At 55.9% G+C, this 114,557-nt stretch carries 102 protein-coding genes, 2 tRNA genes, 1 other RNA gene, 2 pseudogenes and 1 riboswitch; of the genes and pseudogenes, 43 read left to right on the top strand and 64 right to left on the bottom strand.

Annotated elements, in window-relative coordinates:
- Positions 1-41: 41 nt before the first annotated feature.
- From HK24_RS06690 to HK24_RS06665, 5 genes are all read right to left on the bottom strand, one after another.
- Positions 42-1,076 carry a hypothetical protein gene (locus HK24_RS06690; protein ID WP_143412301.1) on the bottom strand — a complete coding sequence of 345 codons (1,035 nt, stop codon included), beginning with the start codon at positions 1,074-1,076 and terminating at the stop codon, positions 42-44.
- 4 nt (positions 1,077-1,080) lie between these two features.
- Positions 1,081-1,374 (bottom strand): Hpt domain-containing protein, encoded by a 294-nt coding sequence (locus HK24_RS06685; protein ID WP_086633803.1) that lies wholly within the window; start codon positions 1,372-1,374, stop codon positions 1,081-1,083.
- Positions 1,371-1,730: a response regulator gene (locus tag HK24_RS06680; protein ID WP_086633802.1), complete on the bottom strand. Its 360-nt coding sequence runs from the start codon at positions 1,728-1,730 to the stop codon at positions 1,371-1,373. Before HK24_RS06680 ends, HK24_RS06685 begins: the two co-directional genes overlap by 4 nt.
- Before the next feature lie 266 nt (positions 1,731-1,996).
- Positions 1,997-3,466 (bottom strand): methyl-accepting chemotaxis protein, encoded by a 1,470-nt coding sequence (locus HK24_RS06670; RefSeq protein ID WP_233126153.1) that lies wholly within the window; start codon positions 3,464-3,466, stop codon positions 1,997-1,999.
- Between the two features lie 121 nt (positions 3,467-3,587).
- Positions 3,588-4,439, bottom strand: a complete 852-nt coding sequence (locus HK24_RS06665; protein WP_233126152.1) for a retroviral-like aspartic protease family protein — start codon at positions 4,437-4,439, stop codon at positions 3,588-3,590.
- Between the two features lie 313 nt (positions 4,440-4,752).
- On the opposite strand from HK24_RS06665, the gene HK24_RS06660 reads away from it, so the two are divergent.
- Positions 4,753-4,829, top strand: a tRNA-Asp gene (locus tag HK24_RS06660).
- A gap of 188 nt (positions 4,830-5,017) precedes the next feature.
- Positions 5,018-5,254: a hypothetical protein gene (locus HK24_RS06655; protein WP_086633800.1), complete on the top strand. Its 237-nt coding sequence runs from the start codon at positions 5,018-5,020 to the stop codon at positions 5,252-5,254.
- A 10-nt stretch (positions 5,255-5,264) separates the two neighbouring features.
- On the opposite strand, the gene HK24_RS06650 is transcribed toward HK24_RS06655, so the two are convergent.
- Together HK24_RS06650 and HK24_RS06645 are read right to left on the bottom strand one after the other, a co-directional pair.
- Complete coding sequence (locus HK24_RS06650) at positions 5,265-6,029, bottom strand: ABC transporter ATP-binding protein (protein ID WP_086633799.1); 765 nt, start codon at positions 6,027-6,029, stop codon at positions 5,265-5,267.
- Between the two features lie 4 nt (positions 6,030-6,033).
- Positions 6,034-6,873: an ABC transporter permease gene (locus tag HK24_RS06645; protein WP_046900057.1), complete on the bottom strand. Its 840-nt coding sequence runs from the start codon at positions 6,871-6,873 to the stop codon at positions 6,034-6,036.
- Positions 6,874-6,995: 122 nt separating this feature from the next.
- Here HK24_RS06645 and queE point away from each other — a divergent pair, with 122 nt between their 5' ends.
- The 3 genes from queE to HK24_RS06630 are packed head-to-tail and all read left to right on the top strand — an operon-like array spanning position 6,996 to position 8,865.
- On the top strand, positions 6,996-7,637 hold the full coding sequence (gene queE / locus HK24_RS06640) for a 7-carboxy-7-deazaguanine synthase (protein ID WP_086633798.1): 642 nt from the start codon (positions 6,996-6,998) through the stop codon (positions 7,635-7,637).
- On the top strand, positions 7,634-8,335 hold the full coding sequence (gene queC, locus HK24_RS06635) for a 7-cyano-7-deazaguanine synthase QueC (RefSeq protein ID WP_086633797.1): 702 nt from the start codon (positions 7,634-7,636) through the stop codon (positions 8,333-8,335). The genes queE and queC overlap by 4 nt, the downstream gene beginning before the upstream one ends.
- Positions 8,332-8,865, top strand: coding sequence for a 6-carboxytetrahydropterin synthase (locus HK24_RS06630; RefSeq protein WP_086633796.1), 534 nt, complete (start codon positions 8,332-8,334; stop codon positions 8,863-8,865). Before queC ends, HK24_RS06630 begins: the two co-directional genes overlap by 4 nt.
- 6 nt (positions 8,866-8,871) lie before the next feature.
- Here the strand turns inward: HK24_RS06630 and folE are convergent, their stop codons facing one another.
- From folE to HK24_RS06610, 4 genes are all read right to left on the bottom strand, one after another.
- Positions 8,872-9,510 carry a GTP cyclohydrolase I FolE gene (gene folE / locus HK24_RS06625; protein ID WP_046900061.1) on the bottom strand — a complete coding sequence of 213 codons (639 nt, stop codon included), beginning with the start codon at positions 9,508-9,510 and terminating at the stop codon, positions 8,872-8,874.
- 8 nt (positions 9,511-9,518) lie between these two features.
- On the bottom strand, positions 9,519-10,406 hold the full coding sequence (gene folK / locus HK24_RS06620) for a 2-amino-4-hydroxy-6-hydroxymethyldihydropteridine diphosphokinase (protein ID WP_086633795.1): 888 nt from the start codon (positions 10,404-10,406) through the stop codon (positions 9,519-9,521).
- Entirely contained in the window at positions 10,403-11,167 is a 765-nt protein-coding gene (gene folP / locus HK24_RS06615) for a dihydropteroate synthase (protein WP_086633794.1), read from the bottom strand. The genes folK and folP overlap by 4 nt, the downstream gene beginning before the upstream one ends.
- A 328-nt stretch (positions 11,168-11,495) precedes the next feature.
- Entirely contained in the window at positions 11,496-12,260 is a 765-nt protein-coding gene (locus HK24_RS06610) for a DsbA family protein (RefSeq protein ID WP_198942080.1), read from the bottom strand.
- Between the two features lie 201 nt (positions 12,261-12,461).
- Here HK24_RS06610 and HK24_RS06605 point away from each other — a divergent pair, with 201 nt between their 5' ends.
- Entirely contained in the window at positions 12,462-13,856 is a 1,395-nt protein-coding gene (locus HK24_RS06605) for a gamma-glutamyltransferase (RefSeq protein WP_198942079.1), read from the top strand.
- Here the strand turns inward: HK24_RS06605 and fliP are convergent, their stop codons facing one another.
- A complete protein-coding gene (gene fliP / locus HK24_RS06600) occupies positions 13,857-14,594 on the bottom strand; it encodes a flagellar type III secretion system pore protein FliP (RefSeq protein WP_046900066.1) in 738 nt (245 codons plus the stop codon).
- Entirely contained in the window at positions 14,591-14,884 is a 294-nt protein-coding gene (locus tag HK24_RS06595; RefSeq protein WP_086633792.1) for a flagellar biosynthetic protein FliO, read from the bottom strand. Before HK24_RS06595 ends, fliP begins: the two co-directional genes overlap by 4 nt.
- 206 nt (positions 14,885-15,090) lie before the next feature.
- Here HK24_RS06595 and flgB point away from each other — a divergent pair, with 206 nt between their 5' ends.
- The 7 genes from flgB (at position 15,091) to recA (ending at position 19,643) form a co-directional block, all read left to right on the top strand.
- Positions 15,091-15,483 carry a flagellar basal body rod protein FlgB gene (gene flgB, locus HK24_RS06590; RefSeq protein ID WP_086633814.1) on the top strand — a complete coding sequence of 131 codons (393 nt, stop codon included), beginning with the start codon at positions 15,091-15,093 and terminating at the stop codon, positions 15,481-15,483.
- A gap of 13 nt (positions 15,484-15,496) precedes the next feature.
- Entirely contained in the window at positions 15,497-15,904 is a 408-nt protein-coding gene (flgC, locus tag HK24_RS06585) for a flagellar basal body rod protein FlgC (protein ID WP_086633791.1), read from the top strand.
- Between the two features lie 3 nt (positions 15,905-15,907).
- Positions 15,908-16,228 (top strand): flagellar hook-basal body complex protein FliE, encoded by a 321-nt coding sequence (locus HK24_RS06580; protein ID WP_046900070.1) that lies wholly within the window; start codon positions 15,908-15,910, stop codon positions 16,226-16,228.
- Between the two features lie 3 nt (positions 16,229-16,231).
- A complete protein-coding gene (locus HK24_RS06575) occupies positions 16,232-16,504 on the top strand; it encodes a flagellar biosynthetic protein FliQ (protein ID WP_086633790.1) in 273 nt (90 codons plus the stop codon).
- Positions 16,501-17,328 carry a flagellar biosynthetic protein FliR gene (locus HK24_RS06570; protein WP_086633789.1) on the top strand — a complete coding sequence of 276 codons (828 nt, stop codon included), beginning with the start codon at positions 16,501-16,503 and terminating at the stop codon, positions 17,326-17,328. Before HK24_RS06575 ends, HK24_RS06570 begins: the two co-directional genes overlap by 4 nt.
- Positions 17,329-17,331: 3 nt before the next feature.
- Positions 17,332-18,408, top strand: coding sequence for a flagellar biosynthesis protein FlhB (locus HK24_RS06565; RefSeq protein ID WP_086633788.1), 1,077 nt, complete (start codon positions 17,332-17,334; stop codon positions 18,406-18,408).
- 197 nt (positions 18,409-18,605) lie between these two features.
- Complete coding sequence (gene recA, locus HK24_RS06560) at positions 18,606-19,643, top strand: recombinase RecA (protein WP_086633787.1); 1,038 nt, start codon at positions 18,606-18,608, stop codon at positions 19,641-19,643.
- A 231-nt stretch (positions 19,644-19,874) separates the two neighbouring features.
- Here the strand turns inward: recA and HK24_RS06555 are convergent, their stop codons facing one another.
- Positions 19,875-20,864, bottom strand: a complete 990-nt coding sequence (locus HK24_RS06555) for a hypothetical protein (protein WP_086633786.1) — start codon at positions 20,862-20,864, stop codon at positions 19,875-19,877.
- A gap of 54 nt (positions 20,865-20,918) precedes the next feature.
- Positions 20,919-21,560, bottom strand: coding sequence for an ATP-dependent Clp protease proteolytic subunit (locus tag HK24_RS06550; protein ID WP_046900896.1), 642 nt, complete (start codon positions 21,558-21,560; stop codon positions 20,919-20,921).
- Positions 21,561-21,578: 18 nt separating this feature from the next.
- Here HK24_RS06550 and HK24_RS06545 point away from each other — a divergent pair, with 18 nt between their 5' ends.
- From HK24_RS06545 to HK24_RS06505, 7 genes and pseudogenes are all read left to right on the top strand, one after another.
- Positions 21,579-22,736 carry a hypothetical protein gene (locus tag HK24_RS06545; RefSeq protein ID WP_233126151.1) on the top strand — a complete coding sequence of 386 codons (1,158 nt, stop codon included), beginning with the start codon at positions 21,579-21,581 and terminating at the stop codon, positions 22,734-22,736.
- A gap of 98 nt (positions 22,737-22,834) precedes the next feature.
- Positions 22,835-24,061: an LL-diaminopimelate aminotransferase gene (locus HK24_RS06540; protein ID WP_086633784.1), complete on the top strand. Its 1,227-nt coding sequence runs from the start codon at positions 22,835-22,837 to the stop codon at positions 24,059-24,061.
- Positions 24,058-25,347 (top strand): homoserine dehydrogenase, encoded by a 1,290-nt coding sequence (locus HK24_RS06535; RefSeq protein WP_086633783.1) that lies wholly within the window; start codon positions 24,058-24,060, stop codon positions 25,345-25,347. Before HK24_RS06540 ends, HK24_RS06535 begins: the two co-directional genes overlap by 4 nt.
- The gene (gene glpX, locus HK24_RS06530; protein WP_086633782.1) at positions 25,344-26,345 is read left to right on the top strand and encodes a class II fructose-bisphosphatase; all 1,002 of its coding nucleotides are present in this window, start codon (positions 25,344-25,346) and stop codon (positions 26,343-26,345) included. Before HK24_RS06535 ends, glpX begins: the two co-directional genes overlap by 4 nt.
- Before the next feature lie 10 nt (positions 26,346-26,355).
- Complete coding sequence (recJ, locus tag HK24_RS06525) at positions 26,356-28,155, top strand: single-stranded-DNA-specific exonuclease RecJ (protein WP_086633781.1); 1,800 nt, start codon at positions 26,356-26,358, stop codon at positions 28,153-28,155.
- Positions 28,156-28,196: 41 nt separating this feature from the next.
- A tRNA-Glu gene (locus HK24_RS06520) sits at positions 28,197-28,272 on the top strand.
- A gap of 327 nt (positions 28,273-28,599) precedes the next feature.
- Positions 28,600-30,505 (top strand): annotated as a pseudogene (locus tag HK24_RS06505) (hypothetical protein).
- A 52-nt stretch (positions 30,506-30,557) separates the two neighbouring features.
- On the opposite strand, the gene HK24_RS06500 reads toward HK24_RS06505, so the two are convergent.
- The 4 genes from HK24_RS06500 to exbB all read right to left on the bottom strand — a co-directional run bounded on the left by HK24_RS06500 (position 30,558) and on the right by exbB (position 33,482).
- Entirely contained in the window at positions 30,558-31,298 is a 741-nt protein-coding gene (locus HK24_RS06500) for a siderophore-interacting protein (RefSeq protein ID WP_086633778.1), read from the bottom strand.
- A gap of 194 nt (positions 31,299-31,492) precedes the next feature.
- A complete protein-coding gene (locus HK24_RS06495) occupies positions 31,493-32,329 on the bottom strand; it encodes an energy transducer TonB (RefSeq protein ID WP_086633777.1) in 837 nt (278 codons plus the stop codon).
- Positions 32,326-32,760: a TonB system transport protein ExbD gene (exbD, locus tag HK24_RS06490; protein ID WP_046900084.1), complete on the bottom strand. Its 435-nt coding sequence runs from the start codon at positions 32,758-32,760 to the stop codon at positions 32,326-32,328. Before exbD ends, HK24_RS06495 begins: the two co-directional genes overlap by 4 nt.
- Positions 32,761-32,768: 8 nt before the next feature.
- A complete protein-coding gene (gene exbB / locus HK24_RS06485; protein ID WP_046900085.1) occupies positions 32,769-33,482 on the bottom strand; it encodes a tonB-system energizer ExbB in 714 nt (237 codons plus the stop codon).
- A gap of 232 nt (positions 33,483-33,714) precedes the next feature.
- Here exbB and HK24_RS06480 point away from each other — a divergent pair, with 232 nt between their 5' ends.
- A complete protein-coding gene (locus HK24_RS06480) occupies positions 33,715-34,398 on the top strand; it encodes a Fe2+-dependent dioxygenase (protein WP_086633776.1) in 684 nt (227 codons plus the stop codon).
- 42 nt (positions 34,399-34,440) lie between these two features.
- Here HK24_RS06480 and HK24_RS06475 read toward each other — a convergent pair whose 3' ends face one another.
- The 8 genes from HK24_RS06475 to HK24_RS06450 all read right to left on the bottom strand — a co-directional run bounded on the left by HK24_RS06475 (position 34,441) and on the right by HK24_RS06450 (position 41,916).
- Positions 34,441-34,995 carry a hypothetical protein gene (locus HK24_RS06475; RefSeq protein WP_198942078.1) on the bottom strand — a complete coding sequence of 185 codons (555 nt, stop codon included), beginning with the start codon at positions 34,993-34,995 and terminating at the stop codon, positions 34,441-34,443.
- Between the two features lie 48 nt (positions 34,996-35,043).
- On the bottom strand, positions 35,044-35,649 hold the full coding sequence (locus HK24_RS06470; RefSeq protein ID WP_086633775.1) for an O-methyltransferase: 606 nt from the start codon (positions 35,647-35,649) through the stop codon (positions 35,044-35,046).
- A complete protein-coding gene (locus HK24_RS13970) occupies positions 35,642-35,770 on the bottom strand; it encodes a hypothetical protein (protein ID WP_255376437.1) in 129 nt (42 codons plus the stop codon). The genes HK24_RS06470 and HK24_RS13970 overlap by 8 nt, the downstream gene beginning before the upstream one ends.
- Before the next feature lie 23 nt (positions 35,771-35,793).
- Entirely contained in the window at positions 35,794-37,461 is a 1,668-nt protein-coding gene (locus HK24_RS06465; RefSeq protein ID WP_233126150.1) for a tannase/feruloyl esterase family alpha/beta hydrolase, read from the bottom strand.
- Between the two features lie 109 nt (positions 37,462-37,570).
- On the bottom strand, positions 37,571-37,927 hold the full coding sequence (locus tag HK24_RS13840; protein ID WP_233126149.1) for a hypothetical protein: 357 nt from the start codon (positions 37,925-37,927) through the stop codon (positions 37,571-37,573).
- Positions 37,908-38,324 carry a tetratricopeptide repeat protein gene (locus tag HK24_RS13835; protein WP_233126148.1) on the bottom strand — a complete coding sequence of 139 codons (417 nt, stop codon included), beginning with the start codon at positions 38,322-38,324 and terminating at the stop codon, positions 37,908-37,910. The genes HK24_RS13840 and HK24_RS13835 overlap by 20 nt, the downstream gene beginning before the upstream one ends.
- Before the next feature lie 81 nt (positions 38,325-38,405).
- On the bottom strand, positions 38,406-40,733 hold the full coding sequence (locus HK24_RS06455) for a TonB-dependent siderophore receptor (RefSeq protein ID WP_198942077.1): 2,328 nt from the start codon (positions 40,731-40,733) through the stop codon (positions 38,406-38,408).
- Positions 40,734-40,968: 235 nt separating this feature from the next.
- A complete protein-coding gene (locus HK24_RS06450; RefSeq protein ID WP_086633774.1) occupies positions 40,969-41,916 on the bottom strand; it encodes a LysR substrate-binding domain-containing protein in 948 nt (315 codons plus the stop codon).
- 190 nt (positions 41,917-42,106) lie between these two features.
- Between HK24_RS06450 and HK24_RS06445 the strand changes: the two genes are divergently transcribed.
- From HK24_RS06445 to HK24_RS06430, 4 genes are all read left to right on the top strand, one after another.
- The gene (locus HK24_RS06445) at positions 42,107-43,765 is read left to right on the top strand and encodes an MFS transporter (RefSeq protein WP_086633773.1); all 1,659 of its coding nucleotides are present in this window, start codon (positions 42,107-42,109) and stop codon (positions 43,763-43,765) included.
- Positions 43,766-43,783: 18 nt separating this feature from the next.
- Positions 43,784-44,860, top strand: a complete 1,077-nt coding sequence (locus HK24_RS06440; RefSeq protein WP_086633772.1) for an HlyD family secretion protein — start codon at positions 43,784-43,786, stop codon at positions 44,858-44,860.
- Between the two features lie 8 nt (positions 44,861-44,868).
- On the top strand, positions 44,869-46,374 hold the full coding sequence (locus HK24_RS06435; protein ID WP_086633771.1) for an efflux transporter outer membrane subunit: 1,506 nt from the start codon (positions 44,869-44,871) through the stop codon (positions 46,372-46,374).
- A gap of 318 nt (positions 46,375-46,692) precedes the next feature.
- On the top strand, positions 46,693-48,495 hold the full coding sequence (locus tag HK24_RS06430) for a GGDEF domain-containing phosphodiesterase (protein WP_086633770.1): 1,803 nt from the start codon (positions 46,693-46,695) through the stop codon (positions 48,493-48,495).
- An 85-nt stretch (positions 48,496-48,580) separates the two neighbouring features.
- Here the strand turns inward: HK24_RS06430 and HK24_RS06425 are convergent, their stop codons facing one another.
- Positions 48,581-50,845: a TonB-dependent receptor gene (locus tag HK24_RS06425; protein WP_086633769.1), complete on the bottom strand. Its 2,265-nt coding sequence runs from the start codon at positions 50,843-50,845 to the stop codon at positions 48,581-48,583.
- A 169-nt stretch (positions 50,846-51,014) separates the two neighbouring features.
- On the opposite strand from HK24_RS06425, the gene HK24_RS06420 reads away from it, so the two are divergent.
- A complete protein-coding gene (locus HK24_RS06420) occupies positions 51,015-53,282 on the top strand; it encodes a TonB-dependent receptor (protein WP_086633768.1) in 2,268 nt (755 codons plus the stop codon).
- Between the two features lie 9 nt (positions 53,283-53,291).
- Here HK24_RS06420 and HK24_RS06415 read toward each other — a convergent pair whose 3' ends face one another.
- Positions 53,292-53,945 carry a TetR/AcrR family transcriptional regulator gene (locus HK24_RS06415; RefSeq protein ID WP_046900097.1) on the bottom strand — a complete coding sequence of 218 codons (654 nt, stop codon included), beginning with the start codon at positions 53,943-53,945 and terminating at the stop codon, positions 53,292-53,294.
- Positions 53,946-54,413: 468 nt separating this feature from the next.
- Between HK24_RS06415 and HK24_RS13830 the strand changes: the two genes are divergently transcribed.
- Positions 54,414-54,737, top strand: a complete 324-nt coding sequence (locus HK24_RS13830) for a hypothetical protein (RefSeq protein ID WP_233126147.1) — start codon at positions 54,414-54,416, stop codon at positions 54,735-54,737.
- A 23-nt stretch (positions 54,738-54,760) separates the two neighbouring features.
- On the opposite strand, the gene HK24_RS06405 is transcribed toward HK24_RS13830, so the two are convergent.
- The 4 genes from HK24_RS06405 to HK24_RS06390 all read right to left on the bottom strand — a co-directional run bounded on the left by HK24_RS06405 (position 54,761) and on the right by HK24_RS06390 (position 59,017).
- Entirely contained in the window at positions 54,761-55,306 is a 546-nt protein-coding gene (locus tag HK24_RS06405; RefSeq protein ID WP_064273653.1) for a cupin domain-containing protein, read from the bottom strand.
- Between the two features lie 274 nt (positions 55,307-55,580).
- On the bottom strand, positions 55,581-56,348 hold the full coding sequence (locus tag HK24_RS06400; protein WP_086633767.1) for a sulfite exporter TauE/SafE family protein: 768 nt from the start codon (positions 56,346-56,348) through the stop codon (positions 55,581-55,583).
- Positions 56,349-56,363: 15 nt separating this feature from the next.
- Entirely contained in the window at positions 56,364-58,049 is a 1,686-nt protein-coding gene (locus HK24_RS06395) for a bifunctional protein tyrosine phosphatase family protein/NAD(P)/FAD-dependent oxidoreductase (protein ID WP_086633811.1), read from the bottom strand.
- 41 nt (positions 58,050-58,090) lie between these two features.
- Entirely contained in the window at positions 58,091-59,017 is a 927-nt protein-coding gene (locus tag HK24_RS06390; protein WP_198942076.1) for an MBL fold metallo-hydrolase, read from the bottom strand.
- 105 nt (positions 59,018-59,122) lie between these two features.
- Between HK24_RS06390 and HK24_RS06385 the strand changes: the two genes are divergently transcribed.
- The 4 genes from HK24_RS06385 (at position 59,123) to HK24_RS06370 (ending at position 61,750) form a co-directional block, all read left to right on the top strand.
- Positions 59,123-59,767 (top strand): peroxiredoxin, encoded by a 645-nt coding sequence (locus HK24_RS06385; protein WP_086633765.1) that lies wholly within the window; start codon positions 59,123-59,125, stop codon positions 59,765-59,767.
- A complete protein-coding gene (locus HK24_RS06380; RefSeq protein WP_086633764.1) occupies positions 59,764-60,165 on the top strand; it encodes a helix-turn-helix transcriptional regulator in 402 nt (133 codons plus the stop codon). Before HK24_RS06385 ends, HK24_RS06380 begins: the two co-directional genes overlap by 4 nt.
- Positions 60,166-60,261: 96 nt before the next feature.
- A complete protein-coding gene (locus HK24_RS06375) occupies positions 60,262-60,519 on the top strand; it encodes a hypothetical protein (protein WP_143412299.1) in 258 nt (85 codons plus the stop codon).
- A gap of 142 nt (positions 60,520-60,661) precedes the next feature.
- Complete coding sequence (locus tag HK24_RS06370; protein WP_046900105.1) at positions 60,662-61,750, top strand: LacI family DNA-binding transcriptional regulator; 1,089 nt, start codon at positions 60,662-60,664, stop codon at positions 61,748-61,750.
- 11 nt (positions 61,751-61,761) lie between these two features.
- On the opposite strand, the gene HK24_RS06365 is transcribed toward HK24_RS06370, so the two are convergent.
- The 3 genes from HK24_RS06365 to HK24_RS06355 are packed head-to-tail and all read right to left on the bottom strand — an operon-like array spanning position 61,762 to position 64,293.
- Positions 61,762-62,424 (bottom strand): HAD family hydrolase, encoded by a 663-nt coding sequence (locus tag HK24_RS06365; protein ID WP_046900106.1) that lies wholly within the window; start codon positions 62,422-62,424, stop codon positions 61,762-61,764.
- Positions 62,425-62,470: 46 nt separating this feature from the next.
- Positions 62,471-63,337 carry a methylenetetrahydrofolate reductase [NAD(P)H] gene (metF, locus tag HK24_RS06360; protein WP_086633763.1) on the bottom strand — a complete coding sequence of 289 codons (867 nt, stop codon included), beginning with the start codon at positions 63,335-63,337 and terminating at the stop codon, positions 62,471-62,473.
- Between the two features lie 29 nt (positions 63,338-63,366).
- The gene (locus HK24_RS06355; RefSeq protein ID WP_086633762.1) at positions 63,367-64,293 is read right to left on the bottom strand and encodes a metalloregulator ArsR/SmtB family transcription factor; all 927 of its coding nucleotides are present in this window, start codon (positions 64,291-64,293) and stop codon (positions 63,367-63,369) included.
- Positions 64,294-64,360: 67 nt separating this feature from the next.
- Positions 64,361-64,565: riboswitch (cobalamin riboswitch) on the top strand.
- A 115-nt stretch (positions 64,566-64,680) separates the two neighbouring features.
- Here HK24_RS06355 and metE point away from each other — a divergent pair.
- Positions 64,681-66,993, top strand: coding sequence for a 5-methyltetrahydropteroyltriglutamate--homocysteine S-methyltransferase (gene metE, locus HK24_RS06350; RefSeq protein WP_086633809.1), 2,313 nt, complete (start codon positions 64,681-64,683; stop codon positions 66,991-66,993).
- 43 nt (positions 66,994-67,036) lie between these two features.
- Here the strand turns inward: metE and HK24_RS06345 are convergent, their stop codons facing one another.
- The 5 genes from HK24_RS06345 to HK24_RS06325 all read right to left on the bottom strand — a co-directional run bounded on the left by HK24_RS06345 (position 67,037) and on the right by HK24_RS06325 (position 74,215).
- Positions 67,037-69,106 (bottom strand): M13 family metallopeptidase, encoded by a 2,070-nt coding sequence (locus tag HK24_RS06345; RefSeq protein WP_086633761.1) that lies wholly within the window; start codon positions 69,104-69,106, stop codon positions 67,037-67,039.
- Between the two features lie 134 nt (positions 69,107-69,240).
- On the bottom strand, positions 69,241-71,391 hold the full coding sequence (locus HK24_RS06340; protein WP_086633760.1) for a beta-N-acetylhexosaminidase: 2,151 nt from the start codon (positions 71,389-71,391) through the stop codon (positions 69,241-69,243).
- A gap of 69 nt (positions 71,392-71,460) precedes the next feature.
- Positions 71,461-72,417, bottom strand: a complete 957-nt coding sequence (locus HK24_RS06335; RefSeq protein ID WP_086633759.1) for an ABC transporter substrate-binding protein — start codon at positions 72,415-72,417, stop codon at positions 71,461-71,463.
- Positions 72,414-73,196 (bottom strand): ABC transporter ATP-binding protein, encoded by a 783-nt coding sequence (locus HK24_RS06330; protein WP_086633758.1) that lies wholly within the window; start codon positions 73,194-73,196, stop codon positions 72,414-72,416. Before HK24_RS06330 ends, HK24_RS06335 begins: the two co-directional genes overlap by 4 nt.
- On the bottom strand, positions 73,193-74,215 hold the full coding sequence (locus tag HK24_RS06325; protein ID WP_086633757.1) for an iron ABC transporter permease: 1,023 nt from the start codon (positions 74,213-74,215) through the stop codon (positions 73,193-73,195). The genes HK24_RS06330 and HK24_RS06325 overlap by 4 nt, the downstream gene beginning before the upstream one ends.
- Before the next feature lie 431 nt (positions 74,216-74,646).
- Between HK24_RS06325 and HK24_RS06320 the strand changes: the two genes are divergently transcribed.
- Genes HK24_RS06320 through HK24_RS06310 form a run of 3 tightly spaced genes read left to right on the top strand, consistent with a single transcriptional unit; the run spans position 74,647 to position 78,789 of the window.
- Complete coding sequence (locus tag HK24_RS06320; RefSeq protein WP_086633756.1) at positions 74,647-75,981, top strand: c-type cytochrome; 1,335 nt, start codon at positions 74,647-74,649, stop codon at positions 75,979-75,981.
- 26 nt (positions 75,982-76,007) lie between these two features.
- Complete coding sequence (locus HK24_RS06315) at positions 76,008-76,484, top strand: (2Fe-2S)-binding protein (RefSeq protein ID WP_086633755.1); 477 nt, start codon at positions 76,008-76,010, stop codon at positions 76,482-76,484.
- A complete protein-coding gene (locus HK24_RS06310) occupies positions 76,477-78,789 on the top strand; it encodes a molybdopterin cofactor-binding domain-containing protein (protein WP_086633754.1) in 2,313 nt (770 codons plus the stop codon). Before HK24_RS06315 ends, HK24_RS06310 begins: the two co-directional genes overlap by 8 nt.
- Before the next feature lie 71 nt (positions 78,790-78,860).
- Here HK24_RS06310 and HK24_RS06305 read toward each other — a convergent pair whose 3' ends face one another.
- The gene (locus tag HK24_RS06305) at positions 78,861-79,877 is read right to left on the bottom strand and encodes a 1-aminocyclopropane-1-carboxylate deaminase (protein WP_198942075.1); all 1,017 of its coding nucleotides are present in this window, start codon (positions 79,875-79,877) and stop codon (positions 78,861-78,863) included.
- A gap of 141 nt (positions 79,878-80,018) precedes the next feature.
- Here HK24_RS06305 and HK24_RS06300 point away from each other — a divergent pair, with 141 nt between their 5' ends.
- Together HK24_RS06300 and HK24_RS06295 are read left to right on the top strand one after the other, a co-directional pair.
- Positions 80,019-80,495 carry an Lrp/AsnC family transcriptional regulator gene (locus tag HK24_RS06300; RefSeq protein WP_086633753.1) on the top strand — a complete coding sequence of 159 codons (477 nt, stop codon included), beginning with the start codon at positions 80,019-80,021 and terminating at the stop codon, positions 80,493-80,495.
- Between the two features lie 99 nt (positions 80,496-80,594).
- Positions 80,595-81,773, top strand: coding sequence for a nucleoside hydrolase (locus tag HK24_RS06295; protein ID WP_086633752.1), 1,179 nt, complete (start codon positions 80,595-80,597; stop codon positions 81,771-81,773).
- Between the two features lie 40 nt (positions 81,774-81,813).
- On the opposite strand, the gene HK24_RS06290 is transcribed toward HK24_RS06295, so the two are convergent.
- The 3 genes from HK24_RS06290 to HK24_RS06280 form a co-directional block, all read right to left on the bottom strand.
- Positions 81,814-82,740 carry a lysophospholipid acyltransferase family protein gene (locus tag HK24_RS06290; protein WP_086633751.1) on the bottom strand — a complete coding sequence of 309 codons (927 nt, stop codon included), beginning with the start codon at positions 82,738-82,740 and terminating at the stop codon, positions 81,814-81,816.
- A 219-nt stretch (positions 82,741-82,959) separates the two neighbouring features.
- Entirely contained in the window at positions 82,960-84,015 is a 1,056-nt protein-coding gene (gene add, locus HK24_RS06285; protein ID WP_086633750.1) for an adenosine deaminase, read from the bottom strand.
- Positions 84,016-84,096: 81 nt separating this feature from the next.
- Positions 84,097-84,498: an MliC family protein gene (locus HK24_RS06280; protein WP_233126146.1), complete on the bottom strand. Its 402-nt coding sequence runs from the start codon at positions 84,496-84,498 to the stop codon at positions 84,097-84,099.
- Between the two features lie 116 nt (positions 84,499-84,614).
- Between HK24_RS06280 and HK24_RS06275 the strand changes: the two genes are divergently transcribed.
- Positions 84,615-85,208, top strand: coding sequence for a DUF4339 domain-containing protein (locus HK24_RS06275; RefSeq protein ID WP_064273616.1), 594 nt, complete (start codon positions 84,615-84,617; stop codon positions 85,206-85,208).
- A 9-nt stretch (positions 85,209-85,217) separates the two neighbouring features.
- Here the strand turns inward: HK24_RS06275 and HK24_RS06270 are convergent, their stop codons facing one another.
- Together HK24_RS06270 and HK24_RS06265 are read right to left on the bottom strand one after the other, a co-directional pair.
- Positions 85,218-86,249, bottom strand: coding sequence for a glycosyltransferase (locus HK24_RS06270; protein WP_086633748.1), 1,032 nt, complete (start codon positions 86,247-86,249; stop codon positions 85,218-85,220).
- 12 nt (positions 86,250-86,261) lie between these two features.
- A complete protein-coding gene (locus tag HK24_RS06265) occupies positions 86,262-86,795 on the bottom strand; it encodes a hypothetical protein (RefSeq protein WP_046900126.1) in 534 nt (177 codons plus the stop codon).
- Positions 86,796-86,940: 145 nt separating this feature from the next.
- Between HK24_RS06265 and HK24_RS06260 the strand changes: the two genes are divergently transcribed.
- Complete coding sequence (locus HK24_RS06260) at positions 86,941-89,640, top strand: pitrilysin family protein (protein ID WP_086633747.1); 2,700 nt, start codon at positions 86,941-86,943, stop codon at positions 89,638-89,640.
- Positions 89,641-89,685: 45 nt separating this feature from the next.
- Here the strand turns inward: HK24_RS06260 and HK24_RS06255 are convergent, their stop codons facing one another.
- From HK24_RS06255 to aroA, 7 genes are all read right to left on the bottom strand, one after another.
- Positions 89,686-90,015 (bottom strand): hypothetical protein, encoded by a 330-nt coding sequence (locus HK24_RS06255; protein ID WP_046900128.1) that lies wholly within the window; start codon positions 90,013-90,015, stop codon positions 89,686-89,688.
- 73 nt (positions 90,016-90,088) lie between these two features.
- Positions 90,089-91,111: a glycosyltransferase gene (locus tag HK24_RS06250; RefSeq protein ID WP_086633807.1), complete on the bottom strand. Its 1,023-nt coding sequence runs from the start codon at positions 91,109-91,111 to the stop codon at positions 90,089-90,091.
- Positions 91,112-91,158: 47 nt separating this feature from the next.
- The gene (locus HK24_RS06245; RefSeq protein WP_086633746.1) at positions 91,159-94,140 is read right to left on the bottom strand and encodes a glycosyltransferase; all 2,982 of its coding nucleotides are present in this window, start codon (positions 94,138-94,140) and stop codon (positions 91,159-91,161) included.
- Positions 94,141-94,159: 19 nt separating this feature from the next.
- On the bottom strand, positions 94,160-97,510 hold the full coding sequence (locus HK24_RS06240; RefSeq protein WP_086633745.1) for a glycosyltransferase: 3,351 nt from the start codon (positions 97,508-97,510) through the stop codon (positions 94,160-94,162).
- Positions 97,511-97,744: 234 nt separating this feature from the next.
- On the bottom strand, positions 97,745-99,454 hold the full coding sequence (rpsA, locus tag HK24_RS06235) for a 30S ribosomal protein S1 (protein ID WP_086633806.1): 1,710 nt from the start codon (positions 99,452-99,454) through the stop codon (positions 97,745-97,747).
- A 251-nt stretch (positions 99,455-99,705) separates the two neighbouring features.
- A complete protein-coding gene (gene cmk / locus HK24_RS06230; protein WP_086633744.1) occupies positions 99,706-100,344 on the bottom strand; it encodes a (d)CMP kinase in 639 nt (212 codons plus the stop codon).
- A complete protein-coding gene (gene aroA / locus HK24_RS06225; protein WP_086633805.1) occupies positions 100,341-101,666 on the bottom strand; it encodes a 3-phosphoshikimate 1-carboxyvinyltransferase in 1,326 nt (441 codons plus the stop codon). Before aroA ends, cmk begins: the two co-directional genes overlap by 4 nt.
- Positions 101,667-101,816: 150 nt before the next feature.
- Here aroA and HK24_RS06220 point away from each other — a divergent pair, with 150 nt between their 5' ends.
- Positions 101,817-102,149: a TIGR02300 family protein gene (locus tag HK24_RS06220; protein WP_046900134.1), complete on the top strand. Its 333-nt coding sequence runs from the start codon at positions 101,817-101,819 to the stop codon at positions 102,147-102,149.
- 61 nt (positions 102,150-102,210) lie between these two features.
- Positions 102,211-102,690, top strand: coding sequence for a hypothetical protein (locus HK24_RS06215; RefSeq protein WP_233126144.1), 480 nt, complete (start codon positions 102,211-102,213; stop codon positions 102,688-102,690).
- 1 nt (position 102,691) lies between these two features.
- Here HK24_RS06215 and HK24_RS06210 read toward each other — a convergent pair whose 3' ends face one another.
- The 8 genes from HK24_RS06210 to HK24_RS06175 form a co-directional block, all read right to left on the bottom strand.
- Positions 102,692-103,438 carry an SDR family oxidoreductase gene (locus tag HK24_RS06210; RefSeq protein WP_086633742.1) on the bottom strand — a complete coding sequence of 249 codons (747 nt, stop codon included), beginning with the start codon at positions 103,436-103,438 and terminating at the stop codon, positions 102,692-102,694.
- Positions 103,435-104,028 carry a recombination mediator RecR gene (gene recR / locus HK24_RS06205; protein WP_198942081.1) on the bottom strand — a complete coding sequence of 198 codons (594 nt, stop codon included), beginning with the start codon at positions 104,026-104,028 and terminating at the stop codon, positions 103,435-103,437. The genes HK24_RS06210 and recR overlap by 4 nt, the downstream gene beginning before the upstream one ends.
- A gap of 33 nt (positions 104,029-104,061) precedes the next feature.
- Positions 104,062-104,385 carry a YbaB/EbfC family nucleoid-associated protein gene (locus tag HK24_RS06200; protein ID WP_046900138.1) on the bottom strand — a complete coding sequence of 108 codons (324 nt, stop codon included), beginning with the start codon at positions 104,383-104,385 and terminating at the stop codon, positions 104,062-104,064.
- A 16-nt stretch (positions 104,386-104,401) separates the two neighbouring features.
- Positions 104,402-106,345, bottom strand: coding sequence for a DNA polymerase III subunit gamma/tau (locus HK24_RS06195; RefSeq protein ID WP_143412298.1), 1,944 nt, complete (start codon positions 106,343-106,345; stop codon positions 104,402-104,404).
- Between the two features lie 101 nt (positions 106,346-106,446).
- Positions 106,447-106,541, bottom strand: an RNA gene (ffs, locus tag HK24_RS06190) — signal recognition particle sRNA small type.
- A 46-nt stretch (positions 106,542-106,587) separates the two neighbouring features.
- Positions 106,588-108,387, bottom strand: a complete 1,800-nt coding sequence (gene ggt, locus HK24_RS06185) for a gamma-glutamyltransferase (protein WP_086633740.1) — start codon at positions 108,385-108,387, stop codon at positions 106,588-106,590.
- A complete protein-coding gene (gene map, locus HK24_RS06180) occupies positions 108,384-109,187 on the bottom strand; it encodes a type I methionyl aminopeptidase (RefSeq protein ID WP_046900141.1) in 804 nt (267 codons plus the stop codon). Before map ends, ggt begins: the two co-directional genes overlap by 4 nt.
- A gap of 86 nt (positions 109,188-109,273) precedes the next feature.
- Positions 109,274-110,329, bottom strand: a complete 1,056-nt coding sequence (locus HK24_RS06175) for a D-alanyl-D-alanine carboxypeptidase family protein (RefSeq protein WP_046900142.1) — start codon at positions 110,327-110,329, stop codon at positions 109,274-109,276.
- A 247-nt stretch (positions 110,330-110,576) separates the two neighbouring features.
- Between HK24_RS06175 and clpS the strand changes: the two genes are divergently transcribed.
- Positions 110,577-111,005 (top strand): ATP-dependent Clp protease adapter ClpS, encoded by a 429-nt coding sequence (clpS, locus tag HK24_RS06170; protein WP_232309080.1) that lies wholly within the window; start codon positions 110,577-110,579, stop codon positions 111,003-111,005.
- A 124-nt stretch (positions 111,006-111,129) separates the two neighbouring features.
- Positions 111,130-113,442, top strand: a complete 2,313-nt coding sequence (gene clpA / locus HK24_RS06165) for an ATP-dependent Clp protease ATP-binding subunit ClpA (protein WP_086633739.1) — start codon at positions 111,130-111,132, stop codon at positions 113,440-113,442.
- A 47-nt stretch (positions 113,443-113,489) separates the two neighbouring features.
- On the opposite strand, the gene HK24_RS06160 is transcribed toward clpA, so the two are convergent.
- Positions 113,490-113,954: a DUF3465 domain-containing protein gene (locus HK24_RS06160; RefSeq protein WP_086633738.1), complete on the bottom strand. Its 465-nt coding sequence runs from the start codon at positions 113,952-113,954 to the stop codon at positions 113,490-113,492.
- A 72-nt stretch (positions 113,955-114,026) separates the two neighbouring features.
- Positions 114,027-114,446: pseudogene (locus HK24_RS06155) on the bottom strand (erythrose-4-phosphate dehydrogenase); the annotation flags it as partial.
- Between the last annotated feature and the right edge of the window lie 111 nt (positions 114,447-114,557).

Genomic DNA, 114,557 nt, shown 5'->3' with positions numbered 1-114,557 from the left:
ACTCCAATCAACGCAAGGAAAATGGAATCACAGAGCAGACCTCAATACCAGAGGGTTTTTCGAACCCTCCAATTTCCTTCATTATTTTTCTTACTATTTTTTCTAATAACTGGTTCTTCTAGACCGTGATCTATCGCATTTCGGATCAAGTGCATTAAGGGCTCAGAAAGTTTTTCCAAGATTGATCGGTCAATCTCTGCTTCCTCACCTTCGATATGAAACACCACATGCTTTCCAGAAAGACGCGCTGCCTCTCTCACAATTCTGTTCATACGCTGAAAAACAGCTTTAATGGGATGCGCACGCATTGCCATTACATTTTCTTGTAACTCTTGGGTAAGCTGATTCAATTCAGAAACTGCGATATCAAGTGACGATCCGGGCAAAACATTACTTGATTGCATCTGAGTCCGTATAGCTCCCTGGTTAATAACCAGCTCGCTTACTAAATCTACGAGTTTATCTACTCTGCATGTATCAATACGAATTGTAGAATGCTCTTTATTTTCGTATTGAGAAACTCGTTTCACTAATGCAGGATCGACTAAACCATCATTTGAACTTTCATGCGTCGGGATGGGTAAAGGTTGTAATTCTAAATCATCTTTGGAGAAGGGAGATTCGATAAACTTGCAGCCAAGGTCTCCCCCTGACCACTCAAATATCTCTTCAATATTCTCCCTGGCTTCAGGTGTCCTCAGAATTATTTTCCATTTGAGATAGCATACATCTGCTTTAAAATACGTCAGAGACGGAACTTCAGTAGCATCCAATTCAACCTCAATAATTCCTTTTTTCTGTAAAAATACAAGAAAATTTATTACATCGTCACCGTTCGAATAAAATGAATATTTTGGATTTATTTCAAAAAAGAACGTGTTTTCTTTTTGATCTACGATATCTATTTTGACCGGCTGAAATTTAAATTCATCTATCTCTTCCGGTACCATGGAATTCAATATCAAATTTTGATCTGGATCGATTCCATCATTTAAATAATGGTTGAGATCAGCGTAGGTTTCATTCGAATCAGATAATGAAGTACCAAATCGATAAAATGAAACAATATCAGACAAAAAATCAGTCGCTTTTAAAAAAAATTTCGACTGAACTTTGATCAATATCAAGTAGACCTGATCGAAATTTTTCCAGTACCTCCTCAAATAAATGAGCAAGACGTACCAAATTTTCCATTCCGAACGCTGCAGCTCCACCTTTAATAGAGTGAACTGAACGAAATATCGTATTTATTTTCGACAGCTTATCCGGAGACGTCCGGATGCTTCCGAGTTCGTCTTCAAGTACAGATAAGTGCTCTTCGCACTCCTGAAAAAAAACCTGACGAATTTCTTCCAAGCCTTCTTGATCGTTCATGGTAACACTCGCTCAATAGTCTCAAGCAAGCGATCCGCAGTAAATGGCTTTAACAGCCATCCCGTGGCCCCGGATTCACGTCCTTTGTTGCGAACCTCTGAATTTCCTTCAGTCGTCAAAAAAAGAATTGGCACGTATTGCGTCTTAGGTCCGGATCGCAGCTTTTTAACAAACTCTAAGCCATCCATTCGTGGCATATTCAGATCCGTAATAATAATATTCGGATCAAATACTTCCAGCTTTTCTAGAGCGTCCAACCCATCCTCTGCAGGACAGACATTATATCCAGCTTTCTCCAATATATTTCGTAGAATATTTCGGATCGTTCTAGAATCATCAACAATCATTATATTCATTGATTATTTTCCTTCTCGAGTAGGAAGGTGCCTCCCAACAATTCGAGAGCTTTCTGGAATTCAACGGATGGATTTTGAATAAAAAAACGGACTTGGCGCCCATGAGCTGTTTTTTGAGCTGAGAGTAAAATTTCGAAACACCGCCCCCCCCAGACGTTTGACAGCGCCACCATCCAAAACAATATCTGTCGCTTGGTCTCTAAGCTGCTGCAACAAATGCTTTGCAAATGCAGTTCCCATATCCGCCGGGAGACAAAGCACTGTCATCACCGAAACTCCTCCCAGCCGTCATCAGAGGTCTGAAAATCGTGCGTTGAAAATAAAGAGGTCGCGGGAACGATATTATGATCGAACTGCGCATGAACGGCTCCAAATACGTTCCGATCGCCGACATGAAAATGATGAACAATCTGCACCAATTCTCGCGCTTCTTTGCTGAGGTTATGGCTTGCAGCCGTCGCTTGCTCGACCATTGCTGCATTTTGCTGCGTATTCTGATCCATCTGGTTTACTGCCAGGCTAATTTCAGACAGATCGTTTGCCTGGCTTTGCGCAGCAGTCGCGATTTCTCCAATTAGCACGCTGATCTCGCCGACTTTTTCAACGATGGTCTTCATGGCAGCACCAGTTTCCTGAACAAGCACCGTCCCTTTGCTGACTTGCTGCGTGCTGGACGTAATAAGATTTTTGATATCTTTCGCAGCATTGGCCGATCTCTGAGCGAGAGCTCGCACCTCTGTGGCGACAACAGCAAACCCTCGTCCAGCATCTCCAGCCCGGGCTGCCTCTACGCCAGCGTTTAACGCCAGTAGGTTTGTCTGGAACGTAATATCATCGATAAGCCCCAGAATTTGCCCGATTTGTTTGGATGATTGCTGAATATCAAGCATTGCAGCCATTGCTGCTGCCATGACATCTCGAGAACTCTCAGCGCGCTCACGCGTCTGGGTCACCACAATACTGGCATGCATTGCCGCGTCTGCGGTCTTCTTGACCGTCTCCGTCACACTTCCAACGGACTGCGTCGTCTCTTCAAGTCGACTGACCTGCTGTTCCGTCCTATGGGCAAGGTCATCGGCGGCAGACGCAATTTCGGCAGATCCAGAAGAAATTGTTCCGACGCTATCATTCAGAGACATCAGGATTCTCTGAAGATCAGTCATTGTCGCATTGAAATCTTGTCGAAGGCGCTCGTATTTTGCTGGGAACGCTTCTTCCAGTTTCTGGTCAAGGCGACCGGCTTTGAGGTTCTTTAACGCAGCCCCAAGTACGTCTATCATCTCATCGCGTGAGGCCGCCTCGGCCATCGCTTCGCTTTGAGAGCGATTAGCGTCTTCCTGAGCGTTCTTTATGGAAGCCTGCGCTTCGACAGCACGCTTTTGACTTCTCTCCAGGTCAGTTTGCAGACCGAGCAAACGTTCATGCACGCCAGCGAGATCAGGAAAAAGGTTACCAGAAGAGAAGACATCCTGAACTGCCAGTTGAGACAAGCCGTACGACAGCCGCTTGGCTGGAAGAAACACTTTCCAAAAGATCAGAATGTCGGAGAGAATTATGCCCAGAAAAACCAAAGCATCTGGCGCAAGGCAATTTAAAATTCCGTAGCCAGACATTTCGCGTACGCGCCAGTACGCTGCTCCAAACAGCAGCATCATAGGAAACGCCAGAATTACGCACAGCAGCGGTAATGTAATGCCACTGCTCTCAGGGCGTACAGGCTCGCGCGAAAAGAACATTCCAGATCACCCTGTCAAAACAGAACCTGCCCCAAGTCCGCACGGCACGAGAGGCATGAAGGGCTGTTTTACCAGTGACTGATTTATACTCCGTTAACAGCGCTGACAGGGCGTTCAGGGATTATGGCTGCGAGGCTGTACTCTGACCCGCGTCTGCAGCAGGAATATCTTTATCATGTTGAGCGTAAAGATAATCATCCCGAGAGATCCAAACCCGGTAATGCTTCAGGAAGTCACTACCAAGAAGAACATCGCTTTCTGAAAGATCATCAACAACATCCAGTCTGATGTTTCTGAAAACAATGTCCCCAATTTCCAGCGTAGAAAAGAAATGTCGGTAGATTTTTATAGGGTCTCGCGTGACCCCATAGCCAGGCATGACGGGATCATTATTCAGCATAGCCTGAGTGACCCCTGCCCTTCGTGCTGCACTCATTGTCACGAGAGTTGAGGAAGCACCTGTATCCAGGATGGCCTCGGCTGGTTTGCCATTAATCTTGATCTGGAGCCTCGTTTTCAATCCATCTGTCGAAGAGTGGGTCACGGGAATTTTGTGGACTGTTCCGTCCCACCCTGGTGTCGGAAACGAACAGTCTTCCGTGCGAACCAACTGGACAACATGATCAGGCACATCGACGATGGTATCGTAGTTTGCCAGAAATTCCTGCCCGAACAGCCCAACGACAGGCAGACCATTAGCATGCCCCCCAAACTTCCCACCGGCGATGACCGCAAAATTCTTGGCGCTGGATGGCCCCATTTCCAGGCTCTTGATGCGAACAGCCTGAACGAGTTCGCTGCCGCCTACACCCGTCATGGTACCGACCGGCCCCATGACTTCCAGTCCAAACGGCGAGATATAGGCACTCCCGATTACAGAAGTCGTAGCCCCGGTATCGACTATAAGAGCCGCCGGATGCCCATTTATGCCGGCTCGGACAATCGGCGATCCAGACTCATTGATGATGGGCATGACGCCACTGATATACAGCTTGCAATTATGAGGTCCGGTAGGTGCGCAAGCCGATAGAACCCCTGAAAGGAGTCCAACGGCTCCCAATCGCTTCAACACCCGCATTACCGCACGTACCCAATCAAACGTTTCAAACAGTTACACTGTCCGCAGGTCACGTTTCTCCTGCAAGTCATTTTTTTTGTTCGAAAAAAGCATTTTTTTAAAAAACGCTCTTGCCACCCCCAGAGCACGCTGCTAAATCACCGCCACCGACCAAGAGGAAGCCAACACGGCCCCGAACGGACGGTCCAAAGATCGCCTAAAGCGATTTGCGGGTGTAGCTCAGTTGGTTAGAGCGCCGGCCTGTCACGCCGGAGGTCGCGGGTTCGAGCCCCGTCACTCGCGCCACTCTCCTTAAAGAGTGGCCACTAAATCCTCCTCCCAAAAAAATCTACAGTAAAAACGGGATTTTCCGTCTTTTAGCTTTTAAGTAATTAGCGTTACATTTAGCTACAAAGAGCCTTTGATTTCGTAAGAAATTCTTAACCTCCCAAGCAGAAACTCTAAGCATCCTCTCATCTTCTCAGGATGCACTTATGTCTTCCATTTCTGCTCTTGGTACCGCTTCCAATATGTCGGCGCTCTATGCCACAGCAACCGGCCAGAGCTCGAACGCGTCGTCTTCCGCCGAAGAGACAACCACGACGACAAACGCTGATGGCACTGTCACCACCACAGTTACAGATTCGTCCGGCAATATTATTTCTGAAAGCACAACAAGCAGCACGTCTGGAGCCACTGACAAAAGCAGGAGCCTGGATACAATGGCCTGAGCCGACTCACTCAGGCTGTGAGGTAAACCTCCAGAACCTTATCTGGAGGTCCATCCATCCGGATTTTCCCATTTTCCAGCCAGATAACCCGCGTACACCATTTCCGCATAATATCTGGCTGATGGGTTGAAATCACCAAGATGTCCGCGTGCTCAACCATGGCTTCCAACCGTTCCCGTGCCTTGTTCATAAAGGCACCGTCCCCGGCCAAGAACCATTCGTCCATGAGCAAGATCTGCGGCGTCATGGCTGTTGCCAAACCGAAAGCCAATCGAACCGTCATTCCTGCGCTATAGGCTTTGACGGGCATATCCATATAACTGCCCAGATCAGCAAATGCCTCGACATCCTGATCCAACTGCGCCGTCTGCTGCTTGGAAAGGCCACCGTGTAGCGCAAACAGGCGGATATTTTCGCGTCCTGTCAGCTCCATGTTCATGCCAAGGCTGCTATCCAGCAATGTCCCGATTGAGCCTTCCAGGCGAACATGCCCGTGTACTGGCTCGTAAATACCCGCGAGCGAACGAAGAAGTGTCGTTTTACCGGCACCGTTTCGGCCGATCAAACCAAGCCGCTCACCCGGCGCGAGACTGAAGCTGATATCTTGTAAAACGCTAACAATAGTTCTCTCACGGCCATCCTGAACAAGATGCGCTGCCGGAGAACCGGGACGAAGACTGGATAACCTGCCCCCTACATGCCGCTTCAATGAGCGACTTTGGCCATGATACAGGGGAAAGTCGATCCGAAGCTGATCAACGACAATACTTGGCATTACATCAGATCCAGTATGGAATACGGGCACGCATACGACAGAACAATGCAGCAGCAGCAGCCCAAAGAAGGATGCCCTGTCCGATAGCAGCATACCAAAGAACGGGTCTGACCTCGTACCCCATGAGTGGGCCACGCATGACTTCAATAATGGGGTAAAAGGGATCGAGCAGCAGATATTGGCGCCCGGCATAGATCAGATCGGGCTTCCAGATCACAGGCGTGACGAAAAAGAAGATCTGCAGTAGTGACGCCATGATCGGTGCAATATCCCGAAAGCGTGCCCCCAGCATACCAATCAGCAAAATGATCGAAAAACTGTCCAGAAGCCAGAGCGGGACGCTCAGAAGCAGGCTCCAGCTCTGCTTGGGCCAGATATGATAGATGCCAAACACAACGGCAATCACGACCACGTTGTGAAGCAGCATCAGCACGTTACGGACAATCAGTCGAATAACCGGCAGTGTGGCGGGAATTCTTCTGGCATGGAATAGCGACGTACTCTGAGTAAAAGCTGTTGCCGCATCATTAATGACGCCGCTGACATACCCCCACAATACAATCGAAAGCGACAGGAATGGCAGGTAATGCGGCAGATCCATATGGAAAAGATAGCCGTAGACCACCCCCATGGCTGCCGTCATGATTGCGGTCGAAAGTGTCAGCCAGAATGGCCCCAGCACTGACCCGCGATATCGGAGCTTGATGTCCAGCCAGCCAAGAGCAACAGCCAGTGGCAGCAGCCGAAAGCCGGCCTTCAGGTCATCCAATGCGGCCCGGATACGGCCGAATCCCTTCTGGGGAGCCAGATCGAGTATGGGAGTACGGGAGTTGCTGTCTTCCATGGGCTTCTCCCTACCATGAAAGACGTTTCTGCCCACCCCTGCGGGCCGTCGAAACACCTGTCCGCAGATAAAAGAATGTTTTCCCTTGCATCTGGCCGCGTCCTCGCCGAAATGCTGCGGTCATGTCTTATGCTGTGAAGGAAATGTTCGTCACCCTCCAGGGAGAGGGTGCGCAGACGGGTCGCGCCTCGGTATTCTGCCGGTTTGCCGGGTGCAACTTGTGGTCAGGCCGAGAGCAGGACCGTGAAACGGCAGCATGCCGCTTCTGCGACACGGATTTTATTGGAACCGACGGTGAAGGAGGCGGCCGCTTTCAGGACGCTGCGACTCTGGCGGATACGATCGAACAATGCTGGCAAAGCGTCGCTGATGCTTCGGGCCGCCGTTATGTTGTGTTCACAGGAGGAGAGCCACTTCTCCAACTGGATGCGGAACTGATTGCTGCCGTTAAGGCCCGGGGGTTTGAGATTGCCGTTGAAACCAACGGAACAATCGTCGCACCGGACGGGATCGACTGGATCTGTGTCAGCCCCAAGCCGGGTGGCGCCATGGTCCAAAAAAATGGCTCGGAACTGAAGCTCGTATATCCCCAGATCGAGCTTCCGCCCGAACTGTTCGACACGCTATCCTTCCAGCACTTCTGGTTGCAGCCAATGGATGGACCGAACCGCCTGGAGAACACGCAGGCTGCTGTTGCGTATTGTCTGGCACATCCGCGCTGGCGCCTTTCCCTGCAAACTCACAAGATGATCGGAATTCCATGAGCAACGCCGCCCTTGTCCTGTTTTCTGGCGGCCAGGATTCAGCAACCTGCCTCGCTTGGGCTCTGTCCCGTTTCGATCGTGTTGAGACGGTAGGTTACGCTTACGGACAGCGACATCTTGTCGAGCTTGAGTGCCGTGACACACTGCGCGCGCAGATGGCAGCCCATTCTGCAGAATGGAAAGCAAGGCTGGGTGAAGATCATACCATTGGTCTGGCGTCCCTTGGTGCCCTGTCCGAGACCGCTCTGACCCGAGAAGCCGAAATTGGCTTCAACGAAAGTGGTCTGCCCAATACCTTTGTGCCAGGTCGCAACCTGATCTTCCTGACGTTCGCAGCAGCATTGGCTTATCGTCGCAACGTCAAGCATATCGTTACGGGCGTCTGTGAAACCGATTATTCGGGCTACCCGGACTGCCGCGACGATACAATCAAAGCACTGCAGGTTGCCCTGAACCTGGGCATGGACCGGCGCTTTGTGCTGCACACGCCCCTGATGTGGATCGACAAAGCCCAAACCTGGGATCTGACGGAAGAACTGGGTGGAAAAGCACTCGTAGATCTTATCAATCAGGAGAGCCACTCCTGCTATATGGGAGATCGCACACATCAGCACGCCTGGGGTTATGGCTGTGGCACATGCCCGGCCTGCCAGCTCCGTGCTGAAGGATGGCGCCGTTATTGCGAGAGCAAAGCATGACCGCAGAACTCGTCTTTACGCGCCGTTTCTGCATGGGCCACAGGCTTATTACTGGCACCAGTGAAAAGTGTGCGGTTCCCCATGGGCATAATGAATATGTGAAGGTTACACTCCGGCCCGTCGACGAGAAACGGCTGGATGGTCACCAGAACATGATCCTGCCATTTACAGAGGCCAAAACCCGTTGGCATGATTTCATAGACAACAGTCTCGACCATGCTTTGCAGCTATCGGAGCAAGACCCGTTGCTGGCATGGTTCCGGGATCACGAGCCTGAACGCGCACGCAGGATCGTCGTCACGCCAGGCGACCCTACGACCGAAGTCATGATCGCGCTTCTGCTTGCCAAGCTGACAGCCATTCTAGCCGATCAGGGCGGAAAGCTTCGTGTTCATGAAATTGAGCTTGAAGAAACCCCGACCAATACGGTCAAGCTCAGCGGCGATCCCTCATTCTATCTTCCGCAAGTCGAGCGCGCTGCCCAAGCCTGCTGGTGGAACCGGGCAGACATGAGCATATCGGATCTTTAAAGCCTGTCAGCTTCGCAGAAGAGACAGGATCTCCATGCGGGCTGCATGATCATGCTTCCAGGTTCCACGGGCAATCATTGTAACCGTAGTGGAACCAGGCGAGCGTACACCGCGCATACTCATGCACATATGCTCGGCTTCAATCACAACGAGAACAGCTTCCGGCGCCAGCACATCCTCCATGGCCTGCGCGACCTGATCGGTCAGGCGCTCCTGCAACTGGGGACGTCGAGCAAAACCTTCCACAACGCGCGCCAGCTTACTAAGGCCCGTCAAACGCCCGCCTGCCGGCAGATAGGCCACATGCGCCTTACCATGCACCGGAAGAAGGTGATGCTCACACATGGAATGGAAATGGATATCTTTGACGATAACAGCACCATGATGCTGGTCTGCTGAGAACTGCGTCTTCAGATGATCGCGCGGGTCTTCATACAGACCTTCGAACACTTCCAGATACATCTTTGCCACGCGCTGAGGCGTGTCATGTAAGCCCTCGCGTTCCGGATTTTCCCCGATCGCTTCCAGAATTGTACGAACTGCGCCCGCAATCCGCTCCTGCGCATCGGCAGGCCGAGACAAGCCTTCGAGCGGACGCAGATCTTCATTGCTGGCTTTTGCAGCCGTGGCGTTCCGGTCAGTCATGTCGGGTTTCAGGCTCCTTCGTTTCCCGAAGCGGCACGATCCGGGTCACGCCGGGTCACATCTCCGCTGGTTCGAGGCAGGACTGCTAGCGCGTCCGCCACCCGACGTCCACCAATCACACGCTCTGCCGCTATTTCCGCCAGAGGCTCGAGAACAAACGCCCGCTCAAACACATGACGATGCGGCAGCGTCAAAATACGGTCAGAAATATTGCATTCATCATAATGAAGAAGATCAATATCGATGGCCCGCGCGCCCCAGCGGACACCCGGCAGCCGACCCAACTCCCGCTCAATCCGCTTACAAATCGCCAGCACTGCATGAGGACGCAGCGTTGTCTGACCCGTTACACACAGATTGACGAATCCCGGCTGATCGATCCCACCCCACGGCGCACTATCGTACAAGGAGGAGACGCTCAGAAGCTGCAAGCCACTCTCCAGAGACAGGCAATCTGTTGCGGCTGCCAGAATTGCCTCACGGTCCCCCAGATTGGCGCCCAGCGAGAACGCAACCTCATGAACCCGCTGGCGCTCAACTGTCGTCGCGGTTTCCGATACCGGATAGGGCACAGGTGCAGACGGCTTGCGCACGGTCACAAACACCTGCTCAACACGCCCCAGTCGCTTCAAGACCTCATCAGCAATCCGTCCCGCCAGGGCCTCTATCAGGCCCATGGGCTTTCCGGTCACGATGTCAGAAGCGATATCGCACAAAGTGCCGTAGCAGACGGCCTGAAGGTAATCGTCTGTTTCGATAGCCCCTGAGAGATCTGCACGAATCTCGATATCAATGATGAAGCGTTGCCCGATCCGGTTCTCTTCCGGCAACACGCCATGATAGCCGAACAGACAAAGATCCCGAACAAAGACGGCAGTCAGCGGGGCGGTAATCATTTACAGTCCTTCAGGATCTGGCGCATTGCCAGCGCATCTGCATGCTCCCGAACGTCATGAACACGCAGAATATCAGCGCCAGCATCTGCACCGAAAAGATTGGCAGCCAGGGTTCCCGCCAGCCGTTCATCTACAGGACGCCCTAGCAGATATCCAAACATAGACTTCCGGGAGAGACCCAGAAGGACCGGCAGACCATACTCCTGTCTCAGAATACCAAGGGAGGCCACGGCCTGGACGTTCTGATCCTGTGTTTTTCCAAAACCAATTCCCGGGTCCAGAATCAGGAAGTCTTTCTTTACCCCGGCCTTTTCAGCCAAATTGAGTGAATGATCAAAAAACCGGCGCCAGTCCGCCAATAGGTCCAGTTGATCATCACAATCGTGCCGGTTGTGCATGAGAACCGCCGAAGCTCCCCTGTCTGCCACCACGAACGCCATATCTGGATCGGCCTGAAAGCCCCAGACATCATTGATAACTCGTGCGCCCGCCTGAAGAGATTTCCGAGCGACCACGGCTTTCGTTGTATCGACCGAGATTGGAACGCCCTCGGGCGCAAGACGGTTAATAATCGGCTCAAGCCGTGCCCATTCTTCATCGGCCGGCACTGAGCGAAAACCGGGTCGCGTTGACTCCGCCCCGATATCCAGAATATCGGCACCATCAGTGAGCATGGACCGGGCGTGTGCCAGCGCTGTTTCCGGGGCCTGAAAATGACCGCCGTCAGAAAACGAATCCGGCGTAACATTCAGGATACCCATCAATAAGGGCTGTCTTCCTGAAGGGGAGCCAGAAAGACGTGAAGTGCTATTTTCAGACGGAAACAGAGAGAACAGTTTCGATATACCTTGGTGCGAGAAGAGCCGGAGAATCCCAGCTTCTTCAACTGTAAGAGACCTGCATCGTAGTCCGTCCGCATGTGAACGGACAGTGGCGAAGTTTTCGCCTTGCTACATGGAAGACGATCTTCACGAGAACGCCTCCATGCTCATATGGCACTCAATTACGGCACTAATTGGGATCCGAAATTTACGCTTTTCACATTCCCTGCAACGGCCCTTCCGGCACCTACGAACTTCTCTTAAGAATTCAGGATTTTCTAGCCTGCTCCAGAAAGGCTTCCATCTGCTCTTCATTAAGAGCTCCCGGAGCGACGGCAGCCGAACCGAAAATAAACGTCGGCGTCCCGTCAAGATTGATCGCACGCCCCTGATCCAGATTGGTCGTGATCAGAGCGACAGTAGCAGGCGAGCTCATGTCTGCTTTCAGGCGATCGGCATCCAGACCGTTTGCCTTCGCAAGCTCCGTAATCCGTTCCATGGTCGGCTTGGTGGTATCCGCCATCAGGGCCTGACGCATCACGTCATATTTCCCCTGCGCGCTGGCAGCGAAAATGGCCCGGCTATCCAGCACGCTGCCGCTTCCCAGAACTGGAATAACCTTTTCAACCAGACGGACATCCGGATGACGTGCCAGGAAACGATCAACTTCCGGCATCATGGCCCGGCAATATGAGCAGCGCGGATCAAAGAATTCCACCACGGTAATTTTTCCGTGCGGATTACCGCGAACAGCATAGTCAGGAGCCGTCTGCAACTCATGCAGATGCGTTTTTACAGCCTCAAGAGCCGAATCCTGTTTCTGCTGCTCCGCTTTCTCTCGCAGGGAGCGGATGGCATCCGTCAGAATGGAAGGATCTTCTTTCAGAGCCTGCCGAAGGATCTGAACCACTTCGGCACGCTGTGCAGGCGTAAAGTTTTCTGAGGGGCTTCCCGAAGCGGCCATCGCAGCATTCCCGTAGGAAGAAAGCGCAGCAAAAACGGCGAAAACCGTTGCGGACAGGCGATGTTTCACAGAAGGCTCCGGATTGCAGAAGACGCGGCACCGTAACTGTCCGCGGCCATTAATGAAAGACTGTCACAAAGAGAAGCGCCCAAGACCTCTCCCACAACAGAGGGATTACCGTTATGACTGAGCAAACTGAATGTGAGGTCTCTTCCGAATGGGGAGCATCTCACTTGCCGGACCCGAGACCAGATAGTGGAGAAACGCCAGGTGGCGCACCGTCGAAACCAGATTTCCCTCCGCGGCTCCCGTAAGGCAGGCCGCGTGTCGTTCCACCTTCTGGCTTCGGTAGCCTCAGGGCTCCTGCTGACTGCCTGCTCAAGCATTCCTGGCTTCACGTCCCTCGTGGGCACAGCTCCTGCCCCGGCTCTCACAGGCAGCATCGGCACAGTGGTCGCTGATGAACCACAGGCAGCACTTGTTGGCCACGATGTTCTGGCACGCAAAGGCAATGCTGCAGACGCCGCAGTGGCCACAGCCATTGCCCTTGGTGTGACCCTTCCTTCCCGCGCGTCTCTGGGCGGTGGAGGCGCATGCCTCATATCCCAGCCCGGCGCCCCTGCTCAGAGCATCAGTTTCCTCCCCGCTGCGGGAAGCAGTGCTGGTGGCAATCGCCCGGCATCCACGCCTGCCACGCTCCGCGGCCTGTTCCTGATCCATCACCATTATGGCTCGGTTGAATTCAACGACCTGATCGCTCCCTCGATGAACCTTGCCAGCAACGGTATCACCGTGAGCCGGGCTCTTGCCTCTGATCTGGCGGTCGTACGCACTGCCCTTCTGGCTGACGAAAATGCACGGGCAATCTTCGGTCGTGGCGAAGCTGGAACCCTGACTTCTGGCGATACTCTGATCCAGCCTCGTCTGGCTGGCTTCCTGGAACGGGTTCGGTCCGCAGGCGTTGGCGATTTATATAACGGTGCGTTGGCGGACGTTTACAGCACAGCCGCTCAAAAAGCTGGTGGGGGCCTCAACACCAGCGATCTACGCAGAACGCTGCCGGTTGAGACAGTTGCTCTCACCACACAAGCCAACGGCATCAGCGCTTCGTTCCTTGCGCCACCCGCTGATGGCGGCCTTGGCGCAGCCATTCGCTATACGACCGGTTCATCTGCCCAGGGCGCTGTCAGCGCCTGGCGCGCTTCGGGCGCAACGGATGTCGCTGCCGCACAGGCAGCTCTGGATAACGGCAAGACAGGAGGTAGCGCTCTTCCTGCACTTCCAGCCTCCACATCCTTTGTCGTCACAGACCGTAATGGCATGGCCGTTGCTTGCAGCCTGAGCGAGAACAATCTGTTTGGAACAGGCCGTATCGCTGGCAGCACGGGCATCGTACTTGGTGCATCTCCCGCCGCGACACCTCGCCCCCTCCTCGCAGCGGCAATTCTGAGAGACCGTCGCGGATTGAAGGCTGCGATTGCGGCGTCTGGCCAGAATGATGCTGCGGATGCTGTAGGCGATGCGGCACGGGCTGCAACTCAGGGGGCAGAAATTGCCCATTCCGGCGCAGGTCGCGTCAACGCAGTAACATGCACTGACGGCAATAACTGCCACGGAAACACCGATCCGCGCGGCGCAGGCCTTGCCGCGGGAACAACGAACTGATTACCCGGTAAAGCTTCTTACAAGGCTCCCCGCCACCAGTGACCAGCCATCGACGATCACAAAGAAGATCAGTTTGAAGGGCAAAGACACTGTGCTGGGGGGGAGCATCATCATGCCAAGGCTCATCAAGACACTCGAAACAACGAGATCGATGACGAGGAATGGCAGATACAGCAGAAATCCCATTTCAAAACCGCGCCGCAGCTCTCCAATCATGAAAGCCGGCACAAGAACACGCCACGGTGTGTCCTCAATTTTTTGAGGCGGCTTTTCATGGGCAATGTCCAGAAAGGTTGAAATGTCTGCAGGCCGTGCCGTAGCGGCCATGAAATCATGAAAAGGCTGCGCAGACCGGCTTAACCCTTCCATCTCACCAACCTGCCCCGCCATCATGGGAGCGACGCCTGTATCCCAGGATTTCTGAAGCGTAGGCTGCATCACAAATAACGTCAGAAAAAGCGCCAACCCGATCAGAACGGTGTTCGGCGGCGTGCCCTGCGCGCCGAGTGCGCTTCTGAGCAACGACAATACAATCACGATCCGCGTAAAGGCTGTCACCATCACCAGAAGACTGGGGGCAAGCGACAAAACGGTGATGAGGGCACTGAGCTGCACCAGCCTGCTGGTCGTTCCAGCCCCGCCGGACTGCCCCAGATCAATACTGACGGCCTGAGCATATGCCAGATGCGGGCACAACAGACAGAGCAGGAGCGCAAAGAGGAGAAGGCAGGACTTCACGAGGCCTCCTCCAGCGCTGCAGCAAAACCGGTTCTGTCACCATGCCATTCCAGCAGCACATCCTGACTGCCACCAGTCAAAACCAGAACTTCGCGGCTACCGTACCGTATGACTGAAAGTCGCCGGGTGCGATCCAAGGCCATCTGTCCCACAAGAGACAGCCCCGCACCGGACTTTCCATGCCCTCCCTGGCGAGAGCGGACGGCCTTCAGCAAAGGCTTCAGACCGACAAGAAGCACTATTATGAACATTAACGCCGAACAGGCAGTTAAACCGTCATGGAGGGTCATGGCACCGTATTTCCTTCACTTTGGAAAAGAGTGCCGGACAAAGATTAATAGACGCCTAATAGCGGCTGGAATTCTGCTCATCACGCGCCCGATTATCATCGGAGGCCGGAGAATCATGGATGGTATCAACCATTCGTTAAGCACTTTCCGCCATGATCAACTCTATCGGGCCGAAACAGGGTTCTGCATGGAGGGAAACTGCAGCAATGCGCAACACGGACACCAAAGCGACCAGTGGCACAAACCTGTTTGCCCTTGGTCAGGACCGTCTGAACTGGCTTCAGGCGCGTCAGCAGGTTCTTGCAGGTAACATCGCCAATGCAGATACCCCTGATTACACGCCCAAGGATGTCTCCCCTTTTGAAGCGGCATTAAGCCAGTTCGAGATCACGCCCACAGCGACGCAACCTCAACATATCGGCTCATCAGCCTCCGTCACGCATGTGCAAGACGTTGAAACCGAGCAGTCTCTGGATGGCAACCAGGTTTCCCTCGATCAGCAGATGGAACAGGTGGCAGACGTGAGCGACCAGCAGCATCTCGCAGTCAATATCTACGGAAAATACATGAGCATGTTTCAGACAGTTCTCGGCAAATAAGGGGAATTGACCCATGAACCTCTCCAACACCATCGGCATTTCTGCCAGCGGGATGGATGCTCAGGCCCAGCGCCTGCTGATTGTGGCCGAAAACCTTGCCAACCAAGACACGACAGGCTCCACACCTGGCGCGGATCCCTACCGACGAAAAACCATCACCTTCGCAGAACACGTGGACAACGACACGGATCGTTCCACCGTCGATGTGCAGGAAATCGGCCGGGACATGTCTGACTTCCAGACGAAGTATGACCCGTCTCATCCAGCGGCCAATGCACAGGGTTATGTGAAAATTTCCAACGTGGATTCAATGGTGGAGATGATGGACATGCGCGAAGCCGAACGCTCGTACGAAGCCAACCTCAACACCATGCAAAGCACCCGTACCATGCTGTCCCGCACACTGGACCTGTTGAAATAACTCATGATTACGTCCCTCTCCCAAGCGCATAGCGCATACGCCCAAAGCCTTCAGAGCCGCTTTCAGACAGGAGTGACGGACGACGTTCCTGATGGCACGGCTGCCTCAGGCGATTTCGGCTCTGTCATGTCGCAGGCGGTCAGCAGCGTCATCAACACTGGCCATGATGCAGAAGCACAGTCTGCTGCCGGACTGCATGGCGGCGGGGACATGACCCAGATCGTCACAGCCGTATCCAACGCCCAGCTCGCGCTTCAGACGTCCACGGTTCTTCGAGACCGAATGGTGCAGGCGTACCAGGACGTTATGAAAATGACGATCTGACCAATGCAGGCAATCGATCTGGGCGCAATTCTGGAGCAGACCTTCATTGTCGCCCTCAAACTGAGCGCTCCGGCTCTCCTCACTGCGCTGGCCGTTGGCCTGTTGGTGTCACTCTTTCAAGCCGTCACGCAGCTGAATGAGAGCACATTGTCCTTTGTCCCCAAAGTAATCGCCATCGGTGTTGTCATGGTGATGGCAGGCTCCTTCATGACGGCAACCCTACTGACGTTCACCCGACATCTGTTTGATCAGCTCATTCTCGTCGGAACAACGTGACATCGTTTCCTTTTCCAACGGATCTGTCAGGACAGGCTCTGACAGAATGGGCCTTGGCGTTTGTGCTGGTTCTTTGCCGAACGGGTGCGACGGTCATGGTGATGCCAGGACTGGGGGAACAGTCGCTCCCCATGATGATCAGAGCAGGAATTGCTCTGACGCTTACCTTTCTGATCCTTCCCTTGGTTCTCCCTTTGCTGAACACTTCGCAGCTCGACACGCTCGGCCCGATAGCGCTCGCAGGAATGATATCTGTGGAGCTTTTCGCTGGCCTTCTGATCGGATGGATTGCACGCCTGATTACGATGGCGCTCCCTATTGCCGGTCAGATGATCGCCATGTTCATCGGTATTTCCAGCGTGCTCCAGCCAGACCCCGACCTTGGCTCCAGTAGCTCAGCGCCCGCACGCTTCATGAATCTGCTCGCCCCTCTGATCCTGTTGAACACCGGTGCCTACCTTTTGCCAATTCACGCAGTAATTGGCAGCTACAGCCTCATTCCGCCGGGAGGGGCGCTCATGAACCATGCTGCAGTTCCACACTGGCCCATTCTGGGAGATGCGGCGCGCAGTATTATTCAGATGACGGGTAAGGCATTTTCCCTTGGGCTAGAGCTTAGCGCTCCATTTCTGATCCTGTCGCTCGTCTGGGAAATGATGCTCGGGATCATGACGAGGCTGCTCCCAAATCTGCAAATTTATAATGCCGCCAACCCTTTACAAATGTTGGGAGGCATTGCGCTCCTGGGGTTAACACTTCAGGCTATGCTGACAGTCTGGCAAGGACAGGCTTTCGATGTGCTCCGTGCACTGCCAGGGCTTTGACGCGTGGCAGACGCAGAAGACAGAACAGAAGCCCCTTCGCAACAAAGGCTCCAGAAAGCCCGAGACGACGGACAAATCGTTCTTTCTCGAGAAGCCATGAGCTTTACTGTCCTGCTCGGCGGCCTCCTGGGTATTTTCGCGCTTCTTCCGTTTTTTGTGCCCAACTTTGTGCACAACATGAAAAGTCTCATGGACAATGCCGGAACCATTTCGATGGTACAGGGCGGCCTTCTTTCCACAACGCAACACACCATCACCGCAGGCCTTGCACTCGCCCTTCCCATAGCAGGGCTTATCACGGCACTCACGCTCGGTGTGGGTTTCCTGCAAACCGGCTTTCTGATTCATCCCGGATCATTACTCCCCAAGATGTCCCGTGTTTCTCCTATGGGAGGTCTTAAGAGGATTTTGGGCGGCGGGACCTTGCCGGATACATTCAAAGCGCTCGTCAAACTACTTATTTTCGTAACTGTACTCTGGCACCTGGCGAAAGGCATTATCCCTGACGCCCGGAGTATGACAGGCCTCAACGCAAGCGCCATTCTGACGACTGTTATTCGTCTGGGGCTCAGTGGCGCCACAGGCATGATTTTGGCTCAACTTGTGATTGCTGGAGGCGACATCTTCTGGATGCGCTTTCGGCATACAGCCAAACTCAAAATGAGCCGGGAAGAGCTCAAGGAAGAATACCGAAATACTGAAGGCGATCCGCACGTTAAAGGAAAACTGAAAGCGATGCGCGCCAAGGTAGCCAGGCAGCGCATGATGGACGCCGTAAAAACCGCTACGGTCATTGTGTCCAATCCAACGCACTATGCCGTCGCACTTGTTTATGAAAAGGGGGCATCAAGTGCCCCTAAGATCGTTGCCAAAGGTGTTGACGAGGTAGCCGCGCGCATTCGCGAACTAGGACAGGACCATCGCGTACCCATCGTAGCGAATCCTCCTTTGGCCCGCGCTCTTTATCCCTTGCCTCTCGAAAGTGAAATTCCGGCAGAGCATTTCAAGGTCGTGGCCGCAGTCATCGCTTATGTATGGAAACTCAGAAGGCCAGCCGGCAACCATTCTCCGATCAGATAAAAAGAATCTTCTTTTTTCTAATGCTACCCCCTTGGCGAAGCCGCTTGTTCTCATGATATGGTGACCAGAACATTTGTGAACACGACACCTCAGAATACGATGAAATTCTCTCTGGTGAGAGGTGCCCTCCTATGCGGAGGGCGTGGCAAGGTCTATCGTGTTCCTACCCACCAGCCATGAACGATTACGAGGATTGAATGGACAAGACCAAGGCGCTTGAAGGCGCTCTCAGCCAGATCGAGCGTGCGTTCGGCAAAGGGTCGATCATGCGGATGGGCCAGCGCCCGAAAGAGCAGGCTGACGTCATTTCAACCGGTTCCCTAGGGCTTGATATCGCTCTCGGAATTGGCGGCATGCCCCGCGGCCGTGTTGTCGAAATTTATGGGCCGGAAAGCTCCGGCAAAACCACGCTGGCACTGCATGTTCTGGCTGAAGCACAGAAAAAGGGCGGTACGGTCGCCTTTATCGATGCGGAACATGCGCTTGACCCTGGATATGCCAAAAAGCTCGGCGTCAACGTCGATGACCTTCTGCTGAGCCAGCCAGATGCCGGTGAGCAGGCGCTGGAAATTGTCGATACGCTGGTTCGTTCCGGCGCCATTGATGTTCTGGTTGTGGACTCAGTGGCCGCGCTGGTCCCCCGGGCAGAACTCGAAGGCGATATGGGCGACAGCCACGTCGGCCTTCATGCCCGCCTCATGAGCCAGGCCCTGCGCAAGCTGACCGGAACCGTCTCACGATCGAACACACTGGTCATCTTCCTCAACCAGATCCGCATGAAAATCGGCGTGATGTTCGGCAACCCGGAGACCACAACCGGCGGTAACGCGCTAAAGTTCTACGCTTCCGTTCGTCTTGATATCCGGCGCATCGGCTCCATCAAGGACAAGGATGAAGTCGTTGGAAACCAGACGCGCGTCAAAGTTGTCAAGAACAAGATGGCCCCGCCGTTCCGTCAGGTTGAGTTCGACATCATGTACGGTGAAGGCATCAGTAAGGTCGGTGAACTTCTTGATCTTGGCGTGAAAGCGAACATCGTCGAGAAATCCGGCGCATGGTTCTCTTTCGATAGCCAGCGCATTGGTCAGGGACGTGAAAACGCCAAGCAGTTCCTGCGAGACCATCCTGAAATGGCACAGGAAATCGAGCGTCGCGTACGTTCTGAAGCCGGGGTCGTGGCAGAAGCCATGATGACAGGCCCAGAGAGTGACGACGACGCATCAGCTGAAGATTGATTTCAGCAAAAAGAGGCTCCGACAAGGGGCCTCTTTTTTTGTCTGTTGGAAGACAGCAAAGCCAATATCAGATTGAAGAAACGCTTTCTTGCCCTGTCTTCAGCCCAAAGCATTGCAAGGCATAGACCTGATAGCTATGGGCCCTCCGGCAGATTAAAGACCTGAAACAGGGCATAAAAAAAGATCAGGCGAACCTGATCCTTTTGGTCTTCCGAAGTTCCAAAAATTATTTCAGGCGGCAGACTTCGCGGGGCATAGCTTGCTGCGCAGACATGCCCATGTCTTTGCTCCCTTGATAATCGCTCTCGCAATGGCCGGAGTGGTTGTCGGCCGAAGCAACCGCGGATCATAGCCTGCAAAGCGGCGGTCATTTTCATCAAGGCAGAGTTGCATCAGGTCAGGAACATTGACGTCCATATTCGTCATATCCTTGGCCCCTGTGACCGTGAAATTATTGTCCTGCGTGTGCTCTTCACCGCTCTCGTCGATGCTGCGCGCCAAGCCCATGCGCTCATACGCCAGGAAGATCCAGACGCCGATAACACGCGCTTCAAACCATGGGCGCTTCCAAAACGGCATTGTTGCCCGGTGCCAGGCCAGCCAGTTCGCAAACAGCAGAATGTGGCGGCATTCTTCCTGCATCACAGGCTCAAATGTCTCGATCAGTTCCGGCGGGAAGAGCCCTGCACGCTCAGCCAAGGCAAACAGGCCAAAGGCAAAGAAACTATCCACACATTCAGAGAAGCCCGTCACCAGGTAGGCCCATTCCGTGTCTTTCGGCTCCACATAGGGAGGCTCAGGCGCCATCGGAATTTTGTAGGCTTCAACCAGCTTGGTCAGAACTTCCTTATGGCGATTTTCTTCCCAGGCATTGCGGGACAGAGCGTCCTTCATGTCCGGGTCATCAATCATCGCCGCATAGGCGGCCATACGGAGGCGTGCCTTGCCTTCAGTCTGAACAGCAATATCCCAGATTGGCAGGGACGTGATGCGATGCAGCGTTTCCGGATCAAGTTCCGGCCAGTCAATGACCGAAGGCTTGTATGGATTGAACGTGTCGCGAAACATCTGCGCGACAGCCTTCTTGTGCTCTTCCGTTCCCGGCTTGAGAGGCCCCTTGATTGGGCTGCTCCAATGGCGCGCTTCATAATCGACGCGCTCAAGCGTCTTCTCCGACGGTGCGTCGGGAAGGTGGGAATAGATTTCGGCCAGGCTTTTCATGATAGTCTTCGCGGCGTGCCCTGCGGCACGCCGTGCCCCTTGGAGCTTGTAGTTTTACTTCAGGTCGGTCGCGGAGTGGATGATACGGTGAACAAGCCCGTAGTCGATCGCTTCCTTCGCGGACATCCAGTAGTTGCGGTCCGTATCCTTGGCGACCTTCTCGTAGGTCTGTCCCGTTTCCTTGGCGAAAATCCGGTTCAGACGCTCACGCATCTTGATGATCTCACGAGCTTCAATGTCGATATCCGTTGCCGGACCGCGCACACCGCCCATCGGCTGATGAAGCAGGAACCGTGTATTCGGCAGGCAAACGCGACGCTCCGGGCGGCCCGCTGCATAGATCAGCGCACCTGCAGAGGCGACCCAGCCAGTACCAATCATGTTGATGGGCGCAATCGAATCCACGAAGCGGATCATGTCATGGATGGTGTCGCCACTCTCCACATGTCCACCCGGGGAATTCACATAGACGTCGATCGGCTTGTCGGACGAACCGGCCAGCGCCAGAAGGCGCCCCGTCACGTCACGGGCGATCTTGTCGTTGATCCCACCAAAGATCAGAACCTTGCGCTGGTCGAACAGGCGGCTTTCGAGTTCGCTGATCGGGCTGTTCAGCGTCTTGTTGTCGTCTTCCGGGGCCTCTGGGGCATCGGGCTCGTCGTCCAGACGGGTAAGGGTCATTCTGGTGATGTCCATGTCGTTTCCAGATCCATCGTGCGTCTTCATCCCCCTATCCTGCTCTTCGTTTGCCTTCATGCCAAGTCCGGGAAAGACGAAGTCTCGCCATCCCGATCACGAACGGCTAGTCTCCGCCCTGTTCAGAGATTTGGCGAAGGCAGGAACGGCACAGTGGGTTCAGGGAACATGACGCATCCCGGGAAAGCGGTAACGCGCAGAAATGCGGGAAAGATCCCGTTCATGCTGCTGCTGGCCACTCCCCTCTTTGCCGGCTGCCAGCATCAGGACCCTGTCGATACGACCGCCGGGTGGTGGCATAGCTTCGAAGGCGGAGAAATTGCCAAGCTGCGTCCGCCTCCGCCGGGCCAGAACGAGCCCTACCCGCATGTAGGGCGCACCCCCACGAAACTGCCGGAAATGCCGTCCCCGGAAGCCCGCATCAACCTCACGATGCAGCTGGAAGCCCAGCGCAATCTTGCCCAGCGTGAAACCGCAGCACGCGGCACGTTGCCGGTAGCGCCGCCGCCGCCGCCCCGGACTGCCCCTTCCGCCGTTAATCCAACGGGCACGGACTCAGACGAACAAAACAGCCTGACCATGACGTCTGCCGGGCAGCCTGCTCAGGATGCCGCCGCAACAGATACGGCGACAAGCGCGCCCGTAATGCCTGCCAAGGCGCCCGCACCGGTGAAGACTGTAAAGTCTGAGCAGCAGAAGCAGCCAGAAGCAGCGCTTCCTCCCGTCATCGCCAAATCGATCCCGCCGACACCTCCCGGGGAATATCCGCAGATTGGCGCATTACCGCCACCGCCACCCCAGTTTCCTGGCTTTGATATTCCAATGGACGCCAATCTGAGCGGACCGCTTCGCCCGGATATTGACAGCTCCACGCCCGAAGGAACGCTGATCCGCTTTCAGCCTTCCACAGATCATGTAGTGGGCGACCCGTCTGGAGATTACCAGCGCCTGCTATCCCATCGCGGCAAGCAGAAGGTGACGATTCTGGGCTTTGGGGCAGCCATGAGTGCGGATGCGGGGCTCTCCGCCGCAGATCAGGCGAGAGAAATCTCTCTGGGCCTCCTGCGTGCCCGGGCCGTAGCTGATGCTCTTGTCAAAAGAGGTGTTCCGGCATCTGACATCAGCATTCATGCGGAAGCCATTGGGGACGGTGTACGCGTAAGGATTGGGGGCTGACCCCTTCCCTGCGCCATGACCCCGTAAAGGACTGTTCCTCTTACGGAAAAACCTGTCTATCGTGCCTCCTCCCTTAATCTTCTCACCCTGAGCTGGTCATGACCGAAGAGTTCCACCGCATCCGCCGCCTGCCGCCCTACGTGTTCGCTGAAGTGAACAAGGCCAAGGCTGCCGCGCGAGCGGCCGGTGAGGACATTATTGATCTTGGCATGGGCAATCCCGACAGTGCTCCGCCGGCTCACGTCGTGCAGAAGCTGGTCGAAACCGTGGGTGATCCGCGCGCGCATGGCTACTCCGTGAGCCGCGGCATTCCCGGTCTGCGTCGCGCCATGGCGAACTATTATGAGCGCCGCTTCAACGTCTCCGTCGACCCGGAAACAGAAGTCATTGCAACACTGGGATCCAAGGAAGGTCTGGCCAATCTGGCTGCCGCCATCACCAGCCCCGGTGACACGATCCTCGTGCCGAACCCCTCATATCCTATCCATCAGTTCGGGTTCATCATCGCAGGCGCATCCGTCCGCTCCATTCCGGCCACACCGGATGAGGACATGCTACGTGCGCTGGACCGCGCCGTGCGCCACTCTGTTCCAAAGCCGACCGCGCTGATCGTCAACTTTCCGTCCAACCCGACGGCATTCGTCGCCAATCTCGATTTCTACAAGGAAATCGTAGCCTTCGCGCGGCGGGAAAACATCTGGATCCTGTCGGACCTCGCTTACAGCGAGATCTATTTCAACGCAGATGAGCCACCGCCATCCCTGCTGGCCGTGCCGGGCGCAAAGGACGTGGCTGTGGAGTTCACCTCCATGTCCAAGACGTATTCCATGGCAGGCTGGCGCATGGGCTTTGCCGTTGGCAACCCGAAGCTGATTCAGGCCCTGACGCGCATTAAATCCTATCTGGACTACGGTGCTTTTACGCCAATTCAGGTGGCATCTGTAGCGGCTCTGAATGGCCCACAGGATTACGTGTCGGACATCCGCGCCATGTATAAGGATCGCCGGGATGTTCTGCTGCGTGGCCTGAGCGCTGCGGGCTGGGAGGTTCCTGCCCCCGCCGGATCCATGTTCGCATGGGCCCCTATTCCCCCCGCTTTCGCTGACATGGGGAGCGTGGAATTCTCCAAGCTCCTGCTGAAAGAAGCTGGCGTGGCCGTCGCACCCGGCCTGGGCTTTGGCGAATATGGCGAAGGGTTCGTCCGGATCGGACTTGTTGAAAATACTCAGCGGCTGCGTCAGGCGACGCGGGCCATCAAGAGCTTCATGAGCCGGCACGGTGCCGGCGCATCGACCGCTGACCTTCTTGGAGCTGCACAATCGTGAAACCACTGCGGATCGGACTGGCCGGACTTGGGACTGTCGGTGTCGGCGTCATTCGTCTCCTGCGGGAGAACGCTGAAACGATTACCGCCCGCGCTGGCCGCCCGATCGAAGTTGTGGCGGTGACAGCGCGCAGCAAAAGCAAGGATCGCGGCGTCGATCTGTCTGCCACCCGCTGGCATGACGACGCCGTATCCGTTGCTCAGGACCCGGATATCGACGTTGTTGTCGAACTGATCGGCGGCTCTGAAGGCCCGGCGCGTGACATGGTGGAAACGGCACTCACGCGTGGTTTGCCTGTTGTGACCGCCAACAAGGCCCTGGTCGCCCTGCATGGTTCCACACTGACACGTCTTTCAGCCGAAAATAATGCGCCTCTGCTGTTCGAAGCCGCTGTTGCTGGCGGCATCCCTGCCATCAAACTTGTGCGTGAAGGTTTGGCTGCAGATCGTCTCCACAGCGTGGGGGGCATCCTGAACGGCACCTGCAACTATATCCTCACGGAAATGCGCACGACTGGCCGGGATTTCGGAGATGTTCTGACCGAAGCCCAGGCCAAAGGCTATGCAGAGGCTGAGCCTTCCACGGATGTGGATGGATGGGACACGGCTCACAAGCTGGCCATCCTTGCCGGCATCGCGTTTCAGCCCATCGCATTCGACACTCTTCCTGTCCACGGTATCCGAGATGTGACAGCAGCGGATCTGACGTTCGCCAACGAACTGGGATACCGTATCAAACTGCTCGGCATGGCTCGTGCCAGCAATGACAGCGGGATCGAGGCGTGGGTTCGCCCATGTCTGGTCCCCGCCAAGGCAGCCATCGCCGCCGTGGAAGGGGTATTCAATGCCGTCACCACACAAGGCCCGTTCAGTGGTCCTATCACCATTTCCGGCCGGGGAGCGGGCGAAGGCCCGACAGCCAGCGCCGTGGTGGCAGACCTGATCGATCTGGCCCGTGGTGCAGACCTTCCGGTCTGGGGCGTCAGGAACACACCAGCCCCCGTTGCCTGCACCAGCCTCGGGGAACTGAAGAGCGCCTTCTATATTCGTCTGGATGTGGAAGATCGCTCGGGTGTCATGGCTGATCTGACATCGGTTCTCCGGGACCATGATGTTTCCGTGCACTTTGTCTCGCAACATGATGCTGCAGCGGGACGTGCATATCTGGCCCTGGTAACTCATCAGGCCCCAGAAAAGGCTATTTCTGCAGCTATCACAGCACTTTCCGCGCTCCCTGTTGTTAAGGGAGCTCCCCTGGTGCTCAAGATCGAGGATTCTCTCCAGTGATCGATCCTACAAATGTTCTTCCCTACCGCGTAACTGACCGCAACCTGGCGCTGGAGCTTGTCCGCGTCACGGAAGCGGCCGCCATTGCCTCTGACCGCTGGACAGGCCGCGGCCTGAAGAACGACGCCGATGGTGCGGCTGTTCAGGCCATGCGCGCCGCCTTTGATACGGTTGCCATTGATGGCGTCGTCACCATTGGCGAAGGCGAGATGGACGAAGCACCGATGCTTTACATCGGTGAGAAGGTCGGCTCCGGCGGCCCAGCCATGGACATCGCGGTCGATCCGCTTGAGGGCACGAACCTGTGCGCCAAAAGCCTGCCGAATGCCATTACGGTGGTCGCCCTCGCCGAGCGCGGCAAGTTCCTGCACGCCCCGGACATCTACATGGAAAAGATTGTCGTCGGCCCGGACCTGCCGTACGATGTCGTCAATCTGGACTCTTCCATCGAAGAAAACCTGCGCAACCTTGCGAAGGCCAAGAACCGCGACGTGTCCGACCTCGTGCTCTGTACGCTGGACCGTGAACGCCACGAAGAACTGATTGCCCGTGCCCGTCAGGCTGGTGCCCGCGTTCAGCTTCTCAGCGATGGTGACGTTGCTGCGGCAATCGCAACCTGCATCGATGGCGGCGGCGTAGATCTTTATGCAGGTTCCGGCGGTGCTCCCGAGGGTGTTCTGGCAGCAGCTGCAATCCGATGCATGAATGGTCAGATGCAGGGCCGCCTCCTGTTTGAAGACGATGCACAGCGTGAACGCGCCCGCGAGATGGCAGACGGCAAAGACCCAACGCGTCTTCTTGGTTTGCACGACATGGCCGCCGGTAACGTTTTGTTTAGCGCTACAGGCGTCACCACCGGCTCTCTGCTGAGGGGGGTGGAACGGGTCAGCCCAACCCGCGCCAAGACGCATTCGATCGTTATGCGTTCAAAATCTGGCACAGTTCGCTATATTGAGAGCCATCACGACTTCAGCCTGAAGACAAATCGACCATCCTGAATGGAGTAGCATGTTAGAAGACGATACGGGCCTGGTACTCGGCGTATCCCGCAGCGCAGGCAACCGTCGGTGGATCTGGCGCGATCCACGTCTGGCAGAGGCGGATAACCGCCTTGCTCTTGGAATGGCTCAAAGAGCAGCCATTCCGGAACTTCTGGCCCGTATCCTGACTGCCCGTGGTGTCACAGCCACGGAAGCAGCCTCTTTTCTGGACCCGCGTCTGCGGGATCTAATGCCCGACCCTTCCTGCCTGCAGGATATGGACAAAGCTGCTGACAGACTTGCTCAAGCCGTCCGCAAGCATGAACATATCGGCCTCTTTGGCGACTACGATGTGGATGGAGCCTGCGGCACAGCGCTCGTCTGTGACACCCTCCGGGAACTTGGCTGTACCGTCAGCACACACATCCCAGACCGCATGACCGAGGGCTACGGCCCCAACACACCAGCACTCGAAAAGCTGGTTTCCGGGGGGGCAACCCTGCTCGTCTGCATCGATTGCGGCACAGCTGCGATCGATATTCTGAACGGCTTTCACGGCCAAACGGACGTCATTGTCCTTGATCATCACAAGCCGGATGGCTCGATCCTGCCGAACGGCATTGTCGTTAACCCAAACCGCCTCGACTGTACGTCTGGTCTCGGCGCAATCTGCGCAACCGCCGTCGCTTTCCTGACCATGGTCGCCACCGTCCGTCTTCTTCGGCGAGACGGCTGGTTTACGGATGGACGCGTTGCCCCTGACCTTCTTAAGCGTCTGGATCTTGCGGCTCTTGCCACGATCTGTGACGTCATGCCTCTCACCGGGCTGAACCGTGCACTTGTCATGCAGGGTTTGCGCGTCATGGCGCGTGGAGAGCGCTTGGGACTAGCCACACTGTCTTCTGTGGCGGGCGTGAAGGAAGAAGCCAGCGCGATGGCTTGTGGCTTCGCTTTGGGGCCACGCATTAACGCGGGAGGCCGTATTGCCAAGGCCAATCTTGGTTTGCGACTTCTGCTTTCCGAAGACGTCGTAGAAGCTCGCGCTCTTGCGGATGAGTTGGACAACGTGAACCGGCAACGTCAGAGCGTCGAAGCTGGCATTCTCGCTCAGGCTATGGAGCAGGCTGAACAGCAGATCGAAGCCAATCATGCGGTGATCTTTCTGCATGGTGAAACCTGGCACCCAGGTGTTGTGGGCATTGTTGCGGGGCGGCTGAAAGAACGTTTCAATCGTCCGGCTTTGGTCGGCGCTCTCGCGGACGGAATTATCAAAGGATCTGCCCGCTCTGTTCCTGGACTGGATATCGGTGCTGCAATCATCGCGGCCAGACAGTCCGGGCTTCTTCTGACCGGTGGTGGCCATGCCATGGCTGCCGGCTTCTCGCTGGAAGCAGGCAATGCTGCCACATTCCATGAACTACTGGACAACACACTTTCCGAAGCACGTGCTCTGCCGGTTCAGGACGCATTACGGATCGATGGCCTCACCACACTCAGAGGAGCCTCGCTTGAAGTCGCTGCTCAGCTTGCGCGGTTGGCTCCTTTTGGACCCGGCAATGAAGAGCCCGTTCTGGCAATCAGCAATGTGCGATGCGTCAAGACTGATCGCATTGGCAAGGACGGAAACACCCTGCGCGTGATGTTCCAGGGGGAAGACGGCGGGACACGCCTGAAGGCACTTGTCTTCCGTGCAGGGGACAAACCATTTGTCCCGTTGCTGGAAGATCGGACGATGCCGCTGTTGCATCTGGCAGGGCATTTGAGGGTGGAAACCTGGCAGGAACGACAAAATCTAACTTTTTTCATTTCTGACGTTTCAAGTGCTTGACGGCACAAATGAACCCCCTTATACACCCGCTCACGCCTCCAGTCCCGTTCGTCTAGAGGCCTAGGACACTGCCCTTTCACGGCGGCAACACGGGTTCGAATCCCGTACGGGACACCAAGCTTTTCAAAAGCTTACAGGCACATTTCTCAAAATGAAATGACGCAGATATCCAGCTTTGATCGTACTCTGTACGGTCTCAGAGCTGGAATTTTCTGTTTGTGCCCAGCGTTTTGAATGAAGCTGAATGTTCAGACATTCCAATCTTATACATTCCCCCAAATTTTGCTCCGGCTCTGGATTTTCCATGAGTCTGAAACCTTTTTTAACTCTTGAGATCACGATTCCGTGTCATAGATCAGACATCTTTTGACATGGAAAACGTAGTTGTCCCGTTTCCCTCTGCGCATGGCCTGCAGCACTGTTTTTTCTATCCGTGGGCTCCTGATGATGAGCACAGCGTTCGGTCTGCTCGCAGTACATTCACAGGCACACGCAGATGACGATGTGATGTCTCGCATGGAAAAGGAAATGCACCGCCTTCAGGAAGCGCAGGCCCATGTTCAGCAGGAACAGGAAGAGATCAATCGCGATCTTGTCATGCTGCGCTCAGAGATGAGCCAAGCATCATCACACGGTTCAGCCAGCAGACAAGACAACGACGAACACGACAATGGTCGCTCGCGGCACGCCTTCGAGGTCCGCCATTCATGGAGTTGCACCTCACGCGCCACAATTCCATTCGTCCCAGCACCCAACAGAACTTACTTCAGAAGCAACATTCGCATCCAATGCCAACTCGCCTGAAGGACACGTCTCCCGCGCTCTCCCCTCATCAGACTCAAGAGACCGTGTTGCACGAGATCGTCGCGACCACGGGGTGACTGAATCTGGCACCGGATCTGAACTGGCCGTGGTCGGGAAGCGGACAGAAGATGTCATGGTGCGCTTCGCTGAAAATGGTGTCGACCCACATGCGCGTGAAACAATCGGCGCGCAGGCCGCAGGCGCCGTAGGCGACCATGGCGTGTTTCACCTTGGCCCTGTCACGCTCATGCTCGGTGGCTTTGTGGACATGGCAGCCGTTCTTGAGAACCGCCATGTCGCGTCCGGCACATTCAATTACTGGCAGGACATGCCGTATCCGAATGAACCGCGGTATCACACCAACAATTGCGAAGGGAGCGCCCGATATAGCCGCCTCTCTCTTCTGGCACGCGGCAACATCAATTCCGAAGCCACTATTTCAGGCTTCTTTGAATCAGATTTCGGTGCTGGTGCGGTTACGACAGATCCGTATGAAAGCAACAGCTATGCGTTCCGGATGCGTCAGGCCTATCTGGCCTATGATGATAACAAAGCTGGCTGGCATTTCCTTGGCGGACAGGCCTGGAGCCTTCTGACGCCCGGCCGTATTGGTATCGTGGCCCGTCAGGAGAGCCTTCCGGAAACCATTGAAGCCTCCATGCTGGCGGGTCAGACATGGGCTCGCCAATGGCAGGTCCGCGTCGTCAAGGATTTCATGGACCACCGCCTCTGGGCAGGTTTTTCGATCGAAAACCCGGCGACCCTATATGACACCACCGGCTTCGCGACCACCAACGGCACGGTGTCCCTGCCAAACGGCAACACGGCCACGATTGGCGAGAACGGCGTTGGCCTGACGAATGACACGGCAAACTTCTCAAACGAAATCGCGCCAGATCTGATTGGCAAACTGGCTTACGATCCCAGCTGGGGCCATTACGAAGTCGAAGGGATTCTGCATTTCCCGCATGATCGCGTGACCATCAATCATACAGGCCACAACAACACCGCCATTGCGGGTGGCGCAGGGGGATCGCTGATCCTGCCAATCATTTCAGGCAAGCTGGAGTTCCGCGCGGCCGGCCTCGCGGGATGGGGCATCAACCGCTACGGTTCCGTGCTGCTTCCGGATGCGACCCTGAATGCCAAGGGAGACCCGGTGCCCCTCTTCGGTCTTCAGGCGCAGGCAGGCCTGATTGCACATCCCAACCCGCATATTGATGTGTATGGATATTTTGGCACACAGCGCGTGGGACATGCTTATTTCAACAGTGAAGGGTCGTCTTACGGCTACGGCAACCCGCTGTACTCAAATGCGGGCTGCCTCCAGGAGCTCTCGTCCCTCTCCTGTTCCGCCAATACACGCGGCGTTTCAGAAGCGACGATCGGTGCCTGGTGGAGGTTCTTCAAAGGTCGCTTTGGTACCGTTGAAGGTGGCACTCAGCTCGCTTATGCACGGCGGGATATCTGGAAAGGCATCGGCGGCGATCCGCACACCAGTATGAGCCAGATCTTCTTCGACTTCCGCTACCTCCCCTTTCAGTAACGCACGCCCGCACAAAAAGCCGCATGTTCAACACACGCGGCTTTTTCCATTTTCAGCCCTTCGTCCAGTACCCGGACGCCTTGATCCACTGCGGCGAAATTCCACGCTCGTTTTCCAGAACACTTCGAATGGCGCGTGCAACGGATGCTTCCGCCGCAACCCAAATGAATGTCTGCGGCACGATCTGAATGGTCTTCAGGGCGCGTAAGAACGGCTCGGCCTGATGCGCCTGTTCGCTTGGACGATGAACCCAGACAGATGTGTGGGACGCCTTCGTTTCGAAGGACTGTTCCTCAGAGGCATCTGTCACCGCAGCCAGTGTGGTGACAGGCGTTCCGGCATCCAGTTCCTCGACGCGCCTGCCAATAGCGGGAAGTGCGGTTTCATCCCCAATCAGAAGCCAGGTGCGAATATCTCCCGTAATGACGCGCGATCCTTTGGGGCCACCAATGGCCAGATGATCGCCGGGCTTGGCGCTCCGGGCCCAGTCCGCCGCCGGTCCGCCATCATGGTCCACAAAATCCAGAACCAGCGTCCCAGCAGCGCGATCAAATACGCGCGGCGTGTAATCCCGACGGGCCATGTCACCGTCACCCTGCGGGACAAATATCTTGATGTGATCATCCGGAGATACGCTTGGAAAATCCCGAAGGCTGTCATCCTGAAGCGTGATGCGGATCATGTGTGGCGTCACACGCTCGACGTCTACTACGGTCAGATCACGGCGTTTCAGCTCGTGCATGACGCGACGGATTTCCGGGGGAGCAATGGTTGTAGTGTCAGTAACGGTCATCTTCTCATCCTTGAATTAACCCTGAGCAACGGGTCTGAGGACTGCATGACGACAGACGCACAGGCCCGGCACAGCGCAGGGGCTGTTCGGTTCTGTGCGTTGATTGACGTTAACGCTTACGGAAACTGGAGACGTCTAGCCTCGATGTCATCTCCGGCCACGATCTGACTGGAGCATTCCTTCAGCTTTTCCCTTTACTGGTTCTCGACCGAAAATTCGATAGGAACAGTGAGAGAAACTGTCGCCCCTGCAATCTCTTCCGGCGGCGGCGGGAACGGTTCTGCACGCCGGACAACCGCTAATGTTTCTTCATCCAGCAATGCAAAACCACCACTTTTCCGGATTTTTGCAGACAAAACATGCCCGCGTCGATCCATGACGAAAAACAGGACAGGAGTTCCCTCCTGATGCTGCGCCAGAGCGTCTGCCGGGTAACGCTTGAAACGTTCCAAACGCGCCAGAATATCGCCCTGCCAAGTCACGGGTGCGTTGCTGGAGTGACTCGCGTGAGACGCAGACGCCACGCTGCTGCTCTGGGAGGGCGTACTATCGGCAGCAGGCGGCGCTGTCATCTTGTCGGCAACAGGAGCCTGCATCGGGACCGGTTTCACCGGCTGAGGCGGGCTTTTTGCTGTTTTCTTGTGAACCTTGACCTTCTCCACCTTTGGAACTGGCACGGGCGGATGCGGTGCCGGAGACGGCGGGGCATCCACCTGCTGAGGCGTATCTGGCTGCGGTTCCGGCGGCGTGACCATCTGCTGCGGCCCGGGATCGACATCCTGTGGAGGAGCCGGCGCAGGTGTCGGCATGGGGGACATGTCAATTGCAATGGCAGGCGGGGGGGCAGCACTTGGGGCCGCAACCTGTGGTGGCGCATGTGTCACGGCCCACCAGAGTGCCACGCCTGTCAGAACAGTCATGGCAGCACCAGACAGGCCCCAGCCACGGACACTCCGCTGGTCTTCGGTCTGCTGATACCACTGATACCAGTCCCGGAAGGTCGTGGGGAGAGACGCGGGTGAAGAACTCACGGCCCTTCCCCAGCCTCCTGCCCCTGAAGCGTGACAAGCGCGACCTTGAGGAAACCAGCTTTCCGAAGCTGCCCCATTACGTCCATCAGCGTTCCATAATCGACGGTCTTGTCCGCCCGCAGGAAAATGCGCTCTTCCTTGTTTCCCTTACTGGCTTTTCCGAGTGCATCAATAAGCTGATCCGAACTGACGGCATCTTCGCCCAGAGCCAGCGTATGGTCAGCCTTGACGGTCAGGAACACCGGTTCATCCGGGCGGGGAGCAGGCGTTTCAGTAGAAGATGGCAGATCAACCGGAACGTTGACCGTCGTCAGAGGTGCAGCAACCATGAAGATCACGAGCAAAACGAGCATGACGTCGATAAACGGCGTCACGTTGATTTCGTGCGCTTCCAGCACCGCCTCATCGGCATGACGAATATGAATAGCCATACGTGCGATTACTCCGCAGCAGCCATGAAGCGCACGACATTGCCACTTGCTGCAAGCGCCGCGCGGGCCAGATCACGGGAGACCAGACGCATCACAAGTGACGTTAGATCCGCGACACAGGCGCGACAGGCCGCCGTCTGACGAGCCAGATGATTGTAGATCACAACAGCAGGAATAGCCGCGACCAGACCAAGCGCCGTGGCCAGCAGGGCCTCTGCGATACCAGGAGCAACAACAGCGAGGCTGGTCGCATGAGCGGCGGCGATGCCGGTAAAGGAGGACATGATGCCCCATACCGTTCCGAACAGGCCAATGAAGGGAGACGTCGCACCAATCGTGGCGAGCACGCCGGTCCCTCTCATCAGGCGACGGCCTTCAGCAGCTTCCAGACGCTCAAGATGCAGGACAATCCGCTCCTTGATGCCGTCACGATCGGCAGGAATATCTTCCGAGCGGCGGCGCTCCGCTTCTGCGGCCAGCACCATGGCATGAGCGATACCCGCACCATCGCGCGTCCATTCTTCTCCCAGATGCAGTGTGTCTGCGTCTTCCAGCGCCGTTTCTGATTTTTTGAGCTGCGCCCGCAAACGGATCAGCTCAACAGTTTTGGCAATGAAGATCGTCCATGTGACGACGGATGCCGCCGCCAGAAGCGTCATGACGCAGCGGACAACCGGCCCGGCGCCAAGAAACATCTGCCAGGGGGAGAAGGTAAGAGACATTACTGTGCCTGTCGGGGCGACACGCTGCGCCCTCCTGTCTCGGGGTTGAAACACGATGTCCTTGCAACAAACCGACAGTCGCCGCGCACAATCCGGGCAACACGCGCCACATGGATTGCACTAGTCTGCAAAGAGCTTTAAAGAACGATAATGAGAGTCATTCTTAATTACAAGCAGGATTCTCAGCCGCTTTGAAAAAAGCCCCAAGACCCGTCTTAGGAAGACCACACCCATGCTGATCCACATTCCGAATGTCCTGTCTCCTGAAGAGGTACGCTATTGCCGCGACCAACTTGAGACGGCGCAGTGGACAGATGGGCGTGTTACAGCGGGGGAGCAGTCTGCAAAGGCAAAGTTAAACCTTCAGATCCCGCAGGATTCAGAAGTATGCCGTGAGCTTGGAGAAATTGTTCTGAGAGCTTTAGGGCGCAACCCAACTTTTAATAGCGCGGCCCTGCCGCTGCGAGTTTATCCACCACTTTTCAACCGATACGATACCGGAATGCATTTCAACGCACATGTTGATAATGCCATCCGCCCTATTCCAGGCGCTGGTTTCCGAATCCGGACGGACGTTTCCTCCACACTATTTCTGTCTTCCCCAGAAGATTACGACGGTGGAGAACTCGTCATCCAGGACACGTACGGCAATCAGAACGTCAAACTCCCTGCGGGCGACATGGTGGTCTATCCGTCTACCAGCCTGCACAGCGTTAACCGCATTACGCGCGGGAGCCGTTGGGCATCGTTCTTCTGGTCGCAATCCATGATCCGCGACGATACAAAGCGCGCTCTTATGTACGATTTTGACCGCTCCATCATCGAGACCCGCAAGGCCCTTCCCGATGATCACCCAGCGGTTCTGGGTCTGACCTCAACCTACCACAACCTTCTGCGGCAATGGGCTGAGCTTTAAGCTGGATTGCCCCGTTTTCTGAACGGGGCAATCCAGCGTTTATCAATGCTCGTGATGGTCGTGTTCTGATGGGCCATGCTGATGTCCATGGCCACCACTCTGAAACGCCATGGCCAAAACATCGTTGGTGTTCTTACCATTCGCTTCAGCAATCTGCGCAATCGACTGGTCTTCAGATGTCACCGTCAGGCCATGCGCAGAGAGCTTATGGGCCAGCATTTCCCCGTCCATATGCGCAAGTGGAGCGACCTGAGACAGGGGAGCCTGCGTCACCAGCGGTACCAGCATGAAGGCAACCTGCTTGTTGCCAGCATGGCCTGAGGACGATTGCGGCAGGAAGAAATAGGCTGTTGAAGCCAGTGCCACCAGAAGCGGAATATAGAGTGTTCCGCGCCGGGCGTAATTGACGAGTGACGTCCAGTTCTTGATCAGATGCAGCGCGAACGGCACGAGCAGGACCATGCTCAGCCATTCATGCATCGGATGGAAAGCTCCGGGTCCCCAGTGGAAGAAAAGTGCCACCCCGGTAATAGCCGAGATCAGGAAAAATCCTGTCGTCAGTGGGGTTCCGTAACGGTTCATGAAAGTTCTGAACATTGAGCTTTCCAGAAAGGGACGCAGACGCCCTGTTAGAGAATAAAAAATTTAGCCGGGGAGAAAACGGCTGACTTCCAGCCCCGTCCCGACGGAGAGCGGAACACTCAAAATCCCCGGCTGTGAGCGAACGAATTCCTGATAGCGCCGGGCGTCTTCACCACCCGGAATAACCATATTATCCGCGACCAGAACGGCACCCGGCCGTAGATGCGGCCTCAGGGCTTCAAGGCAGGGCACATAGAGATCTTTCCAGAGATCTAGGAGGACGAAATCAATGCCGTCCTTCAACTCTGAAATCATCTCAACCGCATCCCCGATACGATACTCAATGTGTTCTTCCACACCGGCACGCGCAGCCATGTCTCTGGCGAAAGCAACCTTCTCCCGTTCCAGCTCCATGGTGATGACCCGGCCACCCGTCCGGCGTGCCGCTTCCGCCAACCACAGGGTGGAATAGCCAAAAGACGTTCCCAGTTCGAGGATCGTCGGCGCTTTGAGGTTGCGCGCCAGAATGTTGATCAGTTGCCCGGTCTGCGGGCCTACAGCCATAAAACGCTCGGACGCGGGACGGGAAATCCCGTCCGCATGGTCCTGCCGTTCTTTCAGGATCAGCTCATAATAAAGATCCAGAACGGCGTTCAGTTTATCATCCATGAGTATGCTCCTGTACGGCCAGCTTGCCGTCGCGCACCGTGTAATCCTTCTGATTATCGGGCCCGATCAGGGAGTTGGAGTAACTGTCAAACGTCATTGGCAGGGCGACAGATATCTTCACAGGATGGTAATTCGCAGCGGAATTCACATCGCCATGCCCTGTATAGCGGGCGATAAACGGGTAAGGATAAACCGGCCGACTGGCAGTTGGTGCAGCGGTGATGCCCGGGCATAAGGCTGACTGGGCATCACCGCTGCATGGATTTGACCGCCCCCGACTTTCCCTGCGCTTCCTGCCTTTTCCATGGACATATTGGACTGTGCGATTTTTTCCGTCATGATCGCATTTGGTGTAGTTCCGGTTTCCGTCCACGCCATCAGCGGAGACAGGAAGTCCACCTGCGGGAAGCCGTCACCATTTCCACAATGCCCGACACCCGGCAGCAGATAGAAACGCAGGAAACGGTCCGTCAGGGTACGTCCCATTTCCTTCTGCACACCCTGATAATAGGCAATCGTGTTGACGGGGAAAATCGACTGATCGGCCAGTCCATGCCAGAGGATCAGATGGCCGCCCCGGCGCTGAAACGGATGAAGGTTCGTATTCTCAGCATTATAGAGCGGTGCCAGTTCGTTCATGACGTCGAACATCGCATGATCGGACTGGAACTGCGTCAGATCCATGGCCTTTTCGTTCACCTCTGGTGAAATGACATAGGCAATGGCAGACGCGGCAATTCCATTACTCATGCTCTCACCCGTTGGGGACGAAGGCAGCGCCCACTGCGTTTCAGAACCGGGGAATGGTCCGTGCAGGATATAGGACCGTCCGGACGCATCAGTTGCCCCGCTATAGATCCGAAGTGCTGCCTGTGTTTCCTCCGCTGCCAGGCACTCAGACGTATTGGCCTGACCGGCCGGACACTGCACCCACGCAGGATCGAAATGACAGGCTCTCGGCTCTTCCAGAATACCGTCCGCAACTCCCGACAATGTCGGGCAGTGCTTGACAACCGCGTCATGCAGAATGGAAACACGATCCTGTAGCAGGATGTTCGTGCCATCAGCGCGCTGGTTCCCGCGGACATTCCACGCATGGTAGAATGAGTTCTGGACTGTGAAGAGTGCGGCCGGAGCACCAGCGGAAATACCGTCAAAATCATCCGGGAAACGCTGCGCCTCCATAAGCGCTTCGCGTCCGCCATCCGAACAACCTACAAAATAGGAATATTTTGGAGCCTGCCCGTAAAACGCTTTCGTCAGTGCTTTGGCGGCGAGTGTTGTCAGATGATTGGCGCGATATGCAAAATCAATCCGCTTCTGCGGATCTTTGCCAAAGAAGCCCTGCTGCAATCCCATCATGGGACCAGTGTGACCCAGATCATCACCGGCCATGACAAATTCACTATTCAAAGCAGGAGCGCAGGCGCCAGCATTGCTGACACCGATGCGCGTCATGCCACACAAGCCACCGCAACCGCAACCGCCCAGCAGAAACCGCTGCGTCCAGTGTTCCATGGGCAAGTCAACTTCAAAGGAAATGGTCGGAGCGATCTGCCCGGTAACCTTGCAGAACTTGCCTTTTGGCGTTTCCAGAACAACCGCAACCTGATGATCAACAGACGCACCGACAAACGGTGCCAAATCCGTTTTTCCAAGCATTTCACACGATATGACAGGCGCAACCGGAAGCAGACCTGCAATGGAGGTGGCCTTTGCAGACTGCCCGATCCCAAGAGCCAGCATGATCGGAAATATCGCGGCCAGCAGGCTCCACACCGGACGTGGACAGTATTGGAAAACAGACCTCAAGACGCACGTCTCCATGAACAAGGTTTAAATAGCCCGATCATATGACATCGCTTGCCCGTCCCGCGCTGCGACAGAAGTGTATGAATTTGTAAGCCCTATGCAGACGCCGCTACTCCGCACATAATCTTTCGCCGGACGAAAGCTGATCGAATGTGGTGGAGACAATGCGGGGCTGCTCTTTCTGTGCAAGCTGCCGGATGGCCTGTGCTTTCACGGCATGCAAAGCAGAATTTTCACTACGCCCAATCAGACCAATAATAGCCTGGGAAACATCCGAGAAACCGGATTGCAAAGCCCTCTGGAAACAGGATACCGCAACAGGGACATCCTGCTGTGCCAGCGCAAGACGTGCGAGATTAAAGTCTGCCCAGCAGTCCCCTCCTTCCGATGCGGCCTGAAAGAAAACTTTCGCGCCTTCCGGATCAGGCGCCCCGTTGATGCCGTCTTCATGCAGGAGCCCCAACATATTGAGGGCTTTCACATTGCCTTTTTCGGCAGACGATACATAGAGCCGGTAGGCGCGCGCGGTTCTTTGGAACCCCGTCTCCCAGCAGCAGAAGATCCGCCAGATTGAACATGGCCCACGTTTCTCCGAGGGCGGCGGCTGTCTCAAAATATGCGGCGGCCTGAGCAGGGTTACGCGGGACGCCCCACCCTCTTTCATACGCGCGACCAAGCATATTCACGGCAACCGGATGACCACTCCGTGCAGCCGCTTCAAAATATGGAAAAGCTTCAGCCAGCCACCCCCTGTCCACATGCATTTGGCCCAAAAGTAATTGGGCCTGTACCTGCGGAGGGCAACTCACCACTGTCATTTCGTTTTCAAAATCTGGACCAACGGGCTGTCCGCACGACGCCATGATATTTCACCGATACTCACCATAAAAACCCTCCCGGCCAATGACCGGAAGGGCTGCAAACAGTTCTGTCTGAAGCTCGCTTCAGAAATTGAGGCCAAAGCTTCCCATGAACGTCCGCCCTGACATCGGAACAGCGCGGCTAGAGCTGAACGCTGAACCATAATTCAGATGGTTAGTCAGATTATTGGCATTAAACTGCACATGATAACGGCCGTAGTCGTAAGACACGATGCCGTTCAGCGAGAAGTTGTAAGGCATGCGCGCCGTATTGGCCTCGTTAGCCCAGTAGCCGGAGCTATACTGTGCACCGCCGCCAGCCTTCAGCGTACCCTGACCAGCTCTCAGCACCAGATGCGACAGGTTGTAGGTGCTCCAGACCGAGAACGTATTGTGCGGAAGCTGAGGCGCCTGATTGCCATACATCGTAGCGCTGTTCGTCACTTTGCCGCCCATATATGCGTAGGTGGCATAGATATCCCAGGCCTGCGTGATCTTGCCGGTCGCACTCAACTCAACACCGCGGATCCGGCGGCCTGTTCCAGCATCCTGGAAACCCGTGATGATGCTGCCATCGTCATCATACGTGTAAGAGTTGTTCTGGTTGATCTGAAACAGAGCTCCCGTCACACCGAGGCGCTTGTTGAAGAAATCCAGCTTGCTTCCAACTTCAAACAGATCACTGCGCTGCGGCTTCAGATCACGACCATTGACCGCAACGTCTCCGACGCTGGCCTGATTGGTAATCTGGGAAGACACATCGGTTCCGACAGGCTTGTAAGAGCGAGCAAACGTGAAATAGACGATCGCGTCTTTGGTGATGTCATACATGATGCTGGCAGACGGACTGAACTTGTTGGAGCTCTGCGCCTGTGTACCAGAAGAGGCAGCCGCAGCACTCCAGTACGTGCTCTTATAGCTATCCCAACGGAACGTTCCGAAAATGGACAGTTTCTTGGTGAGGTGAATTTTATCAGCCAGGAACAGGCCCAGATCACGGAAATCTGCGGTCCGATGTCCGCTGGATGGCCAGGTGATATATGTGCCCGGCGAAGAGTAGTATGGGTTGCGGATGGTCTGATTGTTCGTCCGGTTCACATACGTGCCCATGATCCGGTCGTCCTTGGTGTAGTTGATATCCACACCAGCCCGCAGATCATGCTTCAGGAACCACGTGTCAAATTTCGAACGCGTCATCATAACGTTCTGAATGCCCCAGCCATCCTGCTGGTAAGCAGCACCACCGCCTGCGCCGTAGGCCAAAGACGGGTTTCCTCCGGCAAGGAAACTGGAAGCACAGGCGCCGGAACAGGCACTGGGATTGGTCGCTGCGTAATCACGATGATAATGGCTGAAACGCGTGTCGTTGCTGAGTGTCAGCCACTTTGCAATTTCAGTTGCGAATTTCGACGTGACCATGTGGATATTGGAATTATCCCGGTCAAAATTGCGCGTATATGTCGTGTTTCGGTTCAATCCGTGTTCGGTAATTGGCGTGTACGTATTGCCAATCTGGATCATCGGCACACCGTAATCCGGCGTTCCGCGGCTTCTGAGCCAATGATAGTCCAGGTGATAAGTGGTTTTCGTTCCCAAGCCAAAACCAAGATCAGCCGCCACGCCATAACGGTCTGACCGAACATTGTTCCGGTCTGTCACGTCCTGCTTGTTGTACATGCCGTTCACGCGAAGGGCAGTATGTTTGCCAAGCTGGTAATTGACGTCTGCGGAACCGCGATACTGCATCCCGCTTCCGATGGACTGATCCAGCGCGTAATGATTTCCAAGATGCGCCTTTTTCAGCGTCTGGTTAATCACACCGCCCACGTTACCCACACCGAAATACTCGCCGCTCGGGCTTTTGACCACTTCAACACTATCTGTGTTGAACGTGTCACGCACATAGGTGCCGAAATCCCGCAAACCATCTTCGTAAATGTCGCCGCGGGCCTGCTGGCCACGAATACGGAACTGATCGCCATTCAGGCCGCCGTTCCCCTCACCGGTAGACATGGTGATGCCCGGAACATTCGCCAGAGCTTGATCCAGCGTGAACAGACGCTGCTGTTCGATCAACGCCTTGGGAACAACGCTGATGATCTGAGGCGTTTCCCGAACGGTATCCGGCATACGCCCGATATCGAGTGTGGTGTTGTTCGTATTGGTCTGTTCCGGCGCAGCCGTGTCGGTCTGTCCGTGAACCTTGACAGCAGGAAGACTGACGGACGCCGCATCGTTGGCAGCCCCGGCATCTTGGGCGTCTGCTTCTCCGGTTTCCGTCACGCCCAGCCCCGCCCCCAGAGCCAGAAGCGCCAGTTTCTGCCATTTGACGGTGGAGGATTGACCTGCCTCGGTGGAAATCAGGCTATCTGTCAGAGATCGCGGGCTGAGATGTTCGTTTTTCGAAAGCATGAAACCACCTGAACTGATTGGCCGACAGCACACAGACGAAACAGTCGCCAGCCTTGATCACCCTGAACGATCCCGCCGCCATCACCGCATTCAAACGGACGGCTTATTCGAGAAATGCATTCCTCCAAGACCATGCACATCACATCTGCATGCCAAAACTGGCGCTATCTTCCTCAGAAAAAGTGCTAATGCAAATTATTCTCAACAATAATATAAAATATTCTTCTAACACATCTCACACAGTGCGAATTCGCCACAGTTCCTGCCGCACGGCATGGTGCACGGTTTCACGCAGCCAACGGTGCAACTGGTCCATGTCAACGCGTGGATGCCAGGCCTGAAAAGGCCGAACGGGCGGCAGTTCGAACGGAAATTCGAAGCTATCCAACCCCATGCGTTCAAGCGGAAAACGCTCAATAACAGTTCTGGGCAAAGGCAGAATGAGATCAGTTTCGCCAATAGCCGCGATCAAAGAATGATAGGTCGGCACAACCATCGCAATCCGGCGTGACAACCCATAGCGTTCCTTCAAGATCGCATCGATCGGTCCGTTCGAGCGGCCTTTTCTGGACACACTCACATGGTCGTACGCGGCCAGAGACTGAGGCGTTATCTTATCCTTCAGAATAGGATGCCCTTTCCGAACCAGCGCGCTAAACGACGTTTCAAACAGGGTTTGTCGCATGATTTCCGGACTCAGTTCATCCGTCGCGCCAATATAAAGATCAATCTTGTTCCCCCGCAGAGCTTCACTGGCCGTCCCTTCCGATTCCGGTGAGAACACGATCCGGCAGTCAGGACACTCCTTTTGCAGCGCCTGAAGAATAGGGCGCCCGAATGCTCCCACCACAATATCATTCGCCCGAATGGTAAACTTCGGGGACATGGCTTTCAGGTTCAGCGGGGCGCCATCATTGAGAAGGTCATCCGCTTCCCGAACGAGCGTCTGCACACGATCCCGAATACGGTTCGCAAAGGCCGTCGCCACCATACGTCGCCCTGACATGACAAGAATCGGATCCCCGAACACGGTTCTCAAACGCGCGAGATGCCGGCTCATGGCGGGCTCACTCACCTTGAGACGGCGCGCCGCAAGGGAGACGCTCTGCTCCTCCACCAGCACCTGAAGGTAACGCAGGAGATCCAGATCATAACGGCGTCCGAGAGGCTGCTTGTCTGACATGCGACATCCTTCCTGCGAGTAACGGCAAACGTTCCTGTGAGCATAAACAGGAACGATGCGGTCCAACATACAGAAATGAAAGACTTCTCGCTCACCCTTCCGAAAAATGGAATCCTCACTTACCCGAAGTGAGGGTTTTCTGCGGCCACCATGCCTCGATAGATGCGCTCAGACACCAAGAGAGCAGCTGATGGCATTACCTTCACAAACCGCAGCGCCACCCGCGCAACCCTCTTACATGCCGCCCTTCGGGATGCGCACCCTGATCGGGTGCCTTGGCATGTTGCTGGCCGTTCATGTTGCGGGTTTCAACGAACACATCACCGAAATCGGACTGTCGGACATTCGTGGCGCCATGCATATCGGCCATGATGAAGGCACCTGGTTCATCTCGACCTACGAAGCCTTCAACATTGCCGCCATGGCCTTCACGCCATGGTTTTACATGACGTTCTCGATCTACCGGTTTTCGATTTTCATGACGGCAGTTCTTGCCCTGCTGTCCATTCCGCTGCCGTTCATGCCGGACATGATTTCCCTGTGTTTTCTGCGCGCGGCACAAGGCCTGAGCGCGGGATGTCTGCCGCCTGTCCTGATGACGGTCATGCTCAAATATCTGCCGCCGCCCATCAAGGTGTTTGGTATTGGGGGTTACGCCATGAGTGCGACCTTTGGACCTAATCTGGGTGGCCCACTGGAAGCCTTATGGTTCGAGCATTTCGGCTGGCACTGGCTTTACTGGGAAGTCATCCCTCTCAGCGCGATAGCCATTGCCATGATGGCTTATGGCCTTCCCAAAGACCCCGTACACCTCGAACGTTTCATGAAGTTCAACTGGCGCGGGTTCTTCATTGGTGTGCCGTCTATTCTTTGTGTCGTGACGGTTCTCTATCAGGGAGACCGGCTGGACTGGTTCCGCTCTCCCATTATTTCCCATCTGACATTCTGGGGAGGTGCCCTGTTTCTGGGCTTCCTGTTCCACGAATGGCACCATCACACACCATTTTTCCGGCTCCAGTACTGGAAGAACCGTAACATTGCCATGGCGATGCTCACGCTTGTGGGTGTCCTGGTGATCTGTAGCCTCATGATGGAGGTTCCCTCCACCTATCTGGCAGAAGTCCGGGGGTATCGCCCATCGCAGACGGCACCTATTGCGCTCATGGTTGCCCTGCCACAGCTCATCATGCTTCCGCTGACGGCGGCTCTTTGCAACATGCGTTCAGTGGACTGCCGGTATCTGCTCGGCATCGGCATGAGCTGCCTCGGACTGGCTGCATTCCTTGGAACGTGGCTCACCCCGGACTGGGTACGGGACAATTTCTATCTTCTACAGGGCCTCCAGATCGTGGGGCAGCCAATGGTGGTCATTCCCGTCCTGATGCTGGCCACGATGTCTCTCGGACCGGCAGATGGACCGTTCATTTCCGGCATGGTGAATATGCTCAAGGGCATGGCGAATGCTGTTGCTGCCGCCTTGTTCGAAATCCTGCTCAGACGGCGTAAGCAATACCATTCCAACATGCTGCTCGACCGTTCCGGCAACAATGCGACGGCATTGTCAGGCATGGGAAATCCGATCGAGAACGCCATCCAGAACAGCTCACCTGACAGTGCGCATGTCTCACGGAACGCACTGCAGATCTTCCATACCTATGTGCATGAACAGTCCGTCGTGCTTGCTCTGGCAGACATATACCTCGTTATTGCAGTGCTGTGCGCAGCTTACGTCGTTCTGGCCATTATCCTGCCCAAGCGCGTTTATCCGCCCGGCAAAGGCCCGGCCCCCAAACCTGCACCCGCTCCCACCTCTGTACCGGCGGCTCCCCTCTCCGCCCCCGCCCATTAAGATCCGGATCTCTCAGACATGATTTATGGAAAACCTCTTCTTCTCGCCGGATGTGCTGTCGTGGTGCTAGCCGGACTGGCCTGGAGCGCCGATCGCTTCTTCGTGGGTGATGGCGTGCACCAGAAGACTAATGATGCTTACGTCACGGCCGACTTCACAGCCGTCGCCCCGAAGGTGGCCGGCCGTATCGACCGCGTTCTGGCGGAAGACAACGAATACGTTCACGCGGGGGAAGAACTCGCCCACATCGAAGACGACGACTATCGCGCAGCGCTTGCAGCAGCCAAGGGCGATGTAGCCGCAGCCGAAGGCGAAGTTGGTAATCTACAGGCAGCCCTCGCACGGCAGGACAGCCTGATCGCCGCCGCATCAGATACCGTCAAAGCCGACGAGGCCAGCCTTGTCTTCGCCCAGCAGAATGCAACGCGCTACCACAATCTGTCTGCCGGGGGTGCCAGCACTCTGGAGCAGCAACAGGGCGCGGATGCCCGTCTTCGTGAAGCCATGGCGGCCATCGCGCGCGACAAAGCAGGCGTGGACAGCGCGAAACAACAAATTCCCGTTCTTCAGGCTCAGATTCAGCGTGCTCAAGGCGCTCTCCTCAAGACACAGAGCACAGAACATCAGGCCGAACTCAATCTGTCTTATTGCACCATTCCTGCCCCGGTTGATGGCATTATCGGTGAGCGTGGCGTACGCGTGGGCGCCTATGTGCATCCCGGCACAGGCCTGCTGGCTGTGGTGCCGGTACAGAACGCTTATGTCCTCGCCAACTTCCAGGAAACCCAGCTGACCAAAATGCAAACAGGTCAGCGGGCAACCATCTGGGTCGATACCTTCCCCGGTCATCCTCTCCATGCCCACGTGGACAGTCTGGCTCCTGCGACTGGCGTGGCCTTTGCGGCAATCCAGCCCGATAATGCAACGGGCAACTTTACGAAGGTGGTCCAGCGCGTCCCGGTCAAACTCACATTCGATGCAGGTCAGCCTCTCGCCGCCAAGGTCCGTGTCGGCATGTCTGTTGAAGCGGAAGTCGATACAGCCTCACAGCCTGAGGGGCCCCACGCCCGCGACAACCGTTACGCCTGGCAGTGAGACACCCCATGCGCCTTTCTTTCTTCTCTCGGGTTACGGCCCTGCTGTCCGTCACGGCCCTGACTGCGTGTACGGTCGGTCCGGACTATCACGCCCCACCAGATCACGCGCCTGCGCAATATCATCAGAGCGTCACACCAGCCGGGGATCATCCGACGCAGACTGCACTCAATCCACAATGGTGGCGTCTCTACAACGACCCGGTGCTGACACAGCTTGAAGCTGACGTGGCTCGCAGCAACCTTGATCTGCGAACAGCAGCCCTGAATCTGGCTGAAAGCTCCGCAGAACGACGGATTGCCAGTGCCGCGCAAATGCCCCGCCTGGATGGAGCAGCGTCCTACGCACGGGAGCGCGCCAGCACCAACGGTATCCTTGGACTTCTGGGAACAACCGAGCAGGCCAGTCCCGGCGATATTGCCAGTGGTGCGCAGGGATTTGGCCCCGCCGCCGCTGATGGCGCGAAGGGCAATCCCTCTTTCAACCTTCCCCAGTACGGTCTGAGTGCCTCTTGGGAAGTTGATTTCTGGGGGCATGTCCGGCGGCAGGTTGAAGCCGCCACAGCGGCCATGCATGCAACGGAAGACATGCAGCGCAACGTGCTTGTCTCCCTCATGGCGGAGACCGCACAGGACTATATTGCGCTCCGAAATGTGCAGGCTCAGATTGCCATTACCCAGCAGAGCATCGAGATTGCCCATCACAGCGTGGACCTGACAACGCTGCGCTTTACACAGGGAACTGCCACCAAACTGGATGTCGCCTATTCCCGTGGACAGATGCACAGCTTCGAAGCCCGTCTGCCCCCTCTGAAAAGCCAGAGCGTGCATCTGATCAATGCCCTCAGTTTCCTTGTGGCACGTGAACCCGGTGCCTTGGCCAGTACACTGAACAAACCTGGTATCATTCCGCCCGTCCCAACCAACATCCCAACGGGGCTGCCATCTCAGCTCGCGGACCGGAGACCGGATATTCGCGCGGCCAAAGAACGCCTGCATGCTGCAACGGCGAGTATCGGTGTGGCGATTGCAGACTTTTACCCGCGCATCACATTGTCTGGCAGCCTAGATATTCAGGCACTCCAGTTCAGCGGACTTGGATCATGGGCGTCGCGTCAGTACGGCTTTGGCCCAACCATGACATTGCCCCTCTTTGAGGGCGGCCGCCTGACAGGACAGTTGCACCTTCGCAAGGCCCAGCAGAAAGAAGCCGCCATTGCTCTGCAGCGCACAATCCTCCGCGCATGGGAAGAAATCGATGATGCTATGACGGACCTTAGTACAGCTCAGGACCGCCAGAAACGGCTGGAAGAAAGCGTTACCGAGAACGAAACGGCCGTTCACATTGCTCAGCTACAATACAGCCAGGGTGCGGGCGACTTCCTGAATGTTCTCACCGCACAAAACGCGCTTCTTGCAACACGCAGCGCCCTTTCCGAGGCCAGAGCAGGCGTTTCCGTTTCAATGACACATCTTTACCGCGCTCTAGGGGGCGGTTGGGAAGGCTCTCTTTAAACACTCCGGATATTTCCAATCCGACATTCTGTCGTTCGGCGTCTCACCAGCTGGACGACAGATCTGACACCTTTTCGGTGCATCCTCTGCTGAGGATATATTCAGCAAATCCATGAAATACCGTGCGCTAAAGACCTTCTGTATTTCCCAGAAAGCTATTTCTGGCGAACAGAACGCTTTTGCCTTAACGCTTATGACCTGAAAAAAGGTCTTTTTGTGATATTATCTTTCAGATATACCCACACAAAAGAACGTTGTTAGTATTTTTTTAGTGTTTTCTCGCGACACTCGGATTTATGGTCAAGCGGGACAGGCTTAGTGAACACTTTTCAGGAACAGAATTTCGGAACTTATCTTGAATCACTTCAGGCATGGTCCGAAAGTTCTCACGATTCCTTTGTTCTCCATGCTCTTGATTGCTCGGCTATTGTTGCCGTAACGAATACTAAAGGAAAAATTCTTTCCGTTAATGAAAAATTCGTTGAAATCAGTGGCTATTCCAGGGCTGAACTGATTGGGCAAGATCATCGAATGCTTCATTCAGGCGTTCATGATTCTAATTTTTTCCAGAAGATGTACCGCACCATCGCACAAGGTGGCGTTTGGCACGGTGAGATCTGCAATAAAAAGAAGAACGGAAAATTATACTGGGTCGATACGACTATTGTTCCCCGATGCAATGAAAAAGGGAAAGTCATCAACTATGTGGCAATCCGCTTTGACATCACCGCCCGTAAACGTGCCGAACAACGCCTGACAGCAAACCGGCTGAAACTGCAGGAAGCCGTCAACACTGACTTCCTGACCAATATCTCCAACCGCACATCATTTTCACAGTATCTGAAGGTCCTTTTCGCACAGGAACATCCGGACAACCGGCATTTCTGCCTGTGCCTGCTCGATATCGATACGTTCAAGATCATTAATGATACATCGGGCCATGAGTCCGGTGATCGCCTGCTGAAAAAAATTGCAGGTCGTCTGAAGACCTTTCAGTCGACCGACTGTTTCATCGCACGCATTGGCGGCGACGAATTTGCCATCATCATGGTGTCAAACGATCCACAGATCTTTGAAATCAAGCTTCAGAAAATTCTTGAGGCCATGCGATTTCGGTTTCGTAGCGGAAGTTTGACGCATCTATGCAGTGCCAGTCTGGGATATGCCGTCTCAAAACTGAATGACAGTCGGAAACGCGAAATTCTGCGCTGTGCAGACCTTGCACTTTATGAAGCCAAAGCAGACGGCCGCAATAGAATCAAAAAATATGCTCCTTTCATGAAAGAAAAAACGGAGCGTCGTTCCCGACTACGGACAGCCATGCAGGCCGCGTTGAAAAAGAAGCAGTTCAAACTTTTCTATCAGTTGGTCCTCCCCTTAAATCAGGAACGCCCCCCCTCTTTCGAGGCTCTCTTACGGTGGGATCATCCAGAGCGCGGTCTTCTCAGCCCGCAATATTTTTATGATGCTTTTGACGATGCCGAGCTCAGTATTGCAATTGGGAATTTCGTGCTGCGACAGGCTCTCACGGACATCCGGTATCTGCTGCAACACAAAATTCCTTTTGACCGCATTTCCATCAACGTAACGTCAGATGATTTCCGGGATCATAATTTTACGGAACGGCTTTTCCGTGAAATGAAGAAATATGCTGTCCCGGCTGAAAAACTGACAATCGAGATTACGGAAAAAATTCTCTTCGGCCAGCACAACCAGCATATTCTGGATGAACTCAAGAAACTCAATCGCGCCGGCGTCCAGATTTCACTGGATGATTTTGGAACCGGCTTTGCATCTCTCACCCATCTCCGAACTGTGACATTCGATCATATCAAGATCGACCGCGTCTTCACCTCAGGCGTTACGGAACGCGGTATCGATACGGCCATTATCCAAGGTGTTATCGATATTGTTCACAGCATGAACCGTGTTGTTGTCGCGGAAGGCGTCGAAACAGCTGAGCAAGCAGAAGAACTGCTCCTGATGGGATGTGACTTCCTGCAAGGCTGGCATTTTTCAAAAGCTGTTCCCTTGTCTCAAATCCCACACGTTCTGAACATGGACGGCCCACCCTGGATCAGGAGTGAATCAATCGTCCCTGAAATGGATGTTGCCGAATAGGCCTTTTCAGCTGCGTTCCATACAAAAACGGAGGCAGACTGCTTTCGCAGCTGCCCCCGCTCTTAACTCTGGATAGTTCCGACGATCAGAACCGCTGATCAATACCCGTCAGGATTGTACGGCGCAGACCATACTGTGGCGCACCGACGCCAATCCCGCTGCCATCACGCAGGAGATAGGTCTTGTCGAACAGGTTCGTTACATCCAGACGAACCTGCGTCTGCTTCAGGAATGGAACGTGGAACAGATCCTTGAAAGACTGGACCAGCGACAGGTTGAACGTCGCGTACTGCGGGACAGAAGCACCATTCGGCGTCGCCCCATCCGCTCTCAGACCACTTCCATAAACCATCGTTGCTGACAGACGCAGCGGATGACCAGTTCTATAGAAAGCCGTGTAGCTCGTCCCCGCAGAAGCCGTCCAACGCTGATCATGATCAAGATGGACCCAGTGCTTCTTGATATACGACAGATCTTCCGGATCGAAGTTCCATTCACCAGACACCACATCCTTGCCGATGGCGCGCGACCAGGAGAAGTTGCCGTAAACACTGAAGGCACCCCGTGTGTAGTCCGTTGAGAATTCGTATCCGTGAACCTGTCCACGGCGATAGTTGAACACAGACAGGATGACTGGGGAGCCGAACTGCCCTTCGTCGATCATGTTCTTCGCCAGCTTGACGTAGGCATCAAACGACGCATGCCAGCCTGGCAGGATCGTCTGGGAGAAGCCTGCGTCAAAGTAATGATCGCGCTCAGCCTTGACTGTGCTGTTTTTGTAGTTCGCAGGCTGTGCAGATGTGCCGGTGTATTTGTACAGGGCCGTTCCGGTCACGAGTTCGAACGGCGGCGGCGTGAAGTAACGGGAATAGCCCGCGTGGAAGGTCCCACCATGCCAAGGCTTATAAACGATATTAATGCGCGGGCTGACCTGCTTTGAATGGGTGTATTCATCCACACCATCAAAGCGCAGACCGTAATTGATGGTCAGGTTCTTGATCGGGCGCCATTCATCCTGAGCGTACAGACCGTACATCCAGCCAGTCCGGCCAGAACCATCATGAATATTGGTCGTATCGCCGGAGTAAACGGCATTGCCGTCATCATCTTCACCCGTCTGCGTATAAACGGTTGAATCAGACTTGGACGTATTACGCTCAACATAGACCTGATAGCCGAAACGGACGGTATGGTTCTTCGCGGCCTGCCAGGTCGCATCCGTCTGGTTTCCGGTTGAGAAAACCGAGCGGGCTGCGCGCTGTGCAATACCGTTATAAACCAGATCGCCCAACGGATCAGGCGAGTAACGCAGGGAGCTGTATCGCAGCACGGCAGACGTCTGGAAGCTCAGGCGGCCCATGTCCTTCTGAAGGGACAACATGCCGAAATCCGTGATTTCCTTCTGGTGCTCGCTCAGACTGTTACTATCGCCGTTTCCATACTGGTTCTGGGACAGAGTGCTGCCCGTATAGGACGGATTGGCAAACTGGCGCTGCTGACCCGGATTGTTCGGGAGCTGGTACTCGGCATTCGAAACACCGGCGGTCAGGCTGATCCGGGTATTTTCATCAACCGTGTAACGGGCGTGACCGAGGAAGTGATACTGATTGGTCAGATCGTGAATCGCATTGAAGCTAGGGGTCGTGTTTTCAATACCAACGCGGTTGTGGACATAATCAGCCGTAGCGAACCAGTCCCACTTCCCCTTGTGACCACCATATTGAAGTGACGGGAAGAAATAGTCGCGCGCGCCACCGTAGATGGAGATGCTGCCACCGGGATCGGAATAGCCGTTTTTGGTGTTGATATCGATCACACCAGCCTGAAGAAATCCGTACTCGCTGGGGAGCGCGCCCGTCGTCAGAGACATGGAATGTGCGAAGCGGGTCATCAGCGCCTGACCGAAGACGCTCATGCCTTCCGGTAGGGCAACGCCATCCAGACGAAACTGAACTTCGTTATGGTCGCCACGAACATGGATCTGGCCATAACTATCCTGCGCAACACCCGGAGCCTGAAGCAGAACGGACGTGAGCGGGGCATTGTCACCACCCGGATTGGTCTCAATATCCTGACGGCTGAAATGATAGGTCGTGGCACCCGTGGAAGACTGAAGCGCGTCGCGGGCACGTTCCAGATGGGCATTGACGACAATATTGTCTTCACCCTGGCGGCTCGTTTCCGTCACGGTTGTGCCGTGCTGGTCGTCAGAATGACCGAAGCTGGAACGGGACGTTTCCGTATCGGTTGTCGTGCCTGTCGTTGCGTCCTGAGCATATGCCGTACCACACAGGGCAGTCGTGCACCCAAGCAGCAGAATAAAAGATCGAGCAGACACAAAAGGCAGCATGTTGTCCTCAGAAGGCGAAGAAGGTTCTAAGTGCGACTCCTTATTATGTTATATCATAACAAATCAAGCAGAACTGGACCTTTTCCCTCCTGATTGTTGGCTCTGCAGTTCACGTGCGGTATAAAAGCCACAACTTCCCGTTCTTCCGCTCCCGGAGACCAGTGTCCCCATGTCGTTCCGCAGGGTTCTTCTTCTCGGAGCCAGTCTTGCTGGCCTCCCATCAGCCTTGTGGGCAGCGCCTGCCGTACAACAGCATGACAAGACACCCCGGCACACACACCCGAAATCAGTTAATGCGCAGGCTGATGAGACGATCAAAGTCAGCGTCAAACGAACGGATTTTGCCTTCCAGGCCGCACAAAAACAGCCTGATGCAGACACGCGCCTGACTGCCGAGCGGCTGATCGAACGTGGCGTTGTCACGTTACGGGATGTCGAACGCGTGGCCCCCAACCTGACGATCCAGTCCATTAACGGAACGGCTTCCACAAACTTCTACCTTCGCGGCGTAGGCTTCAACGATTTCACACAAAACAACATTCCGACCGTTCTGACCTATTTCGATGACGTGCCTTTTGCGTTTTCAACCATGGCCAGTGGCCTGATGTTCGATCTGGCAGATGCAACTGTCACTCCTGGCCCAGTCGGCACCATGCACGGACAGTCTGACACAGGCGGCGAGGTCCGTTTTCGGACAGCGGACCCAACAAGCACCTGGCACTATGGCGCGAGCGAAGACATAGCATCCTACGCCCGTAGCCGGAGCGAAGCCTATGTGTCCGGCCCCTTGGCGAAAGGACTGGATTTCCGTCTTGCCGGTCAGACGCGACAGGGTGGTGGCTGGCAGACCAATCCTCTCACGGGGGCACATCTGGGGGACGCAGATTCCTGGGCCCTGCGCGGCAAGCTCCGCTGGCACCCCGACAGCCGCACGACCATCATGCTATCCGGTCATTTCGTGCAGGATAACAGCGAAGTCGTCACGGGTGTTCCGGTCTATCGTCTGATCGGCTCACAGGGCCTGCCCTCACTGGGACGACAGCAAGCTGAATGGTCTCTCAAGCCTCAGTTCGCCGATCTGATCGGCCGGCCTCGCAGTCTCAAACCAAGTGAGCACAACCAGTTCTGGGGTTTTGACCTGCATATGGACCGTGATCTTGGCTTTGCCAAAATCATATCCATCAGCGCTTTCGAGACGGAACGCCAAGGGGAATATACGGATCAGGACGGCACATCTGCGTCACAGGCGGATACGTACAGAACGATCAGTGCGAACGCATTTACGCAGGAGTTGCGCCTGTCTTCAAACGACCCAAACAGCCGTTTGCAATGGGTTGTCGGAGCATTTTATCAGCGCAGTCGCATGAAACAGCGCTTCCTGTTCGATTACACAGACTACTCGGCCCGTGGCTATATGATGTCCACCAACTTTGGAATGAACCAGGAAAGTACGTCCGAGTTCGGTCACATCAGCTATCGTCTGCCGCATAACGTCACGCTGTTTGGGGGCCTACTGCACGAGATCGACGACCGCTCTCTGACAGGTCTGAAATCAGAAATTTTTGGTGGCTCGACACATATTTTTCAGCCTGAAAGCACTGCCTCGGCTCAGTTCGCAGGACAGGTCGGCGTGTCTTGGCAGATGTTGCAGAGCACGATGGTGTATTACAAGCTGAGCAAAGGTTTCAAACCTGGCGGGTTCAGCGCCAATAATACCCAGATTCAGGCGCAGCTCGATCCGTTTGGCCCGGAAACGGTCCTGACCCACGAGGTTGGCTTCAAAAGTGATCCAATCCCGGGAAAGCTCCGCCTGAATGGTGCGGCATTCTATAATGATTTCCACGGACAGCAGGTTGTCGGGACCGTGATGATCCCGAATTACGGCCCACTCAGCGAGATCACCAATGTCCCCAAGTCCGAGAGCTGGGGCTTTGAGGGTACGGTGGAAATGCACCCGGTTCGGCATGTCTTTGTCACGCAGAACATTGGCTGGCAGCGTGGCAATTATCAGGATTTTCCGAACGTCAATCGGGCTGCCACAAACGCCTATTATGCCAAGACCGGTGTCTGGAAGGCCATTAACAATAACTTCGCTGGCGTTGATAACGGCCAGCCAAAACTCACCCTGAACGGACAGGCAGAGTGGCGGCAGGCACTGACTGACCATCTGGGACTGGATATTGGCCCGGATTGGTCTTATCGCGGCAGCCAGGCCATTGCCGTAGGAGGCACCGGCTTTTATCGCCTGCCTCCCTACTTCCTACTCGGCGCCCATGCGACCCTTCGCCCCTCATCCGGGCACTGGGAAGCAACGATTTACGCCTCGAACATCCTGAACCGCCAGTATTTCGAAAGCGGAGGAATGGCGACAACAACGTATTTCTACATTCCCGGCACACCACGTTTCATCGGCGGCCGCGTCTCCTGCGGTTTCTGAAACACGCCCCTATTGGCGCGTCCCAATCAGGCAGCGGGTCAAAGCCTTCAGGTCACGGATGTTGACTTCCGTTTCGATGCTCTTGTTCCACAGCGTATCCATGGCACGGAAGTGGATGGTGCTGAGAATGACATCCAGAACCGTATCTGCCGGATAGCAGAAAGCCTCTTCGTCTCGCTTCTTTGCGCGCTCAAGAAAGCGATGCATCTGCTGTCGGGCCGGCTCAATACTGACTTCGCGAAGCACAGTGCCGAACTCCGGGTTATGCACGGCTTCACCCAAGAGCGTACCATATGTGCGACCCAGCGGAGTTGCCAGGAAGCGAATACGCGCTTCGATCAACTGGTCGACGTCTCCCAGAAAGCTGCCCGTATCGATTTCAGGCGTGAGGCTGAACTTCCACTGACGGATGGCATCAAAGAACATCGCCTGCTTGGTAGGCCAGCGGCGATAGACCGTCGCGGTAGAAACACCTGCCTGCTTGGCAACTTTTCCGATCGTGAGGCCCTGATAGCCCTCTTCCGTCAGGACCGTGGCAATCGCTGAAAGAATCGTATCCTTCAGCAGAAGATTGATAGGCCTGCCCGGTGAGCGACTGACCCTCATATCTGCCAGATGCGGCGGAAAAGCTTCCTTTACCGCTAAAGATGATGACTGGGACATGCCCTGCCTCCCTGATTGAATAAGGTCTTGCATCTAGCCTTAACGAAACCGAGAGGCTTTCCACAAGCCTTAAGATTGGTGCGTTTCTCCTAAAAAACACCCCTCATGAAATTGTGAGCAGTGAACGGTAAAGTTCAGGGCCAATCATTTCTGCCCATTTTGGACGGGATAGCGAAGTGGGTCCGATCTCTTTATATATTTCTATGAACACGAGCCGGACACTGCGATCAGACGCGTGACCTGTCTGCACTGGCGTGATGGATCACGCATTACACCTGGCTCTTCGGGTTTGAAAACCTCACCATTTTCGATAATGCCTCAGTCGATCCACAGACAATCTCCATCTGTGATGACGGGCAACATGAGCTGCGCTCAGCGATCCGCGATGAGTTCAAGAGTACTGTTTTCACTTATCTGCATGATCATCACCTTCCCTATGCGGCCTGGAGAGATCGTCTGAAAAACAAGGTGACGGGGCTTGTTGATGCTGATGATGAGGCCGCGCTCCGCGCATACCTGACCAAACCTCATGCAGAAGGCGCTCATGCTGTTCAGGCTCTTCTGGTAACAGCCGAAGAATACACGCATCTGTATGATGATAGCGTGCGCGTTTTCATTGGGAGTGGCTCAACAGAGCTCGCTTTCGTTGAGGGGCCGGGACTAGCCACGGCATTGTGGAACAGTGAGGCCTATCTTGCTGCCCATCGCGATGTAAGGCGCCACTACACAATCGGCCCGCTACAACATTATCTACGCGACGGCTTCAGGGAAAAGCGCGCTCTGACGGCATAGAGCCATTAGCGCTTGCGGCGTTTTTAAAACGTCGGAGGTGTACACGAACTGATCACTTCGCAAGCTTCGTCGCTGATGCAGCGAAAGCGATGAGGCTTGCGACTGTCAAAGTAATAGGCGTCTCCCGGCCCAAGAATATGGGACTGGTTCTCCACCGTCACTTCCACCTGACCGCGAATGACAACGCCAGCTTCTTCACCGTCATGCGCATACGCGACACCGGTGTCAGCCCCAGGGTCATAACGCTCGTGCAGGACCTGGAGTGCGCGACCAAACAGGTTCCCGCCGATTTGCCGCAGAGAAATACCACTCTGCCCGATTTCAGTTAAATCATCAGCCAGATAGAAGTATTTTTCCTGCCCTTCTGTTTCGAAACTGAAGAAATCGCCAAGGGTGACGGGAATACCGTCCAAAACACGCTTCAAAGTGCCGATTGAGGGGTTCATATCCCCCGACTCAATCAAGGAAATTGTGGAATTGGTGACACCGGTACGCTTGGCCAACTCACGCTGGGAAAGATTTTTTGCAACACGAACGAGCCGCAACCGCTGACCAACATCCGTCACCATTCATTCTCCCAATCGTCTGACCATTACATCTCAGTATGTCATAACGATTGAGGAATGGAACATGAAAAAAGCCCGATACACCAATGAGATGCTGGCAAATTACTTTTCCGGTGACCTCGTTTTGACAGACGCGTTCAAAAACCCCTCACAGGTTTCTTTCAGCTCTTCCTGAAGCGTAGTATTTCCTGCATAAAACGGGATAATTAATTTAATTATGAATGCCTCAGCACCACATCACAGATGATGGACGTCGCCAGAAATCCAATATGCAAGTTTAGATGGCAGTAAGACTCCGCCAGATCATATACGTAGCCACCACAAAGATCACACATGCAAAGAACGTAGTCAGAGTACCACCGGCTCCCGCCAGACGTCGGGCTGCTGAGGTCCCAAGCGTACTGCCCACCACACCGCCAAGAACAAAAAGCGCGCCCATTGTCCAGTCAACGTACCCAGACAGCATGTAGCTGAGAGCAGTACTGGCCCCAAAAGCAGCGACGGCGACCAGAGACGTCCCTATCGCATTCAGAATGGGCATTCTCGTGCAGGCAACCAGCGAGGGCACAATAAGAAACCCACCACCAATGCCAAAGAAGCCCGACAGGAGCCCTGTAGCCGTTCCGCTGGCCATGACCTTGGGCATATTGTCGCGATTACAGGCAGCGCCCGCGATGCCAGGGTTCCGACGTCCCCTAAGCATCAGAATACCGACAACAATCATCAGGACTGCAAAGCAAAGCAGCAGTTTTTGCCCGTCAACAGCTTTACCTAGCGCAGCACCCACCAGCGCCCCGACAACACCAAAAGGCGCAAAAACTGCTGCGCACCGCCATTTGACGGTTTTCTGTCGCGCATGACTGACAAGCCCCGCCAGTGCGTTGACGGCAACAGCCATGGCGCTTGTCCCGATCGCGACATGGGGATTTTTCACCCCCACGACATAGACCATCAGCGGAACAGCCAAGATTGATCCGCCACCGCCAATCAGCCCCAGCGTAAAACCAATAATGACACCACAGAACAGCTCAAGCGCAATTTGCATCAGTCTGGCCGATACTTATTTCTTACCGGACTTCAGGGACTTTGGCGCAACGAAGAGCTCATGCCCCTTGAGCATTCCTTTCCAGTAAAGAGCCGGCATGACGTATTTTTTGAGCCACCAAGCGAGGCGGGTCGCCTTCTGGCCATTGAGCAGCCACTTCGGCAATGTCGGCGCAAGCTTCCCGCCATAAGCGAACTCAGCAAGAACAATCTTGCCGTTCTCAACGGTCAATGGGCATGCGCCATATCCGTCATATCCAGACACCGGATCTTTGCGCTGCAAGAAAGCCAGAACATTCGTTGCAACCACAGGGGCCTGTACCCGCACAGCAGCTGCCGTCTTGGCGCAGGACGTTCCAATCACGTCACCAAGAGCGAAGATCTGCGGATACCGAACATGCTGGAGCGTCTCCGGATTCACTTCAACAAAACCGTCCGACCCAGCAATGGCACTTTCCCTGACAACCTTGGGGGAAACCTGAGGTGGCACGACATGCAGCATGTCAAACGTGCTCTCCACACGCTCCACGCCTGCGTCCGTCTTCCGCTCAAAAACAGCAGTTCTGGCAGGACCATTTACCTCAACCAGCTTTGATCCCAGATGGAGGGCGATACCGTAATCCCGCACATAATCCATCAAAGGGGGAACAAACTCTTTCACCCCAAACAGACCCGGCGTGGCCGTGTTGAATTCGACGGAAATATTTTTCAGAACGCCCCGACGACGCCAGGCGTCACTGGCCAGATACATGGCTTTTTGTGGAGCACCGGCGCATTTGATAGGCATAGGCGGCTGCGTAAAAATAGCCTTGCCGCTCTTGAGCTTCTCAACCAGTTGCCACGTGTAAGGCGCCAGATCAAAGCGATAGTTGGACGTCACCCCGTTCTTGCCCAGCGTTTCGCTCAGGCCAGGGATAGCGTCCCAGTTCAAGGAGATGCCTGTCGCTACAATCAGCGCATCATAGGACAGAACCGCGCCATCCTTCAGGACAACCTCACGCGCTTCGGGGCGGAAAAGTTCAACGGACGTTTTCAGCCAGACAGCACCCTTGGGAATCAGGTCCTGTTCCCGACGACGTGTCTGGGATGCCTTGAAAACGCCGCCCCCTACGAGGGTCCAACCCGGCTGATAGAAATGCTCTTCTGAGGGTTCAACAATTCCCAAAGCCAGAGCAGAATTGCGCTTGAGCAGACTGGCGGAGGCGGAAAGGCCACCCGCACCGCCGCCGATAACCAGCACCTGAAAATGCCGCGCGCCTTCACGTGCAGCCATGGTCGGAGCTGGCACAGCATCCAGGCGCGACTTCAACCCACCCAGATCAATACCGGCACGCGCGGCATCTGCGAGAATTTCCGCAGCAGGACGCGTACCAGCTTCTGCGAGAGCCCAGATCTGGGCAGCCCGTGTTCCTGACCGACAATAACCCACAACCGGAGCCGGAAGAGACGCCAGTGCCTCTCTGGCCTGCAAAACCTGAGCATCGCTTGGCACCGTTCCCGCCTTCACAGGAATTGCAATAAACGCCAGACCTTCCGCCTTTGCGACAGCTTCGACGGCCGCCGCATCCGGCTGATCCGGCGCTTCACCATCCGGGCGAAACGAAACGATGCTCCGAAAACCTTCGGCCTTAAGATCCGCAACATCCTGCGGCGTGACCTGAGGGGAAACAGCGTAGCGATCCGTTAAAGACGTGGTTGGCATGACGTGCTCTCCGACAAAAATATCTGAATCGGTCAACCGGCTCAGAGGCGATTGACGGGTATCTTGATGTAGCTGATGCCGTCAGCCTCTGGTTCTGGCATATGACCGCCACGCATATTGACCTGCACTGACGGCATCAGAAGCTTCGGCATCGCCAGAGTGGCGTCACGCGTTGTGCGCATCGCCACGAAATCGTCCTCGCTCACACCATCATGAACGTGAATATTATGGGCACGTTCCAGAGCCACAGTGGTCAGCCATGCGTAGTCCTCGCGGTCCGGCGCTTTATAGTCATGGCAAAGAAAGAGGCGCGTTTCTTCCGGAAGGGACAGAAGCCGACGGATGGACTGGAAAAGCTGACGGGCATCCCCGCCGGGAAAATCGGCACGTGCGGTCCCGAAGTCCGGCATGAAGATCGTATCGCCCACAAAGGCGCAGTTTCCGATCACGAACGCCATGTCTGCTGGCGTATGACCTGGCACATGCAAGACCGTGACCGGCAAATCGCCAATGGAAAATGTCTCGCCATCCTGGAAAAGATGGTCAAACTGCGATCCGTCCCGCGCAAAACGCGTACCCGCGTTAAAGATTTTCCCAAATACATTCTGGACGCGCACGATGTTCGCGCCAATTCCCAGTTTTCCGCCGAGCTGCTCCTGAAGCCAAGGCGCTGCAGACAGATGGTCGGCATGCGCATGGGTTTCCAGCTGCCAGTCAACAGACAACCCTTCCCGGCGCACATACTCTACAATCGCCTGTGCAGAACCATTGGATGTCCGACCCGCAGCAGCATCATAGTCCAGCACGCTATCGAGGATCGCAGCGCGTTTGGTAATCGGGCAGTGAACAACGTGACTGGCTGTATTTGTCGCTTCATCAAAGAACGTGCAAACTACAGGGGATGGAACCTCACCACTCTGCACACGTCCAATCTGGGCAGTTGCAGCGTCAATGGCAGCATCAGGCATGGCGTTTTCACCTCTGGAGTTACACATTTCCAAGAAAACAATTATGTGTTTAATAAAGTAATAAACTATCAACAGTCAAGACCCGGACAGGCTGGATACAGCATCATGACAGGCCCACTCACTGAAGACTCCGCCTTTTTCCCCCTTCGCATAGGCGACGAGGCCCCCGATTTTACGGCACGCACGACCCACGGTGAATTCGTACTGAGTTCGCTAAGAGGACGCTGGGTCATGCTGTTCGCCCACCCGGCGGACTTCACACCCGTTTGCACGAGCGAGTTCATTGCCTTTGCCAAAGTAGAGACCTTTTTCCGCGAACGGAACTGCATGCTCCTTGGGCTTTCCGCAGACAGTCTTCCCGCTCATCTGGCGTGGATTACGGCCATTGAAGAACGCTTCAATGTCCGCATTCCTTTCCCGATCGTTGAAGACCCCTCCATGGAGGTCGCCCGCGCCTACGGCATGATGGATCTGGAAGCACAGGACAGCGCCACGGTACGGTCCGTCTTTTTCATTGATCCGACGGGAATTATTCGCGCCATCCTGAGCTATCCTGCCAGCGTTGGCCGGTCAGTGGCCGAGTTGCAGCGTATGCTTTCCGCCTTGCAGGAAGTAGATCGCTCCAACGTGCTGACACCGGAAGGCTGGCAGCCTGGACAGGCCGCTATTGCCCCCCCTCTTCAGACCCAGGAAGCAGTTCAGAAAGCAGGTCCGAACTGGTTCCTTCAGCCGAAGAAGCCGCGCCCATGACTCTTCTCGCCCTCGAAGAAAGCCGAAATCTTGCTGAATGGCTGCGCCTGCTCGCGCAGCCTCAACGCCTCATGATCCTGTCGGCCCTGCTCGATAGCTCACATGCTGTCAGTGAAATCGAAACCATGACAGGTATTGGCCAACCAACACTGAGCCAGCACCTCGGCACCCTCCGCCGCAGTGGGTTGATTGAGTCTCAGCGAGAGTCCCGCGCCATCAGCTACTGCATGGCTGATACGCCTGATGCCGCTCGCGCCAGAATGCTCATCATGACACTCCGCCCTGACGGACTGGCAGTCTCACCAACAGCTACAGCCCCTTCACGCAAACCCGGTGCCCAACGCTCTTCCCTGGAAGGCGCAAGGTTTGCGCGCATCGTCCGTCCGCTCTCCCGATGACCAGAACCCGGCTTGCACCGCACCCTGTTTCACCGTGCGAGCCAACGGAAACTGTGCTGCTTTTCAAACGCTTTTAGATGGAAAAGGAGAAGGCCCATGACCCGATATCTGATGCTTCTGGCCTGCCTAACTGGTTTTGCCACCCTGTCTGGCTCGGCGTCAGCCGCGACACGCGATGAGCAGAAACAGGCCTGCCAAGGTGATGCCATCCGCCTGTGCACGTTTGCCATCCCTAACGAAGCCAAGATTACAGCCTGTATGAGAAAGAAGATGGATAAGCTCAGCCCAAAATGCCGGGCGATGTTTGAACCAGCTCCGCAGAAAAATACTGCGACAACAAAGCCAAAAAACTGAGACGTTTACCCTCTTGTCGTAATCGTGAAGATGGGCAGACAACGTTCAGACCAGCATTTACCTGAGGCACCTGCATATTAGGTGCCTTCGCGTTCTTCCGTCAGGATTGCACGAAGGCAGCGTTTTCATTATTGGATAACATATGAAAACAACCCGTCAGTACGGTCGTCGCAAGGTTACGCTCAAGGATGTAGCGGCACAGGTCGGGGTGTCCCACACGACAGTCTCGAATGCCTATATCCGGCCGGGCCAACTCTCGGCTGCGCTGAGGGAAAAGATCTTCGCAGCGGCCCAGGAGCTTGGATATACAGGCCCTGATCCAGCAGCGAAACAGCTTGCAACCGGGCATTCCGGGGCACTGGGCTTTCTCTTCAGTGAAGATCTCCCATACGCATTTTCTGATCCTGCCGTTCTCGCCGTCCTGAACGGCGTCGCGAAAAGCTGCGACGAAATGGAAACGGATCTGGCCCTGATTTCAGCAGGCAGCAGCCTCCGTAACATGAACACACCTGTTTCGCTCGGCAATGCTGCGGTCGACGGGTACATCCTTTATTCCGTGGCCCCCGATAGCCGGTGCGTTTTGATGGCGCAGCAGCGGAACGTTCCGCTCGTTGTGGTGGACCAGCCCCGTTTGGACAACGTGCCATATGTCGGCATTGATGACCGTGGAGCCGCCTACAACGCGGCAAAAACGCTGCTTGAGCTAGGACACCGTCGCTTCGGTATCCTGTCTCTCAAAACAGCCCATGACGATTATTTCGGCATCCTGACAGCCAAGCGTCGCGCCAATATTGCACACAGCACGATTGCCATGCGTCTGGAAGGGTACCTAACAGCTCTTCAGGAAGCTGGCATTGCCCCTGAAAACGTGCCGGCTTGGGAAATTCCGATCAACTCTGAAGAGTCCGGTGCTGAAGGCGCGCGCTTCTTGCTAAACCGGCAGAATGCACCGACAGCAATTCTGGCAATGAGCGACCGCGTTGCAATTGGCGCCATGCAGACAATCCGTGCGGCGGGTCTCAGCATTCCTGAAGACGTGTCGATTTTTGGATTTGATGACATTCCTGCCGCTGCCCTGTCGGACCTCAGCACAATTCGCCAGCCTCATGAGCGCAAAGGTATGGAGGCAGTCCGTCTCCTGACCCAGCAGGACGGCCGCCAGAACAAGAACGTCATTCTGGAAACAGAACTCGTCGCTCGCGGCAGCATTGGTCCAGCCCCCAAGGGCTGAACCACACTGTATTAGCGGGCGACGTTCAGAAGCCCGGCAATACTGTCGATCTGGAAATCCGGCTTCAGGTCAATGCACTGCGTTGCAGACCCGTGCCCATAACTCGCCCAGCAGGATGCAATGCCACTATTGCGGGCAAATCCAAGATCTGCCGCCGTGTCGCCAACCATCAGAAAATCCGATGCGGGGACTTCCGGAAACAACGGCCGCACACGGTCTGTCATGACCCGGGGATCCGGCTTGTGCGGGTAGTCTGGTTCGGACGCAATCACATTGCTGATCCACCCACCAAGCCCGAAGCGCTCGATACTGGCATGAACAGTTGGAGCATGCTTGTTGCTGAGAATTACCAGCGTTGCCCCGTCAGCCTTAAGATCGTCGAGCACTGACTTCACCCCGTCAAACAGGACGGTCTCTTCCTGATCGGCTTTAGGGTAATAAGCCCGATAATGACGAACAAAAGCCTGTGCATCATCAACATCACTGTCGGGAACGATCGCCTGAAACAGCGTCTGAAGGGTCCCACCCTTTGAAAGCTGATGCTTCAGGGCGTCTGATGAAGGGCCCTTGTAGCCGCTGGCTTCAAAGGCTTCCTTCAGGCTGCGAAGAATGGCCGGCTGCGTTTCCGCCAGAGTACCATCGTAGTCGAGAAGAACGATCGGGAATCTTGTCATTCTCTTTTGTCACCCCGTTTAAGCAGGAAATCCAGCCCTCTCCGCTTTAGATCGGACGTCGCCCGAGAAGGCGGCAAAGGGCTGATGCTGTATCTGCATGATTCAACGTATAGAAATGGAATTGCTCCACCCCTTCAGCTTTCAGTGTCTGACAAAGCCGGTCTGCAATCGTGGCCGCGACAAACGCCCGCGCCTGGGGCATTTCATCCAATCCATCGAACAGGTCGCGCATCCACTTCGGCACGTTTGCACCACACATATCGGCAAACTTCCAGGCCTGCGCAGCACTTCCAACCGGAAGAATACCCGGCACGATCGGCCGCTCGATTCCAATGGCCGCAGCGCGGTCCCGGAAGCGTAGAAATGTGTCCGCTTCGAAGAAGAACTGCGTCAAAGCCCGGTCCGCACCCGCATCAATCTTCGCTCGCAGATGCTCCAGATCCGACTGCGGGCTAAGCGCGGCAGGATGCGTTTCCGGATATGCCGCAACGGAGATTTCGAACGGCGCAATCTCCTTCAATCCGCGCACCAGATCCACAGCCCCCGCGTAGCCTTCCGGATGAGGCTCATAGACGCCCCCGGCTGACGGCGGCGGATCACCACGCAAGGCCACGATGTGCTTCACACCGGCCTCCCAGTACGCCTGCGCCACGGCATTGACGTCTTCTTTGGAGGCTCCCACGCAGGTCAGATGCCCAGCCATTGGCGCGCCAGTTTCCCGAACCATGTCTTTCAGGGTGGCCAGGGTGCGGTCCCGTGTTGACCCACCTGCCCCATACGTCACGGACATGAACTGCGGACCAAAAGCAGCTAGCGTTTTTGCGTTTTCCAGCAGCGTGGCGGCTGCCTTTTCCGACTTTGCAGGAAAAAACTCGAACGAAATTGCGGGCAGAGGCCCTGTCTGTGCGGGCATCACGCCAGCTCCTTATTCAATAATTCAGCTTAGTTGGGGCGTTGGCCGAGCCAGAGTTTCACAGTCAGTTCGCCTTCAAGAGCCACTGGCTCTGCGGGAACCAGACCAGCAGCGCGAAACCACGTCGCCATCTGCGCATCGGTAAACCCAAGCCGGACATGCGCATCCCGTGTGCGAAGTTCTTCCCGGTTATGGGAGGCAAAATCGATAATTAGTAAGCGACCGTTGGCATCCAGAATACGCGCGGCTTCCGCAATTACAGCAGCCGGATGCTGTGCGTAGTGCAGAACCTGATGCATGACTGCGACATCGGCTGAATGCTCCGGCAGCGGAAGGGCCTGAAAGTCCCCCTGCCGCAGATCAGCCTGCTCAAGACCAACTTCCGCAAGCTTGGTCCGCGCCAACCGCAGCATGGAGGGACTGCGATCAAACCCGATGACTGTCTGGGTGCCGCTTCCCAGCAGTTCCATCATGCGACCTGTTCCCGTGCCTATATCCACGAGCCGGCCGATCGGAGATGCTGAAAGCGTCTTTACGATCGCTGCTTCGACCTCCTGTTCGGACACATGCAAGGAACGCAACGCGTCCCATTCTGCCGCGTGGGTTTCAAACCAGTCTTCCGCCGCGAGCGCACGAACATCCCGAATGGCCTGCAAGCGAATACGATCCGCACGGATTTCCGCCGGTTCCCGCGCAGTCCATCGATCCAGCGCCATAAAGACAGGCTCCAGACGTTCCAGAACACCCAAAGTCAAAAAAACCCAGCTTCCTTCCTTGCGGCGCTCAATCAATCCCGCATCTGCCAGGATCTTCACATGCCGTGACACGCGGGGCTGACTTTGCCCGAGCACCTGCGCCACCTCGCCGATGGACAGTTCCATCTCGCGCAGAAGGGCCAAAATCCGCAGACGGGTCATGTCTGCCAGTGCCTGGAAAATGATGAGGGCCTGTTCCATATGGATTTACATATAAGGAGTTCTTTATATGAGCAAGAGCTATTGACTCTTTTTCGGAACATGCGGCAGTCATAAGGCTTGTCATGGTTCCACGTCGGATGTTCACGCATCCGGCGTGGCTAAGAGGGAAGCCGGTGCAAAGCCGGCGCTGCCCCCGCAACTGTCAGCGGCGAGTGCCGATTCCACACAGGCCACTGGGCGAAAGTCCGGGAAGGCGGAATCAGCGCGAAGACCCGTAAGCCAGGAGACCTGCCACGACACATAACATCCTCCGGCGGGGCGTTCCGGACGGGTCACGCATGTCTCCACGCCGCACATTTCCTGTTCGGGGCGTGAATGATCCTGCATGCCCTGCGAGCGCACTGCCACGAACCTGTCGAGGCTTTCATGACCGTCCGCGTCGCAACTCTGGGCTTTCCGCGTATCGGCACCCGCCGTGAACTGAAAACCGCTCTTGAACAGTACTGGGCAGGAAATTCTTCCGCCAATGATCTGCTTTCCACCGCCGCGTCCCTTCGGGCGTCAGCCTGGCAGCGCCAGAAAGACCTCGGCGCAGAGATCATCCCTTCCAACGATTTTTCGCTTTACGATCATGTGCTGGATACATCCGCAATGGTCGGTGCTGTTCCCGCCATTTACGGCAACGTGCAGGGCAAGGTGGACTTGGGAACCTACTTCGCCATGGCGCGCGGCTCCCAAACGACATCCGAAGAGTGTGGCTGCGGTCATGCTCATGGCGCACCTCAGGACGTTCCCGCCGCCGAAATGACCAAGTGGTTTGACACGAACTACCATTACCTTGTCCCGCAATTCACAGCAGACCAGACGTTCCGCCTCGCCTCTACAAAAGCGGTGGAGGAATATCATGAAGCCAAGGCGCTTGGGATTGAGACACGCCCCGTTCTGCTCGGACCTGTCAGCTTCCTGCTTCTGGGAAAATGTGACGGCCCGGCGTTTGATCGCCTTGATCTGCTCCCTGCCCTGCTGCCCATTTATGAACGGGTTCTGAACGCCCTCCGCGCAGAAGGCGCAGACTGGGTTCAGATTGACGAGCCCTGCCTTGTTCTGGATCTGCCGGACAATGCTGCCGCAGCTTTCAAAACGACCTACAACACTCTGACAGCCGCTGTTCCAGACCTCAAACTGATGCTCGCCACGTATTTCGGTGCGCTCGGAAACAATCAGGACATCGCCCTAAGCCTGCCAGTTCACGGCCTGCATGTGGATCTTGTCCGCGCTCCCGAACAGCTTGCATCCATTCTGGAAAAAGCACGACCTGACCTGCTGCTATCTCTGGGCGTAGTGGATGGGCGGAATATCTGGAAGGCCGACCTGAACGCGCTTCTGGACCATCTTGAACCACTGGCGCGCCAGCGTGACCTCATCCTTGCTCCGTCCTGCTCTCTCCTCCACACACCCATTGATCTGGAACGGGAGACAGATCTGGACGCGGATGTGAAATCCTGGCTCGCATTCGCCGTTCAGAAAATCGAAGAATTGTACACACTGGCACGCGCCCTGAATGAAGGCCGGGGCGCTGTGCAAGCCACTTTAGCCGAAAACGCTGCGGCTCTTCAGGCACGTCGCTCTTCCACGAAAATCAACGATCCTGCCGTTCAGGCACGCTCTGCAGATCGCAACCCAGCTCTCACCCAGCGCCTTTCCCCCTTCCCCGCGCGCCGTCCATTGCAACAGTCCAAACTCAGGCTGCCGCTTTACCCAACGACAACAATCGGGTCCTTCCCCCAGACGCCGGAAGTCCGCAAAGCCCGTGCAGATCATGCACGAGGAGAGCTCTCTTCCGAGGCTTACGAAACCTTCCTGCGGGAAGAAACCGCCCGGACCATCCGCTGGCAGGAAGAGATTGATCTTGATGTGCTGGTGCATGGCGAGTTTGAGCGCAATGACATGGTGCAGTATTTCGGGGAGCAGCTTTCCGGCTTTGCGTTCACGAAGCACGCCTGGGTTCAGTCCTACGGGTCCCGCTATGTCCGGCCACCCATCATTTTCGGGGATGTGTCACGCCCGAAAGCCATGACGGTTGAATGGTGGGAATATGCCCAGTCCATCACCAGCCGCCCGATGAAAGGTATGCTGACGGGGCCTGTCACGATCCTGAACTGGTCTTTCGTGCGAGACGATCAACCGCGTGCGGAAACATGCCGACAGATCGCTTTCGCGATCCGGGATGAAGTGTGCGATCTGGAAAAAGCCGGGGGCGGCATCATCCAGATTGATGAAGCCGCCTTGCGTGAAGGCCTGCCGCTCCGTCGCGCAGACTGGCAATCCTATCTGGACTGGGCCGTGGAGAGCTTCCGCATTTCAGCCTCGGGTGTGCAGGACGCCACACAGATCCACACCCATATGTGCTACTCGGAATTCAACGATATCATTGCCGCCATTGGCGCAATGGATGCGGATGTGATTTCGATTGAAACCGCCCGCTCCCGCATGGAACTACTCGATGCGTTCGCAGCCTATCGCTACCCTGCGGAAATCGGGCCGGGCGTTTACGATATCCATTCCCCACGCGTGCCGTCTGTCGAGGAAATGGTGGACCTGCTTCGAGCTGCCAGCAAAACAATCAGCCCGGATGTCCTTTGGGTCAATCCGGATTGCGGACTAAAAACCCGCAAATGGCCGGAGACGAAAGCTGCGCTCCTCAACATGGTTGCGACAGCCCATTATATGCGTCCGTAAACCAGCGAGTAGATGGGGTGAATCACCACCCCATCATACGCAATTACCAGATTTTGACGCGCTGATCCGGTGTGAGATAGAGCTTGTCACCCGGCTGTACATTCCAGGCCTTGTACCAGAGATCCACGTTGTGCATCGGGATGTTTACCCGAGCTTTCGGCGGCGAGTGCGGGTCGATAACAACCATCTGCTTCTCCGTGTCTGGACGAACCTTCTCACGCCAGACCTGTGCCCATCCCATAAACACGCGCTGATCGCCCGTCAGACCATCAATAACCGGAGCTGGCTTCCCATTCAGAGAGGCATGATACGCATCCAGCGCCAGGGTCAGGCCACCAAGATCGGCAATGTTTTCGCCCATCGTAAGCTTACCGTTCACATGCACGCCCGGCTGAACCTCGAACGCGTCATACTGCGCACCAAACCGATCTGCGAGCTTCTGGAAGCGCGCTTCGTCTTCCTTTGTCCACCAGTTCCGCAGACGCCCCTTGTCATCGTATTTGCGGCCTTTGTCGTCAAAGGAATGGGTCATTTCATGCCCAATGACACCACCGATCGCCCCGTAATTCACAGCCGGATCAGCCTTCGGGTTGAAGAACGGCGGCTGAAGGATCGCCGCAGGAAACACGACCTCCACAAAACGCGGATTGTTGTAGGCGTTCACCGTTGCGGGCGACATCAGCCACTCGTTGCGGTCAACAACCTTGTCGAGATGGCTTAACTGATAGTGCCATTCGAAAGCGAAAGCGCGCTCGGCATTGCCGTACACATCGCCCTTCTTCACAACCAGATCGGAATAATCCCGCCACTCATTCGGGTAACCCACCTGAATTTCAAAGCTGGCCAGCTTCTTCAGCGCGGCTTCACGCGTCTGCGCGCTCATCCATGTGTTGTGTTCGAGGCGGTTGTGGAAAGCTGCCTTCAGGTTACCCGTCAGCGTCTGCATGGCCGCACGATCCGAAGCCGGGAAATAGCGCTCCACGTAGATTTTACCGAGCGCCATTTCCATGGCGGAACTCGTGAAATCCACACCACGCTTCCAACGCGCTGCCAGAGCAGGCTGGCCTGACATAGCCTTCACATAGGCGAAACGCGTTTGCACAAAAGCATCCGGCAGGAACGATGCAGCATTGCTCGCCGTATGGAATGCCTGCCAGGCGCGCAGAGTGTTCAGATCTGTCTTTGCAATCAGGTCCGCTTCCGCCTTGATGGCGGAAGGCTCACCAACAATAACAATCCGCTGCGCCAGCCCGGCCTCAGGCACACCTGACGCCCGCAACCATGTCATCCAGTCAAAAGAAGGAACACTTTTGACCAGCGCTTCTACCGTCATCGGGTTGTAGGTCTTGTCCGGATCGCGGAGTTCCGTGCGCGCCCAATGAACTTTGGCAATCTCGGTTTCAAAAGCCACAATGTCTGCCGCTGACTTGGCGGGATCAGCCCAGTGAACAAGCGTCAGAAGCTTCGTGACATATGCCTGATAGGCCGCTTTCTTGGATGCAAATTCCGGCTTCAGGTAATTGTCCCGATCCGGCATCCCGAGCCCGGCGTGATCGACACTGAGCGCATATTTCGTCGGATCTTTCGCATCCACATCCACGTCCAGCGCGAACGGCGATGATCCGAACGTATCGGACGACGCCCCGCTAAACTGCGCAAATGCCTTCAGATCCGTAATTGTGTGGATGCTTGCGATTTCAGCATCCAGCGGCTTAGAACCCAATGCTTCGACAGCCTTCTCATCCATGAAAGACGCATAATAGGTGCCCAGCTTCTCATCGATCGTCTGAGGCTGAGCGACCGGATGCGCGGACAGGTCTTTCAGAATGGACTGAATGCGCTGGCGGGATGCTTCAGCCAGCGCGTTAAACGGGCCGTAGCTGCTCATATCCGACGGAATTTCGAGCGCTTTCAGGAAGCTGCCATTGGCATAATCGAAGAAACTGTCTCCCGGCTTGACGCTCACATCCCGCCCGGCCAGATCCAGACCATACTGGTCATAAGTAATCTGAGGCGCTGCGGGCTTGGCAGACGCAATCGAAGGCAGCACTACCAGGCCAAGACTGGCGGATAGCAGCAAAGCAGCCTTGGGGGAGAGTTTCTTCTGATGCATATGAGAGGCCTAAATGTGAAAAACAGGCAGGCCTTTTGGTCCGTCCGCGGGCCTGTAACTTAAGTTTACAGTCGAAACGACCTGGACGCCAAGAGCCATACCTCGCGCAGAAAAGCGGGGTATGGAAAAAGGCTTTAATTCTGGCTGGAAATAAGCGCTTTAATGCCAGGGAGAATGGCAATGAGCAGCCCCCCAGGAGGCTGCTCGCGCCTCAGGGACAACAGATGATTGGATGAGTTGTGAAACAGCTCTTCCTGTGCAGCAATCAGGTGCTGCGCATCCAGCCGCCAGGCTGTTCCTGAAGCTCCATTCAGAACATTCAATCCCGCATTGGAGAGGGCCGCAACGGTGTGAGATATGGGCGTAACCTCCTCAAGGGCAGGCACATCTGCGGCAATTGCGACAAAAGCTTCATCATTGGCAGCCCAGCTTGCCAGCATGGCCTTCAAGGGAGCCTTCAGACTCTTTTCTCCCTCGACATACCGTTTAGCCATGTCGTTGAAGCGGATAGCCTCAAAAGCATCCGGATCGGCAATCGCGACCGGAGCCGACAGCATGGCATCGCCACTTTTGGAGGCCAGACGATTCAAAGCGTAATTCCGCACCGGAACCGTAACGCTCAAAAGCGTGGAGAGAGGGCCAGTATGCGCAGGTGCCAAAGCCTCCTTCAACGCATTTTCATGCTGCGCCGCTTGCAAACCTGTTGATTGGAGTTCTGCCATGACCACAGGTAGGCGGCGCTCCAGATCATCCACATCCCGCACGTTTTCAGAAGACCAGAACCGCTCAGCCAGAGCTGCAGTACGGGGCCACAGACGGGCATCCAACATGTTTTCGGAGACAACTTCTGTCCAGAGCGCGCCTTCTGCACCCAGAACCATTTTCTTCTGGTCATCGGTCAAAGGCGCTGCATTCGGGTTCTGGATGAAAGCCTGAAGCAGCGGGGTGATCTTCGGATGTGTCTCCGCCAGTTCTTCTGGCGTGATGCCATTCGCCTTGGTGTCATACGGATCAATGGCGTAATGCGTCCGGGACGGCGTCAACATATCCAGATAATAGCCCGAAGACACGACAACCGGATGCCCGGCCTGTGTGGCAGAACCCGTCCACTTGGAGCCGCGCCACCCTTCCACAACAACATTTTTGGGAATTGGCGCTTCGCTGACTTCGTCCCACCCCATCATGACGCGGCCCTGGCTGGACAGGATTTTTTCCACCTGCGCCGTGAAGGCTGCCTGAAGGGCTGGTGCATCCTTGTATCCGTGCACCTTCATATAGGCCGCAATTTTTGGATTGCTGGTCCACTGAGTGCCGAGAACCTCGTCACCACCCGAATGGAAATAATGATCCGGAAAGAGTGTTTCCATTTCCGCATACAGCGCACGAATGAATGTCAGCGTTTTGGGATTGGTCGGGTCCATCGCCGGGTTGTTCAGGTTTTCACCAACGGCGTTGACCTCTGGCAGTGGCTGGGCGGCCAGTTCCGGATAGGCCTGCAACACTGCAAGTGCATGACCCGGCACGTCAAATTCAGGCACAATGCGGATACCGCGATCCGCAGCATACGCCACAATGTCTCGAACCTCAGCCTGCGTATAATACTGCCCGTGCGATCCAACGCTCGTCAGCTTCGGGAAGACACGGCTCTCCACACGGAAGCCGGTCCCGTCATTCAGATGCCAGTGCAGCACGTTAAGCTTCAGTAGCTCCATGGCATCAAGCTGGCGTTTGACGGTCTCTACAGAGGCGAAATGCCGGGACACATCCAACAGAAGGCCACGCCATGCAAAGCGTGGCGCATCATCAATATGCAGCCGTTCTACCACCACCCCATCTGATGTTTTCTGAACAAGCTGCAGGAATGTGGCCAGCCCATGCACAACGCCTGCCGGTCCATCAGCTTCCAGATGGGCGCCATCCGCTGATGTCGTAAGAGCATAATGCTCCTTGGCCCCAACCGTGAGATAGGCCGGATCATAGGCTGCACTGATATGCAGAACGTACGGGCCACCATGCGCAAAAAGTGCGCCTGTCACAGCACCAAGCCGTTGAGAAAAACGGGCTGCGGCTCTCTGCAAAAGAGGAGACGGCGGGGTGGCCCAGACAATCCGGACACCTCCTGCAAGGGATGCCACACCATTGGACGCCGAGACGGATTGCGGCACAGGCATCAGAGCAGGTGCCGCCTGGGCCATGCCTCCAAAAACCGTGCCAGCCAGCAAAGCACTCCCCAGACACACTTTCTTCCAGAAAGAACCATAAGGGAAAGGCGTGGTCCGGGTCATTCAAGGCTTCCTTGCAGTTACGGATCAGTATCTGAAACGATTTTCACCGTATCACTCTGCCGTATCGTGTCACTCCGGCGGCAGAGCTGCAAGCATGCGACGCGCATCCTCAGCCCGGAGCGTAATTCCGTAAAACTGACGATAGAACTGCTGCATCTTTGCAATCATTCCTGCCTCATCCACGTGGCCCGTCTGAACAATCTGACGGGCCCAGTCGACCTGCAAGAGTAATTCAGGGCTGTACCGATCCCACGGGAAAATTCCCGCCGGATTGCGGTAAACACGGCCAGCTTTGACAGCGGCGAGCTGAGACCAGACACCATCGCTGGCAAGCTGGGCAGGATCCCCTGCATTGGCACCCACAATAATGATGTCCGGGTTCCAGGAGAGCACCTGCTCGACAGAGACAGGCTGCTTGTTCCCATGCACGCCCACAGCCGCATTGCGTCCACCAGCAGAACGGATCCACTGGTCGATAATGCTCTGATCTCCATCCACGCGCAGAGGTTTCAGGGATTCAACGTGAAGGACTTTGGGCCCTTGCGGGTTGGTTGCGGCCTGCGAAATTTCCTTGAGGAAAGCCACACGATACGCCTGCGCACGCTGCGTCGCCAGGGGCGTCTGAAGAAGGTTTGCCGTGCTATCCACACATTCCAGCAGCCCGATGAAACGGTCAAAGCCCTCAGGGACAACATGCAGGCCAACCTTGGAGAGCGCCGCGACGGAATGGCTCGACGCCGTGACAAACACCAGATCCGGCGCAAGACGTAAAAGCTCTTCTCCGTTCAGATTTCCCGGGTCCAGAGGCTGAGCTTTGGACAGAGACGGTACCAGGCGGAACATCCACGGCATGATTGATGGCTTGGCGACCGTCGCGATGATCTTGTCCTGCGCGCCGAGCATAATGAGCGTGGCGTTATGGGCATACCATCCCTCCACCAGACGTGTGGGAGGAGCAGCAAATGCTGTGGTGGCCATGAGCGAAAGACCCAGAAGCCCTCCAGCCAATCGAGACAGTCTCATCATTCACTCTCCTCACGATGGAAAAAACGTTTCCCGGCATGATCAATCTGCGCCAGAGGAACACCATAAAGACGGGACATCCGTTCAGCCGTCACAATAAGCTCGGGTGGGCCGTCCGCCACAATTTGCGCTTCCTCCAAAATAAGGGCGCGATGGCCGGCGGAAAAGAATTCTTCCGGCCGGTGGGACGTCAGAAGAATGAGATGTCCTTCAGCGGCCAGTTCTGCAAGCAGACTCATCAAACGAAGCTGATGACCATAGTCCAGACCGCTCATTGGCTCATCAAGAAGAAGCCCGACAGCTTCCTGCGCAAGGGCTCGCGCCAGCACGACACGCTGCTTTTCGCCGCCAGACAGCTCCGTCACCGGACGCTCTACCAAGGGCAGGAGTCCCAGACGATCCATGGCCTGATCAACGCGGAGCCGGTCTTCCACTCCGAGGCGCCCTGCCACGCCATGATGGGGAATACGCCCCAGCTCAACCATCCGCCGGACCGTGTAAGGAAACGTCATCGCGTGTGCCTGAGGCACATACGCCAGACGCCGCGCCACGTCTAAAGGCCGCAGAGACGATAACAGCGTACCTTCAAGGCAAACCTCACCGGACGTCGGTTTGAGCAATCCCATCAGAATGCGCAAAAGGGTGCTTTTGCCCGCACCATTAAGGCCAAGAAGCCCAATCAGTTCACCACGCCGGAACGTCAGGCTGACATCATTCAGCACCACAGATCGAGACGATCGTTTCAGCGTAATACCTTGGCAGGAGAGAAAAGCCCGACTCATGTCGCGTCCCCGCGGAGACGCCGAAGCACGAGAATAAAGGCAAGGGCACCGAAAAGCTCGGTCATGATCCCAAGTGGCACTTCTCCGGAGGTCAGGCTGCGCGACACGGTATCTGCCAGCAGAACACCGGCGGCTCCCAACAAGGCACAGACCGGCATCATCCGCCGATGCTCTGCGCCCGCCAGCATTCTGGAAATGTGGGGCACCAAAAGCCCGACCCAGCCAATAATACCCGCCATGGAGATCGTCATGGCACAGGCCAGTGTTGCAAGCAGAATGACGAAAGGCCGCATAATCTGAATGGGAACCCCAAGACTCCGCGCTTCATCGTCTCCGAGAGAAAGTACATCCAGTAAAGGAGCAAGTAAAACCAGTATAGCGACCAGAACAAGCACTGGAACGGTCAGCCAGGAAAGCTCTTTCCATCCCGTTTGGGACAGTGTCCCCAGTAGCCAGTTCACAACAGCAGGCAACTGATCCATCGGGTCAGCGGTATATTTCACAAGAGACAAAAGCGCTGTGAAAACGGCATTGGCCACAAGGCCACCCATCAGCAATGTCAGGAGGCCGCCCTGTGGCAACAGACGGGAAATGGAAATTCCAGACCCCACGGCCACGACACCGCCAGCAAACGCACCGATCTGAATCCATGCAGGTGACGCACCCAGAACAATCATGAGTGCCGCCCCAAAAGCGGAGCCACTCAGAACACCCAGAAGATCAGGCGAAACAAGGGGATTTCGAAGAACGGCCTGATAGGTTGCGCCACCGCAGGATAGCGCACTTCCTACCAGAATTCCGGCCACAACCCGCGGCAACCGAACCTGCTGGACCACAGCATCAGCAACAGGATCCTGCCCTCCCCAGAGGTGAAGTAACCGCCCAAGCACCATCACCACACGATGCGGAGACAGCGGGTAACGACCGCAGCACAGGGCCAACACAATGGACAGCACCAGAGCCCCTCCAGCGAGGCTCCGGACATAAGTCGGACGAATGATAATGAGCCGCCCTTTCACACAACGATCTGCCCCACTCTACTCCGGCTCAGATGCGCTCGGAAACAGGGCGGCTCTTCTTTTCATGCGACAGGATTGCGAACAGCCCCGGAAGAACGAATTCATTTTGGCACCGAGTGACAAAATATTCAATTGCTCCGAATCGTTTTTTCAAGAGTGAACAGACAATGACACGCCGATATAGGACTAATAAAATCCCTATTTTGAAATATGAATATTGGCGCATCATCTCGTAAATTTGAGTGAACACCCTCCCCATTTGTGTGACATTGAAACCCGCCCCCCAATGAAAACTGCACTTTGACCACGCGCAGGCCGAATTTTGAGTTATCTCAATCTTCCCTTTCTGGCGCCCGTGCCATATTGAGGGGAACAATCATCCGTCACGTTGTGGACGGCAGTTTTTCAAACAGTGCCGGGACAGTACAAGAATGCTCAAACGGATAGCCGCCAGTATTGTGGGCCTCGGTGCAGTGGGCGGCCTCGGTTTCCTCGCCTATGCGTGGTACCCCGCAATCGCCCCCATCTCCCCTCCCGCTGCGGCCTCTTTTTCCGCAGACGCCATCAAGCGTGGCGAAATCGTTGCAGCCGGTGGATACTGTGCCGAATGTCACACCCGCGTGGATGGCAGCCCCGGCCCCGAGTTGGCCGGTGACTTCAAGATGGCCACCCCATTCGGTGACATCTTTTCATCCAACATCACGCCTGACCCGGAATGGGGTCTCGGCAACTGGTCGTTGGAAGCCTTCAAGCGTGCCATGAACAAGGGCATTGCCCGTGATGGTTCACAGCTTTATCCGGCGTTCCCGTTCGACCACTTCACAAAGGTCAACGATCAGGACGTCTCGGACCTGTATGCGTATCTGATGACGCGTCCGGCCGTACACCTGAAGCCGCGTGACAACACGGTTCCCTTCCCGATCAACATCCGTCTGATTGGTCAGGGTTTCTGGAAGCTCCTGTTCTTTACACCAGGCCGCTACCAGAACGACCCAAAGCATGATGCACAATGGAACCGCGGGGCCTATCTGGCCGAAGGTAACGCCCATTGTGGTGCCTGCCATACGCCGCGTAATCTTCTGGGTGCCGAGAAGCTGAGCCATGCTTATGACGGTGCCGTCATTGATGGCTGGATTGCGCCACCACTGAACGACCACAACCCAACGCCGGTTGTCTGGACGGAAGACGAGTTCTTCCAGTACCTGCGCTTTGGCGTCGCTCCGCTGCATGGTTCTGCTGCTGGCCCAATGTCTCCGGTGCCGCATCGCTTCCTGTCCAAGATTCCGGAAGACGATGTGCATGCCATTGCTCATTATTATGCAGACGTCGCAAAGGCTGCCCAGCGTTCTCAGGGCGATCAGGCTGCCATTGCTCGCGCCATGCAGATGTCTGGCACGGATCTGACTGGCCCGCAGACACTGGATGCGGATGCGCGCCTGTATCAGGGAGCCTGTGGCGCCTGCCATTACAATTCCGGCCCGATGCCGGTCTCTGGCCGCCCGGAACTGGCTCTGAACAACGCGCTTTGGCTGGATGAGCCGAACAATCTGTTCCAGGTCATGCTGCATGGCATCGGCGCTGCCGAAGGTCAGGACAATATCGCCATGCCAAGCTTCTACACGGCCCTTTCGGACCATGACATGGCCCGCATTGCCGCGTATCTCCGCCGCACCCGCACCACCCTCCCCCCCTGGACGGATCTGGAAAAGAAGGCCGCGGCTGCCCGCGCCACGCTGTCCGCACCGCCCGTTAACGCCTCGCACTGATCCGGGCAGGACAGGGAAAACGAAATATGACCACGAAATTTGAACTCAACGGACAGCCCGTTTCGGTCGATGCACCGGATGATACCCCTCTGCTGTGGGTCTTGCGGGATGAATTGAACCTGACCGGCACCAAGTTTGGCTGCGGCATCGGCGAATGTGGTGCCTGCACCGTGCATGTCGGTGGGCGCGCCACACGCTCCTGCATCACGCCGCTCTCCTCCATCGAAGGCGCCTCGATCACCACGATCGAAGGCCTCGATCCGGAAGGCAATCACGTCGTGCAGGTCGCCTGGCGTGACCAGCAGGTGCCGCAGTGCGGCTACTGCCAGTCCGGCCAGATCATGCAGGCCGCAAGCCTTCTGAAAGATTATCCGAAGCCGACGGATGAAGAGATTGATGGCGTCATGGGCGGCAGTCTCTGCCGTTGCATGACGTATGTCCGCATCCGCAAGGCCATCAAGGAAGCAGCTGCCGCGCAGCAGGGAGGCGTCACCAATGGCTAAGATCGAACAGATCGCCAAGAGATCCGACGCAGGCCGCCTGTCTCGCCGCAGTTTTCTGATGACGGCAGCAGGCGCAGGTCTGATGTTTGGCTTCGCCCGCAAGGCCGAAGCTGCGCAGACCTATCCGTCTGCCATGCCGCCGGAAGCCGCGTTCGAGCCGAACATGTGGTGCGCCATCGCGCCGGACGGCTCCATCAACGTCAATGTTGTCCGTGCCGAGATGGGTCAGCACGTCGGCACCGCCCTCGCCCGCATTATTGCGGACGAAATGGAAGCCGACTGGGATCACATCAAAATCACGGAAGTGGACACCGCCCCGAAATGGGCCGGCAAGTTCGTGACCGGCGGGTCCTGGTCCGTCTGGGATACATGGGACACGTTCCGTCAGGCTGGTGCCGCTGCCCGTACGATCATGCTGGAGGAAGGCGCAAAGCTGCTCGGTACCACGCCGGACAAATGCGTTGCCCGCAACAGCACGGTCACGGCAGGCAGCAAGAGCGTCTCCTATGGCGAGATCGTTTCCAAAGCCAAGCCGACGCGCAGCTTCACGGCTGACGAAATGGCCAAGCTGCCGCTCAAGCCCGCCAGTGAACGTCGCCTGATTAGCAAGCCGGTTCCTGCTCTGGATATTCCGGACAAAACGACCGGCAAGGCAATCTACGGCATCGACGTGAAGCTCGAAGGGATGGTCTATGGCCGCCCCAAGATGCCGCCGACACGTTATGCTGCGAAGGTGCAGTCCGTCGATGACAGCGAAGCCAAGAAGATCCCCGGATACATTCGCTATGTTGTTCTGGATGATCCCTCCGGCATCGTTCCAGGCTGGGTCGTGGCTCTGGCCAAGACCTATCCCGCCGCTATCAAAGCTGCGGACGTTCTAAAGGTTCAGTGGAATCCCGGTCCGACGATCAATGTCTCGGAAGCAGACATCATCGAGCATGGCCGCAAGCTGATTGCAGATCAGAGCACTGGCGCTCGCGTCTTCAACGATAAGGGTGTGGACGAGGCATTTGCCCATCCGGCACACTCCTTCGAACGCAGCTACACCTGTGCCTCCGTCGCGCATTACCAGCTTGAGCCTGTCAATGCCGTGGCCCGTCATATTGATGGCATGTGGGAAATCCATACCGGCAACCAGTGGCAGTCCCTCGTTCTGCCGCAGCTCTCCAAGGCCCTTCAGGTGCCTGAAGAGCAGGTTGTCATGCGCACTTACCTGCTGGGCGGCGGGTTTGGTCGCCGCCTGAACGGTGACTATTCCATCCCGGCAGCTCTGGCGTCCAAGGCCATTGGCGGCGCACCAGTCAAGCTGATCCTGACACGTTCGGACGATATGGCGTTTGACTCCATTCGTTCCCCCTCTCTTCAGACGGTTCGCGTTGCCCTCGATGCAGACCAGAAGAAGATTGTGGCGATGGATTACGCTGCAACAGCAGGCTGGCCCACACTCGTCATGGCACCGGCGTTTCTGGCCAAGGGCGAAGACGGCAAGTCCTACGATCCATTTGCGATTGCAGGCGCTGATCACTGGTACGAAACCGGGCCAACCCGCGTCCGTGCCATCACGAACGATCTGGCCAACAAGACTTTCCGTCCAGGCTGGCTGCGTTCCGTGTCCGCAGGCTGGACGCCTTGGGCGCTTGAGTCCTTCCTCGACGAACTGGCTCACCAGACGAAGCAGGACCCACTGGCATTCCGCCTGTCCATGTTCACAGCGACAGGACGGAACGAAGGCTCCGCTCCCAATGCTGTAGGCGGCGCCAAGCGTCAGGCCGCAGCCCTTCAGCGCCTTGCCGACAAGATCAACTATGGCAAGACGCAGCTTCCGGCGGATACCGGCATTGGCATCGCGACCAGTTTCGGACAGGAACGCGGTATGCCGACCTGGACGGCTGGTGCGGCACAGGTCCACGTTGATCGCAAGACCGGCGTCATCACCTGTCAGAAGCTTTGGCTGGTTCTGGATGCTGGCACGATCGTTGATCCGGGTGGCGCACTGGCACAGACCGAGGGTGCAGCTCTGTGGGGCCTGAGCATGGCGCTGTTTGAAGGCACCGAGATCGTCAATGGCACGATCAAGGACAGCAACCTCAACACCTACACGCCGGTCCGTCTTCCGGACGTGCCGGACATGGACATTGAATTCGTCCAGAACACCGAAAAGCCTACGGGCCTTGGTGAACCGGGTGTGACGGTTGTGGCTCCTGCCATCGGCAATGCCGTATTCAACGCCATTGGTGTGCGTCTGCGCCATCTGCCAATGCGTCCGGCAGATGTGCTGCGCGAACTGAACGGTCACAACAGCTAAAATCCGGCTTCACCGTCGAAAAACAGAAACGCCGCGCCCCGGACTGGGACGCGGCGTTTTTTATGGCTGCATCAGCCGTTGCGGTAATAGTAGCTGTAGCCGTTCAGGGCCGGTGCGCCGCCCAGATGAACGTACAGAACCTTTGACTCGTCCGGGAAATATCCCTTCTTGGTCAGGTCAATCAGACCCTGCATGGATTTCCCTTCATAGACAGGGTCCGTCATCATGGCTTCCGTACGGGCCGCCAGTCGGATGGCTTCGTTCGTTTCTTCGGACGGGACGCCATAGGCGGGATAGGCGTAGTCTTCGAGGATCACGATCTCATCGTCCCGCACTGTCCGACCAAGCTCTACTAGCTCGGCTGTGCGGTCCACGATCTCCCGCACCTGCTCGCGCGTCTGCTCCGGCGTTCCGGAGGCATCAATGCCAATGACCCGATCTGCACGGCCCTGCGCTGCAAATCCGACAATCATTCCCGCTTGCGTCGAGCCCGTTACGACACAGACGATAATGTAATCGAACGTGAAGCCGAGTTCCTTTTCCTGCTCCGCGACTTCTTCCGCAAAGGCGGCATAACCGACACCACCATATTGATGAACGGAGGCACCAGCCGGAATGGCATAGGGCTTTCCGCCAGAATTTTTCACGGACTGAATGGCATCTTCCCAGCTCTGGCGGATACCGATGTCAAAGCCGTCTTCCACAATACGGGACTCAGCACCCATAAGACGCGTCATGAGGATATTACCGACACGGTCATAAACAGCGTCGTAATGTGGCACCCACTTCTCCTGCACGACGACGCACTTCATGCCCAGCTTGGCGGCTGTTGCTGCGACCATGCGGGTATGGTTGGACTGCACGCCGCCGATGGAGACGAGCGTATCCGCGTCAGAAGCCAGAATATCCGGAACAATATATTCCAGCTTGCGGAGCTTGTTGCCCCCCATCGCCATGCCCGAATTGCAATCTTCACGCTTGGCATAGATCTGCACTTTGCCACCCAGGGCTTCGCTCAGACGTGGAAGATGCTCAATAGCCGTTTTTCCAAAAGTCAGCGGATAGCGCTCAAATTTTTCAAGGTTCACAGACAGCCTCCCAAGGTGTTCACACCCGAAAGCAGTAGTGAAATATTCTTCGAAGGTGCTTTCTAATTCAGGCAATAATTTCTGTATTTTACTCTTAAAATAGAATTTTAATGGATGTTTCTTTTATCACTTGAGGAAATAATGAAAGATTCTATCACACCAGATCTGGACGCGATCGACCTGAACATTCTTCGCCTTCTGCAAGGCAACGGGCGTATGTCCAATGCCGAGCTGGCCGAGCGTGTGAACGTGAGCGCCGCGACATGTCATCGGCGCACCCAAAGACTTTTTCAGGACGGTTATATCCGTGGCGTTCGCGCCGAGATTGATCCCGTCAAAGTCGGACTGGGAACGATCGCTCTGGTCGGCGTCGTGCTGGACCGGTCCACTCCCGAGAGCTTCGCAGAACTGGAAGAGGCTGTGAAAACCATGCCCATGGTGTTGGACTGTCATCTGGTCGCAGGCGATTTCGATTATCTGCTGAAGATCCGCGTGGAAGACATGGCGGATTTCAATCGGCTTCACGCAGAAAAGCTCATTGCCTTTCCAGGGGTGCGACAGGCACGGACGTTTTTTGTCATCAAGGAAGTCAAGGACAACGGGCCACTCGCGTTCTAGAATTGCGTTCGCATGGAACTCCCTGTTGCCTCTGTGCAATGATTTCCTTTGCGGTATTGTCACGTCCTTGCCTGCCACCAGCTATGGAACCCTCTGCCCATGCCCCTTCACCCCACTGCCCCGAAGCCGGAACGTTTTAGAAAAACGCGGAAGGCCCTGCGCCGCACGTTGGCGCTTGGACTGGTCGCTGGCGGCCTGCTGGCGGCTTCCGCGCAGGCGAAAGCTGACCCCCGCCTTGTCATTTTTGACGATGACGGCTTCAGCATCGCCCAGTGGATGATCATCAAGGCCCCCAACGTCCGCGTGCTTGGTATCACGACTGTCACGGGTGACGTCTGGCAGAAAGAAGCGACGAATGACGCGCTGCGGGGCGTGGAAGTGGCAGGCCGGGCAGACATTCCCGTTGTTCCGGGCGCAACCTACCCGTTCCTGAACTCGGAAAAGCTGACGGACCGCTGGGAAGCCCTTTATGGAAAGCTGATCTGGAAAGGGGTGTGGATGAAAAAATGGGTCGAAAAGACCGAGCAGCCACTTCCCTACTATCATGGCCCGGATGTTGTTCCGGACCTCCCATATGGCAATCCGGTCAAGAAGCCAGAAACCGAGCGCGCAGCTGACTTCCTCATTCGGATGGTTCACCAATATCCAGGACAAGTCAGCATCATCGCAACGGGTCCGATGACCAACATCGCACTGGCCCAGACGCTTGATCCGGAATTTGCGGGCCTTGCAAAAGAACTCGTTTACATGGGCGGTGGCCTGAACCCGCGCCAGACAAGGCCCGGCGTAGTGGCACACCAATTCGCGCGTGAATTCCTGAACAGCCCCCGTCGTGAATTCAACTTCCGTCTGGACCCGGAAAGCGCAAGTGCGGCCCTTCGCGCACCATGGAAGCACATCGTGATGGTTCCGGCCGATCCTTCAACGGATACCGAACTCACGCCGGAATTCCTGAAGAAGCTGGAAGCCACAGGCACGCCCGTCGGGCATGTCATGAAATGGCATCTGAGCGGCTTCCCGCTCTGGGATGAAATTGCAGCATCAGTCTGGCTGGACCCGAGCATCATCACGGAAAAGCAGGATCTGTTCGTGGATGTAAACAGCCAGTTTGGCCCCGGCTATGGAGACGTTGTGTCCTGGACTCCGGGCTATGAGCCAGGGCTGGGCGAGCGCAAGAACGAAGTTGTCCTGCGCATCAATGTTCCGAAACTTGAAAAGCAGATCCTTGATCTGATTGGCAGCCCACAGGCTCCTGTCAGCGGACATCCTCTCCCCTGAAGCACAAAAGCCCCGTTGCCATCCGGCCGCGGGGCTTTTTTCAGATGGCGGGAAGAGCGACCTGCTCTTTGGGCCAGCGGCGATGAAGCCAAAGCCATGCTCCAGGCCTTTCGCGGATCCACCGTTCCAGCGTCTTGTTCATGGCGACGCAGATTGACCGGATATCCGCATGATGATCGCCTGTTCGTTCAGCCTGAAGCGGGGCTTCACACACCATACGGAACCGACCGTTCCCCAGTCGCACGATATGGACGGGTATGATGGGCAGATTAAAGCGCAAGGCCAATTGCGCCACCGCTGGCGCCGTCATGGCATCCCGGCCCAGAAACGGAATGGCGAGCCCGTCATTCATTTTCTGATCGACCAGAAACCCCAATGAGCCACCGCTTTGAAGATGCGTTAAGGCCTGCCGGGCCCCCTTGGGTCCTTTAGGAAACATGGTCCCTGTCGGGCCGAGAGCCTTCTGTCGCATTGTCTGCGTCATAAGATCGATAACCGGATTGGACGAGGCCCGATAAAAACCCGCAACTGGCATACCCAGACTGGTTGCGATGGGCAGAATGAGCTCCCAGTTCCCCAGATGCCCTGAGAAAAACAAAGCCTGTGATCCGTTTTCCTTTAGGGCATCGATATGCTCTTCACCCTCGATCTCCCATCCCGGTCCCATTTCCGTACGGGTAAAGGATGCAAGATGGGGGAGTTCTGTCACGTTCTGCCCCAGGTTCGTCCACACATCCCGGATAATCTGCTGTCGTTCCGGCAAAGATAAATCAGGAAGAGCGAGTTGAAGGTTTCGATCCGCAATGCGGGTTGCCCGGAGCCTCATTCCGACATTCCGCATCAACCAGCCGCCCGCTGTCGAGGCGTATTGCGGCCCCACACTGCGCAGGAGGCCAATAACGCTCCATAGCGCTGCCGATTGCATATGCTGAGACAGACGGGACAGAACAGGAGCTATTGGTGCCATGCGACGATAGTCGCTTTAAAAGAAAGATAATCAATTCTTGTTTTGTATCTAATTAATACCTGAGTTTCTCAATTTATACTTTATTGGTAATTTTTCAGAAATAATAAAACATATTTTAATTTTTTAATAAATAATAATTTCTGATTTTATTTTTAAACTTCCAGATTTATGCCCTGTGGCAAAGGGCATAAATCTTGGGGACGCCGCTGCGCTCCACGTTCAGGATGACATCTCAACCCTATGGTTTCGCGCGAATGTTTCCAGTGCGTCGAGATAAAGCGCCCGCTCGTCGTCCGAAATCCAGGCCGCCTGAAAGGCATTTCGGCTAATCTGTATGAGTTCGTCTTGTGTCAGGTCCGCTGCACTTTGAGCCTTGGCGAAACTCTCCGTCATATAGACGCTCTGCATGTAACCCGGGTCGTCGGAATTGATGGTAATTTTCAGTCCCGCTGCCAGCATGTCCCGAATATCCTGACGGGACCGCCCCGGCCTGATGACATCGTTCGGAGACGGACACAGCGTGAATGTCACGCCCTTGTCCCGAGCCATCGCAATCAGTTCGGGCTTCTCCAGCACATTCAATCCATGATCGAGGCGCTCGCTGCCCAGATCCTGAAGAGCCTGCCGGATATGCTCATGCGTATTCTGCTGATCGAGATCACAATGCATGGTCACGTGAAGGCCCAGCGCTCTTGCGCGGGCGAATGTTTTCGCAAATTTGGCTGGCGGATTACCCTTCTCGTCTGAATCCAGACCCACACCAATGATGCGGCTCCGACCCGGTATTTCAAGATAAGGGAGAGCCTGAATAAAGGTCTCGTCGGCAGAATCCGCACTCATTTCACGTATGAAGCACATGATGAGGTGAGAGCGGATGCCGAAGTCCTTCTCTGCTTCCTCCTGAGCTACATTGAAGCCCCGGATGACTGTTCCGAACGCTATCCCGCGACGAGTGTGAAGCTGCGGGTCAAAGAACATCTCAGTATAAAGAACATTCTGCTGCGCGACTTTTCTCAGGTAGTCATAGCAGAGGTCATGAAAATCCTGCTCGGTCTGCAGAAGCTCGACGCCTTCGTAATACAGCGTCAGAAAAGAGGGCAGATCATGATAGATGTAACCTTGTCGGATTTCTTCCGCAGAGCTGGGCCTGAGAGGATGATTGTTCCGCTCAGCCAGCTTGATTTTCAAGTCCGCTTCCAGCGTTCCTTCCAAATGAACATGAAGTTCAGCCTTGGGGAGCTTTTCAAGAAATTCCTGCATGCAGACAACGGACATGACCTGCGTTCCTTATCAGTCGTGATAAGCCCGCATCATGCATGTTTGCTGGAAAATTGAAACGATACCGACATGATATCTTTATTTTGAAACGGCATGGCACGTTACAAGTGCTTTGTCGTCCATCTTACTGGAAAAGAACGCGTCGTTTCCTTTGTTCCACCAGACATACTGTGCCGCAGCATATTTGGCGCCATCCGCAGCAATTACGTTTGAAAACACCTGCGTGTGCCCTTCAATTGGCAGGACAGCCAAGCTGACGGCATCTGCATTGATATATTGAACCGCAACGCGTTTCTGCGGCAAGCGCGAGAAAAGCTCCTTGGCCGCATCACCGTTTCCCTGACAGGTATAAAGCACTGTCTGGCGGTCAACTGTTGTGGGAGAAGCGAGTTTGATCTGAAAATTAGTGGCCTTTGATGCAAAAGCTGGATTTATCCCCAGACAAAGAACAGCCATTAAACCAAACGAATATTTTCTCATCACTTGACCCTTCCCAGCAGATTGAAGCCTTCAGTATTGCCTGAGACATCTCTTTCAGTCAGATTGAGCCGCCATTCTGTCAGCATGATGACAACTGCCCAAACCAAGGACGGACTGTGAGCTGGTTTTACGAAGAACACGGAAGCCGCAAAGGCCCGCTTTCTGAAGATGGTATGCGTGCCCTTATCTCGACCGGCAGTATTGAGCACTCAACTCTGTGCTGGACCGAGGCCTTCGGTGCGGAATGGCATCCGGCAGGCAGTTGCGCGTTCTGGCCGCCGCAGCCCGAAGGGGTCCCGCCTGCTCTGCCCCCCAGCAGGGTCTCGAACCGCTGGGCCTGGCTGAGTATTCTTGGGCCCTTCGTCAGCAGCATGATCGTCAATGTTCTGGCCTGGTTCGGCAACATCCCTGACCGCCAGTCCAGCATCATCGCCGTTCTTCTCAGCTTTGCGATCATCTTCACGTCCATGCTGACAGATCGCCGCGCCCTTATTGCTGCAGGATTCCGTCCCGGCTCTGCATTCTGGATCCTGATCCCGCCACTCTATTTCTGGCGGCGTATCCAGTTTGTCGGCAAAGGAATGCTGCTGTTTTTCCTGTCTCTGCTGGTCTTCCTGTTCCAGTTCGTGCCCTCTTTTTCAGAAAGCTGGCACATCATGCACAATCCGAATGGCCTCTCCAGCTACGTCTCCAAACACTACGATCTCTGATCGCGATACTCAGCAGAAACGGCGATAGAACTGCTCTGTCTTTAAGGCCTGCTCTTCCAGAACATGGAAGGACAGGTCCCATGTTCTGCCCGGCTGCTGCCTCAGGCGCACAAGCCCAGCGGCAAGTGCGTCGATACAATCCGGCTTAACCAGACAGTCCGATACATTTTCAAGAATATCCAGAACACCGCCTGCTGCTGTCGCGCAGACAGGTAATCCTGCCGCCATCGCTTCCAGCAGCACCAGCCCGAACGGCTCCCGTCTGGAGGGCAGAACAAATCCGTCAAACGCACAGAACACGTCCGGCACATCTGACCGGTAGCCCGCAAAAATGATGCGATCCCTATACTCTGCGCAGACATTTTCAAGTCGCGCACGTTCTGGGCCATCCCCAATCAGAACAAGATACGTGTCAGGTGGCAGAACAGCCTGTCTCCAGGCCTGAAGGAGACAATCAAACCGTTTCTCTTCCACCATTCTTCCAACGGCACAGATCACAAAGGCTTCCGATGGAAGGCGATGCTCCTGCCGGAAGCCTTCCCGAAGCTTGGTACGCTCCGGATGGCAGAGGACGGAAGGAATGGTCCAGTTTGCAATCACTGCGCTCTGGTTTCGACAACCTGCTGGCAGGCTGGCCTGTTGCCACCGGGCGATGCAGATCAGGCCGTCATGTTTTCCATAAGTTCTGGCACGATAAGCATTGTGGAGCGTACCGATGACGGGGGTCTCCCCCATCAGTCCCAGAATCTTCAAAACCCCTGCCCGGATCGACGCCTTACCCAGGTGAGTATGGATGATATCGAAGGTCTCCTTCCATACCAGCGCCGTCAATGTCGGCAAATATCCTGCGCGATAAGCCCTTACGATACGAACTGAGGGTGAAAAGTGATGTGCAATATCTCCGCCTGTTCGAAGATCAGCGGTATGGCGCTCCAGAAGCACCGTCACATCATGTGTCAGAGCCTGCTGGTTCGCGAGCTCAGTAACATGACGCTCAGTGCCCGCGAACTCCCGCGTTAGAAGACAGTGAAGGATTCTCACTGCCCGTCTCCTTTAGCGAATACTACCGTTCCCGGCCCAGACGCCTTCAATGATAGGGCCTGTCCGCGAAGACATCCGCTGTCGGGGCGGCTGAGGCTGGCAGGCCACAAAATACAGACCGATCACAAACGTCAGCTGAGACAGTGTCATGAGCTGAGACAGAATCCAGCCAATGCCAACCCCGTCCAGGCTGCGGAAAAGCTGATAAATGAGGAATGCCATAGCGATCATTCGCATGCTCAGCATCATGGGGCGAAGAGGATTCAACATGTTTGGCCGGATCATCGGGATCGTTTTTTTCATGCCCAGAAAGAATGCAAGGTTCATGAACCAGATCAGCGATGTATCCACCACCCCGCCCATCGTTGCGCCAAACAGCACAATCGGCAGAAGCAGCGCTGCGCCGTTCAGCATCAGCGAACCGAGCTGAAAGCTCATGCCCAACTGCACAACGGGAAGAACTGACGGCAGTCTGTTTGCGACGGGCTGAAAGAGCCGGTCAATCAGCCAGTCATCAAAGCGGACGATAAAATTGGAAGCGGTCATAGTAGTTTTGTTCTTAGCGGCCTCTGATTGACCGCGTCACATGATTTTTTATTCATCCTTCAGCAATCCTCCCTCGGTAGACAGCATCCCTGACAGTCGATTTACTGCCTGGCAGAACATTTTACCCGTAGGAAGTTAATAACCTATGCCCGGTTTCTCCCGCCTGACCCGTGTGACACTGCTCGCAGCCTCCATGCTGGCCCCGCCTCTCCTGACGGGCGCACATGCTGCCCCTGCGGTGCCTCAGGCTGCCACGGCAGCACCGGCCTCCGTCACCCGTGCCACCTTGCCCAATGGCCTGCGTGTCGTGATTGTGCGGGATACTCTGGCACCCGTCGTACAGACGATGCTCAATTATGAAGTGGGCTCTGTCAACGCACCCAAAGGTTTTCCGGGAACGGCACACGCCCTTGAGCACATGATGTTCAACGGCTCCGAAACACTCTCCCGGGACCAGCTTTCCACCATCAGCGCTCAGCTCGGCAACAATGATAACGCCGATACGACGTCTGACGTCACGCAATACTATTTCAAGGCCCCTGCTGCGGACCTTGATGTCCTTCTGCGGATCGAAGCCGGTCGTATGCGCGGGCTGAACATCACAGAGAAAGAATGGGCCCATGAAAGAGGCGCCATTGAGCAGGAAGTCTCACGCGACCTGTCGAGCCCCATCTACCGCTATCTCTCTCAGGTGCGTGCCGCACTTTACGCAGGCACACCTTACGAGCATGACGCACTCGGGACGCGTCCCTCTTTCGATGCTACGACTGCCCCGCTGCTGAAGCAGTTCTACAACTCCTGGTATGCTCCCAACAACGCCATCCTCGTCATTACGGGCGATGTGGACCCGCAGGACACCCTGAAGAAAGTTCAGGCAGCCTTTGGCAATATTGCAGCGGCTACACTTCCAGCCCGCGCGGCTGTCACACCCACGCCAGCCAAGGCACAGTCCCTGTCGTTGGATACAGATCTACCTATCGGCCTTGTCACCATGGCCTGGCGGATGCCGGGACAACGTGACCCGAACTATGCTGCCGTAACCCTGCTGGCCGATGCCATTGCCAGCCAGCGCAGTGTCCTGTTCGGTCTGGTGCCGGACGGTAAGGCTCTGGATGCAGGGTTCATGTATGACCCGGATGCGCAGGCTGGCCTCGCTGTCGCCTACGCAGGATTCCCCAAGGGAGCAAACCCGGACGAGCTCCGCCGGACGCTTGCGTCTCTCATGGATGGCTTTCGCAAAAACGGAATTCCCGCGGATCTGATCGAAGCCGCCCGTCGCAAAGAGATTGCGTCTCTGGAGTTCAATGCGAACAGCATTTCGGAACTCGCAGAGAACTGGTCCCAAGCTGTCGCCATCCAGCATCTTGAAAGCCCGGATGATATGATCGCGGCCTTCAGGAACGTCACGAAGGCACAGGTGGATGAGCTGGCTAAAACGCTCCTTGATCCACAACACGCCATCAGCGCCACCCTGACGCCGAGTGAAAAGGGTAAAGCTATTGGCGGTAAAGGATTTGGTGGCGCAGAGTCTTTCAACACGCCACCATCAGGCAAAGTCAGCCTCCCCGCATGGGCGGAAGAAGCCCTCGCACGGTTGAGCATTCCGGCCGCCGCCCCTCTTCCCAAGGCCTATACACTTTCGAATGGTCTGCACCTTCTGGTCCAGCCCGAGCATGTCAGCCATACGGTCGAGCTGATCGGCTCCATCCGGCAGAATGCATCCCTGCAGCAGCCTGCTGGCAAGGAAGGCGTTGCTGGCCTGACGTCTGACATGTTCCTGTATGGCAGCACCTCCCATGACCGTCTGGCCTTGGCCAGCGCGCTTGATGACATCTCGGCAGACGAAAGCGCTGGCCCTGGTTTCAGTCTCAGCACACTGACCCAGAATTTCAGCAAGGGTCTGTCCCTGCTGGCAGAGCACGAACTGCACCCCGCCTTCCCGGAAAAGGCCTTCCATGTCACGCAGATGGAAGCCATTCAGGCCCGTGCGGGTGAGCTTCAGTCTCCAACCTACCGCTTTGGCCGTGCCACGCGCCGGGCACTCGTCCCTGCAACTGACCCGACCCTTCGCGAGGCCACTCCAGCTACGTTGAGCAAAATTACGCTCGCTGACGTCAAAGCCTATTACACGGCCACATATCGCCCGGACCTGACGACGATTGTGGTTGTCGGGGACATCAGCCCTGAAGATGCTCATGAACAGGTTGAAAAGGCTTTTGGCGGCTGGAAGGCTGAAGGCCCGGCCCCTGTCGTTGATCTGCCGTCCATTCCTCTCAGCAAGGCCTCTCAGGCTGTTGTCGCAGATCCAGGACGGTCACAGGATGACGTGAAACTCGTGGAGACCATTGGCATGAAGGTCACTGACCCTGATCGTCATGCTCTGGCTGTCGGAAACGAAATTCTTGGGGATGGGTTCTCTTCCCGCCTGATGCAGGATCTGCGCGTTCGCACGGGCTATGTGTACGGGGCAGGAAGTGCCTTTAGTTACTCCCGGACCCGCGGCTCCTTCGGCATCAGCTTCGGTGCGGACCCGGACAAAGTGAACAAGGCACGCGCCCTGGCAATCAAGGATGTGCAGGATATGCGCAGCCAGCCTGTCTCTCAGGAAAGTCTGGATCTGGCCAAGGCGTCTCTGCTGCGTCGCCAGCCCATGGCACGCGCCAGCTTCGGCGCTCTGGCTGGCAGCTATCTGGATCTGATTGATCTGGGACTGCCTTTAAATGCGCCAGCAGAAGCAGCTCAGGCGATTTACGACATGACACCTGCGCAGGTGCAGGCCGCGTTCAGCAAGTGGGTTCGCCCAGATGATCTCGCGCAGATCGTCCTTGGCCCACAGCCGAAGTAAACACTCTAACGTCAGGCCGGGATATCATTTTCCGGCCTGATCCCTTCAACGCCAGACGGTCATCAGAACACCGCCTGAGACGATCAGCAGTCCACCGATGCAGACAGGTAAGGTCAGGGTCTGACCAAAAGCAAAATACGCCACGACCTGAGCTGCGATAAAAAACAGTGCAACATAGACGCCCATCAATCGCCCGAAGTCCCAGTCGGGAAGATTGACGGTTATTCCGTAAATCAGCAGCACAAGCGCACCGGCTGATATAAAGCCCACACGCCCCAGACCGGCTGTATGCAGGCCAGTTCGCACGAGGGCATCACCACCGACCTCCAGAAATGCAGCGATCAGCAACAACGCCATAAGCCAGATGGTTTGCATTTCCGAATATCCTTACAAAAAAGCCGGGCACAACAGCCCGGCTTTTAATAAAATCACAAATTCCAGTCGCTTTTCAGCCAAGGAAGCCCTCAGCCTGAAGAACCGACAGGGCCTGCTGGATACGGTGCTTGTAAAGATGCTGCTCCATCGTTCTGGCCTGTGCCTTACGGCTCATAGCCAGACGGGCTTCATCATCTCCAATGTACTTCTCCACAAGCCGCTCAAAATCGATCCGGTTTGAGAAAACCGGAATTTCGTCTGCATTATAATACCGACGAAGCTCATGCGTATCTTCATGAAAGACCTGGAACGCGCCTGCCAGAGCGGCTTCGAACGTCCGCGGGCCAGGCGTGGAAGGAGCAATCACAAAACGCTTGTTCTCGAAGTGGAGTGAACGGCCAAGGTTCAGCACCAGCTTGGAACGGCGATACAGCTCAACCAGCTGGGATTTTTCAATACGGGCATCCGAGAAGCCAATGCCCAGCTCGCCCCAGCCAGGACCAACAATCTTAATGTTCAGGTTTCGCAGAACCGGAAGCAGATTGCGGACAATGTCTTTACGGCTCGTGAACGCCACACCACAGAACAGAACATCGATCGTCTTTTCGACATTCTCTTCAATCGGCATGTAATGCAGGCTCGGGCTTGCAGCCAGCGGCAGGTGGAACACCAGATCACGCTGATAGAAGTTATGGCCCCAGCGATCACAGGAGAAAACGACATCGAAGTCATCGGCGATGCGATAGTTCGCATCCTGCTCATAGGGATCTTCTGTGGCCCAGAAAACCGTGACAGCGCCAATCTTCTTGGCCTCACGGCAGACCTCACCAAAATAGGTGCTTTCCGGCAGATATGACCCGATGGCGAAAACAATCGTTGGCTTCAGGATCTTGATGGACGCTGCTGCCGCAGAAATGTGAACAGCCGTAACGTTCTCTTCGCCAAAGCACTCACCCCATCCATCCATGATCGATTCACGGATCTGGGCATTGGCCTGACTTTCATAGCGGCCGCCACTGCACACCAGAACACGTCCGGTCAGGCCAGACACTTTCCGCTCCGTTTCAGAGGAACGATCTTTCACTTCTGTCGACATAGCCTCACCTGTTTCCTTAAACTTCATGCCCCGGGTGCGTGGCGTCTTCAAGCTATACACGCCTCAAGGATCTTGGACAGATCCTGTCGGAACCGCGCTGGTGCGCAATCCCGCTCCACCGCCTTCAGCGCTTCACTTCTCAGTCGGGCCCAGAGTGTACTGTCCTGATAAAGACGGGCGACATCAGACGCAAATTCTTTGGCATCATCGGCAGGTGCAGACAGCAATTCAACATCGTCTGTCCAGCCCACCTGCCCCGCCAACAAGGTCGTTACAACCATCGGCACGCCAAATGCGGCAGCTTCCTGCACTTTGAACGGTAAGCCACCGGCAAACCGCGTAGGCGCAACGAAGACGCGATGCCTGTTGAACAGCGGTGCAAGATCATGCACCGGACCAACAATATCCACACGAGGATGCCGCGCAAACGCACTCACATCCACCGAGGGATGAATGAAGCCTGCAATCGTGAACCGAACGTCTGACGGCAGAAGATCATCCAGAGCGGGGAGAACTTCCCCTACAAACCACTCCAGACTGTCATGATTCGGCGCACCTTCATCATGCAACGCACCGAGGAAAAGAATATCTCGCCGGGCATCGAATGTGGCCTTCGTCGGACGGGTCCGCATTTCATGTCCCAGAACGGAAACATTTTCGTACCCGGCGCGACGCACCAGATCTGCATCCTGCTCAGTGACCGCAACGATCTGCTGGCAGTAATGAGCGCATTCCAGTTCCCGACGTAGCATCTCATCAAAGCTCAATGCCGGCTTCGGCAGATTGAGCACCTTGATGCGCTCCAGCGTGCGTGGCGTAGAAATCACTTCCGTATCCAGCACCGCACCCGCTGTCGGCAGATAGCGGCTGGCCTCGTTCATGATAGGCAGGAGGCGCGCCATGTTGTGCGTGCGGCCAACCCATACCAGATCGTAATATCCGGCACGCGCCTGAATAAAATCCGGGAAGGTAGAAAGATGCTGATCCGCGATCAGCTCTACCGTCTCCGGGAAATCTCCAAACAGGTCCAGTTCACTCTGGTCCCTAGGGAGGAGGGGAAACACGGTGACCTGGTATCCCAGCCCCGCCATAGCCCGTACCACATCATTGGAACGGACATACCCTGAACCCAGACGCCTCAGAGGAAGGCGATCTTCAATGAACAGGATATGCTTGCGATCTGAACGACGCTCCCGCGCCTGCACAGCATTTCGAATATGAGCCGGCTGCTGATGCCGTAGAAAATCCTGATGCACACGCGAAAAGATGCGCAGATTGGCGTGGATCAGCGTCTGAGATCCTACAGAGCCGGAACTGCCGTACTCAAGGTGCTCCACCACGACATTAGGATCATAAACAATCCGCGCGCCCATTTTGAGAATGCGGACACACAGATCCGTATCTTCAAAATAAGCAGGACGGTACCGCAGGTCGTAGCCACCCAATTGAATCAGAATGGACGACCGCACCATAAGAAATGCTGCCGAACAGTAATCCACATCCCGGACGAAGTTTGCTTCAGGAAGGTTGGGACTGTCTTCCCGGCGATATCCATAAGTTGCGCCATCACGCCAGATGATGGAGCCTGCTTCCTGCAAACGCATATTCGAGCGAATGAGCTTGGCACCAACCGCACCAATATCATCACTTGAACGCAGACGCTGCAAAGCGTGTGCAACACTGTTTGGATAGAGCCGTAGATCGTTGTTCAGATAAAGAACAAACGGCGCATCAACTTCTGCAAGACCAATATTGCAGCCTTCCAGATACCCAATGTTATATCTGAAGCGCAGGATTTTGGCGCCGTGAACCATTTCGTCGAGACGACGTGTCTGATCGTGTGACCCAGAGTCCACGACGATAAGCTGTATGGCCCCGGAATAATTTGCGCGCAATGAGGCCAGAGCCTGCATTGTCAGCGCAATCCGGTCATAGACCACGACAATGACACTGAGTTCCGGCACGCCCACGACCGTGAAATCCAGCGGATGGCGAGCCAATGCCGGCAGAAGCGCTTTTGCTTCCCGCTCGAACACCTGCCTTGACTGGCTTTCTTCAATCTCAGGGGTTTCGACCAGCGAAGCACGCTGCCCCTCACCCATTCTGGCCGCAACCAGATGAGCAAAAGGGCTGTCATAAAGATGGTTCCGCACATCGTTACGGACCTGCGGACGGCTCAGATGAGCGGCGAGATCCACATCGGCTTCAGGCGCACGCCCCTCATGAGCCCCGAACAGCAAAAAATGCTCATAGCCATTGCGGAAAGAGCCCATGTCCAGACAGGCGACCACATCTGGATGAGTGTCTGCATAGAAGCGCTCGGAGAACATTTCCTGCGGATCAAAGAGCCGCGGCGTTTCATTGGTGAGATAATGATGAAGCGCACTGCTATAGCGCCCTTCAGCAATATCACGCCGAACGTCCGGATAGCGCTCCAGATACCAGACCGGATCAAAATACCAGGAGACACGCCCAGCATCCGCGATATCGGACGGGAGGCTGAGCCACGATGCAAACAGGCCAATCCGGCTGTCAAAATAATCGGGATAACGTAAGGCAAGCCGGCGACAGAGTTCATCGTCGAAAAAACGATGCCCGCTGTAGTAGCGCGCTTCGCCAACTTCAAGATAATGATCATAGCCGTTGGAGAACCCCTGCTCCTGCAAGGAGCGTCGGGTCAGTTCCGGATAACGGCGAAGATAATCGACTTCGTCAAACAGCCAGTGTGCCGAATGACCATGATAGCCCTCGGCACAATAGTGCTCAAAGCCTGACCGGTATTTTTCCTGGATCAGGTCCCGGCGGACATCCGCATAGGTTTCCCGATACCAGATCTCGTCGAAATACCGGTTAGGAGAATGGCCGTAGCGCTGGCCCGTCTCAAGATAAAACGCATGAAGATCCTGATGGCCTTCATCGCGCATCCAGTCCCCAACCTCCGGATAGCGCAGCAGATACCACTGCGCATCAAACTGGCGCCAGCGAGGCTCGCGCGCAGCGGGAGAAGACTCAGGAACCGGATCGGACATAAAAAACTGACCCCCAGGTTCAGGCTATGGCTTTCTCATTCAGAAGCCGCTCCGAACGCTCAGCCTGTTCCGGCGTCAAACCTTCACGGCCTGTCGATACAATCCGTCCACCATCAAACGTCGCCACCAGATCCGTAATATGTGTTCCGAAAACATCCCCGGTCACATTGATCAGCGCGACACGATAGACGCCATCCATCGGGCGAGCATAACCCTGCATTGGGCTTAGTGTACCCGAGAAACCTGCACAGAGCGGAGCATCACGATGCACGCCTGCGACGTCCTGACGCGCAACGCGGTCTGTCGCAAACAACGTCACTTCCTCACGCTCCGTCTGAATCAGGCCAACATAAATTTGCCCTGCACGAGACAGGCTCTTCAGGAAAGCCCAGCCGCGAACAAAGATGCTTCCAAACGGCTCAATCTCTTGGACCGGCTCTCCAATGACGCCTGTAAACTCGTCAATAAAGTTTTCCAGCATGCCACTGCCATACGGATGCAGTTCATTCTTCTGGAAACCAGACAGCTTGATACCGCGAAGCAGTCCATCGCTGTGAGAAACACGATTGAAGTCAGAGAGAATCACGTCGTTCGAAGGAGCTGAGCGATGGATCGCGTCAATCTTGCCGCCCTCGACTTCGATCTGAATAGACGTCAGCTGGAAAGCTGCCTGACCGTTGATGACATTGATCAGACCAACACGGAAACGACCTTCACACCATTTTCCACGCAGGGCTGTCTTACCGGAGAACCCTGAACGACGCGGGGATCCGTTGAACATTTCAACAATGTCACCACGAATTTCACGTTCGCATTCAAGGAAAATCAACGGACTATCCGCGCCTTCTTCAATCAGCACAGTCAGCATACGCCCCGCAGTGCTGACACCTGGAAGCAGGAACCAGCCACGGATATGGAACTCATTGGCGCCCTTGAAATCTTCGTCTTCGTTCGTGGCAAAGACATGATGACAAACGTCGTCAATGTAGCATTCGGCGCCCTGAATAGAGAACCAGTCCGAGACCGGAATGGGGAGCTCGACAGAAAGATCACGCGTGGTCGGCGGATCAAAAATATGACGTGGCGGAGCCTGATGACGCCATGATGCGTGCGGCAGAAGATGCACCTGCCCTGCATCCAGACGAAGATCCGCAACGCCCATCGGACGACGTGGTACGACATCCTGATAAAGCTTCAGCAGGCCGTCCGCATAATCACGGGCATGCGTCCAAAGATGCGGGCCAATGTTTGCCATAATCTTTTTACGGACAGGCTCAGAAGAACGTAGAAGTTCGAGACGTTCCAGAACCATGCTTGGGCGATTGATGGGGACCTTGAAACCGTTGACACCGTCTTCAACACGATCCCCCAGAGCGCCAACATCGGTCACAATGGGAATCAGACCGTTCTGCCAGGCCTCAGACAGGGAAATGCAATAAGTTTCCGGCCAGATCGACAGGTTGAGCGCGACATCAGCCTTTTTCAGAGCCTCGATGTCACCCATGTCATAACGGCCATAGAGCTTCACATTCGAGCGGCTGCTTGCGTTCAGAACAGCTTCGTACTCTGGGTGCACATAACCGAAGATGTGGAAGACAAAATGATCCGGATGAGCGATCTCGATCAGGCTCAGGATCGTATCTGCACCCTTGGTTCGCAGGAAGTTACCAACAATCGCAACGTTCAGCGGCGCGTCACCCAACGGAGCATAGCTCTTCGGCTTGACGGGCACAGTGTTCTCAGGGCTCGGGATACCCGTGATCAGACTGATTTTTTCGTTGAGGATCGGATAGATCTCATGCGTCAGATCACGAGAGTGCTGTGTCCCGAACATGATGGCATCAACAGAGTGAAGCATCTTGGCGACAAAGGCCCGACGCGTCTGTTCACCACCATGATCCACATTCTCGGAAGCCTTCAGCGTGATATCTGCTGACAGGACTGACCGAACCTCATCTTCCACATAACGCAGTTCGTGGTTCAGCAGGTTGTAACGAGCCGAGACCAGCCAGAAGTCATGCGCGGAGAAAACCACGCCCACACCATTGGCCTTGGCGATGATGGGCAATGAAAGTGCGTGATGTCCAAGATGCTGGAAATGGACGATGTCCATATTGTACTGACTGATTACGCTCGAAAACGCCATTTCTTCAGGCGCATCGCACATCGCGTCCTGCCAGCCCACTTCGGGCACGTCAAAGCGTTCGAGTTCCTGCCCACTCGCAGTCGTCAGGCGGCAGAATGTGCCACGACGCAGCCAGTAGAAAAACTCAACGTCGCGGCCAAGCAGGGAGCAAAGCGCCTGCTGGTAAACTTCAACACCGCCCCACGCCTGCTCATGAATTGTGGAATGCGTGCACATCAGCACCCGCAGACGACGGCGACGCTCGACCGGCACGATGTCGGCGGCTTTGCGGCGGCCAAAATCAGCCCCCGTAATATCACGCATTTTCTCGAGACGATGCTCGTACAGATGATGCGCCAGTACTGACTTCTGGGACGCCTGCGCCGCTTTACGGCGTGTGTTCTTGTTGTTCAGGATACGGGCAACGGCATCCACGACGCCATCAGGATCACGCGCAAGGCTGATTCCTTCGACCGTATCGAAATGCTCGCTGCCCATGCTTTCCGGCGCTTCGACAACCTGTGCCGTACCGCCCAGAGCAAGTTCGAAAAAGCGTGGCCCCGGAGCTGTGGCCTGGCTGACGTCGCCATGACTGGCGTAATCACGGAACATCGTCAAAGTGACAGCGCTGACATTCGCGAAGTCAATAAACGCTTCGTGGCTGATCGGGCGCTGGATCGCAAGAGCCGCAAGATCTGCGGGGAGCGGCGGCAGATATTCGTTACCAGGGCAAACAAGCTTCAGCTTGGCATCCGGAAAGGCAGCAATCACGCGTCGCAGGGTTTGAACGCGGTTCGGCCACATCGTGCCAGCAAAAAAGATATCATATTCCAGCTCAGCAGCCGGAAGAACCTTACGCTCATGAATGGAGCGGCTCGCTGCCAGAGGCAGGTAGTGCCCCTTGCCGTGGTAGTATTCGGCGCAGGACGGATCGTTCGTAAAGACGAAATCAAAAAGACCGGCATTTTCAACATTGAAGTCCCGCATGAACGGGTCTTCAAACGTCCAGAGAATCAAGGTCTTGAATGCAGGTCGAACGCGACGGATCAGTGGAAGATTAATCCGCTGTGCGTCCAGGCAGATCAGAACATCATGTTCACCAGAAGCAGCAATACTGCCCAGGGACATATTGTCAGCGACAACAACCTGGTCATTACCAAATAGAGATCGGGCCGCCCGTTCGACCGCCAGCGTAAGGTAGGAATTGGGATTGTGGGTATAATTTGTGTTGTAAATAACCGCCATCAATCTCCTGAGCGCAAAGCGCCCACTCCCATCTCAAACCGACGCAATCAGTCTTCCGGGCAAGAGACCACAAGACCGCTGCCATCACGATACTCAATTCTTACCTGAAGGTTTACAGCAACAAAAGCCCCTGACAAGAAAGAAGATCATTACATCTCAAATACAAAAAAGGGCCGCTTGCGCGGCCCTTTTCTAAAATCATGACAACATAGAGTTATCTGATTTTCAGTCTCTTCAGACGTCTGTAGTACGACGACGGATTGCCGCACCCAGAATGTCACCCAGGGAAGCGCCCGAGTCAGAAGAACCGTATTCGCTGATCGCAGCCTTGTCTTCCTCGACCTCACGGCCGCGGATAGTCAGCGCGAGCTTGCGGGAAGCACGATCAACGGAAACAATCTTCGCATCAACCTTTTCGCCAACTGCGAAACGCTCCGGACGCTGCTCAGCCTTGTCACGAGCCAGCTCTGCACGACGGATGAAGCCGGTCAGCAGATCGTCGACCTTCACTTCGATACCGTTTGCCTGAACTGCCGTCACGACGCAGGTCACAACAGCACCCTTCTGGATGCGGGACAGGGTGTCGGCTGCCGGATCTTCCTGAAGCTGCTTGATGCCCAGGGAGATACGCTCCTTCTCAGGATCCACGTCGAGGACCTTGGCCTTAACGACCTGACCCTTCTCGTAGTTCGCCATGGCTGCTTCGCCAGCTTCGTCCCAAGACAGGTCGGACATGTGAACCATGCCGTCGATGTCTGCGGAGAGGCCGATGAACAGACCGAACTCGGTGATGTTGCGGATTTCGCCTTCGATGACAGAGCCAACCTTGTGCTCTTCTTCGAACTGCTCCCAAGGGTTGCGCTGAACCTGCTTGAGACCAAGCGAAATACGACGCTTGGAGCTGTCCACGTCCAGAACCATAACGTCGACTTCCTGGGAAGTAGCGACGATCTTGCCCGGATGGACGTTCTTCTTCGTCCAGGACATCTCGGAAACGTGCACCAGACCTTCGACGCCCGGCTCCAGCTCGACGAATGCACCGTAGTCGGTGATGTTCGTGACGCGACCCGTGAAGCGGGCGCCAGCTGGGTACTTGATGGCGACGTTTTCCCACGGATCAGCTTCAAGCTGCTTCATGCCGAGGGAGATACGCTGCGTGTCCGGGTTGAAGCGGATGACCTGCACGCGAACCGGCTGACCGATCTGCAGAGCTTCGGACGGGTGGTTGATGCGCTTCCATGCGATGTCGGTGACATGCAGGAGGCCGTCAACGCCGCCGAGGTCAACGAACGCACCGTAGTCGGTGATGTTCTTGACGACGCCGTCAAGGATCATGCCTTCCTTCAGGCCCTGGATCAGCTCGGAACGCTGCTCTGCACGGGTCTCTTCAAGAACGGCACGACGGGACACAACGATGTTGCCACGTGCGCGATCCATCTTCAGGATCTGGAACGGCTGCGGCTGACCCATCAGCGGGCCGACGTCACGAACCGGACGGATGTCAACCTGGCTGCCCGGAAGGAACGCCATTGCGCCGCCCAGATCAACCGTGAAGCCACCCTTGACGCGACCATAGATCGTGCCGTTGACGCGCTGGTTGTTGCCGAATGCACGCTCCAGAGCGGTCCATGCTTCTTCACGACGAGCCTTCTCGCGGGAAAGAACGATAGAACCGTCACGGTCTTCGTAACGCTCGACATACAGCTCGACAACGTCGCCCGGCTTTACGTCCGGAGCAGCGCCTGGCGGGCCGAATTCCTTAAGGGAAACGCGACCTTCACTCTTGAGACCAACATCAACGATAGCGAATTCGTCGGTCAGACGGATCACGCGGCCAGTGACGACGGAGCCGTCAAAACCGGTGTCGCGGCCCAGGGTCTCTTCGAGGAGGGCTGCAAAATCTTCCATGCCGTGAGCGGCAGGGGCCTGTGTGGCTGAAGCCATGTAAATACAATATTCCCGGATTTTCGGCCTGAAACCGATCATCCACGTCTGCGCCACGCGGATCGAAATCTGGCATGACGACTCCCCGCTGCCTCAAAAGGTCAGACCGGGTCCGTTAAATTATGGCCCGCACGCAAAACGCATGACGGACGACACTTTCCCCCTTCGGGCAACGTGCTAACCCGCAACAACACCTTCCACAGGCGCTCTGTCAATAAAAAAACAGGTGTCAGACGGGCGGATACCGCAACTCAGATCCGAGTTATGTGCCGCCTGATTTCTTCATGCGCCTTTTCAAGCACTTGCTCTGCAGAAAGCTCATCCGTCTCAATCAGAAGCGCATCTGCGGCCTGCACCAGAGGCGCAGTATCCCGCGAAGAATCCCGCGAGTCACGCGCGATGATCTCAGCGATCGCAGCGTCCAGTTCAGCCTCTGTGATCACTGCGTCCCCGTGAACTTGGCGATGGCGACGAAGGGCCCGCGCCCTAGGGGAGGCCGTGATGAAAAACTTTACGTCCGCATCCGGGAAAACAACTGTGCCGATATCCCGCCCGTCAACAACGGCCCCTGTCTGGGCGGCGAACACACGTTGACGCTCCAGAAGAGCTTCACGCACAGCAGGCTGGCTAGCTACCAGTGAGGCGCCGCGGTCGATTTCCGGAACGCGCAGATCGGTTCTCCGCAGATCCTCCTGCTCAAGCGCTTCCGCCTGTGCAGAAGCATCTCCCGCAGGGTCAAGACCGGCATCAATCATGCGCCTTGCAACCGCACGATACAGGAGGCCCGTATCCAGATAGGGCAAGGACAGCCGGGAGGCGAGCGCCTTGGCCAGCGTCCCCTTTCCGGCAGCTGCTGGCCCATCAACGGCAATGACGAGCGGACGGCTCATGCCCGGATATCCGCACCCAGACCATTCATGAGGTCAACGAAACCGGGGAAGCTGGTTTCAATGAAGGCCGTATCATCAATATGAACCGGCTTCTGCGCCGCCAGACCAAACACGATCCCACTCATGGCCAAGCGATGATCCATGCGCGTCGTCACGCTTCCGCCACCTAGTGGGTTCTGAAAACCACGGACAATCAGGTCATCGCCAACCACTTCGGTTTCAGCACCATTCACATTGAGCAGGGAAACCGTAGCAGCCAGACGGTCACTTTCCTTCACCCGAAGTTCTTCCAGACCACGCAGGCGGGAGGAACCTTCCGCAAAAGCGCAGGCAACGGCCAGAACGGGGTATTCGTCAATCATGGAAGGTGCACGCTCTGGCGGCACATCCACACCCTTGAGCTTGCTGTGTCGTGCGCGAAGGTCGCCGACAGGCTCGCCGCCCTCAACACGCTCGTTTTCAATGGTCAGATCAGCACCCATTTCGAGCAGGGTAGTGAACAGACCCGTCCGAAGCGGGTTCAAACCAACATTCTCAATCAGCAGATCGGAACCAGGAACCAGCAGCGCAGCCACAAGCGGGAATGCAGAAGACGACGGATCACCCGGAACTGTCACGTCCCGTGCGGTGAGCTTCACCGGTCCGGTCAGCTCGATTCGGCGTCCACCAGCATCCAGAACGGAAACATCAACATCCACGCCAAAATGACGGAGCATATTTTCCGTATGATCGCGGGTGGCGACAGGCTCTTCCACAACCGTACGGCCAACCGCATTCAGCCCGGCCAGAAGAACTGCTGATTTCACCTGCGCAGAAGCAACCGGCAGACGGTATTCAAGCGGTGTCGCCTGACCATTGCCACGCACGGCCATCGGCAAACGGCCGCCCTCACGGGACAAAAACTCGGAACCATTCTTCGAAAGCGGGTCCATCACACGACGCATTGGACGGGAGCGCAGGGAAGCATCCCCGGTCATGACGCTGTTCATTCGGTGGGAAGAAAGAATACCGGACAGGAGCCGCGCTGCTGTCCCGGAGTTCCCCATATCCAGCACGTCTGCAGGCTCCGTAAGCTCACCGACGCCACGGCCGTCGATGGTCCAGACAGCGCCGTCACGCGTGATCTTCGCACCTAGAGCGCGCATGGCGTCTGCGGTGCGCAGAACGTCTTCACCCTCCAGAAGGCCGTAAACCTTCGTACGGCCATGTGCGAGGGAGGCCAGCATCAGCGAACGATGGCTGATGGATTTGTCACCCGGTACGAGGGTACGGCCGGAAAGTCCCTTCGGGGACGCGGAAACTGTCAGAGGTCGCGCTTGCATGTGCACTTTCATGCGAGGGTCATTCCTGTGTGTCAATCACCCTGAAATACGTCCCCTCATGCAGATTTCGGGACACTTGGAGTTTGACATGGCGGAAACAAGCTGGCATGGCCGCGTTCCTTATCCGAGGCATTGGCAGGCTTGCGCAACATGGCAAAACCCGAACTCGGTCTAAAACGGACGTGCGTTGAGTGCGGCGCCCGCTTCTATGACCTGAACCGCGTCCCTACGGTGTGCCCGAAATGTGGCACCACCCAGCCGAACGATATCGGCCGTCTCAAGCGTAGCGAAGGACCGCTGCCTGAGGAGAAAGATCCGAACGCTCCGAAGGACGAGAACGAGGATGATGTAGACGTCGATCTGGACACGGACGATGATGCAGATGACGATGTCATCGCAGCAGACGACGATCTGGATGATGACGATGATCTCTCGAACGACATCGAAGTTTCGACTGACAAGGACGACCGCGACGACCACTAAGGTCGTCCGTGCTCTTTCCTTTGCAGCAGTATTGAGCGGCTGTGCCGGTCCGGGAGACGCCTTGTCCCCGGATGGCGCAGCCGTTCGTGCATTAAAGGACCGCCTGGAGCGTCATCCCAGCGCAACAGCAGTTCTTCAGGAGCATTGCTCCGTTCCCATTCGCGTTGTGCGCCTCCCCGTTGGAGAACAGCCTTCACAGGAAACCCTGCGTCTTCTGGAGGTCTCAGACCCTCAGCAGGTTCGCACACGTCACGTTCAGCTTCTGTGTGGGGATGTCCCGCTCTCTGATGCCTGGAACTGGTATGTGCCGGAACGCCTGACAGATGACATGAACCATCTGCTGGAAACAACAGATACGCCTTTTGGCAAAGCTGTCTCGAAGACGAATTTTCATCGCCAGCGACTCGAAACACGTTTTCCAAATAACGCCACAGGAATCGTGCTCGAAAACCGTGCGGTCCTCAGACGCGCTTCAGACAACGCACCAATTTCTCTGGTTGTGGAAGATTATCTACCTGGTGCGCTGAAACCTCAGCCCTGATTTATCGCGCGGGCGACCAGTTCAGGTGTTGGCCGCCATCCATGGCTAGCATCTGCCCCGTGACGGACGGGAGAGAAAACAGCGCGAGCGCGGCTTCAGCGATTTCTTTAGGAGACGACCCGCGCTTCAGAGGCGTTTGCGCGCACATCTTGTCAAAATGCTCCTGAGACTGCCGACCTACTGTTGGCAGAACAGGTCCTGGGCCAATGGCATTAACGCGAATACGCGGTGCCAGTGCCAGCGCAAGCGTTTGTGTCAGTGTCCACAAGCCTGCCCGGGATACGGTGTAGCTGATAAAATGTGGCGTCAGATTCCACACGCGCTGATCCAGCATATTCAAAATCAGCCCTTCAGCCTCTGCCGGCAGGGCTGCTGCCACCGCCTGAGACAGGACGAACGGAGCCCTCAGATTCGGCTCAAGATGCTGGTCCCAGCTTTCACGAGTTACAGTCCCGACTTCATCACGAATGAATGCTGAAGCGTTGTTGATGAGCACACCGATCGGCCCAAGCTGCTGAACTGCTTCAGCAGCCAGCCTGTTCACATCCGCTTCACACGACAGATCTGCCCCAATCACACATCCCCGGCCGCCAATGTGATCGAGCAGATCCAGCGCTTCTGTTTCGCTGTCGCGATAATGAATGGCAACAGAAAAACCCTGCCCGGCCAGCATTTCAACCAGCACCCGACCGATCCGACGCGCGCCACCGGTCACAATTGCCGTACGGGGGACCAGAGCGGAAATCATAATGCGCGTCGTGCAATCAGGGCGGCGGCCAACGTGCCATCATCCAGCACATCCAAAGCGCCCCCCATAGGAACGCCATGTCCGACACGGCTGACGACCACGCCCGTTGATGTCAGTTTTTCCTGAAGCCAGTGCGCTGTGGTCGCTCCCTCGACTGTCGCGCCAAGAGCGAGGATGACCTCTCTCACGCCACCTTCGGCAATACGGTCCAGCAAAGACGAGACATTCAGATCTTCAGGGCCAAGACCGGCAAGCGCCGATAACGTCCCACCCAGAACCTGATAGACCCCGCGATGTACGCCAGCACGTTCCAAGGCCCACAGATCACCCACAGTTTCGACCACGCACACCAGGCCGCCATCACGGGTTGAATCCGTACAGATGTGGCAGGGATCGATGGTGTCAAGATTGCCACAAAGGGAGCATGTGCGGACGCTTGTGGCAGCCCGTTCCATGAGATGCGCCAAAGGCAACATCCGCGCCTCCGGCTGCCGCAGCAAACTGAGCGCAGCGCGACGGGCCGACCTAGGGCCGAGCCCCGGCAGGCGAGACAGCATGGAAATCAGCTGCTCGATGTCATTGCTGATCATCATGATGTGACGCCCGCAGAAAGACTGTTCAGATCAGAACGGAAGCTTCAGACCCGGCGGCAGATCCAGACCGCCCGTAACGTCGCGCATCGCTTCAGAGCTGGCCGCTTCAGCCTTGTTCTTGGCATCCGTATAGGCTGCCACGATCAGGTCCTGCAGCATTTCCATCTCGTTTGGATCGGCCAGCTTCGGATCAATTTTCAGACCCCGCATTTCGCCTTTACCCGTAAGTTGAAGTGTCACGAGACCAGCGCCAGCCGAACCATCTACCGTCAGATTTGCCAGATTTTTCTGGGCCTCTTCCATTTTGGACTGCATCTGGCTGGCCTGCTTCATCAGTCCTGCAAGGTTCTTCATAACGTCTCCTGGTCTTTCAGTTCAGATCATCTTCATCAAGGAAATCAGCGTCCAGAGGCGCGAATTCCAGATCCGGAGGAGAGTCCTCCGTCAATGGTGCGGTTATTTCGGGTGGAAGACCGTATTCATCAAGGGAGTGATCTTGCACATCGCCGATTTTCGCACCGGGGAAAGCATCAAGAATGGCTTGGACCAACGGGTGTGCCTCAACCATTGCACGGTTGATGGCCACCACCTCCGCACCCTGTTCATCCAGGGTTGGCTCACCTTCGGCTGTGGAAAGACTAATGCGCCACTGGCCGGGAAACATCTCTTCAAGAAAATTCTGAAGGAGACGGTCCGCTTTGGTATGCTGGTCTTCCAAGCGAACCTGCACATCGGGGGGTGAAAAACGTACCAGATGCACCGACGAGCGCAGAACTCCATGCAACTGCGGTTGCTTGTCCCACACCAGAGCGACCATCTCGCGCCATGTTCGTGGTGGGGGCGGAGGAAGTTCGGGTTCCGGCGCCAGCTCAGGAGCAGCCTCCGCATAACCCGGCTCAATAATTTCGCCACCATTGGCCACCAGACGGACATGCGCACGAGGGCCACCCGTGTCAGTGGGCGATACGGACGTCGACAGCACAGGCGCAGTCTGCAACCCAGACGACACCTCTCCGGACGGAGCGGCTCCACCCGAAGGGCCTGATGGCAAGGAGAGATCGACCCCACCTTCAGTCAACTGACGGATCAGACGGTCAGGCGTCGGGAGAAGGCTGGCGTGGCACAGTCGAATCAGCACCATTTCAGCCGCCTGACGACGATCCGGCGCGGATTCGACTTCGTTCACACCCTTCAGAAGAATCTGCCAGGCTCGTCCCAAACTGCTGGTTGAGAGCCTGTCTGCCAACACGCCACCACGCAGTCTTTCGGCTTCTGGAAGGTCCCGGCTTTCACGAAGACCCGGCATCGCCTTGAGACGGGAAACAAGATGCAGAAGATCCAGAAGATCCGTCAGGAGAACGCCGAGATCAGCACCACGCGCATAGGCCTGATCGGTAAGATCCAAGGCCTCTGCTGCCTTGCCGGCCATAAGGGCATCAAGCAGATCAAAGACCAGTCCACGATCTGCCAGACCCAGCATGTCTGACACGGCATCGGCGTCGCTCGCACCCTGTGCAATCGCCTGATCCAGCAGAGATAATCCGTCACGGACCGAGCCATCAGCTGCACGGGCAATGAGCGCCAAAGCATCTTCGGAAAGAGTGGCTCCTTCCTTTTCGGCAATACGCCCAAAATGTTCGGTCAGCAGCGCCTGAGGCACGCGCCGGAGGTCAAACCGCTGACAGCGGGACAGCACCGTCACCGGTACTTTCCGCAACTCCGTCGTGGCAAAAATGAACGTGACCTGTGACGGAGGCTCTTCCAGCGTTTTCAGCAGAGCATTGAACGCATTGCGAGACAGCATGTGCACTTCATCGATGATGAAGACTTTCATGCGCGCCTGCATCGGGCGGAAACGGGTCGCCTCAATGATTTCACGCACATCATCAACGCCCGTGCGAGACGCGGCATCCATTTCCAGCACGTCCGGATGCCGGTCCGCGAGGATGGCGGTGCAGTTCGCACAGACGCCACAGGGCTCCGCGGTCGGTCCACCCTTCCCGTCTGGCCCAATGCAGTTCAAGGCGCGTGCGATAATTCGGGCAGTCGTGGTTTTCCCCACGCCGCGCACACCCGTCAGCATGAACGCATGCGCCACACGCTTCAGCTCGAACGCACGACGCAGGATTCGTACCAGCGAGTCCTGACCAATCAGGTCATCGAGTGTCTGGGGGCGATATTTTCGGGCAAGAACACGATAAGGCGTACTTTTTTCTGCCTGAACAGGAACTGGAACCTGCTCGGCCAGGGCTTCACCAAAGAAGCCACCACCGCTCTCAGGCGGCAGGGGAAGATCGTCGATATCGTCAGTCATGAAACTGGAAAGCCGTCAGAGCGGGGAATGAGACCGCACTCTGTCGGTCTTGCACTGGGGCACCTGGCAGTAAAACTGCCGCGCCCACAGGCTGCACTAGGTAGGAGGCCGGACATTTAACCCGGATAAAACTCACTGCGGCTGCTTCCTTCCGGACCTGACCGGGTTGGCAAGGTATCCGTCCAAAGCCGACCTCCCGGCGCTCTCCTAACACGGAGATAGGGGTGTCTGACAACCCCCTATCATTCACCCGCGGCTTCACCCCCTGCATGACGCGGATCAGCAGCCCCATAAATGAGCCCGGTTTTATGTGCAGAGAGGCTTGGACGGTACGCAAGAATACCTTCCGCTACACCCCATGGGCGGTGCAGAGACAACGCATATCCCTCAGATTTCAGCTTATCCATAACGTCGTCCGTCAAGGCACCTGGTTCCAGTTCCACAGCAGACGGCTCCCACTGCTCGTGGATTCGCGGCAAATCCACGGCCTGACGGATGTCCAGTCCGTAATCGAGCACGCCCAGAATGGCCGAGAGTGTGATCGTCGGAATGCGGGAACCACCGGGGCTGCCGATCACCATAATCACCTTGCCATCCTTGGAGACAATCGACGGTGACATGGATGACAACGGTGTCTTGCCCGGCGCAATGGCGTTGGCTTCTGAACCCACAATCCCAAACATATTGGATGCGCCCGGCTTGGCCGAGAAATCATCCATCTCGTCATTGAGCCAGATGCCGGTGTTGCCACCCATGACACCTGAGCCGAACCACCCGTTCAGGGTATATGTCGCGGAAACGGCCATGCCGCTCTTGTCCAATACCGAGAACTGGGTCGTCTCGTGCTTTTCCTGCGTGTCAGGAGCAGCCTGGGCAGCTTTAACCGGAAGCGCCTCACCAGCGCGGAGGGTGCTGGACGGCAATGCCTGATCAAGGGGGATCCCTGCCCTGACCTGTGCGGCATATGCCGGATCATTCAGGTGTTCGATCGGATTCTTGACGAATGCCGGGTCCCCGAGATCGCGTCGATCCGAGTACGCATGCCGCATGGCTTCAATTTCACGCTGCGCAGACGCCGCCGTGTGCAGGCCAAGGGCGTGCATATCGTAGCCGGAAAGAATGTTCAGAATTTCGCATAGCGCGATGCCACCACCACTCGGAGGGGGTGCCGTGTCGATCGTGTACCCACGATAGGTGCAGCGGATCGGCTCAAGAAACCGGATATGATAGTTCGTGAAATCTGACGGCTTCAGAAGGCCACCACCTTCTTCACTGGCCCGCACGATTTCAGCGGAAATCGGACCTTCGTAAAATGCTTTCGGACCATTCTTGGCGACCAACTCAAGAGAATTGGCCAGATTTTTCTGAACCAGCCGGTCTCCAGGCTGAAAGGACGATCCGTCCGGACGCAGAAAAATAGATCGTGCGTATGGGTCCTGACGAAAATACTTCGTGGACGTGTCGAGAAGCTGCACGTCGCCTTCATTGAGCACAAACCCGTCACGGGCGAGCGCTATGGCTGGAGCCATGACTTTTGCCCGTGGCAAACGCCCCCACTTCTGAAGGATCGTATCCAAGCCTGCGACAGTCCCCGGAACGGCAACTGCTTTCCAGCCTTCTGTTGAAAGCCCCGGAATGACTTTGCCAGACGCATCCTGATACATGGTGGCTGTTGCAGCACCCGGGGCGTGCTCCCGGAAATCCACAAACACTGTCTGCCCGGATTTCAGACGGATCGTCATAAAGCCGCCACCGCCGATGTTCCCTGCAGCGGGATAAACGACAGCAAGCGCATAGCCAACGGCCACCGCAGCGTCGATGGTATTGCCACCTTCCGCCAAAATTTTGGCACCAGCATCAGAAGCGAGATGCTGGGCAGAAACCACCATGCCATGCTTGCCAGAGACCAGAACGCCCGGAGAGGTATGATCCGGGCCAAAGGCCAGTGGATCATGGGCAGAGCTCAAAGGGGCTGCCGTGGGAGCAGCCAGCGCTGTGCCCCCCGTCAGGCCCGCGACAATCAGGGCAAAGAGTTTTTTCATGCGCCAGCTCCGTATGGGGGCTTGTTGTAACCTTTCGGGGACAGCGTGAAGATTTCACATCCGTCGTCCGTCACGCCAATCATATGCTCGAATTGTGCAGACAGCGTCCGGTCACGCGTGACGGCTGTCCAGCCATCATCGAGAATTTTCACTTCAGGTTTGCCGATATTCAGCATCGGCTCAATAGTGAAAACCATTCCCGGTACGAGCTTTACGCCCTGCCCTGGCTTTCCATAATGCAGAACATTCGGAGCGGCATGGAAGTCCCGGCCGATGCCATGCCCACAAAAATCGCGCACGATGGAGAAGCGGTTCTTTTCCGCATGGGCCTGAATGGCATGACCAACATCGCCCAGCGTCTTGCCTGGCTTGACCTGCTCAATACCAAGCATGAGGGACTCATACGTCACCTCAACCAGTTTTTCAGCTTTCTTGGGGGCCTTACCGACGATGTACATCCGGGAATTATCCCCGTACCAGCCATCCAGAATGGACGTGACGTCAATATTGACGATATCGCCGTTGGCCAGCTTCTTCTCACCGGGAATGCCGTGACACACAACATGGTTGATCGAAATGCAGCAGGATTTCGGGAAGCCATGATAATTCAGGGGAGCCGGCGTGGCACCGTGAGCCAGAGTGAACTCATGAATAAGAGTGTTGAGTTCTTCCGTCGTAACGCCCGGCTGCACATGCTCGGTGATCATATCCAGCGTTGCCGCTGCAAGATGACCGACCGTTCTTAGATGTTTGAAATCTTCACTGTCATAAAGAACAATCCCACGCGAACTATCATCCATGTCTACCGCCCGATCCTCAATCTCAAAACTGGTCGGGACAAAATGCGACCGTCACGAGCGGATCGCAAGGCACGGAGGCGAGTTTTTCACCCGCGCGGGTGACGACCTGCCTTGTGATGGGCAGCAACATGATGCGCACTGACCATGCGAACCGAGACAGCATGATGCGCAACACGCCCATAACGACGTGGTGACGTTGGCGCATCCGCCACTTCAACAGGACGGCTGGATGCAACCATCGTCCCATGATGAGCGAAACGACCACCACGACGCGCAGACGCGATCATGACAGTGCGCGGCGCGACCGGATGAAGAAGAGGCTGTGGCGCGACGCCTTCTGAAGCAAAACCATCGTCCAGAATGGACGCCATTTCCATCGAACGGCGCGCATTCGAGGACGACCCGAGCACCACACCAATCAGGCGAACGTTCCCACGGATGGCAGACGTGACGAGATTCCGCCCGGCAGCATCGGTGTAACCCGTCTTCATACCGTCAGCACCCGAATAGATTTTCAGCATCGGATCATGGTTTGGAACCAGATGACGATGGAAATAGAAGGAAGGCACGCCGAAATAGTGATAATACTGCGGGAAATCGTTGATCAGGTGCTGTGCAAGAAGCCCTAGATCATGCGCTGTCGTAACCTGATCAGGGTCAGGCAAACCGGAGGCGTTGCGGAACGTCGTGTTGGCCATGCCCAGCGCACGCGCCTGCTGCGTCATGAGCTGAGCAAAACGGACTTCGTCGCCGCCACCCAGGAACTCGCCCAGAGCGCAGGCAGCGTCATTCGCTGACTTGGTGACAAGCGCCAGAATGCCCTGCTCAACGGTCAGCCGGGTGCCCGGAACCAGTCCAAGCTTGGACGGAGCCTGCATGGAAGCATGAATGGAAACCGGAACTTCCTGATCCAGCGTAATCTGATGTGCTTCCAGCGCACGGAAGGTCAGATACAGCGTCATGAGTTTTGTCAGGGATGCAGGATACCGCTGAAGATCGGCGTCCGACTGGGACAGAACGGCGCCTGAATGTGCATCCATCACGAAACTGGACGTGTGGCCTGCGTATTGTGCCTTGGCAGAGCCCGCACCAACTGCAGTCAGAGCGCATAACAGAAGGGCCTTGCGGACAGGGAAACGCATTATGTGGCAGCCTCTGAACAAAACATTGAACGCTGGAAACATCGGACTGTTTAACGCAGTCCTTAATCCCGTTACTCTAGGCGCAACAAAAAGCGCCCGTCCACAAGGTTTGGGGCAGTTTGCTTAATTTTTCGTAAGCATGACCCAAACCCGACCAGAACATGTCAGGAAGATGGCGATATTCACGAAATGTACTCATCCTTACCCCCTTCTCAAGTCGGGGGAAGCGTCCCATATCATACCAGTCATGTCTTCTTACGATCTCCCTTCACCAGCCACCTCCCATTCTGAAGCCGAGTCCATTTTCGGACCAGTCAGGATGGGGCCGGGATCATCGGACCCAAAAGGTCCGACAAATCCACGCCTGCCCGATGACGAAGATCTTGAGATCAGCGTTGTCGTTCGCCCTCGTACACGAACGCGCAAGCCGTCAATGTACAAGGTTCTCATGCTCAACGATGACTACACACCGATGGAGTTTGTCGTGCACGTGCTGGAGCGGTTTTTTTCCAAGAACAGGGAAGAGGCCACCACCATCATGCTGCATGTGCATCAGCGGGGCGTAGGGGTCTGCGGCGTCTTCACCTACGAAGTTGCGGAGAGCAAGGTCGCTCAGGTTATGGATCTGGCCCGCCAGAACCAGCATCCGCTTCAGTGTACGATCGAAAAAGACTGATTTCCCGCCACAGTCATACAGGCATCGGACAATTTCTTGTTCAGCCTTACGTTTCTGACTGGCGTTACGTGTTGCACCACGACAAGATACCTCTTCCACGAGAGGTCGAGAGGAGCGCCACCCTATGCTGTCCCGTACGCTCGAACAGACGCTCCACCGCGCCCTGACATTCGCAGGTGATCGGCGTCATGAGTATGCCACCCTCGAACATCTGCTGCTGGCTCTGACAGAAGACGCCGACGCACTGACGGTTTTCCGCGCCTGCGGAATTGACCTCGACAAGCTGCGTTCGGACCTGACGGACTTTCTGGACAAGGATCTTGCCGGTCTTGCGTCCGACCGTCCGACAGAACCAAAACCAACAGCGGCTTTCCAGCGCGTAATCCAACGCGCGGCTATCCATGTGCAAAGCACAGGCCGCGATGAAGTTACGGGTGCCAACGTTCTCGTTGCGCTCTTTGCGGAACGTGAAAGCCACGCTGTGTACTTCCTGCAATTGCAGGACATGACGCGACTCGACGCCGTGAACTTCATTTCGCATGGCATCGCCAAAGCGCCGGACCGTGGCGCTGGCCGTAAGGCTGCCGCTGCATCCAAGGATAATTCCGAGCGTGAAGAGCGCAAGGAAACAGCCAAGGACGGCGCACTCGCGACCTATTGCGTCAATCTGAATGACCGTGCCCGTGAAGGGCGGATCGATCCACTGATTGGTCGCGATCAGGAGATCGAACGCACGATCCAGATCCTGTGCCGCCGCACCAAAAACAACCCGCTGTATGTGGGTGACCCGGGCGTCGGCAAGACTGCGATCGCGGAAGGCCTGGCAAAGCGTATTGTTGAGAAAGACGTGCCTGAAGTCCTGCAGGACTGCACGATCTACTCTCTCGACATGGGCTCCCTGCTGGCTGGCACACGTTACCGCGGTGATTTCGAAGAACGCCTCAAGGCTGTCGTGACGGAAATGGACCAGACGCCCGGTGCGATCCTGTTCATTGATGAAATCCACACGGTCATTGGTGCGGGCGCGACGTCTGGTGGTGCGATGGATGCATCGAACCTGCTCAAGCCAGCTCTGGCTGCAGGCACGCTGCGCTGCATTGGCTCCACGACATACAAGGAGTTCCGTCAGCACTTCGAGAAAGACCGTGCACTGGTCCGGCGCTTCCAGAAGATTGACGTCCCTGAGCCGTCAGTCGAGGACACGATCAAGATCCTGCGCGGCCTTAAGGGCAGCTACGAGAAGCACCACAAGGTTCGCTATACCGACGAAGCCCTGCGTGGCGCCGTCGAACTGGCCGCCCGGTATGTGCATGACCGCAAACTGCCCGATAAAGCCATCGACGTTATTGACGAGGTTGGTGCGGCGCGGATGCTGGTGCCTGAGAACAAGCGCCGCAAGACCGTGACGCTGCGGGATGTGGAAGATGCAATCGCCAAGATTGCCCGCATCCCACCCAAGAGCGTCACGGCGGATGATCGCGAGACCCTGCGCCATCTGGAGCGGGATCTGCGGAACATGGTGTTCGGGCAGGATAAGGCAATTGACGCACTGGCTGCGGCAATCAAGCTGTCCCGTGCGGGCCTGCGCGATGCTGAGAAGCCGATTGGCAACTACCTGTTCTCCGGCCCTACGGGCGTCGGCAAGACGGAAGTTGCGCGTCAGTTGGCGTCGTCTCTTGGCATCGAACTGATCCGCTTTGACATGTCCGAATACATGGAGCGTCATTCGATCTCCCGTTTGATCGGTGCGCCTCCGGGGTATGTCGGGTTTGATCAGGGTGGACTGCTGACGGATGCGATTGACCAGCATCCCCATGCCGTCCTGCTGCTGGACGAAATCGAAAAGGCCCATCCGGACCTTTACAACGTCCTGCTTCAGGTCATGGATCATGGCCGCCTGACAGACCACAATGGCAAGACAGTCGATTTCCGCAACGTGATCCTGATCATGACCACGAATGCGGGCGCGGCTGACCTGTCCAAGGAAGCGATCGGTTTCGGCCGGACCAGCCGTGCGGGTGAGGATGAAGAGGCGATCAAACGCACCTTCACACCTGAGTTCCGTAATCGTCTGGATGCGATCATTCCGTTCGCTAACCTGACGCCGGAAACGGTGGGCCGCGTGGTGGAGAAGTTCGTTCTTCAGCTCGAAGCCCAGTTGGCTGACCGTCACGTTACGATCGAAATCTCCTCTGCTGCCAAGGAATGGCTGGCCGAGAAGGGTTATGATCGCCTGTATGGCGCACGCCCTCTGGGACGCGTCATTCAGGAGCACATCAAGAAGCCACTGGCCGAGGAACTGCTCTTCGGTCGACTGGCCAAAGGCGGGGCCGTCAAGATTGGCCTCAAGAACGACGTGCTGGACTTCGAGATCATCGAAGGGACCGGCGTCAAAGGCGACAGTAGCGCCGAAAAGAAAGACGAAGCGGCCAACTAGGCCGCCCGTCACGAAAAAGCTCGTAGGACATTCCTACGGGCTTTTTTTTATTCGTAGCGGTGTCCGTTAACGGTCACATATCCGGGCCAAGGCCATTTGCGGCTGGTGCCGTGATGCGTCCAGTCGATCCCCTGCTTGCGCAGGCTGTCGTAGTAGTACCGGCCCTGAACCTCGACGGTGTCGCCCTTCTGCACCCAGGGCCATTGGGGGGCGATCATTTCATCAAGCCCGGAGACAATCCGAATGGACACGCCCTGCCCTACATCAAGGTAGAAATAGCCATGCCATCCGCTGCGGGTCCGCTTCGCATGGGGTGCAATGGCGATGACGCGCCCGCAAATATGCTCGGGAAGATCCGTCCGGGTGGCGTCACGTTGCTCGAAGGTCTGCTGGTCACTCAGGAATTTGGCATTGTCACAGCTTGCCGGCATCGGCGCTGCTGCCTGTGCCAGAGCAGGAAGTGGCGCACCAAAACACGCCATCGCAGCCAGAAGTCTCAGACGGGACATCATCAAAAGCACTCTCCAGTCAGGAAAGTGCTTTTATGCGCCGAAACACATCCTGAAACAAATGTCGTCACCCGTTTACAGGGAGCCGAACAGAACAGCCGTATCGATCATCCGGTTCGAGAAGCCCCATTCATTGTCATACCATGAGCAGACGCGAACCATTCGACCACATTCCATGATGGCCGTCTGCGTGGCATCAAAATTCGAGGATGCGGGCGAATGATTGAAGTCGCTACTGACCAAGGGAGCGCTGCTATAGGCCAGAACACCTTTTAAGGCCCCCGAAGCAGCCTCCTGCATAACGCGATTGACGTCTTTGGCCGTTTCCGGTGGACGGCGGGACAGAAAGTCGAACGATACCAGAGAAACATTGGGCGTTGGCACGCGAATGGACGTGCCATCCAGCCGCCCCTTCAAATGCGGCAGAACCAGACCAATTGCCTTGGCCGCTCCCGTGGACGTAGGCACCATGTTGAGCGACGCGGCTCTTCCTTGTGGCGCCGGTCAACGATCTGGACGGTCCCAAAAACCATCTGGTTTTGAGGCTTTCTATGTGATTCCATTCCTCCGGATCTGATTGGGGGAATGGCGCTATGAAACAGCTTG

Origin of the sequence: Gluconobacter sp. DsW_058, from assembly GCF_002153615.1 — a bacterium.
Lineage (GTDB): Bacteria > Pseudomonadota > Alphaproteobacteria > Acetobacterales > Acetobacteraceae > Gluconobacter > Gluconobacter cerinus.
This window is presented reverse-complemented; position numbering and strand designations above follow the sequence as displayed.

What these genes read in the sequence shown, in the direction of transcription:
- HK24_RS06685 (WP_086633803.1), bottom strand. Translation starts at nt 1,374, where the DNA reads ATGAACGATCAAGAAGGCTTGGAAGAAATTCGTCAGGTTTTTTTTCAG.
- HK24_RS06680 (WP_086633802.1), bottom strand. Translation starts at nt 1,730, where the DNA reads ATGAATATAATGATTGTTGATGATTCTAGAACGATCCGAAATATTCTA.
- HK24_RS06670 (WP_233126153.1), bottom strand. Translation starts at nt 3,466, where the DNA reads ATGTTCTTTTCGCGCGAGCCTGTACGCCCTGAGAGCAGTGGCATTACA.
- HK24_RS06665 (WP_233126152.1), bottom strand. Translation starts at nt 4,439, where the DNA reads ATGCCCATCATCAATGAGTCTGGATCGCCGATTGTCCGAGCCGGCATA.
- HK24_RS06655 (WP_086633800.1), top strand. Translation starts at nt 5,018, where the DNA reads ATGTCTTCCATTTCTGCTCTTGGTACCGCTTCCAATATGTCGGCGCTC.
- HK24_RS06650 (WP_086633799.1), bottom strand. Translation starts at nt 6,029, where the DNA reads ATGCCAAGTATTGTCGTTGATCAGCTTCGGATCGACTTTCCCCTGTAT.
- HK24_RS06645 (WP_046900057.1), bottom strand. Translation starts at nt 6,873, where the DNA reads ATGGAAGACAGCAACTCCCGTACTCCCATACTCGATCTGGCTCCCCAG.
- queE (WP_086633798.1), top strand. Translation starts at nt 6,996, where the DNA reads ATGTCTTATGCTGTGAAGGAAATGTTCGTCACCCTCCAGGGAGAGGGT.
- queC (WP_086633797.1), top strand. Translation starts at nt 7,634, where the DNA reads ATGAGCAACGCCGCCCTTGTCCTGTTTTCTGGCGGCCAGGATTCAGCA.
- HK24_RS06630 (WP_086633796.1), top strand. Translation starts at nt 8,332, where the DNA reads ATGACCGCAGAACTCGTCTTTACGCGCCGTTTCTGCATGGGCCACAGG.
- folE (WP_046900061.1), bottom strand. Translation starts at nt 9,510, where the DNA reads ATGACTGACCGGAACGCCACGGCTGCAAAAGCCAGCAATGAAGATCTG.
- folK (WP_086633795.1), bottom strand. Translation starts at nt 10,406, where the DNA reads ATGATTACCGCCCCGCTGACTGCCGTCTTTGTTCGGGATCTTTGTCTG.
- folP (WP_086633794.1), bottom strand. Translation starts at nt 11,167, where the DNA reads ATGGGTATCCTGAATGTTACGCCGGATTCGTTTTCTGACGGCGGTCAT.
- HK24_RS06595 (WP_086633792.1), bottom strand. Translation starts at nt 14,884, where the DNA reads ATGACCCTCCATGACGGTTTAACTGCCTGTTCGGCGTTAATGTTCATA.
- flgB (WP_086633814.1), top strand. Translation starts at nt 15,091, where the DNA reads ATGCGCAACACGGACACCAAAGCGACCAGTGGCACAAACCTGTTTGCC.
- flgC (WP_086633791.1), top strand. Translation starts at nt 15,497, where the DNA reads ATGAACCTCTCCAACACCATCGGCATTTCTGCCAGCGGGATGGATGCT.
- HK24_RS06580 (WP_046900070.1), top strand. Translation starts at nt 15,908, where the DNA reads ATGATTACGTCCCTCTCCCAAGCGCATAGCGCATACGCCCAAAGCCTT.
- HK24_RS06575 (WP_086633790.1), top strand. Translation starts at nt 16,232, where the DNA reads ATGCAGGCAATCGATCTGGGCGCAATTCTGGAGCAGACCTTCATTGTC.
- recA (WP_086633787.1), top strand. Translation starts at nt 18,606, where the DNA reads ATGGACAAGACCAAGGCGCTTGAAGGCGCTCTCAGCCAGATCGAGCGT.
- HK24_RS06555 (WP_086633786.1), bottom strand. Translation starts at nt 20,864, where the DNA reads ATGAAAAGCCTGGCCGAAATCTATTCCCACCTTCCCGACGCACCGTCG.
- HK24_RS06550 (WP_046900896.1), bottom strand. Translation starts at nt 21,560, where the DNA reads ATGGACATCACCAGAATGACCCTTACCCGTCTGGACGACGAGCCCGAT.
- HK24_RS06540 (WP_086633784.1), top strand. Translation starts at nt 22,835, where the DNA reads ATGACCGAAGAGTTCCACCGCATCCGCCGCCTGCCGCCCTACGTGTTC.
- recJ (WP_086633781.1), top strand. Translation starts at nt 26,356, where the DNA reads ATGTTAGAAGACGATACGGGCCTGGTACTCGGCGTATCCCGCAGCGCA.
- HK24_RS06500 (WP_086633778.1), bottom strand. Translation starts at nt 31,298, where the DNA reads ATGACCGTTACTGACACTACAACCATTGCTCCCCCGGAAATCCGTCGC.
- exbD (WP_046900084.1), bottom strand. Translation starts at nt 32,760, where the DNA reads ATGGCTATTCATATTCGTCATGCCGATGAGGCGGTGCTGGAAGCGCAC.
- exbB (WP_046900085.1), bottom strand. Translation starts at nt 33,482, where the DNA reads ATGTCTCTTACCTTCTCCCCCTGGCAGATGTTTCTTGGCGCCGGGCCG.
- HK24_RS06480 (WP_086633776.1), top strand. Translation starts at nt 33,715, where the DNA reads ATGCTGATCCACATTCCGAATGTCCTGTCTCCTGAAGAGGTACGCTAT.
- HK24_RS06475 (WP_198942078.1), bottom strand. Translation starts at nt 34,995, where the DNA reads ATGTTCAGAACTTTCATGAACCGTTACGGAACCCCACTGACGACAGGA.
- HK24_RS06470 (WP_086633775.1), bottom strand. Translation starts at nt 35,649, where the DNA reads ATGGATGATAAACTGAACGCCGTTCTGGATCTTTATTATGAGCTGATC.
- HK24_RS13840 (WP_233126149.1), bottom strand. Translation starts at nt 37,927, where the DNA reads ATGTTGGGGCTCCTGCATGAAGACGGCATCAACGGGGCGCCTGATCCG.
- HK24_RS13835 (WP_233126148.1), bottom strand. Translation starts at nt 38,324, where the DNA reads ATGGCGTCGTGCGGACAGCCCGTTGGTCCAGATTTTGAAAACGAAATG.
- HK24_RS06455 (WP_198942077.1), bottom strand. Translation starts at nt 40,733, where the DNA reads ATGCTTTCGAAAAACGAACATCTCAGCCCGCGATCTCTGACAGATAGC.
- HK24_RS06450 (WP_086633774.1), bottom strand. Translation starts at nt 41,916, where the DNA reads ATGTCAGACAAGCAGCCTCTCGGACGCCGTTATGATCTGGATCTCCTG.
- HK24_RS06445 (WP_086633773.1), top strand. Translation starts at nt 42,107, where the DNA reads ATGGCATTACCTTCACAAACCGCAGCGCCACCCGCGCAACCCTCTTAC.
- HK24_RS06440 (WP_086633772.1), top strand. Translation starts at nt 43,784, where the DNA reads ATGATTTATGGAAAACCTCTTCTTCTCGCCGGATGTGCTGTCGTGGTG.
- HK24_RS06435 (WP_086633771.1), top strand. Translation starts at nt 44,869, where the DNA reads ATGCGCCTTTCTTTCTTCTCTCGGGTTACGGCCCTGCTGTCCGTCACG.
- HK24_RS06425 (WP_086633769.1), bottom strand. Translation starts at nt 50,845, where the DNA reads ATGCTGCCTTTTGTGTCTGCTCGATCTTTTATTCTGCTGCTTGGGTGC.
- HK24_RS06420 (WP_086633768.1), top strand. Translation starts at nt 51,015, where the DNA reads ATGTCGTTCCGCAGGGTTCTTCTTCTCGGAGCCAGTCTTGCTGGCCTC.
- HK24_RS06415 (WP_046900097.1), bottom strand. Translation starts at nt 53,945, where the DNA reads ATGTCCCAGTCATCATCTTTAGCGGTAAAGGAAGCTTTTCCGCCGCAT.
- HK24_RS06405 (WP_064273653.1), bottom strand. Translation starts at nt 55,306, where the DNA reads ATGGTGACGGATGTTGGTCAGCGGTTGCGGCTCGTTCGTGTTGCAAAA.
- HK24_RS06400 (WP_086633767.1), bottom strand. Translation starts at nt 56,348, where the DNA reads ATGCAAATTGCGCTTGAGCTGTTCTGTGGTGTCATTATTGGTTTTACG.
- HK24_RS06395 (WP_086633811.1), bottom strand. Translation starts at nt 58,049, where the DNA reads ATGCCAACCACGTCTTTAACGGATCGCTACGCTGTTTCCCCTCAGGTC.
- HK24_RS06390 (WP_198942076.1), bottom strand. Translation starts at nt 59,017, where the DNA reads ATGCCTGATGCTGCCATTGACGCTGCAACTGCCCAGATTGGACGTGTG.
- HK24_RS06385 (WP_086633765.1), top strand. Translation starts at nt 59,123, where the DNA reads ATGACAGGCCCACTCACTGAAGACTCCGCCTTTTTCCCCCTTCGCATA.
- HK24_RS06380 (WP_086633764.1), top strand. Translation starts at nt 59,764, where the DNA reads ATGACTCTTCTCGCCCTCGAAGAAAGCCGAAATCTTGCTGAATGGCTG.
- HK24_RS06375 (WP_143412299.1), top strand. Translation starts at nt 60,262, where the DNA reads ATGACCCGATATCTGATGCTTCTGGCCTGCCTAACTGGTTTTGCCACC.
- HK24_RS06370 (WP_046900105.1), top strand. Translation starts at nt 60,662, where the DNA reads ATGAAAACAACCCGTCAGTACGGTCGTCGCAAGGTTACGCTCAAGGAT.
- HK24_RS06365 (WP_046900106.1), bottom strand. Translation starts at nt 62,424, where the DNA reads ATGACAAGATTCCCGATCGTTCTTCTCGACTACGATGGTACTCTGGCG.
- metF (WP_086633763.1), bottom strand. Translation starts at nt 63,337, where the DNA reads ATGCCCGCACAGACAGGGCCTCTGCCCGCAATTTCGTTCGAGTTTTTT.
- HK24_RS06355 (WP_086633762.1), bottom strand. Translation starts at nt 64,293, where the DNA reads ATGGAACAGGCCCTCATCATTTTCCAGGCACTGGCAGACATGACCCGT.
- metE (WP_086633809.1), top strand. Translation starts at nt 64,681, where the DNA reads ATGACCGTCCGCGTCGCAACTCTGGGCTTTCCGCGTATCGGCACCCGC.
- HK24_RS06345 (WP_086633761.1), bottom strand. Translation starts at nt 69,106, where the DNA reads ATGCATCAGAAGAAACTCTCCCCCAAGGCTGCTTTGCTGCTATCCGCC.
- HK24_RS06340 (WP_086633760.1), bottom strand. Translation starts at nt 71,391, where the DNA reads ATGACCCGGACCACGCCTTTCCCTTATGGTTCTTTCTGGAAGAAAGTG.
- HK24_RS06335 (WP_086633759.1), bottom strand. Translation starts at nt 72,417, where the DNA reads ATGATGAGACTGTCTCGATTGGCTGGAGGGCTTCTGGGTCTTTCGCTC.
- HK24_RS06330 (WP_086633758.1), bottom strand. Translation starts at nt 73,196, where the DNA reads ATGAGTCGGGCTTTTCTCTCCTGCCAAGGTATTACGCTGAAACGATCG.
- HK24_RS06320 (WP_086633756.1), top strand. Translation starts at nt 74,647, where the DNA reads ATGCTCAAACGGATAGCCGCCAGTATTGTGGGCCTCGGTGCAGTGGGC.
- HK24_RS06315 (WP_086633755.1), top strand. Translation starts at nt 76,008, where the DNA reads ATGACCACGAAATTTGAACTCAACGGACAGCCCGTTTCGGTCGATGCA.
- HK24_RS06310 (WP_086633754.1), top strand. Translation starts at nt 76,477, where the DNA reads ATGGCTAAGATCGAACAGATCGCCAAGAGATCCGACGCAGGCCGCCTG.
- HK24_RS06300 (WP_086633753.1), top strand. Translation starts at nt 80,019, where the DNA reads ATGAAAGATTCTATCACACCAGATCTGGACGCGATCGACCTGAACATT.
- HK24_RS06295 (WP_086633752.1), top strand. Translation starts at nt 80,595, where the DNA reads ATGCCCCTTCACCCCACTGCCCCGAAGCCGGAACGTTTTAGAAAAACG.
- HK24_RS06290 (WP_086633751.1), bottom strand. Translation starts at nt 82,740, where the DNA reads ATGGCACCAATAGCTCCTGTTCTGTCCCGTCTGTCTCAGCATATGCAA.
- add (WP_086633750.1), bottom strand. Translation starts at nt 84,015, where the DNA reads ATGTCCGTTGTCTGCATGCAGGAATTTCTTGAAAAGCTCCCCAAGGCT.
- HK24_RS06280 (WP_233126146.1), bottom strand. Translation starts at nt 84,498, where the DNA reads ATGAGAAAATATTCGTTTGGTTTAATGGCTGTTCTTTGTCTGGGGATA.
- HK24_RS06265 (WP_046900126.1), bottom strand. Translation starts at nt 86,795, where the DNA reads ATGACCGCTTCCAATTTTATCGTCCGCTTTGATGACTGGCTGATTGAC.
- HK24_RS06260 (WP_086633747.1), top strand. Translation starts at nt 86,941, where the DNA reads ATGCCCGGTTTCTCCCGCCTGACCCGTGTGACACTGCTCGCAGCCTCC.
- HK24_RS06255 (WP_046900128.1), bottom strand. Translation starts at nt 90,015, where the DNA reads ATGCAAACCATCTGGCTTATGGCGTTGTTGCTGATCGCTGCATTTCTG.
- HK24_RS06250 (WP_086633807.1), bottom strand. Translation starts at nt 91,111, where the DNA reads ATGTCGACAGAAGTGAAAGATCGTTCCTCTGAAACGGAGCGGAAAGTG.
- HK24_RS06245 (WP_086633746.1), bottom strand. Translation starts at nt 94,140, where the DNA reads ATGTCCGATCCGGTTCCTGAGTCTTCTCCCGCTGCGCGCGAGCCTCGC.
- HK24_RS06240 (WP_086633745.1), bottom strand. Translation starts at nt 97,510, where the DNA reads ATGGCGGTTATTTACAACACAAATTATACCCACAATCCCAATTCCTAC.
- rpsA (WP_086633806.1), bottom strand. Translation starts at nt 99,454, where the DNA reads ATGGCTTCAGCCACACAGGCCCCTGCCGCTCACGGCATGGAAGATTTT.
- cmk (WP_086633744.1), bottom strand. Translation starts at nt 100,344, where the DNA reads ATGAGCCGTCCGCTCGTCATTGCCGTTGATGGGCCAGCAGCTGCCGGA.
- aroA (WP_086633805.1), bottom strand. Translation starts at nt 101,666, where the DNA reads ATGCAAGCGCGACCTCTGACAGTTTCCGCGTCCCCGAAGGGACTTTCC.
- HK24_RS06220 (WP_046900134.1), top strand. Translation starts at nt 101,817, where the DNA reads ATGGCAAAACCCGAACTCGGTCTAAAACGGACGTGCGTTGAGTGCGGC.
- HK24_RS06210 (WP_086633742.1), bottom strand. Translation starts at nt 103,438, where the DNA reads ATGATTTCCGCTCTGGTCCCCCGTACGGCAATTGTGACCGGTGGCGCG.
- recR (WP_198942081.1), bottom strand. Translation starts at nt 104,028, where the DNA reads ATGATCAGCAATGACATCGAGCAGCTGATTTCCATGCTGTCTCGCCTG.
- HK24_RS06200 (WP_046900138.1), bottom strand. Translation starts at nt 104,385, where the DNA reads ATGAAGAACCTTGCAGGACTGATGAAGCAGGCCAGCCAGATGCAGTCC.
- HK24_RS06195 (WP_143412298.1), bottom strand. Translation starts at nt 106,345, where the DNA reads ATGACTGACGATATCGACGATCTTCCCCTGCCGCCTGAGAGCGGTGGT.
- ggt (WP_086633740.1), bottom strand. Translation starts at nt 108,387, where the DNA reads ATGAAAAAACTCTTTGCCCTGATTGTCGCGGGCCTGACGGGGGGCACA.
- map (WP_046900141.1), bottom strand. Translation starts at nt 109,187, where the DNA reads ATGGATGATAGTTCGCGTGGGATTGTTCTTTATGACAGTGAAGATTTC.
- HK24_RS06175 (WP_046900142.1), bottom strand. Translation starts at nt 110,329, where the DNA reads ATGCGTTTCCCTGTCCGCAAGGCCCTTCTGTTATGCGCTCTGACTGCA.
- clpS (WP_232309080.1), top strand. Translation starts at nt 110,577, where the DNA reads ATGTCTTCTTACGATCTCCCTTCACCAGCCACCTCCCATTCTGAAGCC.
- clpA (WP_086633739.1), top strand. Translation starts at nt 111,130, where the DNA reads ATGCTGTCCCGTACGCTCGAACAGACGCTCCACCGCGCCCTGACATTC.
- HK24_RS06160 (WP_086633738.1), bottom strand. Translation starts at nt 113,954, where the DNA reads ATGATGTCCCGTCTGAGACTTCTGGCTGCGATGGCGTGTTTTGGTGCG.